We start from the raw sequence: 115,343 nt of genomic DNA, 5'->3' as shown, positions 1-115,343 counted from the left end.
CGTGTTCTGAAACTCCCGGTGCCAGCCCGCCGCTGGTGCCCGGCCTTCAGAAGCCGGTTTATACCGCGAGCACCATCCCATGACACTAGCTAGACCCATGTTCCCGCCCGCAGCGGGCCTCGCCCATGCGCCCATCCCGCCCGGGCTTCGTCGTCAAGAACGGGAGCGGCAAAGGGCCCTCAGGCGCCTCGCCAGACTCAGGAAAGAGGCAGAGGCCGAGATCACCAGGCTGATCGCGTTCCTGGACGCTTCCGACCCCTATGCCAGCACCGAGCTGGAAGATCAGGTGGACGACGGCCCCTGCGACGACAACGAGCTCGACCGGGATCACAGTGACGACGAGCCCAGCCTAGGGGCACTGGAGGGGCATGCCGATCAGGATGGCGTTGCCTGGGACGCCACTTGGCAGGGCCATGGCTCCCACGATCGCGAACTAGACCCGGCCGAAGCCGGCATAGGCGACCAGGCGGGCCTCCTAGAGCAGGTCGGCTCGCAGGACTGGACGCACACGGTGATGGCATGAAAGAGGAGCTCTGGCATCGCCGCCACGCCGTCCAAATCGTGTCCGCCCTGCCGGAGGACCCCGAGGACGCGCTCGCGGTTCTGCGGCTGGCTATGCAGCTCGTGACTGGCTTCCTGGCCGGCTCTGAGGCACCGAAGCCGGCACCGGTTATCGTGCTCGCCAAGCGATTTGAGCCCTGACAATCAGGCCCGCCGGTTCACGCCGGCGGGCTTCTAGTTTGGCTAAATGCCGTCAAACAGATGCCTGTGGGGTGAGTGTGGAGAACTGAAATCGCTCTTCTCCCACCTCAGCAAATCACCTAGCGCTCGAATCCGTTGGGGGAAAGAGAGTCGGTTTAGTTCGGACCAACCGAGCAGACGCTCCTTTTTCGGATTTCTTGAATTGTGTCGGCGTTCTTGGAGATTGCCCCTATGACCAAGCTTAGTGCATGCCAGTTCTACACTTCTGCCGAGGTGTATGCGAAGACTCCGTTCTCGGAAGTCTCGCAGTGGCGGCTGGAGCAAGCAGGGCGCTTTCCCAAGCGGATCACGATCACCCAGCGTAAGATCGTGTGGCGCAAGTCCGAAATCGATGCATGGGAGGCCGATCCAGAGGGTTGGCGCGCGCCTTCGGCGGAGGCTGCGGCATGAGCCGATTGCCTTCCTCATTCCGGCAACAGGACGTAACGCGAGCAGTTCGCGCGGTGCGCGCCGCCGGTGAGCCGGTCCGGCGGGTCGAGGTCGACAAGTCTGGCCGCATCGTCATCGTCACCGGCGAGCCGGACGTCGGCGACGAGCCGAACGAGTGGGACAAGGTCCGGTGAAGAAGCGATATCCGAAGTACACGCATGCTTTCGTAGACCAGGACGGGACGCCGCGATTCTATCTCCGTGTTCCCGGTCGGAAGCGGGTTCCGCTGCCGGGGCTGCCGTGGTCGCCTGAATTCATGGAGGCGCGAGAGAAGGCGCTTAATGCCGATTGGGAGGCGCCGCCGATCGGAGCAAGCCGCACCGTTGCGGGCACCGTCAACGCCGCGCTGATCAGCTATTACCAATCAGGCCCCTTCACGTCGCTGGCGAAGAGCACGCAGGGCAACCGTCGCGCTATCCTAGAGCGCTTCCGGAACGACCATGGCGATAAGCGAATTGCCATGATGCATGCGCAAGCACTCCAGAACATCGTGAATTCCAGGAGGCCGGCGGCGCAGCGCAACTTCGTCAAAACGATGCGCGGGTTCATTGATCATTGCGTGCAACTCGGGATGATCAAGGTGGATCCTCTGCTCGGTGTGAAGCGCGCCAAGCTGAAAAAAGCTGGCGGCTTCCACACCTGGACGGAAGAAGAAATCATCCAATACCGGAAGCGGCATCCTTCTGGCACGAAGGCGCGGCTCGCTCTCGAGCTGTTGTTGCAGACCGGGCACGCTAGATCGGACGTGGTCCGGATGGGCCGGCAGCATGTGAAGGGCGGCAAGCTCTCGATGCGTCGCCAAAAAACAGGCGTGCAGTTCGATATCCCATTGCTGCCCGATCTTAACGCAGAACTGAAGCTTCACCCTTCCTCCGGCAACCTCGCGTTTCTCACGACTGAGCTCGGCGAGCAGTTCACGGCGGCGGGATTCGGAAACTGGTTTGCCGACCGGTGCAAGGAGGCAGAAGTACCAGGGCGGGCGCACGGTCTCCGTAAAGCATCCGCGGTCCATCACGCACTCAGAGGTGCGACCGCGCCAGAGTTGATGGCGTGGTTCGGCTGGAAAACTATCACCGAGGCGCAACGCTACATCGAGGAGGCGAATCGTATCCGCCTCGCCGAGAGCGCTGGCGACAAGGTCAGAGCGGGAACAGCAATTGGCAAACCGCTGAGCCAGTTTGCCAAAAAGACCCGTAAGGCATTGAAAAATAAGAGGGTGAAATCGTGAGTGGCGATCCCAGCAGGACTCGAACCTGCAACCCGCGGAGTAGAAATCCGCTACTCTATCCAGTTGAGCTATGGGACCGTCTTGAGGCCGGGTCTTGAGGCCAGTCCTGGACCGGCATCGGCTACCGCCTGCCGGTCTTCTATCACGCCAAATATGAAAAATCCGCGCGTTCGCCAAGCCTGAACCGAACCGTTTTCCTCAAAGCCGCGACAAAGCGGAACGGTGGGGTGTCAGGGTGCCGGGTTGAGCGGCAGCGGACTGGACGATGGATCGCATCGCCGGGAACGCCGGCTAGCTTCCGGGACACGGCCGCCGGTCGATTGGTCAGGTATGGCCGCGCCATCAGGACGGCGTGCGCGGCAGTATCTTGATCGGTCTCCTCTGGGCTTGCCTTGTCATGGCGAATGCGACGATCTGCACCTCTGGTTCCATCGCCTTGAGTCGGTCACCTTTCCGCGCACTTCATTTGCCGCCGCGGCGTTCGTCCGCGATTTCCGGGAGTCCATCATGATCGGTCTGGTTCGCGCCGTCACATTCTGCGCCGCGCTGGCGTTCGGCCTTAGCGCCGCGCTAGCCGCTGACAAGGCCTTCAAGCGCGACGATCTCGCCGATTCCGCGATCAAGCTGGAGGCCCAGATCAAGAGCGAGGCGGGGCCGGTCGCCAAGACCGGCGCGACGCTGCGCACGGACGCCGACGCCGCTTTCAAGCGCAGTGATTTCCGTGCCGGCCTGTCCGTGCTCGGCCAGATCGCCGCCACGACGCCGGAGGATGCCGGCAACTGGCTGCGGCTTGCCAAGGAGATCTTCCAGATATTGCCCAAGAACTCGAGCGAGCAGACGTTCCTGCTGGAGCGCGCCTCGACCGCCGCCTACATCGCCTATATGCGCGCCGGCAATCCGGGCGAGGAGGCCGACGCGCTCGCGGTGCTCGGCAAGTCGCTGGCCGAGCGCAAGCTGTGGCGGCCGGCGCTGGACGCGCTGCGGCTGTCGCTCGACATGCGCGAGGTCGCCGACGTCCGCGGCCAATACGAGAAGATGCGCGACGAGCACGGCTTCCGCCTGCTCGACTATACCGTGGATTCGGATTCGGCCAGTCCGCGCGCCTGCTTCCAGTTCTCGGAAGAGCTCGCCAAGCGCACCGATTTCGCGCCGTTCCTCGCGCTGGTGGGCCAGGACAAGCCGGCGCTGTCGGCCGATGGCAAGCAACTCTGCGTCGACGGCCTGAAGCACGGCGAGCGCTACAACATCAACTTACGCGCCGGCCTGCCGTCCACGGTGAAGGAGGGGCTGCCGAAATCGGCCGAGTTCAACGTCTATGTGCGCGACCGAAAGCCCTTCGTGCGCTTCACCAGCCGCGCCTATGTGCTGCCGAAGACCGGCCAGCGCGGCATTCCCGTCGTCAGCGTCAACACGCCCGCGGTCAACATCAACGTGTTCCGGATCGGCGACCGCAACCTGATCAACACGGTGGTCGACAGCGACTTCCAGAAGACGCTGTCCAAGTACCAGCTCAGCGATCTCGGCGGCGAGCGCGGCGTCAAGGTCTGGTCCGGCGAGCTCGCGACCGCGATGACGCTGAACCAGGACGTCACCACGGCGTTCCCGGTCGACCAGGCGCTCGGCGAGCTTCAGCCGGGCGTCTATGTGATGACCGCCGCAGCCAAGGGCCCGGGCTCGGACGACGAGTACCAGCTCGCCACGCAATGGTTCATCGTCTCCGATCTCGGGGTGTCGGCCTATTCCGGCAATGACGGCATCCACGTGTTCATCAACTCGCTGGCCTCGACCGAACCGGTCGGCAAAGCCGAGGTGCGGCTGGTCGCGCGCAACAACGAGATCCTGGCCACTCGCAAGACCGACGATTCCGGTCACGTGCTGTTCGAGGCCGGCCTTGCGCGCGGCGAGGGCGGCCTGTCGCCGGCGATGCTGACGGTCACGGGCGAGAAGGCCGACTACGCCTTCCTCAGCCTCAAGACGAGCGCCTTCGATCTGTCCGACCGTGGCGTGGCGGGCCGCGCCGTGCCTGTTGGCGCCGACGCCTTCGTCTATGCCGAGCGCGGCGTCTACCGCTCCAGCGAGACCGTTTATCTCACCGCGCTGCTCCGCGACGGGCAGGGCAATGCCGTTACCGGCGGGCCGATGACCCTGGTGGTCGAGCGCCCTGACGGCGTCGAATACCGCCGCGCCGTGCTGTCCGACCAGGGCGCCGGCGGCCGCACGCTGTCCGTGCCGCTCAACTCGGCCGTCCCGACCGGGACCTGGCGGGTGCGCGCCTTCACCGACCCGAAGGGCTCTTCGGTCGGCGAGACCACTTTCATGGTCGAAGACTACGTCCCCGACCGGATCGAATTCGACTTGTCCGCCAAGGACAAGCTGATCAAAGCTAACGCTCCAGTGGAGCTTAAGGCCGACGGTCACTTCCTCTACGGCGCGCCCGCCTCAGGCCTCCAGCTCGAAGGCGACATGCTGATCGCGCCCGCTTCCGAACGCCCGGGTTTTGCCGGATATCAATTCGGCGTCGCCGACGAGGAGACCACCTCGAACGAGCGCACGCCGCTGGAGAACCTGCCCGAGGCCGACGCCAATGGCGTTGCCACCTTCCCGGTGACGCTGGACAAGCAGCCGGCTTCGACCCGCCCGCAGGAAGCCCAGATCTTCGTCCGCATGGTGGAGACCGGCGGCCGCGCCGTCGAACGCAAGCTGGTGCTGCCGGTCGCGCCCGCGACCGCCCTGATCGGCGTCAAGCCGCTGTTCGGCGACAAGAACGTGGCCGAAGGCGACAAGGCCGAGTTCGACGTCGTGTTCGTCTCGCCCGAGGGCAAGCAGCTCGCCCGTGACGGCCTGCGCTACGAGCTCCTGAAGATGGAGTCGCGCTATCAGTGGTATCGCCAGAACAATTACTGGGAGTACGAGCCGGTCAAGTCGACCTCGCGCGTCGCCGACGGCGATCTCACCATCGCCGCCGACAAGCCGTCGCGGGTCTCGCTCAGCCCGCAGCCCGGCCGCTACCGGCTCGACGTCAAGTCGAACGACGCTGACGGCCCGGTGACCTCGGTGCAATTCGACGTCGGCTGGTATTCCGACGGCAGCGCCGACACGCCGGACCTGCTGGAGACCTCGATCGACAAGCCGCAATACGCCTCCGGCGACACCATGACGGTGTCGGTGAACGTGCGCACCGCCGGCAAGCTCACCGTCAACGTGCTCGGCGACCGTCTGCTGACGACGCAGACCATCGACGTCAAGGAAGGCACCGCGCAGGTGAAGCTCTCGGTCGGCAAGGACTGGGGCACGGGTGCCTATGTGGTGGCGACGCTGCGCCGTCCGCTCGATGCCGCCGCCCAGCGCATGCCGGGCCGCGCCATCGGCCTGAAATGGTTCGGCATCGACAAGCAGACCCGCACGCTCCAGGTGAAGCTGACGCCCCCGGCGCTGATCCGGCCGAACGCGATGCTGAAGATCCCGGTCAAGCTCGACGGGCTCAATCCCGGCGAGGACGCCAAGGTCGTCATCGCCGCGGTCGATGTCGGCATCCTCAACCTCACCAATTACAAGCCGCCGGCGCCGGACGATTACTATCTCGGTCAGCGCCGTCTGAGCGCGGAGATCCGCGATCTCTATGGGCAGCTGATCGACGGCATGTCGGGCACGCGCGGCCAGATCAAGTCCGGCGGTGACGCAGGGGCGGCCGACCTCCAGGGCTCGCCGCCGGCGCAAAAGCCGCTGGCGCTCTACTCGGGCATCGTCACCGTCGCGGCCGACGGCACGGCGGAGGTGAGCTTCGACATTCCGGAGTTCGCCGGCACCGCGCGCGTGATGGCGGTGGCATGGACCGCGACCAAGCTCGGCCGCGCCAACACCGACGTCGTGATCCGCGACCCCGTGGTGCTGACCACGACCCTGCCGCGCTTCCTGCTCAATGGCGACCACGGCACGGTCAACCTCGAGATCGACAATGTCGAGGGCCAGGCCGGCGACTACGTCATCAACGTGAAGACGGGCGGCCCGGTGAAGATGACCGGTAATCCCGCAACCACGGTCAAGCTCGCCGCCAAGCAGCGCAACTCCTTCTCGCTGGCAATCGACGCGACGGCGGCCGGGCAGGCGACGCTCGACGTCGACATCAAGGGGCCGAACGGGCTTGCACTCGCACGGCACTATGCGCTCGACGTCAAGGCGGCGACGCAGGTGCTGGCGCGGCGTTCGATACGGACGCTGGCGAAGGGCGAGAGCCTGACGCTGACCTCGGACATGTTCTCCGACCTCGTGCCGGGCACCGGCAGCGTCTCGGTCTCGGCGAGCCTGTCCACCGCGCTCGATGCGGCGACGATCCTGAAAGCGCTCGACCGCTATCCCTATGGCTGCTCGGAGCAGATCACGAGCCGTGCCATGCCGCTGCTCTATGTCAACGAGCTAGCGGCCGGCGCGCATCTGGCCATGGACACCGAGGTCGACCAGCGCATCCGCGACGCGATCGAACGGCTCTTGGCGCGCCAGGGTTCGAACGGCTCGTTCGGCCTGTGGTCGGCCGGCGGCGACGACGCCTGGCTCGATGCGTACGTGACGGACTTCCTCACCCGCGCCCGCGAAAAGGGGTTTGCGGTGCCGGACGTGCTGTTCAAGAACGCGCTCGACCGCGTCCGCAACTCGGTCGTCAACGGCAACGAGCCGGAGAAGGACGGCGGGCGCGATCTTGCCTATGGCCTCTACGTGCTCGCGCGCAATGGCGCAGCTCCGATCGGCGACCTCCGCTATCTCGCCGACACCAAGCTCTCCAACCTCGCGACGCCGATCGCGAAGTCGCAGCTTGCGGCGGCGCTGGCCCTGGTCGGCGACCGCAACCGTGCGGAGCGGGTCTATGGTGCCGCGCTCGACTCGCTTGCGCCAAAGCCCGTGCTGGAGTTCGGCCGCACTGACTATGGCTCGCAGCTTCGCGATGCGGCAGCGCTGGTCTCGCTAGCCAGCGAAGGCAACGCACCGAGGGCGACGCTGACGCAGGCGGTGTCGCGGGTCGAGACCGCACGCGGGCTGACGCCCTACACCTCCACGCAGGAGAATGCGTGGCTGGTGCTGGCGGCGCGGGCGCTCGCCAAGGAAAACCTCTCGATCGAGGTCGACGGTCAGCCGGTCAAGACCGCGCTCTACCGCAGCTACAAGGCCGCGACGCTGGAGGGCAAGCCGCTGAAGATCACCAACACCGGCGATGCGCCGGTGCAGGCGGTGGTCTCGGTGTCGGGCTCGCCGGTGACGCCTGAGCCCGCGGCATCGAACGGCTTCAAGATCGAGCGCAGCTACTACACGCTCGACGGCAAGCCCGCCGACATCAGCAAGGTCAAGCAGAACCAGCGCTTCGCGGTGGTGCTGAAGATCACCGAGGCGAAGCCCGAGTACGGCCACATCATGGTGTCCGACTATCTGCCGGCGGGGCTGGAGATCGACAATCCGAAGCTGGTCTCGTCGGGCGACAGCGGTACGCTGGACTGGATCGAGGACGGCGAGGAGCCCGAGGATACCGAGTTCCGCGACGACCGCTTCACGGCAGCCGTCGACCGCGCCTCGGACTCCAAGTCGGTCTTTACCGTCGCCTATGTTGTCCGCGCCGTTTCGCCGGGTAAATACGTATTGCCGCAGGCTTATGTCGAGGACATGTACAACCCCTCGCGCTACGGGCGGACGGGCACGGGCAATGTCGAGGTGCGGGCGGCGAAGTGAGTGTTTGGAATGACTGACGCTCCGATCTCAACTCGTCATTCCGGGGCGGTGCGCAGCACCGAACTACGGTGCGCAATTGCGCGCCTGAGAATCTCGAGATTCCGGGTCTGGTCCTTCGGACCATCCCGGAATGACAACAGCGGAGTGCAGGGCAGGGGCCATCGCCTCCTCTCGGCAGCAGCACTCACACTCATCCTCGCCATCATCACCTTCGTCGGCTGGGTCTACGCGCTCGGCCCGTTGCCACTCGACGAGTCCCGCCAGGTCTCCACCACCATCGTCGACCGCAACGGCAAACTGCTGCGGGCCTATGCGATGGCGGACGGGCGCTGGCGGCTTCCGGTCGACGCCAACACGAACGTCGATCCGATCTATCTCAAACTGCTGCTCGCCTACGAGGACCAGCGCTTCTACGCCCATGACGGTATCGATCCGCTGGCACTGGGCCGTGCCGCGTTGCAGCTCGGAACGCGCGGCCAAATCGTGTCCGGCGGCTCGACCATCACCATGCAGCTGGCGCGGCTGATGGAGCCGCGGCGGCAGCGCTCGCTCTATGCAAAGCTGCGGCAGATGGTGCGCGCGATCGAGATCGAGCGGACCCTCGGCAAGAGCGAAATCCTCGACCTCTATCTCGCGCTGGCGCCGTATGGCGGCAATCTCGAAGGCATCCGCGCCGCCTCGATCGCCTATCTCGGCAAGGAGCCGAAGCGGCTGTCGCTGGCCGAGGCTGCGTTGCTGGTCGCGCTGCCGCAATCGCCGGAGACGCGCCGGCTCGACCGCTATCCCGATGCGGCGCTCAAAGCCCGCGATCGCGTGCTCGACCGCATGGTCGAGGAGCATGTGGTCAGCCCCGAGGACGCAAAGCAGGCCAAGGCCGTGCCCGTGCCGAAACTGCGCAAGCCAATGCCGATCCTGGCGCCGCATGCTTCCGACACCGCGTTTGCAACGGTCAAGGATACGCCTGTCATCAAGCTGACGTTGGACGCCAATCTCCAGAAGGTGCTGGAGCCGCTGGCGCGCGACCGCGCCGTTGCGCTTGGGCCGAACATCTCGGTCGGCATCATCGTGGTCGACAACGAGAGCGGCGACGTGCTCGCGCGCGTCGGCTCGGCGGATTATTTCGACGAGAGCCGGGCAGGGCAGGTCGACATGACGCGCGCCATTCGCTCGCCGGGATCGACGCTCAAGCCCTTCATCTACGGCCTCGCCTTCGAGGACGGCTTCGTCCATCCCGACAGCCTGATCGACGACCGCCCCGTCCGCTTCGGCTCCTACGCGCCGGAAAATTTCGACATGACGTTCCAGGGTACGGTGCCGGTGAAGAAGGCGCTGCAATTGTCGCTGAACGTGCCGGCGATCGTGCTGCTCGACCGCGTCGGCGCGAGCCGGCTGGCGTCGCGGCTGCGGCAGGCTGGCGGCAATCTGGTTCTGCCGAAGGACGAAGCGCCCGGGCTCGCCATGGGCCTGGGTGGCGTCGGGGTGACGCTTCAGGACCTCGCCCAGCTCTATGCGGGCTTCGCCCGGCTCGGCACCACCAAGCCGCTGCGCGAGGTCGTGGCTGCCAAGGACGACCGCGACCCGCTGCGGCTGCTGGATCAGGTCGCGGCCTGGCAGGTCGGCAACGTGCTGCTGGGCACGCCGCCGCCGGAAAATGCCGCCCACAACCGGATCGCCTTCAAGACCGGCACCTCCTACGGCTATCGCGACGCCTGGTCGGTCGGCTTCGACGGCCGCATGACCATCGGCGTCTGGGTCGGCCGGCCCGACGGCGCGCCGGTTCCCGGCCTGATCGGACGCGTCGCCGCCGCGCCGATCCTGTTCGACGCCTTCGCCCGGACCGGCAAGACGCTGACGCCGTTGCCGAAGCCGCCCAAGGGAACCCTGGTCGCCAGCAACGCAAAACTGCCGTTGCCCCTGAGGCGGTTCCGCCCGGTCGGGGAACTGGTGCGGAGCGGCGGCGAGCAGGCGCTACACATCCAGTTCCCGCTGAACGGCTCGCGGATCGACGTCGATCGGTCGGCTGGCTCTGAGGCCGCAGCCATGCCGGTCAAGGTCGCCGGCGGCGTCCTGCCCATGACCGTCATGGTTAACGGTACGGCGCGCGGCGAGATCGACGGGCGCCGCCAGCGGCTGATTGATCCGCCCGGTCCGGGCTTTGCGCGGCTCACCGTGATCGATGCCACTGGCGCCGCGGACACAGTTGTCATTCGAATTCAGTGACCCGGCCTTAACCGGTTGTCGGAATGACGGTTTCAGCGTAAGCGGAACCAATGGCCGAGACCTTCCCCAGCCCCCGTTTTGGAGCCCCCCGCGAGCCGAAATCGCCCGTAAATCCGGGCAGCCGGCTGGTGTCGATGCTCGATGTCGCTACGGCCAGCCACGCCCGCGCGGTGGCCTTTCTGGTGCTGTGCGCGCTGCTGCTGTTCCTGCCGGGCTTCTTCACGATCCCGCCTGTCGACCGCGACGAGGCGCGCTTTGCCCAGGCCACCAAGCAGATGGTGGAGAGCGGCGACTATGTCGACATCCGCTTCCAGGAGGACGTCCGCTACAAGAAGCCGGTCGGCATCTACTGGCTGCAATCCGCGGCGGTCGAAACCGCCGCGGCACTCAAGCTGCCGAAGGCCGAGTTGCGGATCTGGGTCTATCGGCTGCCCTCGCTGTTAGGGGCGATCGGCGCCGTGCTCATGACCTATTGGGCGGCGCTCGGCTTCGTCACGCGGCGCGGCGCCGTGCTCGCGGCACTCCTGATGTGCGCCTCCGTGCTGCTCGGCGTCGAGGCGCGGCTCGCGAAGACCGACGCGATGCTGCTGTTTTGCGTGACCGCCGCGATGGGCGCGATGGCGCGGGCCTATCTGTCGTGGCAGCGCGCCGAGGACGAGACGCATCCGCCCTGGAGCTGGCCCGCGATCTTCTGGACCGCGCTCGCCGTCGGCATCCTGATCAAGGGCCCGCTGATCCTGATGTTCGCAGGCCTGACCATTGTCGCGCTCGCGATCCAGGACCGCGACGCTTCCTGGCTGTGGAAGCTGCGCCCGCTCTGGGGCCTGATGTGGATGCTGGTGCTGGTGTTGCCCTGGTTCGTCGCGATCTTCTGGCGCGCGGGCGATGCCTTCTTCGCCGATTCCGTCGGCGGCGACATGCTGAGCAAGATCGGCGCGCAGGAATCCCACGGCGCGCCGCCCGGACTGTACCTCGCGCTGTTCTGGATCACCTTCTGGCCGGGCGCGCCGCTCGCGGCGATGGCGGCACCTGCGGTGTGGCGGGCGCGGCGTGAGCCCGGCGCGCAGTTTTTGCTGGCCTGGCTGATCCCGTCCTGGATCGTGTTCGAGGCGGTGCTGACCAAGCTGCCGCATTACGTGCTGCCGCTGTACCCGGCGATCGCGATCCTGACCGTCGGCGCGCTGGAGCGGCGCGTGCTGTCGCGCTCCTGGCTGATGCGCGGCTCGGCCTGGTGGTTCGCGATCCCCGCGGCGGCCTCGATCATCGCGGTGGTCGGCGCGGTGATGCTGACGCGGCAGCCGGCTTTCGTGGCCTGGCCGTTCATCGCGGCGTCGCTGATCTTCGGCCTGTTCGCCTGGTGGCTGTTCGACACCAACCACGCCGAGCGCTCGGTGCTGAACGCGCTGGTCGCTGCCCTGATGCTGGCGGTCGTGGTCTACGGCATCGTGCTGCCGTCGCTGACGCCGGTGTTTCCGAGCATCGAGGTCGCGCGCGCGCTGCGCAACGTTACCTGCGTCGGGCCGAAGGCGGCCGCTGCCGGCTATCACGAGCCGAGCCTCGTGTTTTTGACGGGCAGCCAGACGCTGCTCACCGACGGTTCGGGGGCGGCGGACTTCCTGCGGCAGGGCAGCTGCCGCTTCGCGCTGATCGAGCAGCGCTCGGAGCGCAGCTTCGTGCAGCGCGCCGAGGCGATCGGGCTGCGCTACAAGGTCGGCGCGCGCATCGACGGCTACAATTTCTCGCAAGGGCGCGCGATCTCGATCTCGATCTTCCGCTCGGAAGGCACCGAATAGGATGCCGGCTTCGACCAACATCGCGCCGCGCGCGGGCTATCCCGCGCAATTGCTCGCCGTGTCCTGGCATGCGCTGGCGCAGCTTGTCCGCACGCCCTCGCACTCGCGCCGTGCCGAGGCCGCCCGAAAGCTGGCGCGGCATTCGCTGTGGCTCAGCGTGGCAGGCGCAGCCCTGGTCATTGCGCTGATGCTCGCGTTCGACCAGACCGAGATCCAGCTGATGCCGGCGCGCGGCACGCCCGGCCTGTGGCCGATCCGCATCCTGACCGATTTCGGCAAGGACGAGTATGTGCTCTCGGTGCTGGGGGTCGCGCTGGTGGCGCTGGCAGTCGCTGCGGCAGGGTTTCACGGAACCCGCCGCGCGCTGCTGCTCGGCCTCGGCACGCGGCTGCAATTCTTGTTTCTGTCCGTTGCCCTGTCGGTGTTCGTCACCGAGATCCTGAAATATCTCATCGGCCGCGGGCGTCCGTTCGTCGGCGGCAAGGCCGATCCGTTCAATTTCATACCGTTCGAGGGAACGGGGGCCTATGCCAGCCTGCCATCAGGCCATGCGGTGACGGCGTTCGCCCTGGCGTTTGCAGTCTCGGCGCTGTGGCCGCGGCTGCGCGTCTTCATGTTCACTTACGCAATCGTGATCCTGCTGACGCGCCTGGTGCTGCTCGCGCATCATCCGAGCGACGTCGTGGCCGGCGCCCTGGTCGGCATGGTCGGCACCATGGCGGTCCGCTACTGGTTCGCGGCCCGGCGGCTCGGCTTCGCCATCCGTGCCGACGGCACCATTGTGCCCATCGCAGGGCCGGTCTCGGGCCGCCTCAAAAGGGTTGCCCGCGGGGCCTCCGCCCCATAAAAGCGGCTGCCTGCCGGGGCCACCGGTTCCCCGAGGCGCAGGCCAATTCCAACCACGAGCCTCATTTGTCGACGTCCCAGCCTTCGGTCTCCATCGTCGTTCCCGTGCGCAACGAAGCCGACAACATCGCGCCCCTGATCGAGGAGATCACAGCGGCGCTCGACGGCCGCTGGGATTACGAGATCATCTACGTCAATGACGGTTCGACCGATACGACCGGCGAGCGGCTCAATGCCATCATGGCGCAGCGGGGCAATCTGCGTCAGCTCCGTCACGCGAAATCCGGCGGCCAGTCCGCCGCCGTGCGCAGCGGCGTGCGCGCCGCGCGCGGCGCGATCGTGGCCACGCTGGACGGCGACGGCCAGAACAATCCGGCCTTCCTGCCGGACCTGATCGCGGCGGTCGAGAAGGGCGCCCGTGTCGGGCTCGCGGCGGGCCAGCGCGTCGGACGCAAGGACACGGGGTTCAAGAAATTCCAGTCGCGCGTGGCGAACAAGGTCCGCAACGCCATCCTGAAGGACGGCACGCGCGACACCGGCTGCGGGTTGAAGGCGTTCCGGCGCGAGGTCTTCCTCGCGATGCCCTATTTCGACGGGCTGCACCGCTTCCTGCCGGCGCTGGTGCGGCGTGAAGGCTACGACATCGCCTATGTCGACGTGATCGACCGGCCGCGCCGCTCCGGCGTGTCCAACTACGGCTTCTTCGACCGGCTCTGGATCGGGATCATGGATCTCGCCGGCGTGTGGTGGCTGATCCGCCGCAAGAAGCCCACACCAGACGTGACCGAGGTGACGGCATGATCATCCAGTACGGCCAGGCGCTGAGCAACTATCTCTACGACGTCTTCGTCGCCAAGTTCGACTTCTGGCTCGCGTTCGGCCTGGTCGCGCAGCTGTTCTTCACCGCGCGCTTCCTGGTGCAGTGGATCGCGAGCGAGCGCGCCGGCAACAGCGTGGTGCCGATGGCGTTCTGGTTCTGCTCGATGGGCGGCGGCCTGATGACACTGGTCTACGGCGTCGTGAAGCGCGAGCCCGTGATCATCCTCGGACAGGCGCTGGCCACGGTGATCTACATCCGCAACATCATGCTGATCATCAAGAACCGCGGCCGCGCGTCGAAGACGCTGGAGCGTTGATCAAAGACTGCGTGCGGCAGGGCATCCGGATTTCACGATCGGCATGCGCAAATTATCGATAGTCCTGTTCGTGTCGGTTGTCCTGGTCGGCCTGGTCTTGCTTGGGCTCGGCCTTTTCGAGCTTGGCAGCACCGTCGCATTCCTCGCAAGAGCCGAGCAGACGGACGCGCGTTTCTCCGGCGCTGTCGCGCGAAGCGGCGGCAATCATGGTGGGACGTTTCTCTATTCGACGTTTCAATTCGTGACGGGCGACGGCCGCTCGATGACATTCACGTCGTCGTCAGGATCGACCGCGCAGCCCTATTCGGACGGTGAACGGGTCAGGATCGCCTACGATCCCCGCCGGCCCGAGGATGCGCGGCTGCTGTCGTTCCTGACGCTGTGGATCGCTCCGGTCCTGCTTTGCGGCGCGGGCCTGCTCCTGGCAGGCGGCGCGGTCATTCTACGTGCCGGGCTAGCGCGGCAGCGCCGAGGCCGCGCCTGACGCGGGCAGGGTGGCCGTCTCGGCCTCGGTCCTGCGATACGGCTCGCCCGCGGCATCCAGCACGGGATACGCGACCGAGCAGATATGCGAGTGGATGCGGCGCAGATCGCGCAGCACGTCGAGGTGCAGCGAGGTGGTCTCGATGGTCTCGGGGCGGCCCTCGCGCAGGCGGTCGAGATGGCGCTCGACGGCGGCAAGCTCGGTGTTCTTCAGCGTGGTCTTCTCCACCAGCAGCTTGCGCGCTTCATTCGCATCGCCCGACATGAACACGCCGAAGGCGATCCGCAGCGATTCCATCGTGCGCTTGTGGAAGGCGGCGAGCTCCTCGGAGCCCTCGGCCGAGAACTGGAAGCGGCGCTTGATCTTCTTGGTCGCAAGCTCGCTCAGACTCTTGTCGATGATGTCGCCGATGTGTTCGAGGTTGATGGCGAAGGAGATGATCTCCATCGCGCGCCGCCCCTCGCTCTCGTCGAGGCTGCCCCGCATCAGTTTCGTCACGTAAAGCTTGATGGCTTCATCCAGGCCGTCGACGACATTGTCCATCTTCGAGACCTGGTCGACCAGGGCACGGTCGCCCGTCATCATCGCGGCCATGACCTTGCGCAGCATCACCTCGACGAAGTCGCCCATCCGCAGCGTCTCGCGGGCGGCGTCGGCGAGCGCCAGCGAGGGCGTCTCGAGCGCGGTCTCGTCAAGATAGCGCGGGCGGGTCGGGTCGGTCTCCTGCACGCGATCGGGCAAGAGGCGGGTCAACAGGCGCGACATGGTGTCGAGCAGGCCGATGAAGATGATGGCGGTGCCCACATTGAAGGCGATGTGAAAGGCCGCCGTCATCCTGGCAAGATCCGGCTGCCAGGCGTGCATGTGCTCGGCGATCACGCTCAGAAATGGCAGCACCAGTGCAATCCCGACCACGCGGTTGACGAGATTGCCGACCGGCAGGCGGTAGCTCGCGGGATCGTCGCGCCTGGCCCCTTCGAACACGGGGTTGATGGCGCTGCCGAGATTGGCCCCCAGCACCAAGGCCAGCGCTGCATAAGGCGTGATGAATTGCGAATAGGCCAGCGACATGATCAGCAGCACGCTGGCGACGCTCGAATGCACCGCCCAGGTGACGAGCGCGGCGACGACGATGCACAGGATGGGATCGCCCGTGATCGCCGCCATCGCGACGCGCACGCCGGGCGCGTTCTCGGCCGGCGCCAGCGTGTCGAGCAGGATGTGCAGCGACAGCAGCATCAATCCGAGGCCGATGCAGACGCGGCCGATGTCCTTGATCCGCGAGCGCGGTCCGGAGCGGAAGGCGAACAGGCCGAGCACGAACAGCACGGGCGCGACGGCGGCGATGTTGAACGAGAGCACCTGCACGATCAGCGTCGTGCCGACATTGGCCCCCAGCATGATGGCAAGCGCGGCGGCGAGGCCGACGAGGCCCTCGGCGGTGAACGAGCTGGTGATCAGGGCGGTCGCCGTGCTGCTCTGGAGCAGCGCGGTGAGCCCGAGGCCGGCGGCGAAGGCGCTGATACGGTTGCCGAGCGCCTTGCCGAGCAGGCGGCGGAGATCCGGGCCGAAGGCGCGCAGGATCCCGCTGTGGACCATGTGCAGGCCCCACAACAACAGCGCCACGCCGCCCATCAGATCGAGCAGAACCAACGTTCCCATGCTCCGTGTCCGGACTAGAGTCGATTGGTGAAGCTAGCGCCAAATGGTTGAGGATCAAACCATTTGTTGGCGCGTCGGCGTTAACGCTTGCGGCGGCTGCGCGTTCCCGAGGCGCGGATGCCGCGTCCTCAGGCGCGATGCCTTGTGAGCAGGCTCACATTGCCGCTTTGAGGGCAGCGAAGCCGCGATCGAGATCGGCCTTGAGGTCGTCGGTGCTTTCGAGGCCGATGTGGAGACGCAAGGTAGGGCCGCCCGGCGCCCACTTGGTCGCGGTGCGATAGCCGTCGCAATCGAAGGGAATCGCAAGGCTCTCGAAGCCGCCCCAGGAGAAGCCCATGCCGAACAGCTTGAGCGTGTTGAGCATGGTGTCGACGGCCTGCTGCGGCGCCGGCTTCAGCACGATGCTGAACAGGCCGGAGGCGCCGGTGAAGTCGCGCTTCCAGATGGCGTGGCCGGGATCGGTCTCGAGCGCCGGATGCAGCACGCGCGCGACCTCGGGACGGGCGGCGAGCCAGCGCGCCATGTCGAGGCCGGAACGATGATGCTGCGCGAGCCGCACCGACAGCGTGCGCAAGCCGCGCAGCGCCAGGAAGACGTCGTCGGGCCCGGCGCACACGCCGAGCAGGCGGATGCCCTCGGCAATCTGCGGCCAAGCCTTGGCATTGGCCGAGATGGTGCCGAACATGATGTCGGAATGGCCGCCGATATATTTGGTCGCCGCCTGCATGCTGATGTCGACGCCCTGCTCAAGCGAGCGGTGATAGAGCGGGGTTGCCCAGGTGTTGTCGTCGATGACGAGCGCGTCGCGGGCATGCGCGACCTCGGCGATGGCGCGGATGTCGGGCATCTCGAACGATTGCGAGCCCGGCGCCTCGACCAGAACCGCGCGGGTGTTGGGCTTGAACAGCTTGTCGATGCCGGCGCCGATCAGCGGATCGAAATAGGTGGTCTCGACGCCGTAGCGGGCGAGCATGCCGTTGCAGAAATTGCGTGTGGGTCGATAGACATTGTCGCAAACCAGAATGTGGTCGCCGGTCTTCAGCACCGAGAGCAGGGTGGTGGAGATCGCCGACAGCCCTGATGGCACGATGCCGACCCCGGCGCATTGCGGCCCCTCCAACGCCGTCAGCGTGTCCTGGAAAGCCCTGGTCGTCGGGGTGCCGTGGCGGCCGTAAGTGAACTCGCCGCGATGGGCATGCAGGTCCTCGGCGGTCGGATAGAGCACGGTCGAGCCGTGGAACACCGGCGGATTGACGAACCCCTTCTGCGCCTTGGTGTCGCGGCCGGAGGTCACCAGCCGGGTCTCGGCCTGCTGCTGGGAGGGGTGCGAGGAATCCATGCGTCTGCTTTCAAAACTGCGTTTCCGCCAGGCGCGATGCGCCCCGCGGGCCGGCCGAAAGGCCGCTGTCGTTAATAACAGAACACAGAAGAGTCCCGTCAACCCCTTGACCCGGCTCGCCAGTCGTTCTGTGATGCGCAGGTGCTATTCAGTCGCCGCATGTTGAGGGGCCTGCCGCGACCTTCGATCCATCGTCTGACCGGACCTTGCGCCACAGCCATAATGGCGGGCGCCTGCGGCGGGGATTAAGGTATGGCCTCCCGAGATCGGCGAGTGTTCGGCAAGGTTTTCCAGCATGACTCTTGCAGGGCTCACCCTGGCAGAGACGATCCTGAGACAACATTCCTGACCTTGAGACGACCTTGAAAGGCCTTCACCCCATGAAACGCGTAACCCTGGCTCTCACTCTTGCTCTCGCCGCCGGCCTGACTGCCCAAGCCGCCGATGCGCAAACACTCAAGACCGTCAAGGACCGGGGCACGCTGTCCTGCGGCGTCAGCCAGGGCCTGCCGGGCTTCTCCGCACCCGACGACAAGGGCAACTGGACCGGGCTCGACGTCGACGTCTGCCGTGCGATCGCGGCGGCCATCTTCAATGACCCGACCAAGGTCAAGTTCGTGCCGACCTCGGCCAAGGACCGTTTCACGGCGCTGCAATCCGGCGAAATCGACGTGCTCTCGCGCAACACCACCTGGACCATCTCGCGCGACACCTCGCTGGGCGCCAACTTCACCGGCGTGACCTACTACGACGGGCAGGGCTTCATGGTGAAGAAGTCGCTCAAGGTGAATTCCGCGCTCGAACTCAACAGCGCCTCGGTCTGCGTGCAGACCGGCACCACCACCGAGCAGAATCTGGCCGACTACTTCAAGGCCAACAACATGAAGTACGAGGTGATCGCGTTCGGCACCAACGACGAGACGGTCAAGGCCTATGAGGCCGGCCGCTGCGACGTCTTCACCACCGACCAGTCGGGCCTCTACGCCAACCGCCTCAAGCTCGCCAATCCCAATGACCACATGGTGCTCCCGGAGATCATCTCGAAGGAGCCGCTCGGCCCGATGGTGCGCCACGGCGACGACCAGTGGTTCGACATCGTGAAATGGACGCTGTTCGCCCTCGTCACCACCGAAGAGCTCGGCGTGACCTCGAAGAACGTCGACGAGAAGGCGAAACTGGAAAGCCCGGAGCTGAAGCGCGTGCTCGGCAGCGACGGCAATTTCGGCGAACAGCTCGGCCTGACCAAGGACTGGGTGGTCCGGATCGTGAAGGCGGTCGGCAATTACGGCGAGGTGTTTGATCGCAACGTCGGCGCGGGCTCGCCGCTCGCCATCAACCGCGGTTTCAACAATCTCTGGAACAAGGGCGGTCTCCAGTACGCGCCGCCGATCCGCTGATCCCGCTTGATCGGCGGCACGCGGCGATGAGCACCGAGGCTCGAAAACCGCCGGCCCAGATCGCGCTGAAGATCAGGCGCATCCTGGGCGGCAAGGCAGGCTGGAACGGCGTCGCCGTCCAGTTTGCCTTTGCGGCGATCCTGGGCTGGATCGGTTATGAGATCGTCTCCAACGCCCGCGCCAACCTCGAAAACCAGCACATTGCCGCCGGCTTCGGCTTCCTCAGGAACAATGCCGGCTTCGACGTCAACCAGACCCTGATCCCCTACACCGGCTCGGACACGTTCCTGCGCGTGTTCGTGGTCGGGCTCTTGAACACGCTCGTGGTCTCGGTGGTCGGCATCGTCTTCGCCACCGTGATCGGCTTCGTCGTCGCGCTGTGCCGGCTGTCGCCCAACTGGCTGCTGTCGCGCATCGGCGAGCTCTATGTCGAGATCATCCGCAACCTGCCGCTGCTGTTCCAGATCCTGTTCTGGTACCTGGCGGTGCTCGCGGCGCTGCCAAATCCGCGGCAGAGCATTTCGCTGCTCGGCATCGCCTTCGTCAGCAATCGCGGTCTCGTCATTCCCCGTCCGATCGGCGAGAGCGGGTTCGAGCCGTTCCTGGCGATGCTGGTCCTCGGCATCGTCGCATCGCTGGCCTTGCGCTTCCATGCGCGGCGCGCACTGTTCCAGCGCGGGCAGGTGATCCGCATCTGGCCTTATGTGCTGGCCCTGCTGTTCGGACTGCCGCTGGTCACGATGCTGGTGTTCGGGCTGCCCTTCACCTTCGAGCTGCCGCAGCTCAAGGGTTTCAATTTCGCCGGCGGCTCGCGCATCATCCCTGAGTTCGTGGCGCTGACGGTCGCCTTGTCGACCTATACCGCAGCCTTCATCGCCGAGATCGTGCGCGCCGGCATCCTGTCCGTGCACAAGGGACAGATGGAGGCGGGGGCCTCGCTGGGCTTGAGCCGCGGCACCACGCTCCGGCTGATCGTCGTGCCGCAGGCGATGCGCGTCATCGTGCCGCCGCTGACCAACCAGTATCTCAATCTCACCAAGAACTCCTCGCTTGCCGTTGCCATCGGCTATCCTGACCTGGTGTCGGTGTTCGCCGGCACGTCGCTGAGCCAGACCGGGCAGGCGATCGAGATCATCGCCATGACGATGGGCGTCTATCTCTTGATCTCGCTCGTCACCAGCGCCGTCATGAGCGTCTACGGTTGGCGCGTCAGCCGGAGTCTGGGCGCATGACCGACATCACCTCGTCCACCTTCGTCCGCCAGAACCTGCTCACCGAGCGTCCCGCGCCGGTGAAGACCACGGGCTTCGTCGGCCTGATGCGCACGCGCCTGTTCAACTCGCCGACCAACATTCTGCTCACGATCGTGGGCGCCTTGCTGCTCTGGTTCACCATCATTCCCTCGGTCAGGTTCCTGCTGGTCGATGCGGTCTGGGCCGGCAAGGATCGCACGGCCTGCCTGACCGAGAATGCCGGATTTGCGGTCGGCGCCTGCTGGCCTTACATCCAGGCCAAGCTGCCGCAACTGATCTACGGCTTCTACCCCGAGGCCGAGCGCTGGCGGGTCAACCTCACGCTCTTCCTGGCGGCGGCTCTGCTGGTGCCGCTGCTCGTTCCGCGCCTGCCGTCGAAAGGGCTGAACGCCGGCCTGTTCTTCTTCGCCTTTCCGGTGGTCGCATTCTTCCTGCTGCGCGGCGGCGGCATCGCCGGCTTCGGCCTGAGCTGGACGGCCGGCCTCCTGCAATTGTTCGACGACAGCATCATCGGGGCAGGGCAGGCCCTGCTCAATCTCAGCAAGACGTCGGCCATCGCCCCTCTGCTATGGGTCATTGGCAACTTCGTCGTGCTGGTCGGCACGGCGATCTACTGGCTGATCTTTCCGCTGACCTGGCTGCGCGATCAGCTCCAGGGCACGGGCCAGTCGGTCTGGGTCGATTTCGCCATCACCGCCGTGATCGTCTCGCTGATCGCCTTTGTCCTCGGCGGCGGCGTACGTACCGGCTGGCGCGCGCTCGCATCGAGCACTGTCACCTTCGTCGCCATCGCGATCGTGATCAAGCTGATGGGGCTCGATCATGGCGGGCTGCCGATCGTGGAGACAAGCCTGTGGGGCGGCCTGCTGGTGACGCTGGTGGTCTCCGTCACCGGCATCGTCACCTCGCTGCCGATCGGCATCGCGCTGGCGCTCGGCCGCCGCTCCACCATTCCGCTGATCCGGATCTTCTCGATCGCCTTCATCGAGTTCTGGCGCGGCGTGCCGCTGATCACCGTGCTGTTCTTCGCGACCTATATGCTGCCCTTGTTCCTGCCCGGCAATTTCACGGTCGACGGCCTGGTGCGCGCGCTGATCGGCATCGCGCTGTTCACGGGGGCCTATCAGGCCGAGAACGTCCGCGGCGGGCTCGCTGCGATCCCGCGCGGGCAGGGCGAGGCCGCGGCCGCCCTGGGGCTGTCCTGGTGGAAGACGACCTCGCTGATCGTGCTGCCGCAGGCGCTGCGCCACGTCATTCCGAACCTCGTCAACAGCTTCATCTCGCTGTTCAAGGACACCTCGCTGGTCTCGATCGTGGCGCTGTTCGACCTCCTGGGCTCGCTCAGGGCCTCGTTCTCGGATCCGAAATGGTCGACGCCGTCGACCGCGTTCACGGGCTTTGCCTTCGCGGGGATCATCTATTTTCTGTTCTGCTTCGGAATGTCACGCTACTCGCTGTTCGTCGAGCATCGCCTCAACGCCCACCGCCGCAATTGATCGAGGCCCACCATGTCCGATAGTCCCATCGTCAAGATTTCCGGCCTGAACAAATGGTACGGCGAATTTCACGTGCTGCGCGACATCGACCTCGAGGTGAGGAAGGGCGAGCGCATCGTGATCTGCGGGCCCTCGGGCTCCGGCAAATCCACGCTGATCCGCTGCATCAATGCGCTGGAGGAATTCCAGGAGGGCGAGATCGTCGTCGACGGCATCGAGCTCGGGCCGAACCTCAAGCACATCGACGCCGTGCGCCGCGAGGTCGGCATGGTGTTCCAGAGCTTCAACCTGTTCCCGCATCTGACGGTTCTGGACAATTGCACGCTGGCGCCGATCTGGGTCCGCAACATCCCCAAGAGGGATGCCGAGGCGACCGCGATGAAATTCCTGGAGCGGGTCAAGATCCCGCACCAGGCCAACAAGTTTCCGGGCCAGATGTCCGGCGGCCAGCAGCAGCGCGTCGCGATCGCGCGCGCGCTGACCATGAACCCGAAAGTGATGCTGTTCGACGAGCCGACCTCGGCGCTCGACCCTGAAATGGTCAAGGAGGTGCTCGACACCATGGTGGACCTCGCCGAGGAGGGCATGACCATGCTCGTCGTCACCCACGAGATGGGTTTTGCCCGCGAGGTCGCCAACCGCGTGGTGTTCATGGACGCCGGCCAGATCATCGAGGCCAACACCCCGAACGAGTTCTTTGCCGCCCCCCAGCACGCCCGCACAAAACTGTTCCTGAGCCAGATTCTGCGGTGAGGACCTGCAATCCGGAGGCCTTGCCGGCCTAACCGACCCACCAGCTTCGCACCATGCGAATCAGCTTGCCTCTTTTCGGACCATCCTCCGGAGAGAGACCTTGCAGAGCAGTGTCGGCGCGCGCGCATACCAGAATGCGCGATTGGAAAAGAAGCTGAGGAAGCAGGCGGACGCCGTCATGTCCTTCGCGATTGAGGCGCTCGGGCAGGGCAGATTTGACGAGGTCGAGATGCTCTGCCGCGAGATCTTGAAAGAGGTTCCGGATCATTTCCACGCCACGCACCTGCTCGGCCTGCGCGCGTTCGAGGGGCGGCGGCTCGATGACGCGCAATTCCTGCTCGAGCGCGCAGTTGCGCTCGATCCGCGTTCGCCCGATGCCCATGGCAATCTCGGCGCCGTGTATTTCGATCTCCAGAAATTCAAGGACGCCCGCGCATGCCAGGAGAAGGCCATTGCGCTGAAGCCGAATTGTCCGGTCACCCTCACCAATCTCGGCAATACGCTGCTGCACATGGGCCTCGGCGAAGAGGCGATCGGACTGCACGAGCGCGCGATCAGGCTGAAGCCGGACTATGCCGATGCATTTTGCAATCGTGGCATGGCAGAACTGATGATCGGCAAGTTCGAGCGCGCCAGGGAGAGTTTCGATCGCACCCTGGCGTTTCAGCCGGGTCATGCGGAAGCGATCGCCGGCAAGGGAATGGTGAGCCTCGAATTCCGGCACTTCGAGGCAGCGGAGGCCGCCCTCGACACAGCGCTCGCGCTCAAGCCAGGTTCACCGCGGATTCTGGTGCAGCGCGGACGGCTCAATCTCACTCTGTCCCGGCTGCAGCAGGCGGCAGAGGATTTCGACGCCGCGCTGGAGCTATCGCCGCGGAACGAGCTCGCGCTGTGCTGGAGGGCGCAAGTCGACATCCTCGTGAGGAACACGGTACGGGCCATTGCGGGCGTCAAGACCCTGCTCGAGATCAATCCGCAATCCGAGGCGGGGATGGCGCTTCTGGCCGCCTGCTATGTCAACCAGGGAGACATCGCGACGGCGCTCGAGCATCTCGACGCGGCGCTGGCGATCGCGCCGGACTTTCCGGAGGCCATCGGGTACAAGATCTTCGTGCTGGATTATCTGCCGGAGGCCGATTTCGTGGTCCAGCAGGCGGCACGGAAATATTGGTGGGATCAGATCGGCGCCAAACTTCCGCAAAGGACGCTGTCGCCGCGCAAGCTCGATCCGGACAGACAGATCGTGGTCGGATATGTCGCTTCCGAATTCAGGCAGCATTCGGCGGCGTACTCCCTGTTGCCGGTGATGCGCCATCATGATCACGCCAAGTTCAAGATCGTCTGCTATTCCTGCTGGCCGTTGCAGGATGGGATGACCGAGAAGTTCAAGGCTTGCGCAGACGTCTGGGTCGAGGCCGCGCAGTTTTCGGACGACGAACTGGCCGATCGTATCCAGGCCGACGGGATCGATGTCCTGATCGACGTGTCCGGACATACGACCGGCAGCAGGCTCCATGTCTTCGCCCGCAAGCCGGCCCCAATCCAGGTCACGGGCTTCGGGCACGCCACAGGTACGGGCCTTCAGACCATGGACTACGTGCTCGCGGATCCGATCTTCATTCCGCAATCGGCGCGCCATCTGCTGGCCGAAAAGGTCTATGACCTGCCGAGCCTGATCACGATCGATCCCATCCTGGATATACCGCCGTCGGAGCTTCCCATGCTCCGCAACGGCTATGTGACCTTCGGCGTGTTCAACCGCATCTTCAAGATCTCGGACGAGGCCATCCGGGTGTGGTCGAAAGTGATGTGCGAGGTGACGGGATCGAAGATCATCATCAAGAACGGGCTGCTCGACGATCCATTGCTGCGCGACCGCCTGATCGCACGGTTCGTGGCACAGGGCATTGCCGAGGAGAGCGTCATCTGCATGGGCTCGACCTCGCGCGCCGACCATCTGCGGGCCTTTGCGAATGTCGACATTTCGCTCGATACGTTCCCGCAAAACGGCGGCATCAGCACCTGGGAATCCCTCTATGCGGGCGTTCCGGTCGTCGCCAAGCTCGGCAACGGCTCCTCGGCGCGCGCTGGCGGCTCCATCGTGGCAGCCGTCGGCCTCGGCGACTGGGTCGCGGAGGATGACGAGGGCTATGCCGCGATCGCGTGCAAATTTGCCGCCCAGCCCGCCCATCTGACGAAGCTGCGCGCGGATTTGCCGGCTCAGATCGCCAATTCACCCGCCGGCAATGTCGAGATCTACACGCGCGAGGTCGAAGCGGGTTATCGCCAGTTCTGGCGCGACTACTGCGCCGCGGCCTCGGAAACCCGCGACGTGGCGTAGGCAGGTCAGCCGCGCCGAACCTGGACGTCCAAGGCCTGAGATGATCGACGTCAGCTTTTCATGGTGCGTGCCCGAAGCTGTTCCCGCGCCAGATCCTGCCCTGAGCCCCGGGAAATCCCGGATGCGTTGCCGCTCCGGCTGACCGGCCGGCTTCGGCCGCGAATCAGTTAGACTCTCACCAAGGCCATCCTCCGGAGAGCAACCTTGCAGAGCAGCGGCGGCGCGCGCGCATTCCAGAACGCGCGATTGCAGAAGAAATTGATGAAGCAGGCGGATGCCGTCATCTCCGCTGCGGCCGCCGCCTACGGCCAGGGCAGATATGCCGAGACGGAGGCGCTATGCCGTGAGATCCTCAAAGCGCTTCCGGATCATGTCGACGCCATGCACCTGCTCGGCATGTGCGCGCATGACGGCCGCCGCCTGGAGGAGGCGCAACAGCTGCTCGAGCGCGTGATTGCGCTCGATCCGCGCCTGCACGATGCCCATAACAACCTCGCGACCGTGCATTTCGACCTCGGCAATTTCGAGGAGGCGCGGCGGTGCCAGGAGAGGGCCATTGCGCTAAAGCCGAATTTCGCGGTGGCGCTGACCAATCTCGGCAATACGCTGATGCATCTGGGGCAGTACGGACAGGCGCTCGAGCTGCACGAGCGCGCCATCAAGTTGAAGCCGGATTATGCCGATGCGTTCTGCAATCGCGGCATGGTCGAGATCTTGCTCGGACAGGTCGAGCGCGCCAATGAAAGCTTCGATCGCGCCCTGCTGTTTCAGCCGCGTCACGCGGAGGCCATCGTCGGCAAGGGCATGGTCAGCGTGGAGCTGCGGCACCACGACGAGGCGGCAGCCAAGCTCGCTATGGCGCTCGCGATCAAGCCCGGCTCGCCGAGGATCCTGGCCCAGCGTGGGCGGCTCAGTTACGAGTTGCAGCGCCTGGAGCCGGCGCTTGCGGATTTCGAGGCGGCGCTTGCGATCTCGCCCAAGCTCGAACTGGCTCTCCGGGGCAAGGCTCAGGCCTGTCTCGTGATGGGAAGGACCGCGCAGGCGATGGCCGCCGCAACGGCCTTGATCGAGCAAAATCCGCGCTCAGAGATGGGGCTGGCGCTGATGGGCTTCGCGTATTCGAACCAGGGAGAGATGGACGCCGCGATCGAATATCTCGATCGCGCGCTGGCGATCCGGCCGGACTATGGGGACGCGATCAGGGGAAAGATCTTCTTGCAGGACTACCGCGCCGAGGCCGATTTCGCGCTCCAGCAGGCGGTGCGGCGAGATTGGTGGGACTTGATCGGCTCCAAGCTGCCGCGACGGAAGCTGCCGCAGCGGCCGCTCGATCCGGAAAAGCGGATTGTCGTCGGCTATGTCGCTGCCGAATTCCGGCAACACTCGGCGGCGCTCACTCTTCTGCCGGTGTTGCGCCATCATGATCACGCCAGATTCGAGATCATCTGCTATTACTCTTGGCCGGGAGAGGACGAGTACACCGCGCGGTTCAAGGAACTGGCGGACGTCTGGGTCAACGCCTGGCAGCTTTCGGACGACGAACTCGCCGATCGCATTCAGGCCGACAACGTCGACATCCTGATCGACGTATCGGGCCACACAACCGGCAACAGGCTGCAGGTCTTCGCGCGGAAGCCGGCCCCGATCCAGGCCACGGGCTTCGGACACGCGACCGGCACGGGCATGCAGACCATGGACTATGTGCTCGCGGATCCCATTTTCATTCCACCATCGGTCCGGCACTTGTTTGCCGAAAAAATCCACGATCTGCCGTGCCTGATCACGATGGAGCCCGTTTCGGACCTGCCGGCTTCCGAGCTGCCGATGCTCCGCAACGGCTACGTCACCTTCGGCGTGTTCAACCGCATCTACAAGATATCGGACGATGCGATCCGTACGTGGTCGCGCTTGATGCGGGAACTGCCGAGATCGCGGATCATCCTCAAGCATGGTTTGCTCGATGACCAGTTGCTGCGCGATAGCCTGGTCGCACGCTTCGTGGCGCAGGGCATTGCCGAGGAGAACATCACCTGCCTGGGCACCACCTCGCGCAACGATCACCTGCTGGCCTTTGGCAAGGTCGATATTTCCCTGGATACGTTCCCGCAAAATGGCGGCATCAGCACCTGGGAGTCGCTCTACACGGGTGTTCCCGTGGTGGCCAAGCTCGGCAACGGTGCCTCCTCGCGCGCCGGCGCCTCCATCGTGGCCGCTGTCGGTCTCGGCGATTGGGTCGCCGAGGATGACGAGGGTTATATCGAGATCGCCCGGAAATTTGCGACGCAGCCCGCTCATCTGGCGAAGTTGCGCGCCGAGTTGCCGGCTCAGATCGCGGCCTCGCCCGCCGGCAATGTTGAGATCTACACGCGTGAGCTCGAAGCGGGTTATCGCCAGTTCTGGCGCGACTATTGTGCGACCGCCTCGGAAAGCGACAACGCTGCGTAGGCAGGTCGGGCGCACCAGGCGGTTCCTGAGTCAGCTCCTGCGTTGAGCCGCGGGATATGCCTGAGCTGTTGCCGGTCCCGCTGACCGGCCGGGCAGGCACACGAATCAGCTAGACTCTTGCCGGGCCATCTCCGGAGAGACACCTTGCAGAGCAGCGCCGGTGCGCGCGCATTCCAGAATGCGCGATTGCAGAAGAAATTGAAGAAGCAGGCTGACGCCGTCATCTCCGCCGCGGCGAGCGCCTATGGCCAGGGCAGATACGGGGAGACCGAGGCGCTCTGCCGCCAGATCCTGCAAGCTGTTCCGGATCATTTCGACGCCACGCACCTGCTCGGCCTGTCTGTGCAACAGGGCGGGCGCCTGGAGGAGGCGCAACAGCTGCTCGAGCGCGCGGTCGCGATCGATCCGCGTTCGCACGAGGCCTACAACAATCTCGCGGCTGTGCACTTCGTCCTTCAGAAATCTGAGGCCGCCCGCGCCTGTCAGGAGAAGGCGATCGCGCTGAAGCCGAATTTTCCGCCGGCTCTGACCGGCCTCGGCAATACCTTGCTCCACATGAACCTGCCCGAACAGGCCATCGAGCTGTACGATCGCGCGATCAGGCTGAAGCCCGACCATGCCGATGCGCTCTGCAATCGTGGCATGGCCGAGCTGGCGCTGGGCCGGTTTGACCGCGCCAGGCAAAGTTTCGATCGCGCGCTGTTGTTTCAACCGCGTCACGCCGAAGCGTTCGTCGGCAAAGGCGTGGCCAGTATTGAGCTCAAGCACTACGACGAGGCGGAAGCCGCGCTCGCAGCGGCGCTCGCGATCAGGCCCGGTGCGGCGAAGATCCTGGCGCATCGCGGACGGCTCAACCTTGCGCTATCGCGGCCGGAGCAGGCGGCAGCGGATTTCGATGCCGCGCTTGCGCTTTCGCCCAAGCTCGAGGTGGCCTTGCGGGGAAAGGCGGAAGTTTCGCTCAGCATGGGGAATACGGCGCAGGCGATCCTGGCCTGCAAGACGTTGCTCGAGGAAAATCCACGCTCCGCGATCGCATTGGCGCTGCTGAGCGCCTGCTTTGCAAACCAGGGAGAGATCGAAGCCGCGATCGAACATCTCGACGCGGCGTTGGCAATCTCGCCGGATTTGGACTTGATCGCGCGGAAGATCCACTTTCTGGACTTTCTCTCGGATGCCGATTTCGCGGTTCAGCAGGCCGCGCGAAAATATTGGGGTGAAACGATCGGCGTCAGAGTGCCGCAAAGGAAGCTCCCACCCCGGCAGCTCGATCCCGACAGGCGGATCGTGATCGGCTATGTCGCTGCCGAGTTCTGGTACCACTCGGCGGCGTTCGGCCTGTTGCCGGTGCTCCGCCATCACGATCACGCCAAGTTCGAGATCGTCTGCTATTCGTGTTCGCCGTTGCGGGATGAGATGACCGCCCAATTCAAGTCGATGGCGGACGTCTGGGTCGACGCCTGGCAGCTTTCGGACGACGAACTGGCCGATCGTATTCAGGCCGACAAGGTCGATATCCTGATCGATGTGTCCGGGCATTCGACCGGCAACCGGCTCCCTGTCTTCGCCCGGAAGCCGGCTCCGATCCAGGTCACGGGTTTTGGCCACGCCACCGGTACCGGCCTTCAGACCATGGACTACGTGCTCGCGGATCCGATCTTCATTCCGGAATCGGCGCGCCATTTGCTTGCCGAAGAGGTCCATGACCTGCCGTGCCTGATCACGACCGATCCCATCCTGGATGTGCCGCCCTCGGAGCTTCCGATGCTCCGCAACGGCTATGTGACCTTCGGCGTCTTCAACCGCATCTCGAAGATCTCGGACGAGGCCATCCGGGTGTGGTCGAAAGTGATGCGAGAGGTGACCGGATCGAAGATCATCATCAAGCATACCCTGCTTGACGATCCATTGCTGCGTCACCGCCTGGTCGCGCGGTTCGTGGCGCAGGGCATTGCCGTAGAGAGCGTCATCTGCATGGGCTCGACACCGCGCCACGAGCATCTGTCGGCCTTTGCCGACGTCGACATATCCCTCGATACGTTCCCGCAAAATGGCGGCGTCAGCACCTGGGAATCCCTCTATGCGGGCGTTCCGGTCGTCGCCAAGCTCGGCAACGGAGCCTCCTCGCGCGCCGGTGCCTCCATCGTGACTGCCGTCGGCCTTGGCGACTGGGTCGCCGAGGATGACGAGGGCTATCTCGAGATCGCTCGCAAATTCGCGACGCAGCCCGCTCATCTGGCGAAGTTGCGCGCGGAGTTGCCGGCCCGGATCGCGGCCTCGCCGGCCGGTAACGTCGAACTCTACACGCGCAGGGTCGAGGCGGGTTACCGCCAGTTCTGGCGCGACTATTGTGCTTCGGCGCCGAAAGACGGTGAGGGCGCTTGATCCCGCCGACGGGGGCGGAAGCCGCGTGTCGCAAGGGGCCGCCGTCCGATCCGGCGTTGACGGCCTGAAGCTAGACGAACGGCGGCTTGATGTTGCTGCGCTTCTCCAGCCATTCCGGCACCGGAAGGTTCTTGGCGCGCATGAAGTCCGCGTTGAACAGTTTCGACTGATAGCGGCTGCCGGAATCGCAGAGCACGGTGACGATGGTCTTGCCGGGGCCGAGCTGCTTGGCGAGGCGTATCGCGCCGGCGATGTTGATGCCGGTTGAGCCGCCGAGGCACAGGCCCTCGTGCTGGAGCAGGTCGTAGATCTCCGTGACGGCGTCGGTGTCGGGAATGAGATAGGCGTCATCGACCTTCGCGCTCTCGACGATCGCGGTCGCCCGGTTGAGGCCGATACCCTCGGTGATCGAACCGCCCGGCGTCGCCTTGGCTTCGCCGGTCCTGAAATACTCGAACATGCCCGCACCATGCGGGTCGGCGCAGGCGATCCGGATGTTCTTGTTCTTTTCCTTCAGAAAGCGGCTGACGCCGGCGAGCGTGCCGCCGCTGCCGACCGAGCAGACGAACCCGTCGACCTTGCCGCCGGTCTGCTCCCAGATCTCCGGCCCCGTGGACTCGTAATGCGCTTTCGCGTTGTCGAGATTGTTCCACTGGTCGGCGAACAGCACGCCATTGGGCTCGGTCTTGCGCAGCTCGTCGGCGAGCCGGCGGCCGACATGCTGATAGCTGTTGGGATTGGCGTAAGGAAGGGCCGGCACCTCGATCAGCTCGGCGCCGCACAGCTTGAGAAAGTCCTTCTTCTCCTGGCTCTGCGTCTCCGGGATCACGATCAGCGTGCGGTAGCCGCGGGCACTCGCCACGACCGCAAGCCCGATGCCGGTATTGCCGGCGGTTGCTTCCACCACGAGACCGCCGGGCTTGAGCTCGCCGCGCTTCTCGGCTTCCAGGATCATCCACTTGCCGGCGCGGTCCTTCACCGACTGGCCGGGATTCATGAACTCGGCCTTGCCCAGAATGGTGCAGCCGGTCGCCTCCGAGGCGCGCTTGAGCTTGATCAGCGGGGTGTTGCCGATGGCTTCGACAACGTCGTTTCGAATGGTCATCTCAGGGGGAAATCACTGGCAAGGGGTTGATCAGGTTGAGCAGAACCTAGTGCCTGGGAAGCCAAAGGGAAAGGCTTTTGCGCTGCGGCGAAACCGGTGGAAGTGATCGCTCAGGCAGGCATATTTCGGGGGAATGATTTGTCGGACAACTGTCAGGGTATGGAAGATAATGGTCGTCGCGGCCAACCTTCGCGCCTGATCTCCGCCGGGCGCGGGATGGGGGATGACGCATCTGCACAACCGCTGCGTATTCCTTCTCGATCGTTGACGGCTTGGTGACAACGGCTCGCCGCGCTTTGAGGCGGAGCTAAAGCCGCATAGAGCTTGTTGCCGGCCAATGCGCAGCCGGATCAAACGGATCCGTGCGGGTGTGGCGGCAATATCACATGAAATCTTGGTAAGCTTGAATCCGCTTCGCGACCGCATGAAAATACGAGAAGTCTCTGCAAGACAGTCACATCTTGCACTTTCGTGGCGCGGATATCGACGCGTCCGGGCCGCCATCTCGCACCTGCGGGACTGTCCCGCTGTTCCGCGCCCGGCTAGTATGAATCTCAAGGTTCCGCTGAAAGCATCGCCTGTGAACGAGTTGCAGAACGCCCCCCGACTGTCCTGCCGCGAATCGGTTAATCCGGCTGTGCGGTGGCGGCTCGATCTGCCCGGCGGGGGGTGGATGTGACACGGCATGTTCCGGCGATCGTCAGGCGGCGGTCTCTAGGTTCTGCGTCCCGGACGCATCACGCGGCGCGCTGGCTTGCGGTGCTGTGCCTCGCCGCCAGTTCAGGCGCTTGCGTGCTGACGCAGGATCTTCCGGATCCTGCGCTCGATGTTCCCACACAGTACAAATACGCCGGGAAGGGGGATGCGCCGCCGTCGCTGGATTGGTGGCGCGGCTTCCGTTCCACCGAGCTGACGCAACTGATGGAGGAGGCGCAGACCGTCAACCTCGACATCGCCGCCGCCGTCTCACGCATCGTCCAGGCGGACGCCCAGGCGCGGCAGGCAGGCGCGGCGCTGCTGCCGAGCCTGTCGGGCACTGGTCAGGAGACCTATTCGCGCACCTCCGGTTCATCAGCCTCGGGGCTCACCAATGGCGGCCGCGAGGTCGTCAATTACCAGGCCTCGCTCAGCGCGAGCTACCAGCTCGATTTCTGGGGCCAGAACCGCGACGCGCTCCAGACGGCGGAAGAGACGGCGAACGCCAATCGTTTCGATCGCGACGTCGTCGCGCTGACGACGCTGGCGGGCGTCGCCAATGCCTACTTCCAGGTGCTGGCCTCGCAGGATCGCATCAGGACCTCACAGCGCAACATCGCGAGCGCGCAGCGCATCCTCGATGCCGTCAAGGAGCGCCGCAAGGCCGGCACCGGCACCGATCTCGACGTCGCCCAGCAGGAGAGCGTGCTCGCCAACCAGAAGGCCCTGGTGCCGCCGCTGCGCCAGACACTCGATCAGAACGTCAACGCGCTCGCCGTGCTGGTGTCGCGCCCGCCCGAAAGCGTGCGCGTGCTCGGCGGCTCCCTGGACCGGATCGCGATCCCGCGCGTGACGCCCGGCCTGCCGTCAGAGCTGCTGACCCAGCGGCCGGATATTCGCCGGCAGGAGGCGCAGCTTGCGTCTGCGACCGCGAACATCGGCAATGCCCGCGCGCAGTTCTTTCCGACCATCCAGCTCACCGGCAATGGCGGCTATCAAAGCTCGGCGCTGGTCTCGCTGTTCCAGCCGCATGCGGCCTTCTTCCAGCTCGTCGGCAGTGCCACGCAGCCGATCTTCGACGGCGGCAAGATCCTCGGCAATTTCGAATTTGCCAAGGCGCGGCAGGACGAACTGCTCCAGACCTATCGCAAGACCATCGTGCAGGCCTTTACCGACGTCGACAATGCGCTGTTCTCGATCAAGCAGACCACCATCAAGCTGCAATTGCAGCGCGATGTCGTCACCGCCTCGCGGCGCGCGTTCGATCTGTCGGAGCAGCAATTGCGCGCCGGCACCGCCGACATCGTGACCGTGCTCAACACCCAGCTGACCCTGTTCCAGGCGGAAGACGCGCTGTCGCAGGCCCAACTCGCAAGGCTTCTCGCCATCGTCAGCCTGTACCAGGCGCTCGGCGGCGGCTGGGAGCCGCGCATGGAGAAACCGGTCAATGCTCTTTAAGCCGGATAAGAAGGATGACGCGAAGGCGGGGACGGTGAGGAAATCGTCGCGCGGCGGCTTCATCTTGACTCTGGTCACGCTCGCGATCCTCGGCGGCCTCGGCTATGTCGGCTGGACCGTGTGGCATCAGCAGCCGCAGCAGGCGAACGGCCGCAACCAGCGGCCCGACCTGCCGGTGCCGGTGCTGGCGGCAACGCCTCGCATTCAGGACGTCCCGGTCTATCTCGACGGCGTCGGCGCGATCCGCGCGCTCAACACCGTGACCGTGCGCTCGCAGGTCGACGGCAAACTGATCGCGGTCAATTTCACCGAAGGCCAGGACGTCAAGAAGGGCGACGTGGTCGGTGAGATCGATCCCGCGCTCTATCAGGCGACGTACGATCAGGCGGTCGCCAAGAAGGCGCAGGACCAGGCGCAGCTCGCCAACCAGCGCATTGACCTCACCCGTTATGAGCAGCTCGCCGCTTCCAACGCCGGCTCCAAGCAGCAGGCCGACACCCAGCGCGCGCTGGTCGCGCAGACCGAGGCGCTGGTCAAGGCCGACCAGGCTGCGATCGACAATGCGGCGGCGACGCTGAGCTACACCAAGATCGTTGCGCCGATCTCTGGGCGCGCCGGCCTGCGCCAGGTCGACCAGGGCAACATCATCCACGCGTCCGACACCACCGGTCTCGTGGTGATCACGCAGTTGCAGCCGATCGCGGTGTGGTTCAGCCTGCCGCAGCAGCAGATCATGCGGGTCAACGCGGCCGCCGCCAAGGGCGCGCTCGCGGTCGACGTGTTCGGCAATGACGGCGTCACCGTGATCGACACCGGCAAGCTGACCGGCATCGACAACCAGGTCGACCAGACCACCGGCACGCTCAAGCTCAAGGCCGAGTTCCCCAACGCGAGTTACCAGCTCTGGCCGGGCCAGTTCGTCAACGTCCGCCTCAAGGTCGAGACCTTGATGCAGGCGCTGGTGGTGCCGACATCGGCGGTCCAGCGCGGTCCGATCGGCACCTTCAGCTATGTCATCGGCGAAGACAACGTCGTCGCGGCCAAGCCCGTGACGGTGACGCAGCAGAACGAGCATGACGCGGTGATCGCCAGCGGCCTGTCGCCGAACGACCGCGTCGTGACGACAGGCTTTGCCAATCTGTCGGACGGCTCCAAGGTCGTGGTCGGACGCGACGACCAGACGCCGTCGGCCGACCTCGCGCCGCGCAAGCGCTCGCGCGGGCCGGACGCTCAGAAAAAGGATGGCGCCAAGGACGGACAGAAGGACGTACAGAAGGACGGGCAAGGCAAGGACGGCGAACTTCGCGCCAAGCGGAACAGCAGCGAGGGCGACCAGAAGGGACAGACCGGGCCGGCACCGGGGCCGGGGGCATCGGGAAGTGGAGCCAAGCAGCCATGATCCCGACAACAGCCGCCTGAGCGGCAGGCGCATCCCATGGGTGTCTCCGAACCCTTCATCCGCCGTCCCATCGCGACCTCGCTGCTCGGCATCGCGCTGCTGATCGGCGGGCTGCTGGGCTATTTCTCGCTTCCGGTCTCGGCGCTGCCGCAGGTCGACTTTCCGACTGTGCAGGTGACGACGCAACTGCCGGGCGCCAGCCCCGATGTGATCGCCTCGCTGATCACCGCGCCGCTGGAGCGGCAGCTCGGCCAGATCCCGTCGCTGTCGGCGATGAACTCGACGAGCTCGTTCGGCGTCAGCCAGATCTCGCTCCAGTTCGACCTCAACCGCGACATCGACGGCGCGACCCAGGACGTGCAGGCCGCGATCAATGCGGCCGCCGGCGTGCTGCCCAAGACGCTGCCTTATCCGCCAACCTACGCCAAGGTGAACCCGGCGGATGCGCCTGTCATGACGCTGGCGCTGCGTTCGGACACGATCTCGCTGCGCGCGATGAGCGACATCGCCGATACGCTTCTGGCGCAACGTTTGAGCCAGATCTCGGGCGTCGGGCGCGTCTCCGTGCTCGGCGGGCTGAAGCCGGCCGTGCGCATCCAGGCGGATCTCGCGCGGCTGGCGGCCTATGGCATCGCCATGGAAGACCTGCGCACTGCGATCGCCAATGCCAACGTCTCCGGGCCGAAGGGCTCGCTCGATGGCGCGCAGCAATCCTACATCATCGCCGCGAACGACCAGATCGCCGCCGCCGATGCCTACAAGCCTGTTATCATCGCCTACCGCAACGGCTCGCCGGTCACGATCGCCGACGTCGCGCAGATCGTCGATGGTCTGGAGAACGACCGCACCGGCGGCTGGTACCAGGGCACGCCGGCCGTCATCATCGACATCCAGCGCCAGCCCGGCGCCAATGTCATCGACGTCGTCAGCCAGATCCGCGCCGAAATTCCGAAGGTCCAGCGTGCCATTCCGGCCGGCGTGAACCTCACCATCGTCTCCGACCGCACCGTCACCATCCGCGCCTCGGTGCGCGATGTGCAGTTCACGCTGATCCTCAGCGTCGTGCTGGTGACGCTGGTGGTGCTGTTGTTCCTGCGCTCGCTCAGGGCCACGCTGATCGCCGGGGTGGCGTTGCCGCTATCGCTGATCACGAGCTTCGGCATCATGTATTTTGCCGGCTTCAGCCTCGACAATCTGTCGCTGATGGCGCTGACGATCGGCACCGGTTTCGTGGTCGACGACGCCATCGTGATGATCGAGAACATCGTCCGCCACATGGAGAACGGCGACGGCCCGATGGAGGCCTCGCTGAAAGGCGCCAGCGAAATCGGCTTCACGGTGATCTCGCTGACGGTATCGCTGATTGCGGTGTTCATCCCGCTCTTGTTCATGTCGGGCCTCGTCGGGCGCATGTTCCGCGAATTCGCGCTGACGCTGACGATCGCGGTCGTGACCTCGGCAGTGGTCTCGCTGACGCTGACGCCGATGATGTGCTCGCGCCTGCTGAGGCACGCCCATGAGGAACTGGCGGTGCCGGGCCTCGCCGCCATCAGCCGCTTCATCGACCGCACCGTCGAGTTCTATCATCGCACGCTGCTCTGGGTTCTGGAGCGCCAGCGCGCCACGCTGGTCGTGACCTTCGCCACGCTGATCGCTACCCTCGTTCTCTACGTCGTGGCGCCAAAAGGCTTCCTGCCGCTTCAGGACACCGCCTCGATCACGGCGGTGACGGAAGCCGGACCCGACGTCTCGTTCGCGGAGATGCAGAAGCGGCAGGCCGAGGCGGCCGACGCCATCAAGGCCGATCCTGACGTGGTCGGCGTCGTCTCGGTGATCGGCGCCGGCTCGGTCAATCCGACCACCAATGTCGGCCGTCTCGTCATGACCTTGAAACCGCGCGGCGAGCGGCGCGACGACGTCAGCGTGGTCGTGACCCGGCTGAAGACGAGGGTGGCGGGCATCCCCGGCATGACCGTCTATTTCCAGCCGGTGCAGGACGTGCAGATCTCGACCCAGTCGAGCCGCTCGCAATACCAGTACACGCTGACCGGCACGGATGCGGCGCTGGTGTCGGAATGGGCGCGCAAGCTGGTTGCGGAAATGCGGCGCGATCCCTTGTTCCGCGACGTCTCCTCGGAGGCGCAGGAAGGCGGCTTGCGGGCGCAGCTCGAAGTCGACCGCACCCGCGCCGGCCAGCTCGGCGTGAGCCTGCAAGGAATCACCGACACGCTGAACGATGCCTTTGCACAGCGGCAGATCTCGACCATCTACGGCCAGGCCAACCAGTACCGAGTGGTGCTGGAGGCGCTGCCGATGTACCAGCGCGATCCCTCAATCCTGTCGAAGCTCTATCTGCCGGGCGCCGCGAGCGCCATCGTCGGCGCGCCCAACGCCCAGGTGCCGCTGTCGGCGGTGGCGACGCTGAAGCGCACCACCGCGCCGCTTGCGATCTCGCATCAGGCGCAATTCCCGGCGATCTCGCTCAGCTTCAACCTCGCGCCGGGCGCGGCCCTCGGCGATGCCGTCCAAGCGGTGAAGACGATCGAGACCCGGATCGAAATGCCCAACAGCATCGTCGGGGTCTATGCGGGTGATGCCGCCGAATTCGCCAAGGCACTCGCCGGCCAGCCCTGGCTGCTGCTCGCCGCCGTCATCACGATCTACATCGTGCTCGGCGTGCTCTACGAGAGCTACATCCACCCGATTACCATCCTGTCGACGCTGCCCTCGGCCGGCGTCGGCGCGATCCTGGCGCTGGTCCTGTTTGGACAGGATCTCTCGGTCATCGGCCTGATCGGCATCATCCTGCTGATGGGCATCGTCAAGAAGAACGCGATCATGATGATCGACTTCGCGCTCGAGGCCGAGCGCGGGCAGGGGATGTCGCCGAACGACGCGATCGTACAGGCCTGCCTCTTGCGTTTCCGCCCGATCATGATGACGACGCTGGCCGCGCTGTTCGGCGCGCTGCCGCTGGCGATCGAGAGCGGCACCGGCGCCGAGCTGCGCTTTCCGCTCGGCATCTCCATCATCGGCGGCCTGCTGCTGAGCCAGCTCCTGACGCTCTACACCACGCCAGTGATCTACCTCGCGCTCGACCGCATCAACCGCCGCCTCGAGCAGGCGCTGCCGCCGGCCGAATCCGGCGGCCCGCCGGTCGCGGGCGCGACCGAGGGGATGCAATGATGGCATCGATCTCGGAGCCCTTCATCCGCCGCCCGGTCGCGACCACGCTGCTGTCGATCGGGTTGTTCCTGCTGGGTGTCGTCGCCTACGAGTTCCTGCCCGTCGCCTCGGTCCCGAACGTCGACTTTCCCGCCATCTTCGTCTCGGCGAGCCGGCCCGGCGCCGACCCTTCCGTGATGGCGGCGACCGTGGCCTCGCCGCTGGAGCGGCGGCTCGGTGAGATATCAGGCATCAACCAGATCACCTCGACGTCGTCGCTCGGCGTTACCAACATCCAGCTCCAGTTCGACATCGGCCGCAACATCGACAAGGCCGCACGTGACGTGCAGGCCGCGATCAACGCCGCGCTGGTAGACCTGCCGAGCGATCTGCCGACCCTGCCGCGCTTCCGGAAAGCGAACACGGCCGGCGCGCCCGTCTTCGTGCTGGCGCTGACCTCGAAGACATTGTCCGCCAGTGCGATCTACGACGTCGCCGATACGGTGCTGGCGCAGCGCATCTCGCAGGTGCCCGGCGTCGGCGACGTGACGGTCAGCGGCGCCGACCAGCCGGCCGTGCGGGTGCAGCTCAATCCCGTTGCGCTGTCGAACGCCGGCATCGCCACCGACGACGTGCGGACCGCAATCGTCAACGCCAATCCGCTTGGTCCCGTCGGCATCTTCAACGGCGAGCGCCAGAGCGAGACGCTGTCGCTGAACAAGCAGATGCGCACGGCGAAAGAGTTCCGCGACATCGTCATCAAGAGCTCCAACGGCAATTTCGTCCGGCTCTCCGACGTCGCCGACATCGAGGACTCCGTCCGCAACGCCCGCTCGATCGCCTGGTTCAACAAGCAGCCGGCGGTGCTGATCCAGATCACCAAGCAGGGCGATGCCAACGTCATCGACACCGTCGACCGCGTGAAAGCGCTGATCCCCGAGCTGAAGCAATGGATCCCGGCCGGCGTGGACATTTCCACCCTGGTCGATCGCACCAGCACGATCCGCGCCAGCGTCCGGGACATGCAGTGGACGCTGCTGGCAACCGCCATCCTCGTGATGGTCGTCGTGTTCGTGTTCCTGCGGCGGCTGACGCCGACGATCGCCGCCGGCATCTCGGTGCCGCTGGCGCTGGCCGGCACCTGCGCCGGGATGTGGGTCGCGGGCTTCTCGATCGACAATCTGTCGCTGATGGCGCTTGCCATCTCCGTCGGCTTCGTGGTCGACGACGCCATCGTCATGATCGAGAACATGTTCCGCAATCTCGAACATGGCATGCGGCCGTTCCAGGCGGCGCTGGAGGGCGCCAAGCAGATCGGCTTCACCGTGGTGTCGATCAGCCTGTCGTTGATCGCCGCCTTCACGCCGCTGATCTTCATGGACGGCATCGTCGGCCGGCTGCTGCGCGAATTCTCCCTGACGCTCACCTTCGCGATCCTGGTCTCGACGCTGGTCTCGCTGACCGTGACGCCGATGATCTGCGCCCATTACATCCGGCAGACCACCTCCGGCACCGCGACCCTGTTCGATCGCCTGATCGAGGGCTCGCTGTCGCGCATCGTCGCCTTCTACACCCGCACCCTGCGCACCGTGCTGGAATATCCGCTGCTGACGCTGCTGGTGTTCTTCGCCACCATCGGTCTCACGGTGACGCTCTACATCAAGGTGCCCAAGGGCTATTTCCCGACCGACGATTCCGGCTTCGTCATCGGAGCGACGCGGGCCTCGGCCGACATCTCGTTCCAGTCCATGCTCGGCCTCCAGCAGCGGCTCGCCGACATCGTGATGCAGGATCCGGCCGTGGCCGGCATCGGCTCGACCGTCGGCAGCGGAGGCGGGGGCCCGGGGGCGGCGACCTCGAACCGCGGCACCATGTTCATCAGCCTGAAGCCGCCGGAGGAACGCGACCACGTCTCGACACAGGTCGTGATCGACCGTCTCAGGCGCGCGCTGTTCCCGGTGCCCGGCATCCGCCTCTTCATGTTCGCCGCCCAGGACGTGCGCGCCGGCGGACGGCAGAGCGATTCCGACTACCAGTACACGCTCTCCTCGACCGATCTCGACCTGTTGCAGAAATGGGCGCCGATCGTCGCCAAGCGAATGGAGAGCGTCGAAGGCATCACGGACATTTCCAGCGATCGCGATCCCGGCGGGCTTCAGCTTACGCTCAGCATCGACCGCCAGAAGGCCTCCGCGCTCGGCGTCAGGGTGCAGGACATCGACAACGCGCTGAACAACGCGTTCTCGCAGCGGCAGATCTCGATCATCTACACCCAGCGCAACCAGTACATGACCGTGCTGGAGATCGACCCGAAATTCCAGGTCGATCCCTCCAACCTCGAGCGCATCTATGTCGCTGGCTCCGGCGACGTGCAGGTACCGCTGTCGGCCGTGGTACGCGCGACGCGCGGCCTTGCCGCGCTCGCGGTCTATCATTCGCAGTCGTTCCCTTCGACCACGGTGTCGTTCAACCTCTTGCCCGACGTGCCGCTCCAGGCCGCGACGCAGAACATCCAGCGCGCGGTGGAGGAGCTGCACATGCCGGAAGGCATCCGCGGCAGTTTTGACGGCAATGCCGGCGATTTCGCCAGGACCAGCGGCCGCCAGCCGCTGCTGATCCTCGGCGCGCTGGTGGCGATGTATATCGTGCTCGGCGTGCTCTATGAGAGCCTCGCCCATCCGCTCACGATCATCTCGACGCTGCCCTCGGCCGGCCTCGGCGCGCTGCTGGCCTTGCAGATCACCAATACGCCGCTGACGGTGATCGCCTTCGTCGGCATCATCCTCTTGATCGGCATCGTCAAGAAGAACGGCATCATGATGGTCGACTTCGCGCTCGACGCCGAGCGCCAGCGCGGCCTGTCCTCGGCGGAGGCGATCTTCGAGGCCTGCCAGGCGCGGTTCCGCCCCATCCTGATGACGACGATGGCGGCGCTGTTCGCCGGCCTTCCGCTGGTCGTCGCGACCGGGCCCGGCACCGAGCTCCGCCGTCCGCTCGGCATCACCATCATCGGCGGCCTGTTCGTCTCGCAGATCCTGACGCTCTACACCACGCCCGTGATCTACCTGCTGATCGACCGCCTGCGCCGCCGCTCCGCGCCGCGTCCGCTGGCCACACCGGCGGAATAGGTTGTTGAACCACACTGCAAAGCGTATAGCGGCGGCCATGTCGAACCTCACTGCCGCCGCGCCGGCCGACCCGATCCCCGAATGCCCGCACTGTCAGAAGCCGATGCCGCTGTGCATCTGCGACAGTGTCACGCCCGTTGAGAATCGCCTTGGCCTCCTGATCCTCCAGCACCCGCAGGAGCAGGACAGGGCGCTCGGCACCGCGCGGTTGACCGCGAAGCACTTCCCCAAGGCCGTGGTGCGCGTCGGCCTGTCCTGGCCGAGCCTCTCCAAGGCGCTCGGGCAGCCGGTCGAGAATGCCTCCCACTGGGCGGTGCTCTATCTCGGCTCGGCCCGTGCGGCCGATCTCGAGGCCGAGGGCGAGATCGTGGCGCTGACCCGCAAGGGCGAGGTCGCCGAGAACCAGCGCGCGATCCTCGGCAAGCTCGAAGGAATCGTGCTGCTCGACGGGACCTGGAGCCAGGCCAAGGCGCTGTGGTGGCGCAATCCCTGGATGCTGAAATGCCAGCGCGTGATCCTCAACCCGTCGCGTCCCTCGCGCTACGGGCGCCTGCGCAAGGAGCCGCGCAAGGACGGGCTGTCGACCATCGAGGCGGCCGCGACGATCCTGGCCGGTCTCGAACGGCGCCCCGACATCGCCGAGACGCTGCATGCGAGCTTCGAGCGGATGCTGACGCGCTATCGCGAGGTGCAGGCGGAGATGCCCGAGCTGGCGCCCAAGCCGGTGGTCAAGGACCGCCGGCGCGGTGTCCGGCGGGGCAAGCGAGCCTGACTTCGCTCCACATCGGAAGAGGGGCCGTCGCCACCAAAGTCGGACGAAGGCGGTTGCCTAAGCTATTGATCCCCTATATTGGTCCGGCCTTACGGGGCCACGTGGCGGAGTGGTTACGCAACGGTCTGCAAAACCGTGTACACCAGTTCAATTCTGGTCGTGGCCTCCATCACAAGCTTCTGATTTTTCAGCGAAAATCAAATTCAGCGCCGGTTCCGCCGATGCCGCGCGCCGCCGACTGCCGGGGTGAGGCGGGACGCTGCCACCGGGTTTGCCCGGGGCTTGGCGGGAACCAGCGATTCAGGCCCGATGGCATAGACTTCGCATCTGCGAAGTGATGCATCACGAACCCTGAAAGCTGGAGAGCACGTGAACGACGTCGTCCGATTTGTCCCGAAATCCGAGCTGGAGCGGGCTCGCCTCATCCGCGAGGCGCGCGCGATCTATGACAGCATCTTTCCGCCGGCCGCACCCGACCGGGTGCCGCAGGACGGCGAGGAGCGCGTCAAGAATTGATCGTGGCCGCGCCGGGTCCCGGCGCGTGGCGATGCCGAACCGCCCAGCAGGCGGGCGCATCCGTTCACGGTGAAGCCGGCCTCAGCAGGCCGCGTACCAGCCGTCCGGAAACGGCAGGATGGGCCAGGCGCCCTCGTTGTCATTGGCGGCTTTGGGCGTTGCGTCGAAGCTCCACGAGCGGGGCACGAATTCCTCCTCCGGCGCGGGCGCAAGATCGTCATGGATCATGGCGTCGCGGACGGCATCCAGCAGCAAGTTGAATTCGGCTTCGCTCATCACACCCTCCGGAACGCGGATGGCGCAATGTCGCAAAGCCGGTTTGTTTCCCGATTGAGCCGATCGCTCGCATTTTAACGATCCGGCGATCGGGTCCCGTATGGTTAGCGATTCCTGAAAAATCCCCGCCGGAACTTAGGCATCCGGGCCGGCCGCCAGTGTGAATGAGATCACATTCTCGGCGGTTTATTTCTCCTACCCCTTCGCACACCGGCCAACGCGGGCCGGGGCGGGCAGGGCAGACGGGAGACTTCGTCATGAAGGCAAGGTTCTTGCGGTTTGCGGGTGTGAAGAGCCGGGCGCGGCGCGCCTCGACGGTCGGGCTGTTCCTGACGCTGTTTGCCTCCGCAGCTCACGCCCAGCAGGGAACGCCCGAGCAGCGCCGGGCCTGCACCCCCGACGTCTACCGGCTCTGCGCCGGCGAAATCCCCAATGTCCGCGCCATCACGGCCTGCCTGCGCCGTAACCGGCCAAGCTTGAGCGAGGCTTGCCGCACCCTGTTCGATCAGGCCGGCGGCTGACATACCGGGTCTGTGAGTTTGTGCGCAGCAAGTGGCTCGTGCGGGCTCGCGAATCCGGCATAGTCACCCTGTGGATATGCTGCGGACAGACTGTGGAGGGCGGTGATCTATTTCGGATGTCGCACGTAGATACGTCCGTAATGCGTCATATCTCTGTCAAACAAACCAACCGAATGATTTCCTGATCGTGCAGACCACGGCGTGATACGAGATCATTTGGTTCTCCCGAATTCGGAATCCCATATCGCCGCGCCCAAAGCCTTCGAACAGTTTTTGTGCAGCGGCTTGCCCAAATCGCGGGCCCCCACCGTCCAATTTTTTGTACGCCCGCGGACAAGCTTTCCCCGGCGCACTCCCCCTAGGCTCGCTCCCGAGATCTGGAACATGGCCAGTGCCATGACAATTCGAAGGAGCTGGAGATGGAGAGACGGGTATTGCCCCAGGCGCGGGGATCAGCGCACGCATCGACGCCGTGGCGCAAGCTCGCGCTCGGCGCCACCATCGCTTTCGGCCTCGTCGTCGCGACCCCGCTGAGCGCGCAGGCCGCAGCGCCCGCCGCCTGCGCCGCGCTCCAGGAGAAATATCCGGACTGGAAGGGCAAGACGCTCGTCAACGCCATCAACCCGCACACGCCGGGCTATGAGACGATCGATCCGAAGGACCCGAGCAAATATATCGGTTTCGACATCGATCTCGGCGAAGCCATCGGCGAATGCCTCGGCTTCAAGCTGACCTACAAGCCGGTGACGTTCGCGGCACTCCTCACCACGCTCGCCGCAGGACAAGCCGACATCGTCATCTCCGACATCTACGCCACCAAGGAGCGCGCCAAGGCCGCCGACTTCATCACCTATTCAAAGGTGTTCGACGGCGTGCTGGTCGCCAAGGGCAATCCGAAGGGCATCAACGGCATCAACATGTCGATGTGCGGCGCGGCTGCCGCCGAAAACACCGGCTATGTCGAGGTGCCCTTGATCCAGGCCCTGATGCCGGAGTGCAAGAAGGCCGGCAAGCCCGAGCCGACCGTCCAGCTCTACGACAACAACGCCAACTGCATCCAGGCAATCCTCGCCGGCCGCGCCGACACCTATGTCAACGACGTCAACACCGTCGACAGCGCGGTGAAGGCCTATCCGGACAAGCTCGAGAAGGCGATCGCGGTGACGATCCCGTATTCGGTCGGCATCGCCGTTCCCAAGGACAAGCCGAAATTCCGCGACGCCGTGCTCGCCGCGCTGATCGAGGTACAGAAGGCCGGCACGCATATGGAGCTTCTGAAGAAGCATGGGCTCGACGTGAACAACTTCAAGGAGCCGGACATCCTGACGGCCGACTAGAGCAGCGGGCAGCCGCTGCAGACTTCACCTCTCCCCGGCGGGGAGGGGTGAAGCACGCGCCTGAATGTCCTTCTTCAACAAAGATCGCCCCGCTCCGATGACGGTCGACTGATGTCGCTGTTCTTCCATTACCTGAGCATGCCGTATCTGCTCGAGGGCATCGAGCTCACCCTCGAGGTGACCGCCCTCGGGCTCGGCGGCGGACTGATCCTCGGATTGATCCTCGCCGGCATGCAGCTCTCCCGCTTCTGGCTGCTGGCGGCGATCGCCAGGGCCTACACCGTGATCTTCCGCGGCACGCCGCTGATCCTGCAGATGGTGTTCGCCTACGACGCGCTGCCGCATATCGGCATCAAGCTGCCGGCGGTGCTGGCGGCTGGCCTCGCGCTCGCCTGCAACGAGGCGCCGTTCATCGCCGAGATGCTGCGGGCCGGCGTGCTCGGCGTCGATCGCGGCCAGGTGACCGCGGGCCAGGCGCTCGGCATGACGCCGCGGATCCTGATGTGGCGGGTGATCGCGCCGCAGGCGATCCGCACCATGATCCCGGCCTTCGGCAACGAGGCCGTCAGCGCGCTGAAGAATTCCTCGCTGGCCTCCGTCGTCGCGGTCCAGGAGCTGACCCTGCGCTCGACCCAGCTGGCGTCCTCGACCTTCGACTTCTTCTCGATCTTCTTTGCCTCGGGCCTGCTCTATCTCGTGCTGACCTTTGCCATCAGTGCCATCCAGCTGTTCGTCGAATGGCTGCTCGATCTCGATCGGGCCAAGGGGCGCCAGCGCAAGCTTGCCGATTACCTGCCGTGGCGCCGCGTCGATCTCGGCACCAAGCTGGAGCTCGCCGCGGTCGCCGTTGATGATCCGGAGCCCGTACAGGCAGAGCTGACCGCCACGCCGCCGCTGGCGCTGACCCGCGAGGAGCGCACCCGCCGCGCCGTGACGATCGCGCGCAACAACATCGCGGTCGAGGCCAGGGACCTCACCAAGAGCTATGGCGCCCAAAAGGTGCTCCATGGTCTGGACCTGACGGTCCGTGTCGGCGAGGTGGTCGCGCTGCTCGGCCCTAGCGGCTCCGGCAAGAGCACGCTGCTCCGCTGCATCAACCATCTCGAAAACTGGGACGCCGGCACCGTGCGCGTCGGCGGCCGGCGCCTCGGCTTTGGCGAGAACGGCAAGCCGCTGTCGCCCCGCGACCTCGCCAACGAACGGGCCAGCGTCGGCGTCGGCATGGTGTTCCAGCAGTTCAACTTGTTCGCGCACCTCTCGGCCAGGGAAAACATCGCCGGCCCCTTGCGCTGGATCCACGGCATGACCCGGATCGATGCCGAGCGCCGCGCCACCGAGCTGCTCGACCGGGTCGGGCTGTCGCATCGCGCCGATGCGCTGCCGCGGCATCTGTCCGGCGGCCAGCAGCAGCGCGTCGCCATCGCCCGCGCGCTTGCACCGAACCCGAGCGTGCTGCTGCTGGACGAGCCGACCTCCGCGCTCGATCCCGAACTCGTCAGCGAGGTGCTGGAGGTGATCCGGCGCCTCGCCATCGACGACGGCCTCACCATGATCATCTCGACGCACCAGATCCGCTTCGCCGACGAAGTCGCCGACCGCGTCGCCTTCCTGAGCGGCGGCACGATCATCGAGGAGGGGCCGGCGCACGAGGTTCTCACCAACCCCCGCAATCCGCTGACCGCGCGTTTCCTCAGTGTGATGGAAGCCGACAAGATTCCGGAGGCGGTGCGATGAGCGCTGCCGCCACAAGGTTCAAGACCCTCGAAGAGGCCACCTCATGAAGCATGTCACGCTGCCGGTTTCGCCGAAAACGGTCCACTGGGGCTATTTCTCCAGGAAGGTCGCTCCGGCCCTGACGCTGCGCTCGGGCGATCGCGCCACCATCGAGACGCTGACCCATCATGCCAACGACGATTACGAGCGCATGATCGCGGGCGATCCCGGCGCCGAGAGCGTGTTCCAGTGGACGCGCGAGCACAAGGCGGTCGCGCGCCGCGGCTCGGGTCCGGTCGAAGGTCCCTTCATCCGCGGCGCAGGCGAGGGGATCGGCGTGCATCTCCTCACCGGGCCGGTCGCAATCGAGGGCGCCGAGCCCGGCGACATTCTCGAAGTGCGCATCCTCGACGTCCGGCCGCGGCCGAGCTGCAGCGCCTGCCATGCCGGCCGCTGCTTCGGCTCCAATGTCGCGGCGAACTGGGGCTTTCACTATCACGATCTGATCGAGGAGCCGAAGCCGCGCGAGGTCGTCACCATCTTCGAGCTCGATACCTCCGGCGAGCCCTACGCCAAGGCGGTCTACAACTATGTCTGGACGCCGCAGACCGACCCCGACGGCATCGTGCATCCGACCATCGACTATCCCGGCGTCCGCGTCGATCACGCCACCATCAAGAGGCGCGAGAACATTCTCACAAGCGTGAAGGTGCCCGCACGATTGCATTTCGGCACCATGGGCCTTGCGCCATCGGAAGCCGATTTCGTCAGCTCGATCCCGCCGAGCTACACCGGCGGCAATATCGACGACTGGCGCATCGGCAAGGGCGCGCGGATGTTCTATCCGGTCGCGGTCCCCGGCGCCTATTTCTCGGTCGGTGACCCCCACGCCGCCCAGGGCGACAGCGAGCTCGGCGGCACCGCGATCGAGACCTCGCTGACCGGCGATTTCGAATTCATCCTGCACAAGAAGGCCGATCTGGCCGGCACCAATCTGGAAGGCCTCGACCATCCCATGCTCGAGACCGATCAGGCCTGGTCGTTCTACGGCTTCACCTATCCGAACTATCTCGCCGCGCTTGGCGCCGACGCACAAACCGAGATTGCCAATCACAGTAGCCTCGACCGCGCGATGCGCGATGCCTTCCGCAAGCTGCGCCGGTTCCTGATGACGGTGCATCGCCTCAGTGAGGACGAGGCGATCTCGTTGATGTCGGTCGGCGCCGATTTCGGCGTCACCCAGGTCGTCGACGCCAATTGGGGCGTGCACGGCACGATCCGCAAGAACATCTTCCGATGCGACTAGATCTCTCCGTCTTGTCATTCCGGGGCGACGCAAAGCGTCGAACCCGGAATCCATTTCACCACCGTCTTCTGCGCCCGATGGATTCCGGGTTCGCGCTTGCGCGCGCCCCCGAAATGACGAGCGTCAATACGAGCTCATCATGCTCTAACACGTTGAAGGTTAGCCTGTTTTCGGAATGAGAGGATGACCAGCGAACCTCATTTGCGGCCCGTCGCTGCGACGGAGGATCGCGTACGTCTGGCACGGAGGTTGCTTCGATCGACTGCAATCTGGGTCGATCCGATGAGCTTCCGGCCGTTCACGAGCGAGTCCTATGCGCAAGACGACCGCCCCGAAGCCTGGCGGGACGTGCTGGCTGCCGTCGGCCTGCAACCCGCGACCGGGCATTCCTTCCTTGATGGGCACGCAACGGCGTCGCATCGCCAGGCCTCGGGCGTCGCGCTGACGCGCATGGCCGCGGGCGCGCAAAGCATCGCACCTCTCGCGCAAGCAAATGAAGAGCTTCCGATCGCGCTGATGCCGGTCGAGGACGGCATGGTGCTCAAGAGCGCCGGCGGTCATCGCATCGTTCCCGTCGGCCATCTCGTGCTGCTGCCGCGCAGCGGGGACTGGAGCATCGTGTTCCAGCGCGACATGCGCGCCATCGTGCTGTCGGTGACGTCGGAAGCGCTGCACGGTCGCCTCTCGGGCAAGCCGCGGCTCGGCGAGCCCCGGGTCGTTCCGCCCAGCGGCTTTGCCGATGTGTTCTCGCGCCTGCTCGATGCGACCGCGCGCACGCTCGACACCCTGAGCGATGCCGAATGGAATGCGGTCGCGCAGAGTCTCGTCGATCTCCTTTTGACGCTCGCGCATCAACTCGCGGCCTCGACATCCGATGCCGGATCGAGCGCGACACAGGCCGCGCTGCTGCACCGGATCTGCCAGACCATCGAGCGCCGGCTCGACGATCCCGCGCTCGTGCCCGCGCGCGTCGCGCAGGCCGAGGGGATTTCCGAGCGCTACTTGCAGAAGCTGTTCGAGACGGTCGGCGACAATTTCACCCACTACGTCCGCGAGCGCCGGCTCCAGCGCGCCTGGGCCGACCTGTCCAATCCGACGGAGGCGCATCGCTCGATCTCCGAGATCGCCTACGCCTATGGCTTTGGCGATTCCGCGCATTTCAGCCGCGCCTTCCGCCACCGCTTCGGCCTGCCGCCGCGCGAATTCCGCCAGCAGGAGGCGGAGCGCGCGACGTCGCAGCACGGGATCACCGGCCAGCGCGGCTGGCCGCAGGAGGCGCTGGCGCAGCTCCGCGCGCATCAGGTGGGTGCGGAGGTGCGCAGCAATGTGTTGCGCGCAGGCTCCGATGAACCGAGAACGGCCGGACGCAAACACCATCATCTTCCGATCGAGGCCAATCGTGTTCATTGGGGCTATTTCAGCCGCTCGCTTTCGCCGCAGCTCGAGATCGCCTCGGGCGATACCATCACCATCGAGACGCTGACCCAGCACGCCTCCGACGATCCCGAGCTGATGATCGCGGGCGATGCCGCCGCCGAAAGCGTGTTCGGCTGGACGAGGCAGAAGAAGAACGTGGACCGCCGCGGCGCCGGCCCGATGGACGCCAGCGTGTTCGGTCGCGGCGCCGGCGAAGGCTTTGGCGTGCACATCTGCACCGGACCCGTGGCCGTGAAGGATGCCCAGCCCGGCGACGTGCTGGAGGTGCGGATCCTCGACATCGTGCCGCGCGCGAGCCGCCATCCGAAACATGCGGGCCACGTGTTCGGCTCCTCGGTCGCGGCCTGGTGGGGCTATCATTACGACGAGTTCCTGTCAGGACCGAAGCCGCGCGAGGCGGTGACGATCTACGAGATCTTCGACGATGCCGATGCGCCGCATGCCCGCGCGCTGTACTCCTATCGCTGGGAGCCGCAGACCGATCCGTTCGGCGTCGTGCACCCCACCTACGATTATCCCGGCGTTCCCGTCGCGCCCGGCACCGTGAAGCGGCGCCATGCGGTGCTCGACGGCATCCGTATTCCCTTGCGGCCGCATTTCGGCGTGATCGCGGTGGCGCCGCGCGAGGTCGATTTCATCGACTCCGTACCGCCGTCCTATTTCGGCGGCAATCTCGACAATTGGCGGCTGGGGAAGGGGGCGGCCGTCTATCTTCCGGTCTCCGTTCCCGGCGCGCTGCTGTCGGTCGGCGACCCCCATGCGGCGCAGGGCGACGGCGAGCTGAGCGGCACCGCGATCGAATGCTCGATGACCGGCACCTTCGAGGTGATCCTGCACAAGAAGGCCGATCTCGCCGGCCAGCCTTTCGCCGATCTCTCCTATCCCCTGATCGAGACCGCGACCGACTGGGTGCTGACCGGCTTCAGCCATCCCAACTATCTCGCCGAGTTCGGCGCGCAGGGGCAGAGCGAGGTCTACGCAAAATCCTCGCTCGACCTTGCCATGAAGGATGCCTTCCGCAAGATGCGGCGCTTCCTGATGAACGTGAAGGGTCTCAGCGAGGACGAGGCGATCGCGCTGATGTCGGCCGCCGTCGATTTCGGCGTCACGCAGGTCGTCGACGGCAATTGGGGGGTACACGCCATCCTCAGCAAGCGCCTGTTCGAGAGCGCACCGTAACAAGGACAGCCCAGGTGAAATTCCACATGATCAGCGGCGGACCGAAGCCGGTCGCGCCCTTCAGCCACGCCGTCGAGACCGACGGCTTTGTCTTCGTCACCGGCCAGATGCCGGACACGCCGCAAACGCCGGGCGTGCTGCCCGACGGCATCGTGGCGCAGACGCGAGCCGTCATGGAGAACCTGAAGGTGGTTCTCGCCGGTATCGATCTCGGCCTCGAGCACGTCGTGATGACGCGGATCTACCTCACGCGTTTCAAGGAAGACTACTCAGCAATGAACGAGACCTACCGCACGTACTTTGCGCCCGGCCGGCTGCCGGCCCGCACCTGCGTCGGTGTCACCGGTCTCGCTTATGACGCGCTGATCGAGATCGATCTGGTGTGCCGGCGGCCGTGAGGCCGTAGGTCCGTAGCGGCTTTCGTAGCCCGGATGAGCGAAGCGATATCCGGGACCTCTGCATCCGCGGGCACGAATCCCGGATTTCGCTTCGCTCATCCGGGCTACAAGAGCTTGCGTTGCCCGACGGGCAAAACACCCAAGCTGCGGGTCAATCCGCTCAAGCGAAAATATTCCACTTTACCGAAATTCGGCTTTTGCGTAGTCATGCGCCACCTCATCCCGGTCAGAGGGGCGTATCGCGATCGTCACGACATGCGGGGTGAGCTGCGGTGGACGCTAGTCACATCGGCGCGATGAGCTTCGCAGGGCGGGCAACCGTGAGCGAAGGCCTTCGCGCACACGACCGGTGCGATCTGCGTACGGCAAAACCGTGTCGTCCTGGCGCCCGGGGTCTGTGCGCCAAGTCTTGCGGTGATGTGGCGGCCCGACCGGGCGCGCGCATCAGCGATCCGCAAGGCGACGGGGGCAATAGTGCATCGCTCCCCGGGGAGAACTCGGCATAAGCCGTCAAACCACTGCGCAGGGAAGGCCGTGTGTTGGGCTTCACCTGTATGCCGCTGTGCAGATTTTCGTTGCCACCTTTCGCACAGTGGACCGTGGGTGCCCGGCCGGCACCCGGTCTTCCCTGCGCCCTCTGACAGAGGAGGGTGTCGCAACGAAGCAAAGCTCGGGCGAGACAAGCCGCGAGGATGCGGTGGTGTGTCTGCGAGCTGAGATACACGTTATTGGACGCGATGATACTCCTTGCTCCGTCATTGCGAGCGAAGCGAAGCAATCCAGAATGTCTCCGCGGAGGGGCTCTGGATTGCTTCGTCGCAAGAGCTCCTCGCAATGACGACGCGGAGAGAGCAGCGCCCAAAACTCCGACCTCGTGCCCCGGACGCAGCGCAGCGCTTCTTCAGCGGTGCGCTGCAGAGCCGGGGCCCATGCCTCCGAGAGCGTTGGTCGCGGCATGGGTCCCGGCTCTGCGCCGCAACGCTAAAGGCGTTGCAGCGCGTCCGGGACACGGCAGTGGCGCGGGTTGCCATATGCTCCCTCCACTTCATCTCAAATTGCAACCCGCGCGTGCAAGAAGTCTTGATTGGCTGTGATCTAGGGGTGATTGCCTGCCTTGAACGCGCCAGAGACCGCCGGCGACTAACCAGGAGAGTGCACAAGGATCAGTGGAACGTGATCAGGCTTCCTCTTCCTAAAGCACCAAAATGGTGCTTTAGTGCTTTCCATGAGCCAGTCGCCCCGAAACGCGCCGTCCGCGCTGCGTTACAGGCTTGCCCCTGATCCGGCCGCCAAGGCCGCCATGGAGGCGACGTTCCAGGCCTATGACCGCATGATGGAGATCCTGGACGAGGTCGCGCGGACCCATAATGTGGGTTCCAACGTGGTCCTGCTTCACGCCCATGCCTATGAGCCGATCCGGAAAGCAACCGCACTGCCGTCGCGGCTGGTGACGCTGGGCTTACGTGACCGCGCCGACTATCGCGCCGCCCAAGGTCGCCGCCTGCCGCTCGACGACAAGCTCGCCAAGATCAAGGGTCCGACCACCATTTCGATTGCGACCGTGCAAGGGCGCTTCAACGTACCCTTCGATTACGCCGGTTATGCCGAGGGCTGGGGGCAGAGCGCGCCCGCACACCTGATCCGCACCGACGACGGCTTTGAAGTTCACTACGGCGTCACGCCGAACAATCTGCCAGAGGAGGAGAACGCCATGGATACCATTGCTGCCGCCCCCGACAATTTCCTGTCCCGGGTCGGGCGCCTGATCGCCGGGATCGCCTATGACGCGATCGAGCAGGCGGAAGGCAAGAACAAGCTGAAAGTGGTCGGCCAGGCCATCCGCGAGATCGAGCGCGCCGAGAGCGAGGCACGCGACGCGCTCGCGGCTGCGCGCGCCGAGGAATACCGCCTCAACGCGCGCCGAACCGAGATCGAGCGCGAGATGACCGATCTCACTGCCAAGATCGAGAGCGTGATCGCTGATAGCCGCGACGATCTCGCGCGCGCCGGCATCGCGCGGCAGATGGACCTGGAGGCGCAGTTCGAGGTGCTCTCCCGCGCCATCGACGAGAACAACGAGAAGATCGAGCAATGCGTGACGTCGCTGCGCGCCGTGCTGTCGGCATTGCAGGATGCCGAGCAACGCCGCGCCGATCTGGCAAAGAGCGAGGAGGCCGCAAGCGACCAGGCCTCGACGTCGCCCCGGAAGCCCGGTGGTGCCTCGGCAGCGGCGAAGGCGCTACGTGCGGGCAGGGCGGTGGCGCGCGCCACCGGCGTTCCCGCAGCCATCCCGTTTTCAAGCGACATCGACGAGCTCAGCACGTTGCATCGCGACAAGGAGATTGCAGCGAGGCTGGCGCGGTTGAAGTCGCGCTCCTGAGTAATGTGACATGAGCGCACTGCTCGAACACGTCATGGCGCCGGAGGTCAGGCCGTTCGCAATCGCGGCGGCCATGATCGTCATCGTCGGCTCGCTCGAGGTGGTCTCCATGCTGGTCGGAGCTTCGCTCAGCGAGTTGCTCGGCACCAGCATCGATTTCAGTCACCCCAGCGACAACGGCGTGCTCAACGCCATTTCGTGGATCAATGTCGGCGGCGTGCCGCTGCTGATCTTCCTGCTGCTGGTGCTCGGCGCCTTCTCGATCACCGGCTTCCTGATCCAGGACGTCGCGCGGCTGGTCGCCGGTCCCTTGCCGGCAACGATCGCCTCGATCGGGGCCGTCGCGGCCTCGGTTCCGCTGGTCCGCGCCGCCAGCCGCGCCATCGCGCGGGCCATTCCCAAGGATGAAAGCTATGCCGTCGGTCTCGGTGACCTCGTCGGCCGCGTCGGCGAGGTCGTCATCGGCCCGCTCGACCAGGGGCCGCCCGGCCGCGTCAGCGTCGCCGACGTCCACGGCAACAGGCACTTCGTCTGGGCGGTCGCGGCGCCCGCATCTGGACCGTTGGAGCAGGGAACCATGGTCCTCCTGGTCGATCGCGTTGGCACCCGCTTCGTGGCGGTCAAGGCCGATGATGAACTCAAGCCGTCCAAGCCTACTCTAAGCAGTTAGCCAGCCAAGCTCATTAGCGGAGAAAGTCATGTTCGACATCGCAGTCCCGGCCATGATCGGCGTCGCGTTGATCGTCGTCCTGGGGATCGTCTTCACCATCCTCTACAAGCGCGCCACGCGCGACGAGGCCTTCGTGCGCACCGGCCTCGGCGGCAAGAAGGTCGTGCTCGACGGCGGCGCCATGATCCTGCCGATCTTCCACTCCTATGCCAGCGTCAATCTGAAGACGCTGCGGCTCACCGTCGAGCGCAAGGAGCGGGAATCCCTGATCACCAAGGACCGCCTCCGCGTCGACATCGTCGCCGAGTTCTACGTCCGCGTCCGCCCCGACGAGGAGAGCATCGCGCTGGCCAGCCAGACACTGGGTGCGCTGACCAACGACGCGGAGGCCCTGCGCAACCAGGTCGAGGCGAAGTTCGTCGACGGCCTGCGCTCGGTGGCGGCCACCATGACGATCCTGGAGCTTCAGGAGAAACGCTCGGACTTCGTCAAGCACGTGCAGTCCACGGTCGAGTCCGACGTGAAATCGAATGGCCTCGAACTGGAATCGGTGTCGTTGACAAAACTCGACCAGACCGACGTCAAGTTCTTCAACCCCGAGAATTTCTTCGACGCCGAAGGTCTCACCCAATTGAAGACCGTCACCGAGACCCGCCGGCGTGACCGCAACTCGATCGTGCGCGACAACGAGGTGGCGATCGCGCAGAAGGATCTCGAGGCGCGGCAGCAGACCCTGACCATCGAGCGCACCAAGAAAGAAGCCGAGCTCTCCCAGGAACGCGACATCGCCAACAAGACCGCGAGCACCCGCGCCGAGGTCGCGACCGCGACGCAGACCGCGCGCCTGACCGAGGAGAACGCCCGCATCGACACCGACCGTGCGGTGGCCGAGAAGGAGGCGGGCGCCAAGCAGGTCAAGGAAACGGCCGTGATCGAGTCGGATCTCGCCATCAACAAGCGCAAGACCGACGCGCAGCGCGAGATCCAGATCGCCACGCAGGAGAACGAGATCCAGATCGCCGCCAAGAGCAAGCAGACCTCGGAAGCTGTGGCCGAGGCCAAGGCGGCCGAAGCGCTCGCCGTGTCCGCGGAGGAAAAGGTCGTGACCGCGCGCGCGGTCGAGGTCGCCGACCGTACCCGTCTGACCCAGGTGCTTGCCGCGCGAACCGAGGCCGAACGCAAGTCGACCGAGGTGATCGTTGCGGCCGAAGCCGAGAAGAAGGCCTCGCTCGACCGCGCCGAGGCCGTCAAGACCCTGGCGACGGCGGAGGCCGAGTCCAACAAGATCAAGGCGGTCGGCGTCAGGAATATCGGCGAGGCCGAGGCTGCCGTCATCACCATGAAGAACGAGGCGCAGAACAAGCTCGGCGCTAACGTGATCGATTTCGAGATCGCCAAGAAGCGGATCGAGACCATGCCCTCGGCACTGGCCGAGATGGTCAGGCCGATCGCCAACCTCAAGGACGTCCGCATCCTGCACACCGGCGGCGCGTTCGGCGGCAACGGGAACGGCGCCGGCGGCAATGTCGGCTTCGGCGAAGGGCTCGCGGGCGAGCTGCTCAAGGTGCACGCGCTGCGGCCGATGATCGACGAGATCCTGCGCCAAAGCGGCTTTGCGCCCGGCGATGATCCCGTGCAGGCGCTGATCGGCGCCGTGACGGGCAAGAGCAACGGTGCCGCGGTGCCGGCGCCCGCGCCGGAGAAAACAAACGCCGCCGACCTATGAACGCCCGTTCATTGCTGCGGAGAATTCGAATCGATAAGAAATCCCCGTGCGCGTCTCGCGTCGCGCACAGCTCCGGAGTGCTGATCGAGGCGTGTTGAACCCTTCGATCAGCCTCCGGACGAATCGTTGGAGGCAACACCATTTGTTGCCGCGGCGCCTGCGCCGATCGACGTCAGGCGCCGAAGCCTGTTTCGATCCGGGGAATTTCACATGAAGTATTTTCTGTCTGCACTGATCGCGATCGGTCTTTCGATTGCCGCCACACCGTCGTTCGCGGCTGACGCCCGCAACGTCACCGTCGTCAACGAGACCGGCTATGCCATCAAATTCCTGGGCTTCAACGCGCCGGACGATGGCCTGGACGAATGGGACAATGAGCTCGACAAGGTTTTGCAGAACCAGGCGAGCACCTATGTCGAGTTCGACGATGACGACGAGGGATGTGTCTGGAACATCCGCGTCGACTGGCAGAACTACGAGGAGGCCGTGCTCTGGAAGAACGTCAACCTCTGCAAGTTCACCGCGCTGCGGCTGCGTTACGACTCCGGCACCAAGACCACGTCCTTCGTCGCCGAATAGTTTTCCGCCTGACACGGCTCGGAGGAGGGGCCGTCCGGCCCTTCCTCAGGCGCGTTGCGGAAGATGACGAATTCGTCCTTTGCAAGCGCAACCGGCTTTGTTATACGCAGCCGCGCGCGAACGAACGGTTCGCCTTTTCCTCGGTAGCTCAGCGGTAGAGCATCCGACTGTTAATCGGATGGTCGCTGGTTCGAATCCAGCCCGGGGAGCCAAATTTCACTGCAATTCCAGTAGCTTGCAGCCGCGCCTTGATGCAGCGCGCGACGTCGCTCGGGCCATCTCTCAACACGGTGCGTGCCCGCACATGACGCAGAATCGTGTTCAAACAAACGTGTCCCGACCGCGGCTGCGCGACCGGAGGGCTGGCACCAAATCGACTTAATTCAAATCAAGCTTGGCAGGGCCGGACCCTTACGGAGCTGATTCCCATGCCCGACATCCAGATCGACCGTGCCCAACTGGCTCCCTCGATTCTGCCGGCCGACGTTCCCGAGCTCAGCGACGACGAATGCATCGCCCGCCTGGCGCGCGCGGTCGAGACGCCCGATTCGGCGCGGCTGGACGAGGTCGCCGCCCTGATCGGCCGCCTCGCGGTGACGATCGAATAGTCCATCGCCCCTCATGTGGTGAGTCGCGGAAGCGTTGGCCGGCGGAGGCCAACGCCCATGTTGCGTTTTCGCCGGGCATGTTCCAAAGATGCCGGCAACTTTCGTCCGCGGCATCGTCCGCATTTCAGGGTCCGCAAATGTCCGGTTTCTCGACCGCGCGCCTCAAAATGGTCGATGGCCAGGTGCGCACCAATGACGTCACTGATCGCCGTGTCCTCGACGCCATGCTCACGGTTCCGCGCGAGGCCTTCGTGCCGGCGAGCCGGCAGGCCCTGGCCTATCTCGACCTCGACCTCGATGTGAGCGAGGGCGGCGGCAAGCGGTTCCTGATCAAGCCGCAGCTGACCGGCAAGCTGCTCCAGGCCGCCGAGATCGGCGAGGGTGACAACGTGCTGGTCGTCGGCTGCGCCACGGGCTACCTCGCCGCACTGGCCGCCAAGCTGGCGCGTCAGGTCACCGCGACGGAATGCGATTCGGCCCTGGTCGCGAAGGCCAAGGACGCTTTCGCCGCCCTCGGGCTCGCCAATGTCACCTGCAAGGCCGCTTCCTGCACCGAGGGGGACCCCTCTGCCGCCCCCTACGATGTCATCATCCTCAATGGGGCAGTCGAAGTGACACCGGAAGGGCTGCTCGGGCAGCTCAAGGAAGGCGGGCGTCTGGTGGGGGTGTCTGCCGAATCTAGGCCGCCGCGGGCCATGATTGTGACCCATACCCACGGCGAATTCGGCCATCGGGCGCTGTTCGATGCCGGTGCCCCGGTCCTCCCCGGACTGGAACGGGCCGCCGCGTTCGTCTTCTGACGGTCCAAAGCCCGTTAAAATCCCGTTCTGAATCAGAAGTGTGGCCGGGATGCTGCACGTGAAGAGTTTCCACCGAGAACTACCTTGAGGTAGTTCCGTCGCGTCCATCCGCGTCCTATGTTGCGACGGGGCAACGACTCCACTCGGTAGACGTAACCCAGCTCGCGGGCACGAGCCGGACGCTAGAATGAACGGAATTTTTGGGATGCATGGGGTGAAGCTCTTCACCGGAGCTGCGGTTTCGGTCTTGGTGCTGGCGCTTGCCGGGCCGACGCCTGCCTTGGCGGACACGATCGAGGCCGCCTTGGTGCGCGCCTATCAGAACAATCCGCAGCTCAACGCACAGCGTGCTCAGGTGCGCTCGACCGACGAGAACGTGCCGCAGGCCCTGTCGGGCTACCGTCCCAAGGTCGCGCTGACTGCGAGCGGCGGCTATCAATATCAGGATCAGCAAAGCGCGCTGGGCAGCACCCCGTTCTTCGGGGCCACGGCGCCCCGCGCCGTCGGCGTGACCGTTAACCAGACGCTCTATAACGGCAACATCACCGCAAACAGAACGCGCGCGGCGGAGAGCCAGGTCTCCGGATCCCGCGAAGCGCTGCGCAGTCTCGATCAGACCGTGCTGCTCCAGGGCGCCACCACCTACATGGACTATCTGCGCGACGCCGCCACGCTCGAAGTCCAGCGCAGCAACGTGCGCGTGCTCGAACAGACGCTGAAGCAGACGCGCGATCGCTTCAACGTCGGAGAAGTGACGCGCACCGACGTCGCGCAATCGGAAGCGCAACTGGCTGCCGGCAGAACGCAGGCGCTTACCGCCGAGGCGAATCTCACCACGACGCGGGCGAACTTCCGCCGCATCATCGGTAACGAGCCGACGAATCTCGCGCCGGGCTCGCCGGTCGATCGCTTCCTGCCCGCAACGCTTGCCTCAGCGGTCGAGCTCGGCCTGGTCGAGCATCCCAACGTCACGGCCGCAATGTTCGGCATCGACGTCAACTTCCTGCAGGTCAAGGTCGCCGAAGGCGCGCTGCTGCCGACGGTCACGGTGCAGGTTGCCGCCCAACAGGCGAACGAACAGTCCTTGATTCAATACAGGGCAACCAGCGCATCCGCGATCGCTTCGGCCAACTGGCAGCTCTATGATGGTGGCAATTCGTATGCGCTGATCCGCCAGTCCAAGGAAAACCTGGCGCAGCAGCGTCTCAACCTCGAAACCACGCGCGACCAGACTCGTGCGAACGTGGTACAGTTCTGGGGGACGTTGCAGGCCGGCAAGGCGCAGGTGCAGTCCGCGCAGGCGCAGGTGACGGCGTCCGAGATCGCGCTGAACGGCGTGCGTGAAGAAGCCAAGGCCGGTCAGCGCACCACCCTCGACGTGCTCAACGCGCAGCAGGCGCTGGTCAATGCGCGAGTCGCGTTGGTTACCGCGCAGCATGACCGGGTCGTTGCATCTTATAACGTTCTCGCCGCTATCGGCCGGCTGTCGCCGCAGGTCCTCGGCCTTGCGACCACGGTTTACGATCCCACTGTTCACTACCAGCAGGTCCGCGACAGCTGGGCCGGCGTGCGCACGCCTGACGGGCGCTGAAGTCCCGTCATCATCCGGTCGGCCTCGCGAACAGCCGACGCCGACCGGTGCTTTGCTTGCAATCATCAAAATCCCTGACATAGCCTTGCCAAGAAGATGCGGGTCGATTCGCCCCGCATTCGATGTCGTGTGCGTAAAGCTTGAGTGCCGAGGGCAGGGGCGCACCGCCGCACGTTGAGCCGTGATCTGGGGACAAGTCGGGCCGCCGTGACGAAAATGTCGGGGCGTCCGTTGCGGAACCGGCCAATCCTGTCGTGCTTGGTGTAAAACAACGCATGCGAGGGCGTTGATGATGTGGAGTCGGAGATGACGCAGCCTGCAAAGGTCACAGAACCCTCGATGGAGGAGATTCTGGCCTCGATCCGGCGCATCATTGCCGACGATGAGGCCAAGCCGCCGCCGGCAGAGACCGCGAATCCCGGGAAGGCCGCGGCGCCTGCGGCGCCCGCAGCAAAGCCGCAGGCGATGAACGACATTCCGCCCTCCAAGGTCGCCCCCTCCAAACCTGCCGCCGAGAAGCCCGCACCGCCGCCGGCTGCAAAGCCGGCGCCGCCCCCGCCGCCTGCACCTGCGGCGGGTGCCTCTCCAAACAGCCAGGACGATATCGACGCGCTGCTGGCAGGGCTCGACACAGCCACGTCGGCACCCGAGGTCCGCGCTCCGGAACCCGAGCCGGAGCCCGAGCCGGACGTGCTCGAATTGACCGACGACATGGCGATGGACCCGGAGCCGACACCGCCTCCGCCGCCGCCGAGCTTCCGCAAGGTCGAGCCGCGCGACGATCTCGAATTCGCCGAATCGCCCCCACCGCGTCCGTCGCCACCGCCGTCCTACGCGCCGGTGGATTTCGATGCCCCGCCGCTGCCGCCGCAGCAGCCGATCCTCGCGCAATCGACGGTCTCCGCGGTCGAATCCGCCTTCAATTCCCTGGCCCATACGGTGCTCAGCAGCAACGCGCGGACGCTGGAGGACCTGGTCAAGGAGATGCTGCGCCCGATGCTGAAGTCCTGGCTCGACGACAATCTGCCGGGGCTGGTTGAACGCATCGTGAAGGCCGAAATCGAGCGGGTCTCGCGCGGCGGCAGGTAGAGCAGGCCTCTGAGCCCTCATAAAGCCCCGCTTGTGCGTCACATTTGGTCCGCCGACCGGGCCGGAAAGCCCGTTTGCCGCTGAGCCTTCCGTTGACCTTTTCGTTGACTTGCCCCCCGCGCGCGGCTTTCTAGCGCCCCATGATCGAGAAAAATTACCAGCCCGCCGATATCGAAGCCCGCATGTCCGTGGTGTGGGAGGACAGCCTTGCCTTCAAGGCCGGCCGCCCCGACCGCCGCGACGCAGTGCCCTTTACCATCGTGATCCCGCCGCCGAACGTGACGGGCTCGCTGCACATGGGCCACGCCCTCAACAACACGCTCCAGGACATCCTGTGCCGGTTCGAGCGCATGCGCGGCCGCGACGTGCTGTGGCAGCCCGGCACCGACCATGCCGGCATCGCCACCCAGATGGTGGTCGAGCGGCAGCTGATGGAGCGCCAGCAGCCCGGCCGCCGCGAGATGGGCCGTGAGAAGTTCCTGGAGCGGGTCTGGCAGTGGAAGGCCGAGAGCGGCGACACCATCATCAACCAGCTCAAGCGGCTCGGCGCATCCTGCGACTGGTCGCGCGAGCGCTTCACCATGGACGAGGGCCTGTCCAAGGCCGTCATCAAGGTGTTCGTCGAGCTGCACCGCGACGGCCTGATCTACAAGGACAAGCGGCTGGTGAACTGGGACACCAAGCTGCTGACCGCGATCTCCGATCTCGAAGTGCAGCAGATCGAGGTCAAGGGCAGCCTCTGGTATCTGCGCTATCCGATCGAGGGCAAGACGTTCAGCCCCGAGGATCCATCGAGCTTCATCGTCGTCGCCACGACGCGCCCGGAGACCATGCTCGGCGATACCGGCGTCGCCGTGCATCCCGATGACGAGCGCTATCAGAAGCTGGTCGGCAAGAACGTCATCCTGCCGCTGGTCGGCCGCAAGATCCAGATCGTCGCCGACGACTATTCCGATCCGGAGAAGGGCTCGGGCGCGGTGAAGGTGACGCCGGCGCACGACTTCAACGACTTCGAGGTCGGCAATCGCCACGGCCTGCGCCGGATCAGCGTGCTCGACAAGGAAGGTTGCCTCGATCTCCTCGACAACGAGGACTATTTGCGCGACCTGCCGGAAGGCGCCTCGCAATTCGCCGAGGAGTTCAACAAGGTCGATCGCTTTGTCGCGCGCAAGCGCATCGTCGAGCGGCTGGAATCGTTCGGCTTCGTCGAGCGGATCGAGCCGCACACCCACACGGTGCCGCACGGCGACCGCTCGAACAGCGTGATCGAGCCCTATCTCACCGACCAGTGGTATGTCGACGCGAAGACGCTGGCAAAGCCCGCGATCGCGGCGGTGCGTTCGGGCGAAACCAGCTTCGTGCCGAAGAACTGGGAAAAGACCTATTACGAGTGGATGGAGAACATCCAGCCCTGGTGCATCTCGCGCCAGCTCTGGTGGGGCCACCAGATCCCGGCCTGGTACGGGCCTGACGGCAAGGTGTTCGTCGCCGAGACCGAGGAGGAGGCGATCAGCCACGCACTCGGCTACTACGTCGAGCAGGAGGTCATCACGGCGGAGCAGGGGCGCGAGATGGCGCTCGACCGCAACAAGCGCGAAGGCTTCATCACGCGTGATGAAGACGTGCTCGACACCTGGTTCTCCTCCGCGCTGTGGCCGTTCTCGACGCTCGGCTGGCCCGAAGACGCACCCGAGGTGCAGCGCTATTACCCGACCAACGCGCTGGTGACCGGCTTCGACATCATCTTCTTCTGGGTCGCCCGCATGATGATGATGGGCCTGCACTTCATGAAGGAGGTGCCGTTCTCGACGATCTACATCCACGCACTCGTCCGCGACGAGAAGGGCGCCAAGATGTCGAAGTCGAAGGGCAACGTCATCGATCCGCTCCACCTGATCGACGACTACGGTGCGGACGCGCTGCGCTTCACGCTGGCCGCGATGGCGGCGCAAGGACGCGACATCAAGCTCGCCACCAGCCGCGTCGAGGGCTACCGCAATTTCGCGACCAAGCTCTGGAATGCGTCCCGCTTCGCGGAGATGAACCACTGCGCCGTGCCCGACGGATTCGAGCCGGCGAAGGCCGAGGAGACGCTGAATCGCTGGATCGCGCATGAGAGCGCGCACACCACGCGCGAGGTGACCGAGGCGATCGAGGCCTATCGCTTCAACGATGCCGCCGGCGCGATCTACCGCTTCGTCTGGAACGTCTATTGCGACTGGTATGTCGAGCTCGCAAAGCCCGTGCTTCTCGGCCCGGACAGCCCCGCCAAGGACGAGACCCGCGCCATGGTGGCCTGGGCGCGCGACGAGATTTTGAAGCTGCTGCACCCCTTCATGCCCTTCATCACCGAAGAGCTGTGGGAGGTGACGGCCAAGCGCGATGGCCTGCTGGCGCTCGCGCAATGGCCGCTGATGTCGGCCACCCCGACGCCGGAGCAACTCGCGATGCTCGCCGCAGCGGCCGGTCCGACCGATCCGCTGATCTCGCCGGCCCTCATCATGCCGATCTTCGACCATGCCGACTTCACCGATCCCAAGGCGGAAGCCGAGATCGGCTGGGTGATCGACCTCGTCACGCAGATCCGCTCGGTGCGCGCCGAGATGAACATCCCGCCGGCGACGCTGACGGCGCTGGTGCTCGCGGGCGCATCGGCCGAGACGAAGGAACGCGCGCCGCGCTGGACCGACGTCATCAAGCGGATGGCGCGATTGTCCGACATCTCCTTCGCCGAGCGCGCGCCTGACGGTGCGGTTCAGCTGCTGGTGCGCGGCGAAGTGGCCGCGCTGCCGCTGAAGGGCGTGATCGACGTCGCCGCCGAGCGCACGCGCCTCGACAAGGAGATCGGGAAGGCCGACGCGGACATCAAGCGCGCCGAATCCAAGCTGGCGAACGAGAAGTTCGTCGCCAACGCGGCCGAGGAGGTCGTCGAGGAGGAGCGCGAAAAGCGCGAGGCCGCGCTTGCGCGCAAGGCGAAGCTGCTGGAAGCGCTGGAGCGGCTGAAGCTGGCGTCGTAGCCTCGTTGTCATTCCGGGATGATCCGAAGGACCAGACCCGGAATCTCGAGATTCCAGGTTCGATGCTGCGCATCGCCCCGGAATGACCGTTACCTTGGAAACGGCTTGCTCAGAAACTTCGAGCCCCTGACGCCATAGCGCCAGGGCAGCTCGACGGCCTTGGTGATGCCGATCCGGATGCCTGTCGCCACCTCCAGATCCTCCGTCCGCGCATGCAGCGCGATCGGCGGCCGGTCCAGCGGCAGGGCGTTGTGCGCGATGGTGAGGCCGAGCGCCTCAGTCAGCTTGCCCGGGCCCGAGCACAGCGCGTGCATGTCCTGGAGATGACGGCGGCGGCGCATCGCGGCGATGCCGTGCGTCGGCTCCAGCGCGCGGATCAGCACAGCGGCGGCCGAGCCTTCCGCCTCGCAGACGAAATTGACGCACCAGTGGATGCCGTAGGAGCGATAGACATAGGCAAAGCCTGGCGGGCCGAACATGACCTGGTTCCGCGGCGTCGGGCCGTTGTAGGAGTGCGCCGCAGGCTCGGTATGATGATAGGCCTCGACCTCGACGATGATCCCGCCGACGCCGTCCACCAGCATGGTGGCACCGATCAGGTCGTGGGCGACCTCGCGGACGCTGCGGCCAAAAAAGGCGCGCTTCAGGGCCTTGCCGAGCCGCGGTGTAGAGGTCTTCGAGACTAGAGCCATTCGAGGTGAGAATCGCCTGAGAACTGAGCAGGATATTGCCCATATCTGCCATGTTCCCTGAAGCGGTGCGAGCCGGGTTGCGATGCAGGGCGAGACCGACTAGGTAGGACCTGAACAGACCGGACACCCCATGGTCGTTATTGTCGATACCATCTCGAACCCGCTACGCCCGCGCCACCCCGAAAAGGTGAATCGCCCCGATTCCGCTTCGCCGCCGAAGCCGGACTGGATTCGCGTGCGCGCGCCCAACACCCGCGGCTATGCCGACACCCGCAACATCGTGCGCGCCAACGGCCTGCACACGGTGTGCGAGGAGGCAGGCTGCCCGAACATCGGCGAGTGCTGGGACAAGAAGCACGCGACCTTCATGATCATGGGTGACACCTGCACCCGCGCCTGCGCCTTCTGCAACGTCAAGACCGGTCTGCCCAACGCGCTGGATGCGGCCGAGCCGCAGAACGTCGCCGAGGCCGTTGCCAAGCTGGGTCTCGCCCACGTCGTCATCACCTCCGTCGACCGCGACGATCTTGCCGATGGCGGCGCCGAGCATTTCGCCCAGACCATCCGCGCAATCCGGGCCGCGTGCCCTTCGACCACGATCGAGATCCTGACGCCTGACTTCCTGCGCAAGGAAGGCGCGCTGGAGGTCGTCGTCGCGGCGAGGCCCGACGTCTTCAACCACAATCTCGAGACCGTGCCGTCGCGCTATCTCACGGTACGCCCCGGCGCGCGCTACTTCCATTCGATCCGGCTGTTGCAGCGGGTCAAGGAGCTCGATGCGTCCATCTTCACCAAGTCCGGCATCATGGTGGGCCTGGGTGAAGAGCGCCACGAGGTGCAGCAGGTGATGGACGATCTGCGCTCGGCCGATGTCGACTTCCTGACCATCGGGCAATATCTCCAGCCGACCCGTAAGCATCACGCGGTGATGCGCTACGTGCCGCCGGACGAGTTTTCGTCCTATGAAAAGGTCGCTTACACCAAGGGCTTCCTGATGGTGTCGGCGAGTCCGCTCACCCGCTCGTCGCATCATGCCGGCGAGGATTTCGCGAGACTGAAGGCTGCGCGGGCAGCTCACGCCCGCTGACGTATCATGCATCGAGTTTCGAGCAAGCACCGCGTCAACCACAGTGCGTCCGAGATGTTTGATCTGGTCGCCGATGTCGAGCGCTACCCGGAGTTCGTGCCGCTGTGCAGCGCGCTGAAGGTCCGCCAGCGCATGGCGAAGCCCGACGGCACCGAGGTGCTGGTCGCCGACATGACGGTGTCGTTCAAGCTGGTCAAGGAATCCTTCACCAGCCGCGTGACGCTCGACCGTGCCAACCTGAAGATCCTCGTCGAATATCTGCAAGGCCCGTTCCGTAATCTGGAAAACCGCTGGACGTTCGAGCCCAAGGGCGAGGGCGTCTGCGACGTCGGGTTCTTCCTCGCCTACGAGTTCAAGAGCCGCATGCTGGCGATGCTGATGGGCTCGATGTTCGATGCCGCCTTCGCACGCTTCTCCACCGCGTTCGAGAAACGCGCGGATGCGATCTACGGACGGCCGAAGCTGGCGTCGACGTAGTGTCTTTTGGTAGGCCACACTCGTCCCACACCGTCATTGCGAGGAGCTCTTGCGACGAAGCAATCCAGAGTCTCTCGGCGGAGGGATTCTGGATTGCTTCGCCACGCTCGCAATGACAGCGGGGCTCAATCAACGGCCTTCACGATATCCGGCGGCTGCGAGGCATAATACGCCGCGGCCTGCTCGATCTCCTGTGGCGTCATCGCGCGGGCGATGTTGCGCATCTGCTGGCTGATGTCGTTGCGCCGCTCGCCTGAGGCGAAGGCCTGCAGCTGCGCCTTCATATAGGCCTCGGATTGCCCCTCCAGCCATGGGCTGCCGGTCTTGTTGTCGAGGCTGCCATGGCAGGCGCCGCACGGCGCGATGCCGCGGATCGGCGCGCCGTAGATGACGATGTTGGGTTTCGGCAGAAGCGGCGTCGGATGATAGGCTGGTAGCCGCGGCAGATAGGCGTAGTAGTTCGCGAGGTCGGCGATCTCCTGGTCGGTCAGGTTGACGGCAAACGGCGACATCACGGCATTGGTGCGCGCGCCTGAGCGGAAATCGTGCAGCTCCTTGTAGATCACGGCCGCATACTGACCGGCGAGGTTGGGCGAGTCCGCGCGGCTGATGCCGGTCGGGCCATGGCAGATCGCGCAGCGCTGCGCGAGCGTGGCGCCGCGGCCAATCGCCTCCTGGCTCGGACGCGACAGCGTGTGCGAGGTGAGCACGACCTCCGACAGACGCATGCTCTGCTCGGGCGCCGTCACGCTTGCCGCGCGCCGCGGCACGCCGGCGGCGCTACAGATCGCATCCCAGACATTGGCGAACTGCACCCAGGGCTGCGCGAAGGGCAGCACGATGAAGCCTGCGATCGCCGTCACGACGAGCATCGCGGCGGTGATGCCAACGCCAATCTTGAAATGGCCGTTACGGAAGGTGAAGAGGTCGCGCGTGCTCATCACTGCGCTCCCACATAGACGGCCGGCACCGACGTGCCCTCGGTCAGTGCCAGCGTCAGGATCGGATAGCCGTAATTGGTGATGGTCAGGGCGATCATCAGCGCCACCCACAGCGCATGGGTGTTGAGCGCGACCGGCACCGTCGCCGGCTGATGCACCGCCAGCGCGAAGCGATAGGGGCCGGCATCAGCCTGAGGCGCACGCATCCCTCGGGCCAGAATGACCAGGAATATGATGCCCGAGGTCAGCAGGATGAAACCGCCAATCGCGGAGAATGTGACGGAGAGCGCCTGCGGCGCGATCGCGGGATCGCCGAAGTCGAAATAGGCCATGCGGCGCGGCATGCCCAGGATGCCGACCCAGTGCCAGGGGAATGTCGTGACGATCATGCCGACGAACCACAGCCAGAGCTGGGTGCGGATCAGGCGAAGGTCGGTCAGCTCGCGCCCGGTGAGATGCGGCCACAGATCATAGGCGATCGCGAAATACATGATCACGATGGCGCCGCCGAAGATCAGGTGGAAATGGCCGGTGATCCACTGCGTGTTGTGGATCGACGCGTCGAGCTGATAGCTCATGTTGATGAGGCCGCCGGCGCCGCCGAAGCCGAGCATGACGAACGAGAAGGCGAGCGCCAGCAACATCGGATTGTCCCAGGGCAGCGCCCTGATCCAGCCGAACATGCCGCGCCCGCCGCGCAGTCGCGCGGCGATCTCGACCGAGGCGCAGATCGTGAACACGGTCAGCAGCGTCGGCAGCGCGACCAGCGCCGTGAAGGCCGAATGGATGAACTTGAAGCCGGCGCCGACCTGCGGATCGGCGAAGGTGTGGTGCATGCCGATCGGCATCGCCACCACCAGGAACAGGATGAACGAGATCCGCGCCATGGTGTCGGAATAGACCCGCCCGCCGATCGCGCGCGGCACGATGGTGTAATAGGCGATGTAGGTCGGCATCAGCCAGAAATAGACGATGGCGTGCAGCGTCCAGGAGAAGAAGACACGGGCAAGACCGGCGTCGATCGTCGCCTTCAACCCCGCCGCAACCGGAATGATCTGGAGCAACAGCTCGAGCGCCGCGCCGACCGCGGTCCACGCCCACAAATAGGAGCCGGCGACATTGGCGAACATAGCAAGCGGCACCGGCGCGCCGGGATGGGCCTTTCGCCAGACGCGCAGATTGACCGCCATCAGCGCGACCCAGATCCAGGAGCCGACCACGACCAGGACGACGCCGAGATAGTAGAAGACGTTGCCGATCAGCGGCGGATAGAAGGTGTAGAGCACCGAGGCGCGCCCGAGCGCGATCGGGATCACGGCCATGATGCTGCCGGCAACGATCAGCCAGAATCCGGCCCAGGCCCAGCGCACGCCGACCAGGCGCTGCTCCAGCGCGGACTCGCTGATGGCGTAGCCGAAACCCATCGCGACCAGGGTCGGGAACACGTAGCCCATCACCGTGCCGTGCGCGGTCAGCGAGCGATAATAGAGCTCGGGGTTGGAGAGCCAGGTGCCGATCGGGCTGCGGATGAACATCTGCCAGGCGCCGAGCGTGAGCGCGACGCCGAATACCGCAAAGGCAAACCAGAAATGGGCGAGGATGAGCTTCCTATTGGCCAACACAGCTCAGCCTCCCGCCGCCCTTCGCACGATCGGCGAAGTCGGTCTTGTCGATCACCTTGACCTTGCCCCACATGCCCTCGTGGCCAAAGGAGCAAAACTCCTGGCAGGGCATCAGATAGTCGCCGGTCTTCGCAAAGCGCATGAGCTGTTCTGAGATGTAGCCAGGCACCAGCATGGTGTTGACGTTGGTGCCCTGGATCAGGATGCCGTGCACGACGTCGGCGCTGGTGGCGCGGAGCGTGATCGGGGTGTCGGCCGGCACCACGATGCAGGCCGGCGTGAAGGAATATTGCTGGCCGATCGCGCGTACCGTCACATTGCCGTTGGCCTCCAGCACGCTGCCGAGATTGCTCTCGACGAACTCGCCCGACAGATGCAGCCGCGACGGATCGGTGGTCTCGACACGCGGCTGCGGCATGGTTGCGCGATGGATGCCGGCGAACGCCGCGAGCAGCGCCATCATCACGATGATGATCACGGCGATGGTGGCCCATTGCCGCTCGACGCGGGCCGCGACCTCGGCGCTGCCATGGGTGTCCTCTGCGCTCATTGCAGCGACCCGCGCGGCAGGAAGACGAACAGATAGAAGGCGAGCCACATCGCGACCACGCAGGCCGTGGCGATGCCGGCGAGCACGATCGCGCCGGACGGGCCTTGCGCGACGACCTCCTCGACGGCCTGATCGGCGGCGGCTGGGCTGGTCGGCGGGTCGGAATTGATCATGATGGATCTCTGGCGTCTCTCAGTTCAGCGGTGCGGAGCGCAGCTCGTTGGCCTCGCGGGCCGAGACCGGCGTGCCGCGATTGCCCCAGGCGGTGCGGATGTAGGAGACGACGGCGGCGACCTCGTTGTCGGAGAGGAGGCCGGCGAACGGCGGCATGCCGTAAGGCATCAGATTGCCCTTGGTGCCCGGCGGGTAGCCGCCGTTGAGCACCATGCGGATCGGGTTGACCGCCGACTGCATCTCGATCGACTGGTTGTTGGCGAGCGGCGGCCAGTGCGGCGGCTTGCCTTCGCCCTGCGTGCCATGACAGCTCGCGCAGTTCTTGTCATAGACGGTCTTGCCGAGGCTGATCAGCAGGCTGCTCTCGGTGGTCGGCAGTGCCGAGCTTGCCGGCGGCGGAGGGGAGGGCTCCGCGATGCTCTTGAGGTACACCGCCATCGCCCGGGTGTCCTCGTCGTTGAGATATTGCAGGCTGTTGTGCACGACCTCGGCCATCGGGCCGTAGACCACGCCACGCATCGAGACGCCGGTCTGGAGCAGGTCGGTGATGTCCTTGATGCTCCAGTCGCCGAGACCTGCCTCGCGATTGGAGGTGAGGGATGGTGCGTACCAGTTCTGCATCGGGATCAGGCCGCCCTTGAAGGCGTCCGATTGCGAGCTGCCGCCGAGCGCGTTGATCGGCGAATGGCACATGCCGCAATGGCCGAGGCCCTCGACCAGATAGGCGCCGCGATTCCATTCCGCCGATTTCTTGGGGTCCGGCTTGAACTCACCCTCGCTGAAGAACAGCGTGCGCCAGCCGAGGATCAGCTGACGGTTGTCATAGGGAAAGCGCAGCTCGTGCGGCCTGTTCCTCTGGCTGACCGGCGGGATCGAGCGCAGATAGGCGAAAATCGCGTCGCTGTCGGCGCGCGTGACCTTGGTGTAGGACGCAAACGGCATCGCCGGATAGATCAGCCCGCCATCCGGGAAGCGGCCGTTGTGCATCGTCTTGTAGAAGTCGTCCGCGCTCCACTTGCCGATCCCGGTCTCTGGATCAGGCGTGACGTTGGAGGTGTAGAGTGTGCCGAACGGCGTCGGCATGGCGCGGCCGCCGGCGAACAGGCGGCCTTCCGGTGCGGTGTGGCAGGCGGTGCAGTCGCCGGCGCGGGCGAGATATTCGCCGCGCGCGATGATATCACCGGTCTTGTCCTTGTCCTGCGCCTGCGCGGCCATCGTGAACGCGGCGAGAGCGAGGAGTGTGATCGACAGTCTTGAGCCCATCATCCGCCTCGTCAGTTGGGCTGGCTGCCGCAGCCGAAAGGCAGCGCATAGGTGCCTTTCGGCACGGGAGCCGGGTTCGCGGGCGCCGGCCGCGTCGCGAGCCAGGCTGCAACGGCGGTGACGTCGGCCTCGGTCAGATGGCCGGCGACGAGCTGCATGCAGTCGGGCGATTTGGCCGTGCGGTTGCCGTAGCGCCAGGCGCCGAGTTGAGCGCTGATGTAAGGCGCGCGCAAGCCGAGCAGTCCTGGGATGCCGGGCTGCATCCCCGTCAGTCCTGGACCGTGGCAGCTCACGCAGGCCGGAATGTTGCGGCCGGCATCGCCGCTCGTCGCAAGCTGCTCGCCCTGCGCCAGCACGTCCTTGCTGACCTCGCTCGGCGCCGGCTGCGGCAGCGGCGGATGCTCGCTCGCAAAGTACTCCGCCATCGCCTCCAGATACGGATCGGGCAGGAATTCCAGCAGATAGTTCATCGGCGGGTATTTGCGCCGTCCGCTGCGGAAGGCGAGGAGCTGGTTGTAGAGATAGCCGGCAGGTTTGCCGGCAAGCCGCGGGAAATAGACGTCGCTGGTGCCTTCGCCCTTGTTGCCGTGACATGGCGTGCAGGCCTCGACCCGCGCGGCCATCGTATCCGGCGGCTGGTTGGCCGTTTGTGCGGCCGCAGCGTCAATGGCGGCCGAGATGGCAACGGCGATTGCGAGAGCAGCGGTGCGAGCGAGCAATTCGTCGCCCTCCAGAAGGCTGGGCCGGTTGATTCCGGACCACAAAGTAGAGCGGCATTATTGCGCCAATATGGTCGCGCGCAAGTTCGGAAGGGAACGATGACGTTTGGTCGCGCTCTTGCACTGCATATAACGATCGGATTCGACAAGATTTGCGTGCTTTTTGAAAAGCGGCACGGCATCACGGCCTCGTGGGACCGCTCGCCCGTGCCTTGCCTTGTGCTTCCATTCGCCTCGACACGAAACACAACTGCGTGCAAACGGCGTATATCGCTACTGTGAGGCTAACGGACGTTGAGTGACCACAGGGATCGACCATGGACCATATCGCACTGACGACTTTCAGGGAAATCGCGGACACCGATTTCGATGACGTGGCCGATGCGCTGATCGAGATGCAGGCTCACTATCGCGCCGTCTGCCCGGCACGGGACGTGATCATTGACGGGCTGAGGTCGAGGCCAGCCGGATCGCGAATTCTGCTCGCTTGTGAGAACGATGAAATCGCTGGTTTTGCATGTTTCAGTGCCATCTATCCCGGACCTGGTTTGACGTCGGGCTTCTTCTTGAAGGAGCTCTACGTTCGTCACAACCGACGCGGAGCTGGATTAGGAAAGCGGCTCATGACGCGACTGGCCGAAATCGCTCGCCAAGAGGGGCACGGTCGCATCGATTGGACTGCCGATGCGGATGACCTGCGGCTTCAGCACTTCTACGAGATGCTTGGTGGGCGGGCGCTCCCGGAGAAGCGGTTCTTCCGGATCGCCGGCGCGAAGCTGAAAGAACTGGCTGAGATGTAACTGACAGACCGCATAATTGTAGCCCGCATGAGCGTAGCGATATGCGGGATTTCTGCGGTGGTGTCCCGGGTCTCGGTTCGCTCACCCGGGCTACGGGACGACGGAACTGTTCACCCCCGCGGCGATCGCGGCGGCCTGCGCTTCGCCGCATGCCTTCGCGGCGAGCGGGTCACACGCGGGCGCAGGCGGGTTGCGGCGGCGGCGCGGCGCGGCTTGGCCGCGACTTGCGGGCCGCGGGCGAGGTCCATCAGCATGCGCAGCGCCTCGACCACGGAGCGCTGACGCACGGCGCTGCGGCCGATCGCGCCGAAACGATGCTCGCGATGGATGATGCGGCCGTCGCGCGCTGCGGCGGCGAAGTGGACGAGGCCGACCGGCTTGCCGGGCGTGGCGCCGCCGGGGCCGGCGATGCCGGTGATGGCGACCGCGAGGTCGACACCGGCCCGCTCCAGCGCGCCGATCGCCATCGCCGTTGCGGTCTCCTTGCTGACGGCACCGAAATTGGTGAGCGTACTCGCTTCAACGCCGAGCATCGCGCGCTTGGCGTCGTTGGAATAGGTGACGAAGCCGCGGTCGATCACGTCGGAGGAGCCGGGGATGTCGGTCAGCGCGCCGGCGACGAGGCCGCCGGTGCAGGACTCGGCCGTGGCAATCGTCAGCTTGCGCATCCGGCACAAATCGAGCAGCGAGCGGGAGAGGGCGCGTGCGTCGCTGCCGCCCATGGCCTAGACGCTCCAGGGCAGGCGGATGGTGGCGCTCGCGGTGGCCGCGATGCCTTCCTCGCGGCCGGTGAAGCCGAGCCGCTCGCTGGTCGTCGCCTTCACCGCGACGCGCGAGATGTCGACACCGGAGATCTCGGCGATGCGCGCGCGCATGGTGTCACGCAGCGGGCCGATCTTCGGCCGCTCGCAGATCATCGTCACCTCGAGATTGGCGACGCGGCCGCCGCGCTGGGTGACGCGCTCGATGGCGTATTTCAGGAACTGGTCGGAGGAGGCGCCCTTCCACTTCGCGTCGCTTGGCGGAAAGTGCGAGCCGATGTCGCCGTCGGCCAGCGCGCCGAGGATGGCGTCCACCAGCGCATGCAGGCCGACATCGCCGTCGGAATGGGCCAGGAAGCCTTTGCTGTGGGGCACGCGAACGCCGCAGATCATGACGTGGTCGCCTTCGCCGAAGGCGTGCACGTCGTAGCCCGTGCCGGTCCTGATGTCGCCGAGCTGGGCAGCCAGGCGCGCTTCCTCGCGCACGAAGTCTTCGGGAGTGGTGAGCTTCATGTTGGCAACATCGCCTTCAAAGGTTGCGACCGTCAATCCCGCCCATTCGGCAATCGCGGCATCGTCGGTGAAATCGCTGCGTCCGTCCTTCGCCGCGCGACGATGCGCCTCGAGGATGACATCGAATCGAAAGGATTGCGGCGTCTGCGCGATCCGCAGGCGGGCCCGGTCCGGCGTGTCCTCGACATTGCCGCTCTCGCCGGTGAGCTTGATGGTGTCGGTGACGGGAACGACGGGGATCGCGGCGCCGGTGCGGCTGGCCGCATCGATCGCGCGCGAGATCACGCCTTTCGAGACGAAGGGGCGCGCGGCGTCGTGGATCAGGACGATGTCGGGCTTGTGCCTTGCGAGTGCTTCGAGACCGGCGAGCACCGAGGCCTGGCGCGTGGCGCCGCCATTGGCCGGCGGCTCGTGCTTCAATCCTGTGACCGCTGCCGTGAATATGGCGCTGTCGTCGGGGTTGACCACGGGCTGCACGGCAAACACGTCGGGGTGGCGGCTGAAGGCTTCCATGGCGCGATAGATCACGGGCTGGCCGCCGATCTCGCGATATTGCTTCGGCCCGCCGGCGCCTGCGCGCAGGCCGCGACCTGCCGCGACGAGAACGACTGCGGTGCGCTGTGATTTCGCCATAGGACTCAAATACTCAATTGCTAATGAAAGAGTCGGGAGTGGGTGATTGCCGGCATGCCTCTAGCACGGCAGGCCCGCAAAAAAAGGGGGTTTCCCCGGATTGTGGGAAACAGCAATTTGCTGCACTGCACTTGAAAGATTTGCAGAACTGTCTAAACTGTAGGCATGACGCTTGACTGCACAAGAATTGTGCGCAAGATAGATCATGGCAGGTGCGATGAGGCCCTGCGAGTGAATGAGACCACTGTGACCGGCCCGGTAGGATCAGGCTCCAAGCCATTGAAAATAGGCGATATTGAGGTCGCTACCCCGGTCTTCCTGGCACCGATGTCGGGAGTGACTGACTCACCCGTCCGGCGGTTGGTCGCCGAGCTTGGGGCAGGTCTGGTGGTGTCCGAAATGACCGCCAGCGATGAGCTCGCCAACGGCCACCGGATGTCCCGTTTGCGCTGCGAAGCGACCGGAATCGGCCCGCACGTGGTGCAGCTCGCCGGCTGCGAGGCGCACTGGATGGCCGAAGGCGCCCGGATCGCCGAAGCGGAAGGCGCCGATATCATCGACATCAACATGGGCTGTCCGGCCCGCCACGTCACCGGCGGCCAGTCCGGCTCGGCCCTGATGCGCGATCTCGACCATGCCGTCAGCCTGATCGATGCGACGATCGCGGCGGTGAAGGTGCCGGTAACGCTGAAGATGCGGCTCGGCTGGGACGACCGCAGCCGCAATGCGCCGGAACTGGCGCGGCGCGCGGAAGCCGCCGGCATCAAGCTCGTCACCGTGCATGGCCGCACCCGCTGCCAGTTCTACAAGGGCGAGGCCGATTGGGACGCGATCCGCGCCGTGCGCGAGGCGATCTCGGTTCCGCTCATCGTCAACGGCGACATCACCTCCTACGAGAAGGCGCTCGCGGCGCTCGAATCCTCCGGCGCCGACGCCGTGATGATCGGCCGCGGCGCGCAGGGCCAGCCTTGGCTGCCCGGCCAGATCGGCCGTCGCCTGAAGGGCGGGGCCGCGGAAGCCGCGCCGCCGCTCGCGACGCAACTCCATTATGTCCGCACGCTTTATGAAGGCGTGTGCGCGCTCTACGGCCTGCGCGTCGGCCTCAAGCATGCCCGCAAGCATCTCGGCTGGGCGCTCGACGTCGCGGCCGATGCGAGCCGCGCGCCGGCCGCGAAGCTGAAATCCTGGCGCCAGACGATTCTGACGTCCGAGGATCCGCGCCTCGTTCACCAGTCACTGCAAGATGCCTTCGACGACTTCGCATGGAGCGCTGCTGCATGAGCTCAGCCGCTGAACATCGTCGGCCGCTTCCGTCCGACAGCGATGCGATCCTGGACGCGCTTCCCAATCCCGTGCTCATGATCGGGCCGGACGGCAAGATCGTCGCCGCCAACATCGCAACCGAAGCCTTCTTCGAGATCTCGACGCAGTTCCTGAAGCGGCAGTCGCTGAAAGAGCTGGTGCCGTTCGGCAGCCCCTTGCTGGCGCTGATCGACCAGGTGCGCTCGTCGAACTCGCCGGTGAACGAATACAAGGTCGATCTCGGCACGCCCCGCATGGGCGGCGACCGCCAGGTCGACCTGCACGTCGCCCCGCTCACGGAGCGGCCCGGCCATATCGTGGTGATGCTCCAGGAGCGCACCATCGCCGACAAGATGGACCGCCAGCTCACCCATCGCAGCGCTGCCCGCTCGGTGATAGCGCTAGCAGCAATGCTCGCGCATGAGATCAAGAATCCGCTCTCCGGCATCCGCGGCGCGGCGCAGCTGCTGGAGCAGCAGGCGTCCTCCGAGGACCGCATGCTGACTCGGCTGATCTGCGACGAGGCCGACCGCATCGTGACGCTGGTCGACCGCATGGAGGTGTTCGGCGACGAGCGCCCCGTGGTGCGCGGACCGGTCAACATCCATTCGGTGCTGGATCACGTGAAGCGGCTGGCGCAGTCGGGTTTTGCCCGCAACATCCGCTTCATCGAGGACTACGATCCCTCGCTGCCGCCGGTGCTGGCGAACCAGGACCAGTTGATCCAGGTGTTCCTCAATCTCGTGAAGAACGCCGCCGAAGCCCTGATCGACGTGCCCGACGCCGAGATCCAGCTCACCACCGCGTTCCGCCCCGGCGTGCGCCTGTCAGTGCCCGGTCAAAAATCCCGGGTATCGTTGCCGCTCGAATTCTGCGTGAGGGACAACGGACCAGGCGTGCCGGACGATCTTCTGCCCAACCTGTTCGATCCCTTCGTGACCACCAAGCAGACCGGCTCGGGTCTGGGCCTTGCGCTTGTCGCAAAGATCGTCGGCGATCACGGGGGCATCATCGAATGCGAATCTCAGCCGCGCAAAACCACCTTCCGCGTGCTGATGCCGATGTATTCCACATCGGTCAAACATGCCGATCACAGCAGTCGCGACGGCTCTGCCGGGAAGTCGTCGTCTGCATCACAGGGGGCAAAATGAGGATTAACAATGCCCGCAGGTAGCATTCTCGTTGCAGATGACGACACCGCCATCCGCACGGTTCTCAATCAGGCGCTGTCCCGCGCCGGCTATGAGGTCAGGCTCACCGGCAATGCCGCGACGCTGTGGCGCTGGGTCAGCCAGGGCGAGGGCGATCTCGTCATCACCGACGTGGTGATGCCGGACGAAAACGCCTTCGACCTGCTGCCGCGGATCAAGAAGATGCGGCCGAATTTGCCCGTCATCGTCATGAGCGCGCAAAACACCTTCATGACGGCGATCCGCGCCTCCGAGCGCGGGGCGTACGAATATCTGCCAAAGCCCTTCGACCTGAAGGAGCTGATCGCCATCGTCGGCCGTGCGCTCGCCGAGCCGAAGGAGCGGACCTCGACGCCGGACGAGGACGCCGAGATGGAGGCGATCCCGCTGGTCGGCCGCTCGCCGGCGATGCAGGAAATCTACCGCGTGCTGGCGCGCCTGATGCAGACCGACCTCACCGTGATGATCACGGGCGAGTCCGGCACCGGCAAGGAGCTGGTGGCGCGCGCGCTGCACGATTACGGCAAGCGCCGCAACGGCCCCTTCGTTGCCGTCAACATGGCGGCGATCCCGCGCGACCTGATCGAGTCCGAGCTGTTCGGCCATGAGCGCGGCGCCTTCACCGGCGCCAACACCCGCGCCTCGGGCCGGTTCGAGCAGGCCGAGGGCGGCACGCTGTTCCTCGACGAAATCGGCGACATGCCGATGGAGGCGCAGACCCGCCTGCTGCGCGTGCTCCAGCAGGGCGAATACACCACCGTCGGCGGCCGCACCCCGATCAAGACCGACGTGCGGATCGTCGCGGCGTCCAACAAGGATCTGCGCGTCCTGATCCAGCAGGGCCTGTTCCGCGAAGACCTGTTCTTCCGCCTCAACGTCGTGCCGCTGCGGCTGCCTCCCTTGCGCGAGCGCATCGAGGACCTGCCGGATCTCGTGCGCCACTTCTTCGCGCTCGCCGAGAAGGACGGCCTGCCGCCGAAGAAGCTGGATGCGCTGGCCCTGGAACGGCTGAAGCAGCACCGCTGGCCCGGCAACGTGCGCGAGCTCGAAAATCTCGCCCGGCGCCTCGCCGCGCTCTATCCGCAGGACGTGATCACGGCCTCCGTCATCGATGGCGAGCTCGCGCCGCCCTCGGTCAGCCCGGGTGCCGCGGTCCAGCAGGGCGTCGACAATCTCGGCGGCGCGGTGGAAGCGTATCTGTCCTCGCACTTCCAGGGCTTTCCGAACGGCGTGCCGCCGCCGGGCCTCTATCACCGCATCCTCAAGGAGATCGAGGTGCCGCTGCTCACGGCTGCGCTCGCCGCCACCCGCGGCAACCAGATCCGCGCCGCGGACCTGCTCGGCCTCAACCGCAACACGCTGCGGAAGAAGATCCGGGATCTCGATATCCAGGTCTATCGGAGCGGGGGCTAGTTTTAGCTCGTCTCCTCGGACGGTGGCTCAGCTCCCCTACCAAAGCGGAGCTGAGCCTGTCCGGATCGCGCTGGCCTTGATGGCTGACGCGGTGAGCAGAAGTCCGAATCGGGACGAATTGTTCCGCCGGAACGTTCAATTTGGTCATTCGACCGCAAAGCGCGGCGTCGCACCTATCTGACCAGACGGCCTGATGTCGGCAGCATGGCCACGTCAGCCGGTGCCTGTAGGCCGGGGCCGTTGACCAGCAGGTCAGAAGCCACGATCAGCAGCAGCACGGCCGCGACCATTATCGCGAGAAAGAACCTATCCATCCGGATCAAGCCGGAACGGCCGGATTCCGTTCCCGCTGGCCCGGCATGCCCTGTGGATGGGCCGGTCCGTCGCGGTGGGGACGCCGCGGAATTGTCGCAATTCGGCAACAATGTGGTACGAATACATCAGTATCCGCCGCCGCCGCGGACCCCGTTTTCAGCACCCATTGCCGGAATGACCAGCGCAGACACCTCGGCCGCATCCTTTGACACGGCCCCAGCTGAAGAGCCCCGACGCTGGTCGCCGCGACGCTGGCTGGCGCCCTTTGCCGTGGCGCTGGCACTGCTGTCGGGCCTGCTGACCTTCCTGGTCCTGACTGGCCTCACGAGGATCGATCCGACGCCGGAGGTGGTCCGCACGTTCTATCTGATCAATGCGGGCACGATCCTGCTCCTGGTCGGGATCATCGTCCGCGAGCTCTGGCAGCTCATCCTGGCGCGCCGGCGGGGCAGGGCGGCGGCACGTCTCCATGTCCAGATCGTCAGCCTGTTCTCGATCGTGGCGGTGCTTCCGGCCGTGCTGGTTTCCGTCGTCGCCAACGTCACCCTCGAGCGCGGCCTCGACCGGTTGTTCTCCGGGCCGACCAAGGAGGTCATCCAGAACTCGCTGAACATCGCGCGGGCCTATATGCAGGACCATGCGCAGCTGATCCGCGGCGACATTCTCGGCATGGCCAACGATATCGCGCACGCCCGGCCGCTCTACGACCAGGATCGGCGATCGTTTCGCGAGATGCTGACGGCCAGTGCCAGCTCCCGCAATCTGCCGGGCGCGATGATCATCGACAAGAACACCAACATCCTGGAAGCCGCCGACACCGGTATGCGGCTGGCCTATTCGCCGCCGGCGCCGGACTTCCTCAGCAACGTCAACGAGTCCGAGCCCGAGATCGCGGTGCTGCCGGATGCGAGCTTCGTCGCGGCGGTGATCCGCTTGCGCGCCTTCAGCGACACCTTTCTCTATGTCGCGCGGCCGCTCGATCCGAATGTGGTCAACCAGCTCAAGCAGACCGAGGTCAGCGTCGCCGAATATGCCCAGATCGAGTCGCGGCGGCTCGGCATCCAGGTCGCCTTCGCGCTGATGTTCGCGGTGATCGCGCTGACCATCCTGATGGCCTCGGTGCTGATCGGGCTGAACTTCGCCAACTCGCTGGTGTCGCCGATCCGGCGGCTGATGAACGCGGCCCACACCGTCTCGACCGGCGACCTTCACGTGAAGGTGCCGGTGCACCAGTCGGAGGGCGATCTCGCCCAGCTCGGCGAGACCTTCAACAAGATGACGCAGGAACTGCGCAGCCAGCGCGACGAGCTCGTCAACGCCAGCGATCTCATCGACAGCCGCCGTCGCTTCATCGAAGCGGTGCTGTCCTCGGCGAGCGCCGGCATCATCGGCGTCGATAATTCGGGCAGCGTCGGCATCCTCAACCGCTCCGCCGAGAAGCTGATCGGGCACTCCGAAGCGGAGACGCTCGGCCATGCGCTCTCCGACGTCCTGCCGGAGCTCGACGAGATGATGAAGGCGGCGCGGGAAGGCACCCAGCGCCTGGTGCAGGGCCAGATCACGATCACGCGCGACGGACAGGAGCGCAACCTCTCGGTCCGCGTCAGCGCCGAGAAGAACCAGCCGCACGACAGCTACATCATCACGCTCGACGACATCACCGAGCTGGTGTCGGCACAGCGTACCTCGGCCTGGGGCGACGTGGCGCGCCGCATCGCCCATGAGATCAAGAACCCGCTGACGCCGATCCAGCTCTCGGCCGAGCGCATCCGCCGCAAGTTCGGCAAGGACATCACCGAGGCCAAGGACAAGCAGATCTTCGAGCAGTGCACCGACACCATCGTGCGCCAGGTCGACGACATCAGGCGCATGGTCGACGAATTCTCGCGCTTTGCGCGGATGCCGAAACCGGTGATGGAGGGCGAGGACGTCGCCGACACCGTGCGGCAGGCGGTATTCCTGATGAAGGTCGCCCATCCCGAGCTCGATATCGAGGCCGAGTTCAGGGAAGATCCGCTGCGCGCCCAATTCGACCGGCGGCTGATCTCGCAGGCGGTCACCAACATCGTCAAGAACGCCACCGAGGCGATCGAGCAGGTCCCGCCGGAAGAGCTCGGCAAGGGCCGCATCGACGTCGTGGTGTCGCGCGAGGGCGAGGACGTGCTGATCGACGTCATCGACAATGGCATCGGCCTGCCCAAGGTGGCGCGCTCGCGGCTGCTCGAGCCGTATGTGACGACGCGGGCGAAGGGCACCGGACTTGGCCTTGCGATCGTCGGCCGCGTGCTCGAAGACCATGGCGGGCGCATCGAGTTGAAGGACGCCTCCGACTTCCGCGAGGGCCAGCGCGGTGCCTGGATGCGGATGCGCTTTGCGATCTCCGGTGCGCCCGCGAAGGCCGAGGGGACCGAGCAGGCTCCCGCCCCCAGGAAGACGACCGCGGAAACGGTCAAGGATACGGCGAAGGAAGCGGAAATCGCCAAGGAATCCACCAAGGACACGGAAACAAAAGGGCCGGCTGCCGAAACCAAAGAGCCGGCTGAAATGACCAATGATTCAACGAAGATCGAAGCCTCAACAGGCAGCTGACAAGACAGGCGCGACCCATGGCAAGTGAAATTCTGATTGTCGATGATGAGGCCGATATTCGGGATCTCGTTGCGGGCATCCTCGAGGACGAGGGGTTCGTCACCCGGACCGCACGCGACAGCGACTCGGCGTTGGCCGAAATCGCCAACCGCAGGCCGCATCTGGTGTTCCTCGACATCTGGCTCCAGGGCTCCAAGCTCGACGGCTTGCAGCTGCTGGAGCAGGTCAAGAAGGACAATGCCGATCTGCCGGTCGTGATGATCTCCGGCCACGGCAACATCGAGACCGCGGTCGCCGCGATCAAGCGCGGCGCCTACGACTTCATCGAGAAGCCGTTCAAGGCGGACCGGCTGATCCTGGTCGCCACCAGGGCGCTGGAGAACTCGCGGCTCAAGCGCGAGGTCAAGGAGCTGAAGCAGCTCGCGCCGAGCGCAAGCTCGCTGGTCGGCCGCTCCCCCAGCATGAACCAGCTGCGCCAGACCATCGAGCGCGCGGCCAAGGCCAACAGCCGCATCCTGATCGTCGGCCCCGCCGGCGCCGGCAAGGAGCTGACTGCGCGCACGCTGCACACGGCCTCGGGCCGCGCCGACGGTCCCTTCGTCGTCATCAACGCTGCCGCGATCACGCCCGAGCGGATGGAGCACGAGCTGTTCGGCATCGAGCAGTCCAATGGCGAGCAGCCGCGCAAGCCCGGCGCGCTCGAGGAAGCGCATGGCGGCACGCTGTTCATCGACGAGATCGCGGACATGCCGCGCGAGACCCAGAACAAGATCCTGCGCGTGCTGGTCGAGCAGTCGTTCCAGCGCGTCGGCGGCACCGCCAAGGTGCAGGTCGACGTGCGCATCATCTCCTCGACCGCGCGCAACCTGGAGGAGGAGATCGCGGCCGGCCATTTCCGCGAGGACCTCTATCATCGCCTCTCGGTGGTGCCGATCCGCGTGCCCGCGCTGTCGGAGCGGCGCGAGGATATTCCGGAACTGATCGACTACTTCATGGAGCAGATCTCGGCCGGCAGCGGCCTGCCCAAGCGGCAGATCGGGCAGGACGCGATGGCGGTGCTGCAATCGCATGTCTGGCCAGGCAACGTGCGCCAGCTTCGCAACAACGTTGAGAGAGTCATGATTCTGGCCGCAGGCGGACCGGAAGTGATCATCACCGCCGACATGTTGCCGCAGGACGTCGGCTCCATGGTGCCGGCGATGCCGACCAGCAACAATGGCGAGCACATCATGGGCCTGCCGCTGCGCGAAGCGCGCGAAGTGTTCGAACGCGACTATTTGATTGCACAGATCAGTCGTTTTTCAGGAAATATTTCTCGTACGGCCGAGTTCGTTGGCATGGAACGCTCGGCGCTGCATCGGAAGTTGAAGGCGCTCGGCGTCGGCTGACGCTGCGACGTTGCATTTACGCCTCAGGGATAAGCGAGGAAAATCATCGATTTCCGTAGTTTTTCGGGGCAATACGGCGTGGCCTGCCGCGTGAAGCGGCTTGCCTAATAACCCGACCTGTCCTCTAATCGAACCGCTGTTCCTCCGAGGGGGATCTCATGAGGAGCGGCAACCGGACGAGGCCCCGAATTTCACCAAGAGGGCCGCAATCGGCGCAATAAAAAGAAACTCAAAGCGAGAAAAAAACAATGGCGGCAGACCGCGCACAAAACCTACAGGACACCTTCCTTAATCACGTTCGCAAAACCAAGACGCCACTGACGATCTTTCTGGTCAACGGAGTGAAGCTCCAGGGCATCGTGACCTGGTTCGACAATTTCTGTTTGCTGCTTCGGCGCGACGGACACTCGCAGCTTGTCTACAAGCATGCGATCTCGACCATCATGCCGGGCGCTCCGATCCAGCTGTTCGAAGGCGGCGAGGACCAGCCGGCTTGAGAGTGATCTGATTGGAACCCCGGAATTTCGACGGGGACGCCGACCGTCCGCGGTCGGCAGGGGCTAAGCAAACGGGGCGGGTGCTTGTCGTCGGCCCCTACTTGCGTGTGCGTGCGGGCGGTGCCGACGCGCAATCGGAAAGTCATGTCGTGCGAGACGCCGAGGCCCGGCTCGATGAAGCCGCCGGCCTCGCGCGCGCGATCGATCTCGTCATTGCCGACGCCATCATCGCGCCGATCAGCCAGATCCGTCCCGCCACCTATATCGGCAAGGGCAAGGTCGAGGAGATCGCCGCGCTGGCCAAGAGCCTCGACGTCGAACTCGTGGTGATGGATTGCGCGCTGGCGCCGATCCAGCAGCGCAACCTCGAGAAGGAGCTGCATGCCAAGGTGCTCGACCGCACCGGCCTTATTCTCGAAATCTTCGGCCGCCGCGCCAAGACCAAGGAAGGCTCGCTCCAGGTCGAGCTCGCGCATCTCAACTACCAGCGCTCGCGCCTCGTGCGATCCTGGACCCATCTGGAACGCCAGCGCGGCGGTTTCGGCTTCATGGGCGGTCCCGGCGAGACGCAGATCGAGGCCGACCGCCGCCTGATCCAGGAGCGCATCTCCAAGCTCGAGAGCGAACTGAAGAAGGTGCAGGCGACGCGGCGCCTGCATCGCGCCGGACGCCAGCGCGTGCCGTATCGCGTCGTCGCATTGGTTGGCTACACCAATGCCGGCAAGTCGACGCTGTTCAACCGCCTGACGCGCGCCGACGTGCAGGCCGCCGACATGCTGTTTGCCACGCTCGATCCGACCCTGCGCGCGCTCAACCTGCCGCACGGCGGCAAGGCGATGCTGTCCGACACCGTCGGCTTCATCTCCAATCTGCCGACGCAGCTCGTCGCGGCCTTCCGCGCCACGCTGGAGGAGGTGCTGGAGGCCGACGTCATCCTGCATGTCCGCGACATCTCGCATGAGGACGCCGAGGCACAGCAGAGCGACGTCGATGCCGTGCTGCGCCAGCTCGGCATCAATCCCGACGATTCCGGCCGCATCATCGAGGTCTGGAACAAGATCGACCGTTACGACGCCGAGCAGCGCGAAGAGCTTTTGAACATCGCCGCGCGCAGGCCGGAGGATCATCCGGCGATGCTGGTCTCGGCCGTGTCAGGCGAGGGGGTCGACGCACTGCTCGCCGCGATCGAGGAACGGCTCGCCGCCAAACGCACCACGCTCGATCTCTCCATCGACGCCGCCGACGGCGCCGGCATCAGCTGGCTGCATCGGAATTCCGAGGTGCTGACGAAAGAGCTGCACGACGGCCGTTTCGACATGACCGTGCGCGTGGACGAGACCAAGCGCGATATTGTGGTGAACCGCTTCGACGCAGTGCCGCGCGTGGCGTAACCGCTGTCGTCCCGGCGCAGGCCGGGACCCATACCGCGTGATCCATCGATTGCGAATGGTAGACGTACCGAACAACGAGCCTTCGCCAAACCACTCCCTGGGGTTATGGGTCCCGGCCTGCGCCGGGACGACTACGCGTGAGTTGAACCACCTGCGTCCCCCATCAACACCGTCGTCCCGGACAAGCGTAAGCGCAGATCCGGGATCCATAGCCACAGGCCATTGGAATTGGCATGCTGGTGGCTTCCAGCGTGCTTCAACAACGACCGGTCGGGGTAATGGGTCCTGGCTTTCGCCAGGACGACGGCGGAGTTAGCGGCGCGCTTGGTTGCTTCTCTCAATAGCAGGAGCCTGCTGCTCCTCACTCTTCGCCGCATTCCACAGCGCATCCATCTCCGCCAGCGATGCCTGTTCCAACGTGCGCCCCTGCGCCGCCAGTGCGTGCTCGATGAACGCAAACCGCCGCTCGAATTTCGCATTCGTCGCGCGCAGTGCGGCTTCCGGATCGGCATCGACATGGCGGGCGAGGTTGACGAGCGCGAACATCAGGTCGCCGGTCTCTTCCGCAAGCTCCTCCTTGTCGTTGCGATCGAGCGCGGCTTCGATCTCGTCGGCTTCCTCGCGGATTTTTGCCAGCACCGCGCGTGGGTCGTTCCAGTCGAAGCCGACGGTGGAGGCCTTGCGCTGCAGCTCCATGGCGCGCGTCAGCGCCGGCTGGCCGGCCTTCACGCCAGCGAGCAGGGACTTGTGCGACGGCGTGGCTTCCGGCGGCCGGCGCGCGGCCCGCTCGGCTTTCTCCTCGGCCTTGATGCGGTCCCAGACTTCCTTGACATGGGAGGAGGCGAGATTGCCGTCCTTGTCGGCGAAGACGTGGGGATGGCGCCGGATCATCTTGCGGGTGATGGCCTCGACGACGTCGCCGAAGGCGAACGCGTTCTGTTCCTCGGCCATCTGGGCGTGGAACACGACCTGGAGCAGGAGGTCGCCGAGCTCTTCGCGCAAATCATCGAGATCGCCGCGGCTGATGGCCTCGACCACCTCGTAGGCCTCCTCGATCGTGTAGGGGGCGATGGTCGCAAAATTCTGCTCGAGGTCCCAGGGGCAGCCGGTCACCGGCGTGCGCAGTGCCGCCATGATCTCGATCAGGCGGGAAATGTCGCGGGAAGGGGTCATTGCGGGCCATTCTCCTGGGTCCCCAACCTTATGCCAAAAGCGGCCCGCCGATCCCAGCGCCGGCACGCGGAACGAGCCGATTTCCACCGATTGGCTGATACGTTCCGCGGTGCTAAAGCGCGGGGCCATGAGTGACGCTTTTTCGACTGAAACCGCGCTGGTGCTGTTCTCCGGCGGGCAGGATTCCACCACCTGCCTCGCCTGGGCGCTGAGCCGTTTCTCGCGCGTGGAGACGCTGGGGTTCGACTACGGCCAGCGCCATGCTGTTGAGCTCGCTTGCCGCGACCGTCTGTTCGACGGCCTCAAGGGCCTTCGTGCAGAGTGGGCTGCGAAGCTCGGCGAGAGCCACACGCTGTCGATCCCGACCTTGGCCGCAATCTCGGACACGGCACTGACGCGCGACGTCGCGATCGCAATGGGCGCCGATGGGCTGCCGAACACGTTCGTACCCGGCCGCAATCTGGTGTTCCTGACCTTTGCCGCGGCGCTGGCCTACCGGCGCGGCATCACCCATATCGTCGGCGGCATGTGCGAGACGGATTATTCCGGCTATCCCGACTGCCGCGACGACACCATCCGCGCCATGCAGGCCGCGCTCTCGCTGGGGATGGCGAGGAAGTTCGAGCTGCATACGCCGCTGATGTGGATCGACAAGGCCGCGACCTGGCAGCTCGCGCACGATCTCGGCGGCGACGGGCTGGTCGATCTCATCCGCGAGCAGTCGCACACCTGCTATCTCGGCGAACGCGGTGCGCAGCATGAGTGGGGATACGGCTGCGGCGAGTGCCCAGCGTGTAGCCTGCGGGCGAAGGGGTGGCGGGAGTATGTGGGGGGCTGGTAGGGCTCCAATCTCCGCTGCTACCGTCACCTCCGCTGTCATCGCCCGCGCAGGCGGGCGATCCAGTATTCCAGAGACCGTGCTTGAGCCGAGAAGCCGCGGCGTACTGGATTCCCCGCCTTCGCGGGGAATGACAACGTAGGGCTTGGCACGAGCGTGCCAATTACCGAGCTAGCCAAAATCCTCCGGCTTTAGCTCGATCGGCTTGCCGTGCGGCGTCCTGTCGGCCGCGTGGTCCCAGGCGTCGCGGTAGCGGTGCAGCGTCTCCGTGGATGCAACGCCCTTACGCGCAACCAGTCCCTCCAGCGTGGCGAGCCAGTGCAGGTAGTAGGTTTCGCCCGTATCAGGGTCGCCGGCGGCCTGTGCACGCTTGATCTCGTCGGCGAGGGCCGCGGCCCATTCGGACCAGGTGAACACGCCGCGCTCGTGCAGGCTCAAGGCCATCGCAAACGCATGCGCCTCCCAGGGCGCGCGGAACACCGGACCGTCGTCGTCGCGGGGAATACTCGGGATCGCCGCGGTCGCGGCGGCAGCAAGCGTGCTGCTCATCACGCCGGGTCCAGATAGGGCTCGAACGCGTCGATCGAGACCTTCGAGGTCGGATCACCATCCGCACCCCAGAGATCGCTGCCCTCGAACACGACGGTGTAGAGCCATTGCGGATTCTCGCCGAGCTCCATCGCCGCCGAATCCGGAAACACGTGGCAGCCATGGTTCAGCTCGACGACACCGACATGGCCGCGCACATAGCGCGGCAGGCGGGTGTGCGTCGCCGGATGAATGTTCCTGGCACGCACGCGGTCGCCGATGTTGAACCTGGCCGGCGCCGGGGCAGGGCGGGCGAACTTGCCGCGCACCATGGTGCGCTCGACGTCGCCGAGCTCCAGCTTACCGCGCTTGAGCGCCTTGGCCGGCTGCATGGCGTGGCCGGCAGCGACCTCCTCCCGCGTGAGGTAGCCCTTGGCGATCAGCATCTCCTCGAGCCCGAGAAACCACTTCTGATAATAGGAGCTCGACAGATAGACATGCGGTGGAAGCGTCTCGCGATAGAAGCGCGAGGTGTCGATGTTGAAGGCGCCAGCGGCGCCCATCGCGCGCACCATCGCCAGCACGCGGGATTCCCACGCTGCGTGGAATACCGGCTCGTTGGGTTCGGGCTCGACCTTGCCGAACCCGTCCATGCCGCCCATGTCGTGCACGCCGTTCACGACGGCGCTCCGGGCGTCTTGGGAAAGCCGGTGCCGATCATGGAGTCGCGCGTGACGAGCTCGGCGAGCTGCTCCTCGCTCCAGCCCTCCGTGCCCTCGGGCCGCATCGGCAGCACCAGAAAGCGCGTCTCGGCGGTCGAGTCCCACACCCGGATCTCCGTGTCCTTGGGCAGCGTGACGTCGAAATCGGCGAGCACCCCGCGCGGGTCTTTCACGGCGCGCGAGCGGTAGGGCGCGGCCTTGTACCAGACCGGCGGCAGCCCCAGCATTTCCCAGGGGTAGCAGGAGCACAGCGTGCACACGACCATGTTGTGCCGCTGCGGCGTGTTCTCGACCACGACGAGATGGTCGCCGACGCGGCTGACATGGCCGAGCGTGCCGATCGCCTTGCTGCCGTCCTCGAGCAGCGCCTGCTTGAAGGCCGGATCGGTCCAGGCCTTGGCGACGACGCGCGCGCCGTTGTGCGGACCGATCCTGGTCTCGTAGGCCTGGATGATGGCATCGAGCGCGGCCGGCTCGACATAGCCTTTTTCGGTCAAAATGGTCTCGAGCGCGCGCACGCGCAGCTCGGTCTCGGACAGCTCGGAATGGTCGTGATCGTGGTGGTGATGGTCGCTCATGGACGGAAGATAGTCCCAGAATCCGGGCGTTGTCGAGGCGAAGACTCTGCTAACATCGGGCCATGGGATGGGCTGCACGAGCTGGAATAACCGCCGCAATCGCGGCTCTTGTCGCATTCGCGGCGCAGGATGCGCGCGCCGCGAATGGCGCCTATGCGGTGGATGCCGCCGACATCTCGGAGGTCGGCTCCTGCAAGGTCGAAAGCTGGCTGTCGATGGCTTCAAACACCGATGTCGAGGCGGTCGCCAATCCCTCTTGCGTCGTCGATCCTTTCAGGCCGATCGAGCTGAGCATGCAGACCATCCGGGCCCGCAGCGATGGCGACTGGAGCACGACGATGGCTCCGAAAGCCAAGACGAATTTCATCCCGACCGGCGTCGGCCGGTGGGGATTGTCGGCCTATGGCGGGGGATCATTCGATGCGGTGACCGGCGAGGCGCTATCCGCGTTTGCGGTCATCCCCGCAACCTTCCGCCTGTCCGAAACCATGCGCATCAACGTCAATGGCGGCTGGCTCTGGGATCGCACCGTGGATCGCCACTACCTGACCTATGGCATCGGCTTCGACTGGAAATTCACCGACACCTTGCAATGGACGATCGAGGCCTACGGCCAGGCCGGCGCATCCGAGATCGCAAGCGTCGTGCAGCCGCGTTTCCAGACCGGCGTCCGCTACCGGCCGAACGAGATCTTCTCCGTCGACCTGATCTACGGCCGCAACATCACCGGCGAAAACGCCAACTGGATCACCATCGGCACCACGTTCCGCTTTCCGGTCCGCGGCAGCGAGCCGGAGCATCGGCGCACCGGGCATTTGTGAGCGCCAGGGAAAATCAGGCACCGGGCGGCAGAACCCGCGTCAAGCCATTGATCGCGCCGCGGACAGTCCGTATACGCCGCGCAGGGACAAAAGCGGCCCGGCCAACGGGCGGCACGACGCAACGACAATCAAGGGGGAGGACCCATGGCCGCTAGCTCACAGGCGCCTGAGGCGAAAGGGTTTCGCTGGAAGCTGGTCGCACCGCTCGTGGTGTGGCTGGCGATCTATCTGTGGCCGGTGCCATCAGGGCTCAACGTCAATCAGTGGCACTATTTTGCCGTGTTCGCGGCCGTCATCACCGGGCTCATCCTGGAATCGATGCCGGTCGGCGCGGTCGGCCTGATCGGGCTCACGGTCGCCGGCGTCGGTGGCTATATCGATCCCGATCCGACCAAGTCGCTGCGCTGGATGCTGGCGGGCTTTGCCGAGAGCACGGTGTGGCTGATCGTCGGCGCCTTCGTGTTCTCGATCGGCTACCGCAAGAGCCAGCTTGGCCGGCGCATCGCGCTGGTGCTGGTGCAAAAGCTCGGCCGCAACACGCTCGGCCTCGGCTATGCGGTCGCGATGTCGGACTTTCTGCTCGCGCCGGCGACGCCCTCCAACACCGCGCGCAGCGGCGGCATCGTCTATCCCATCATCAGCAACATCCCGCGCATCTACGGCTCCGAGCCCGGACCGACCGCCGGCAGGATCGGCACCTATGTGATGTGGACCGCGTTCGCGGCGACCGCAGTCACCAGCTCGCTGTTCTTTACCGCGCTCGCGCCCAATGCCGCGGCGCTCGCGATCGCCAAGAAGACCGTCGGGGTCGAGGTGAGCTGGGGCCAGTGGTTCATCGGCTTTGCGCCGCTCGGCATCCTCCTGATGATCCTCGTCCCGCTGCTGAGCTACGTGATCTGCCGGCCCGAAGTGAAGCGCAGCCCCGAGATCTCCGAATGGGCGGCAAAGGAGCTCGCGGAGATGGGCCCGATGTCGCGCAACGAATGGATCATGCTGGCGCTGATCGTGCTCGCGATGTTCCTGTGGATCGCCGGCTCCAGCCCGGACATCCACGTGCCGCTGCTCGGCTCGAATTTCGTCAACGCCACCACCGTCGTCTTCATCGTGATCTCGCTGATGCTGGTCACGGGCGTGATCGAGTTTGCCGACATCGTCAGCGAGAAGAGCGCCTGGGAGGTGTTCTTCTATTTCACCTCGCTGCTGACGCTCGCCTCGGGCCTCAACGAGATCGGCTTCATCAAATGGTTCGCGACAGAATACGCAAAGCCGCTCGCCGGGCTGTCGCCGTCAACCGCGATGCTCCTGCTGGTCGCACTGTTCTTCTGGATCCACTATTTCTTCTCCAGCATCACCTCGCACGCCGCAGCGGTGTTGCCGGTGGTGCTCGCGGTCGGCTCGGGCATCGCCGACCTGCCGGTCACGACGCTCGCCATGCTCTGCATGTATTCGCTCGGCCTGATGGGCGTGATCTCGCCTTACGCGACGGGGCCGGCGCCGATGTATTTCGGCAGCGGCTATATCGGGAAGGGCCAGTTCTGGGGCTTTGGGCTGATCTTCGGGCTGCTCTATTTCGCCGGGCTCCTGCTGATCGTGCTGCCATGGTTGCAGGTTGCCAGGTAAGCCGGGCCGAACGCCGACAGCCCCCGGCAGATGAATTTTCTTCGCCGGGGAGGGATTTGGAAAACTTCGTCCAACTCCCCGCAAATATCTGACATTGCAAGAAAGACCCGTTCGGGTGATGGTGCGTGCTGCGGTGCAGCGCGTTCCACCCGAGCGCTCGGTCGCAGTTTCATCCCCCGTCGCTCGATGCGACCTGGTTCCCGTGCGCCCCTGGGGCGTGCGGGCAAGCGAACTATCGTACATGAAGGCCGCCACCATGAACGCCCACCAATCGCTCGCGATCGGACAGAGGATCGAAACGCTCGATGCGATTTCACCTGCCGCGACCCAGACGGACGCGATGGTCCGTTTCGAAGGCATTTCGAAGACCTATCCGGCCTATCGCGGCAAGCCCGGCGTCAACGCCCTGCAGGACATCGACTTCACGATCCAGCGCGGCTCCATCACCGGCGTGATCGGCCGCTCCGGCGCCGGCAAGTCAAGCCTGGTCCGGCTGATCAACGGGCTGGAGAAGCCGACCACGGGACGCGTGATCGTCGATAGCAGGGATATCTCGGCGCTGGCGGGCCGCGAGTTGCGGCTGGCGCAGCGCTCGATCGGCATGATCTTCCAGCATTTCAACCTGCTGTCGTCGCGCACCGCGGCCGACAACATCGCGCTGCCGCTCGAGATCGCCGGCTGGGCCAAGTCCGACATCAAGGCCCGCGTCGCCGAGCTGCTCGCTCTCGTCGGCATCGCCGACAAGCACGATCGCTATCCGTCGGAGCTGTCCGGCGGCCAGAAGCAGCGCGTCGGCATTGCGCGGGCGCTGGCGACGCGGCCGAGCGTGCTGCTGTCGGACGAGGCGACGTCCGCGCTCGATCCGCAGACCACGCGCGCGATCCTCGATCTGCTCGCCAACATCAACCGTGAGCTCGGGGTGACCATCGTGCTGATCACCCACGAGATGTCCGTGGTGCGCCAGCTCGCCAGGGAGGTCGTGGTGCTCGACGCCGGCCATGTCGTCGAAAGCGGCCATGTCGCCGACATCTTCACCCATCCCAAACATCCGATCACGCAGTCCTTCCTGGCCGAGGTGATCGGCGACAGCCTGCCGGTGTCGCTGGCGAGCCGGATCGTTTCGGAACCGTCCGCCGGCGGGCAGGCCGTGATCCGCGTCCAGGTGCGCGGGGCGGGGGCCGGCGACACGCTGGTGGCGCGGCTCGCGCGCGAGCTCGTCCTCGATGTCTCACTGCTCGCGGCCCGCATCGACGAGATCGGCGGCCAGCATGTGGGCTCGCTCACCCTCGGTATCCCTCTCGGCATTTCCGGCAGCGGAGACGCGGTGACGCGGACGCTCGCCTGGCTGTCTCAATATCAATTCCCGGCGGAGCGTCTCGGCTATGTCGCCTGAACTCATCAACCTCATCATCCAGGCCACCTTCGAAAGCCTGTACATGGTCGGCATCGCGGCGCTGCTCGGCACCGCCTTCGGCCTGCCGCTCGGCGTGTTCCTGGCGACCAGCCGGAAAGGGGAACTGTTCGCGGCGCCCGTCGTCAATCGGGTGCTCGGCATCGTCGTCAATGCGACGCGCTCCACGCCCTTCATCATCCTGGTCGTGGCCATCATCCCGTTCACGCGGCTCGTGGCCGGTACATCGATCGGCTCGACCGCGGCGATCGTGCCGCTGACCATCGCCTCGACGCCGTTCATCGCGCGTCTCGTCGAAGCTGCGATCCGCGAGGTCGATGGCGGCCTGATCGAGACCGCGTCCTCGTTCGGGGCTTCGCCGATTCAGATCGTGTTCAAGGTGCTGATCCCCGAGGCATTGCCCGGCCTGTTGCTGGCGCTGACGCTCGCGGTGGTGAGCCTGCTCGGCTACTCCGCCATGGTCGGCGCCGTCGGCGGCGGGGGCCTGGGGGATCTCGGCATCCGCTACGGCTACCAGCGCTTCATGCCGGAGATGATGCTGGCGGTCGTCGTCGTGCTGATCGCGCTGGTCCAACTGGTCCAGAGCGCCGGTGACTATCTGGCGCGCCGTGTCAACCGCCGGCTGCGGCATCGCTGACATAAGCTCTTACACATCGGAGACTACAATGCGCTTTCTCGCAACCCTTGCGGCTGCAGCCTTGCTCGCGACCACCGCTGAGGCCGAAACCATCCGCGTCGGCGTAACCGCAGGCCCGCATGCCGAGATCATGGACGTCGTGAAGAAGGTCGGCGCCGAGCGTGGCCTCGACATCAAGGTGGTCGAGTTCACCGACTACGTGATCCCGAACCAGGCGCTGGCGCTGAAGGACCTCGAGGCCAACTCGTTCCAGCACGAGCCGTACCTGAAGAACCAGATCGCCAAGACCGGCTGGAAGATCGTCAAGGTCGCCAACACGATCGGCTCACCGCAAGGCGTCTATTCGCAGAAATACAAGAAGCTAGCTGACCTGCCGGAAGGCGCCCGCGTCGCCATCGCCAACGATCCTTCCAACGGCGCGCGCGGCCTGATGATCTTGGCGCTGCACGGCGTGATCAAGCTGAAGGACGCCAACAACGTCGCCTCGACCATTGCCGACATCACCGCCAACCCGAAGAAGCTGCGCTTCGTCGAGCTCGATGCCGCCCAGCTTCCCCGCGCGCTCCAGGACGTCGACGTCGTCTCGATCAACAACAATTACGCGGTGCAGGCCGGCCTCAATCCGGCGACCGATGCGATCGCCCGCGAAAACCCCGATGGTCCCTGGGTCAACATCCTCGCCGTCCGCGAGGAGGACAAGGACAAGCCCTGGGTGAAGCAGCTGATCGAGGCCTATCACTCCGCCCAGGTGAAGGCGTTTCTGGAGACGCGCTTCAAGGGCACCTATCTGCCGACCTGGTAACGACGGGGCGCGTCAATTCACTCCGCCAGTTCGACGTCGCTTGCGCGCGCCTCGCCGGGCGGCAATCCGATCGACGCCGGACCGGCAACCAGGCTGTCGAGGTCGACCAGCAGCAGATCGGCAATGTGGGTGAGCTGGTGCAGGGGGATGCTCAGCTCTCCGCTCTCGGCACGCGACACGAACTCGGGCGAGACGCCGAGATGGTTGGCGATCTGGCTCTCGGTATAGCCACGCGCCTCGCGCGCGCCTTTGACCTGCGCGCCAATATGCTGCCGGTGCAGAGCTTGCTCTGCTTCGGTCATCATGAGGGCCTGTTCGTCCAGGCTCGCAACACCATCGGCGAACGCGACGCCGAGCAGTCTCCGCTTCTGCCATGCCACGCGACAGGGCTTTCGCAGCCCGTCGGCAAAGATCAACGTGGCCTGTTTCGGAAACGACAGCGACCAGTCGAGCTTCAGCCTTGCGCCCGTGCCCGATACGTCCGAGATCGTGCAGGGGATGCTGACGATGCCCCTGGCGCCGTCAAACTCGATGATCCCGGTCCTCGCCGTGGATTGCCTGGTCGCCGCGCGCAATTCGCTCATGGACGTCGAACCCCGGGTGCCCAGCACGCGCTGGCACAGAACGTTGCGGCGCGTTCCGTAGAATGAATGAAATATCCCGCGGCTGATTTTACCTCCGGGGTTCCTCAGGCTCAATCGAGCCTGGCAGGCATGGTAAAGGATTCGTTCTCCGCGCTCGCGTTCGATGTCGCCGGATGTCCTGTCCGGTCGATCGATCGCGCGCTCGTCTAGAAGGATTCCAAATCCGGGGCCCATGCACGTTGGGTCGCGTATGGGCGCATTGGCCGCAGTTGCTGCGCACAGCTCTGGAGAGATTCTAACGCTGTTCCTATCGCACTCCGAAATCGCCTGCGTTAGGGCGGGGCATCAAGAACGATACCGGCAAAGCCGGCAGTGCGTGGGGCCTCGCAAGACGTGACCAACTTCCAACTTCATTCGCGTTCCGACGCACGTCTTCGACAGCTTCAGATACTCTTGTTCGGCCTCGACCGTGCTGGATGCGCTGCTTGCCTACACCAGGGACAATTGGCGCCTGTCGCTGAACGTCACCAACCTCGCCGACACACGCTACGTCGCCGCCTGCTACGGCCTGTCGGGCTGCATGTATGCCGAGGGACGCAAGGCGATCGGCAAGCTGACCTACCGGTGGTGAGCTTTGATGGCACAGGCATATAGACTCCCACAGGAGGTCGTGGAGACTTTAGCGGCCCAGTTTCCGACAGACCGCTTCATGAGAGGCGAACGATGAGAGCGATATTCGGTCGGTTGCATCGCTGGGCGGGCCTGCTCACGGCCGGATTCCTGTTCTTCTCCGGCATCACCGGCGCGATCATCTCCTGGGATCACGAGATCGACGACGTCCTGAACAGCCATCTGTTCGACGTCGCCAGCAAGGGCCCGGCCATTCCCTCGATCGAGCTCGCCAGGCTGATCGAGCAGCGCGATCCCCGCGCGCGCGTCGTCTATCTCTTCATGACGCCGGAGGAGGGCCACTCGCTGTGGTTCTTCATCATGCCGCGGATCGATCCCGCGACCGGCAAGCGCTATCCGCTCGACTACAATCAGATCTTCCTCGATCCCAACACAGGCGTCGAGCTGGGGCGGCGCTACTGGGGCGCGGTATGGCCGGTGACGCGGGAGAACTTCGTCTCGTTCCTCTACAAGCTGCACTACACCATGCATATCCCGGAATTCTGGGGCAGCGACCGCTGGGGCATGCGCCTGCTCGGAATCATCGCCATCATCTGGACCATCGACTGCTTCGTCGGCTTCTATCTGACGCTGCCGTCCCGGCGCGGCGCGAAGGCCGCGCGGGCGCCGCAGGTCACGCGCCAGCTCGAACGCGGCTTCTGGGCGCGCTGGGCGCCGGCCTGGACCATCAAGACGTCGGGCAGCGCCTACCGGATCAATTTCGACATCCACCGCGCCTTCAGCCTGTGGACCTGGGGGCTGCTGTTCGTCATCGCCTTCACGGCGTTCTCGCTCAACCTCTATTTCGAGGTGTTCTCGCCGCTGATGAAGATGGTGTCGAACTACACGCCGACGCCGTATGAGGAGCGGCCGTACCGCGATCTCGACAATCCCATCGAGCCCAAGGTGACGTTTGCCGACATCGCCGCGCGCGCGGCGGCCGATGGCAAGGGGCGAGGGTGGTCCACTCCGGTTGGCTCGATCAATTACGGCCCTGCCCATGGCGTCTTTGCCGCCGCCTTCTTCCATCCCGGCGACGACCACGGCGCCGGCGGCGTCGGCCCGGCGCAGCTCTATTACGACAGCGAGGACGGCCGTCCGCTCGGCGAGCGGCTGCCCTGGGTCGGCACTGCCGCCGATATCTTCGTGCAGGCGCAGTTTCCGCTGCATTCGGGACGGATTGTCGGGCTGTTCGGCCGCGTCCTGATCTCGATCATGGGGCTGGTGGTGGCCGCGCTCTCGGTGACCGGCGTCGTGATCTGGTGGCGCAAGCGCCGCGCCCGTGTCCGCGTGCGCGAGACGGCCGCGATGCGCCTGAACCGGCAACTCACGCCGGCGGAGTAGGGCACGCCTCCTCGCCGATGAACCTTCCCGCCCGGCACCGGCACAAAGACTGGAGATTGGCCCCAGTTCGCGGACATTGAATGAGATCGCTCGCCTTGCTCTGCCTGCTCGTCCTCACGACGACCGCCCACGCGGCCACGCCCGAGCAGCACTATCTCGACCTGCGCGATCGCTATATCGCAAAGTTCTCCAAGGCGCCGGAAAACGACGAGACCTCCAGGCAGCACGATGCGGCGCTGAAGGAGCTGACAGGCGTGCTGCGCGACCTGGTGGGACCGGTCACAATCAAGGGGCTGCCGGCAGAGGGCCAGTCGAACGCCGATACGCTCTTCAAGGGCGACTCGGGCTTCGGCCATCTCGACGGTCTCGGCTTCGCCTCCGAGGGCGACAAGATGCAAGCCGTGGCGACCACGACCGCGCTGCTCAAGCACTGGCTGCGCGAGCACCGCGAGGACGGCATGCCGCAGGAGATCAGTGCGGCGTTCAGGTCGGATCGCTTCTACTATTATGCGATCCAGGACTCCGCCTTCGCCAAATATGCCGAGTTGCCGATCACCAAGCCGTCGGCGGCCAGCGCCGCGGTCGCCGTTCTCGGCGTGCGCGGCAATGGCGATCTGAAGGGGGCGCCGCGTGAGATCGACGTCGTCGCGATCCAGGGCGAGAAGGTCTACTTCCTCGCCGTCACCGACGCCGTGAAGACGGCCGAGATCCCGGCTTGCGAGAAGGTCTGGAAGCAGATGATGGCGAAGCCCATCGACAAGAAGGACCCTCGTGGCGGTATGACCCGCGAAGACAATGCGATGACTGCCTTCACCGAGTGCTTCGGCAAGGCAGCGCCGAACCAGAGCTGGTTCGCGGCCGCCGTCAAGAAGGCGCAGAGCCAGATCGACATGCTGCCGCTGCGCTAAAGCGCGCTGCAGCCACGATTCATCCGCGGCCGCCCTCAACCGCTGATCGTTCCCTCACGCGAATATCTTGCGTTACGGTCGACGAGAAAGACGACAAGGTCGGTATCCTCACTCGCTTTCACCTTCGGCGAGGCGCCGCAGCTGGCGAACATCAGCGCGGTATGCTTCCCGGCCTTGTGCTCACCTGCGAGGACGCTGCCCCGAAACACGTAGAGCCAGCGATCGAATCCCCGCTTTGACGGAAGCTCGGTGCTTCGACCCGCGGGCAAATGTGTGTCGTAGAGATAGATGGCCTGCCGTACGAATGTCGGCGCGTCGGATCCGTCGGGCCCCGTCAGCAGCCGCCACTGATCGTTTCTTCCGGCTTCGTTCAACGCGACGAACTGAACGTTCGGCTCCAAATCCGCAGCTTCCGACCGAACGAAGATCTGGAGCATTTCGATCTGATCGTCGCCGAGGACCTTCTCTTCGTGGTGGAAGCCGCGGCCTGCGTTCATCACCATGAGCCGGTCGGATGAAATGACTTCGCTTCGGCCGGCGGAATCGGTGTGCTGCATCCGTCCGGTCCGCATGTAGCTGATGATCTCGTCGTTGCGGTGTTCGTGCATCCTGACGACGAGACCGGGTTGGAGCCGGGCGTGGTCGATGACCCCAAGCCCGCCGAAGCCCGCATCGTCTCGTTGGTTCAGAGAGATGCCTGGATGGATTCGGCGCAACTGGAATGGCCCGTGTGATCTGACCTGATGGGTCTCCGGCGACACGATGCCGATCCCCTTGATGGGCGCTGCGACAGACATGTTGTTACTCCTTGGCCCCGGCGGCTTAGCTCGATCTTGGGATCGATTACGACCGGATCGGCGGCAACACGTCGGTGAAGAGGAGCTGGATGAGCTTCTGCCCGTTCGGCGTACCCCAGTTCTGGGCCAGCTCGGCGATCATGGTGTTGGTCGCGGTCAGGACAACGCCAGCATCCTGCATGCGGCGACGCGACATATCCTCCGAGAGTTCGAACGGCGATCCCGAGGCGTCCATGACGGCCTGCACCCTGTAACCTTCGGCCACAGCGTCGATCGCCGGGAAGACGAGGCAGACGTCGGTCGTGACACCCGCCATGATCAGGTTCTTGCGACCCGTCGTTTCCACGGCGGCCTTGAAATTGGCGTCGGTCCAGGCGTTGACGATGCCTTCGCGCTTGACCCGCTTGTCAAAGGCGTCGGGAAGAATGTCCTTCAGTTCCGGCAGCAACGGACCCTGCAGGCGATCTTCCTGGCTCGACGTCAGGACGGTGGGGATGCCAAGAATGCTCGCGGTCTTGGCCAGCGCCAGCGACATGCGCCGGGCGCGCTCGACATCGATGTTCTTGATCAGTTGCATGGTGCCGATCTGGTGGTCGATCAGCAGAAGCGCGGAATCCTGGGGTGTGAAATAGCTGGGCATGACGTGGTCTCCCTCGGTCGAACGAGCAGTATCGCTCGCTGTTGAACCTACGAATGGAACGAACCTCGCGGCAGGCTTGAAAAATGCCCACCTCATGTTTCATAAATGGAACATGAGCGTCTTTTCCGATTTCGACGGCCTCGCGCTTTTCACCCGGATTGTCGAAGCGGGAGGGCTGGCGGCGGCCGAACGTGCGACGGGCATTCCCAAGGCCACCCTGTCACGGCGGCTGTCCGCCCTGGAGAAGACCCTTAACGTCCGACTGGTGCGACGGACGAAGCGGGGAGTCGCGCTGACCGAGGAGGGGCAGCGGCTCTTTGACCGCACCCGGCTCGCGCTCAACCTTGCCGAAGAGGCCGTCGCTGAGGTTCAGGATGAGCGGATTGCCCTATCAGGCACCGTTCGATTGTCGTTGCCGCCGGACATCGCGACGGCCGTTCTGGCACCAGCGTTGATCAGCTTCAAGCTCAGGCACCCCGATGTGATGATCGAGATGACCCTGGCCGATCGCAGGGTGTCCTTGATCGAGGAAGGATACGACTTGGTCGTACGAATGGGGCCGGTCGCCGACTCCGGGCTGATGTTCAAGAAGCTCGCCTCCCTGCCGCGCGTGCTAGTCGCGAGTCCGGGATTCCTTGCAGCACGGAGCGCGTTGACAGTGCCGCAGGACCTGAACGAGATCCCAGCGCTCGCGATCCGTCGCGACCTGGTGGAGTGGGATTTACGAAACCATGACGGCGCTGCTGTCACCGTGAATCCACCGATTGGCTACGCGGCAAACCGACAAACGATATTGGTCGACGCCGCGATCGCGGGTCTCGGTGTCGCGAACCTTCCCTTGTTCATGGTGGATGCGGCGCTGAATTCCGGGGCGCTTGTCCGCATCATGTCGGGATGGGAGCCGTCTCCCGTCGAGATGACTGCGCTGTGGCAGAAGGACAGGTTCAGCGGCCGTCTGACGAAGGCGATCGTGGCGGCGTTTGCTGAGGCTCTGAAGAGCGTGTGAGGTTGGAATAGCAGTGCGCCTACAACGACAGGGGTATGAGGTGGAAATCAGACAAGACGATCCGACGGCGCCATATGTTGCCGACTTGTTGGCACATCATCTGGAGGAGCTACGTAGCGTTATGGCCGAGCACGCATTCGCACTGGATGCGACCGGTCTTTCGGCTGCGACCGTGACTTTCTGGACGGCCTGGCAGGACGATGTGCTGGCTGGATTCGGCGCTCTGAAAGAATTGGATGGCACGCATGGCGAAGTGAAGTCGATGCGCGCCGCGCCGGCTGCACGGGGCACCGGAGTAGGGCGAAACATTCTGCGTCACATCATCACTGAAGCCCGCAAACGAGGCTATGCGCGCGTGAGCTTGGAAACCGGTACGGCAGCGTTGCACGCTCCTGCCATTTCGCTCTACCGCAGTGCCGGATTCGTGCCCTGTGAGCCGTTCGCCGACTATCGCGCGAGCCCGCACAACCAGTTCATGAGCCTCGACCTGTCGAATTGAGCTGCCTCGCTTCGAGCGTCCCTTATTGAACGGCTGCCAAAGACGCCAACGCGCTGCCGCCGAGATTCCACCCGCGGCCGCCCTCGCCAAAGATCTCGTATCCAGTCACCGCGACCGTGTCCTCGAGCTTGATGAAGCCGCGCTTGGGATGCTTCATCGTGGTCTCGATCGACACCACCATGCCGGGCTCGAGCGGCAGCCGCGCGTGCCCGTTCGCGACGGTGTTGCCGCCGCCGTGAATGGACGCGAAACGTCGATTACTTCTTGTCGCCCATATGGTGCGGCGACGAAGCGGGGCCGCCAGTGTAGTGGTGACCTCCGGACGCGCCGTCCTTGGAGGAGCCGACCGTTTCCTTCTTGCCCATGTGATGAGGGACTTCGGTCTTCGGGCCGCCGCTATAGTGATGACCGTTCTTTTCCTTGTCGGTGGTCTGCGCCATCGCGGGCACGGCAAGTGCGGCGGCGGCTACGACGGCAATAAGTGTTCTAGTGATCATGTCCGTTCTGCCGGTGAATGATGGCACATCAAAACAAAAACGGCGGAGCTCATACTTGATACACCTCAAGGTCGAAATCGGTCGTGGCGATCGTCGAGCCCGACCTACATCGTCCACATTGACGTGCCTCAATTGGTCGGAGACGAAAACGAGTCATCCTGAGTGCTTGCAATCCACAATCAGGAGCTTGTCATGCGCGCTTTGACCTTTGCCGCCGCGCTACTCGCCACGACGCTCGGGCATGCCGCCTGGGCCCAATCAGCCGCGGAGCACCAGGGGCACCACCCCGACCAGAAGGAGGCGCAGGAGCAGCCCAAGCCCAAGGCGGTCCCGCCGGGTCCGGCCGGCTCTCAGAGCATGAACGGCGGCGGAATGATGGGCGGGAGGATGCCCATGATGGACATGGCGAAGATGATGGAGATGATGCGGCAGTCCGGGGACGGAATGGGCATCGATACCATCGATCACATCGAGGGCCGGATCGCGTTCCTCCGCACCGAGCTTAAGATCACCGACGCGCAGCAGCCCGCCTGGAACACGTTCGCCGATGCCTTGCGGACGAACGCCAAGACGTTGGGAGAGATGCGCGGTTCGATGATGTCGCAGCAAGGCGCCGGCGCTCCGGGCCTAGTCGAAAAGCTCGCGTTCCAGGAGAAGTGGCTCGCGGCGCGGCTCGAAGGCACCCGCGCGATGAAGTCGGCGCTGACGAACATGGTCGCGATGTTTTCCGAAGAGCAGAAGAAGACCGCGGACGAGTTGCTCGCGCCGCAGATGGGCATGATGCCGATGATGTCGGCGATGCGGGGCGGAGGCATGATGGGCATGGGAATGCAGCCCGGCAAGCCGATGCAGTGAGGCCCTGCGGGCCTGGCGCCGTTGATCTGCGTCAACAATGATGGCAGCCGCGCCGCTAAGCTGCTGACAGCTACAGGATCGTGCTGATGTCGGTGGAGGATCATTCCGGGACATGATGGCCAATTGCCTGAAATGGTTGATGATTGCCGGCCTTACTGCTGGGTTTGGTGGTGCGGCTCAGGCTGAAAACCTCGACATCGGTAAGTCAGAATTTCAGTCTTCATGCGCGAGCTGTCATGGCGCGGATGGAAAGGGGAAAGGGCCTGTCAGCGAGCAGCTCAAGGTGCCGCCTTCCGATTTGACGATGTTGGCCAAGAACAACGGCGGCGTCTTTCCTACGAACGCTGTGTATGAAACCATCTATGGATCGAAAACAATTCCCGCTCACGGCACTCGTGAAATGCCTATTTGGGGGGAACGATTCAACCCTATTGTCAACTTGCCTCACTATGTTGATCCGTCTTATTGGAAGATGGCCGGGCCGGAGCAAAGCCCAGAAGTTGTCGTGCGAAAACGCATCCTCGCTGTTATCGATTATCTGAATCATATTCAGCAAGAGTAGCAACCGACGAGCATCAGTTACCTGCCCCCCGGTCGGGGGCCTCGTTGATTGAGGCGAGGCCGCGGCCGGCCGCCGTGACGCGAAAACAGAGAATGCTGCAGGCGACTTGCCTTTGGTCTATCTGGTTCGGCGGGACGATCAAGCGAATGCAAGTAGTCCCGTCACCCGTGGATCATTTCCGCCCCGGAGATGATTTCGAAGGAACACCTTATCGGAGGACTGGGGCAACCTGGTTGACGAAAGAGACTATCGCGACCTGCTGCACTGATGCCACGTTCCAAACGGCATCCCCATTTAGCGGCCAAGTGCCTCGAGGAAATTCTCGCGCCATGCCGTAATGCTATTGCGACGCAGCACCGCCATCATGTCTCGCCAACGCTCGCGGCGCTCCTCAAGTGGCATCGCCAGCGCATTCTGCAATGCTTCGGCGACGGCGTCGGGGTCATACGGGTTGGCGAAGACGGCAGCGTCGAGTTCGTAGGCCGCGCCTGCAAAGGGCGAGAGAACGAGCACGCCGGGGTCATCGGGGTTTTGTGCAGCGACGTACTCCTTGGCAACCAGGTTCATTCCGTCGCGCAACGGAGTGACAAGAGCGACGTGGCTGAGCCGAAAGAAGCCAGCGAGCGAGCGCTGGGAAAAGCTCCTGTTCAAATACTGGATCGGTGCCCAATCGAGTTCCGCGAAGCGACCGGCCACGTCGCCTGCCAGTGCACCGAGCCTCTGCCGTAGTGCACGGTATTCAGGGACGTCGCTGCGCGTTGCGGTGGCGATCTGCAGCAAGCGGACGTGGTTGCGGTATGCGGGATAGCCCTCGAGAAAGCCGGCGAACGCTTTGAACCGGTGCTCGAGGCCCTTACTGTAATCCAGCCGGTCCACCCCAATGATGAGCTGGCGCCCCCGCAGGCTCTCATGCAGCCGGCGTGCCGTTCGAGACGTCACAGCGCGACTGGCCATTTGGGCAATGGCTTCAGTATCGATCCCGATCGGGAAGGCGCCGGCACGAAGAACGCGATCGAAAGCCTGAATCTGGCCATCGGACGAAACCTTACCTCCTGCGCGGCGAACGATGGCGTCATGGAAGGCGATCAGATCCTCCACCGTTTGGAAGCCGACGAGATCGTAAGCGCACAGTGATTTCAGCAGGTCGCCATAGCGGGGAAGGGTTGCCAGCACCCCCAAAGACGGAAACGGCGTATGCAAGAAGAACCCGATCCGTTGTGTGGCCCCGGCGCGGCGAAGTTCCTCGGCCATCGGGATCAGATGATAGTCATGGACCCAGACGAGGTCACTCGGCCTGAGCAGGGGCGCGAGCGCGTCGGCGAGCAGGGCGTTCACCCGTCGATAGGCGGCCAAGTCCCGGCGGCTAAAGTTCACGAGGTCAAGACGATAGTGGAATAAGGGCCACAGTGCCGCGTTGGAGAAGCCGCTGTAGTAGCCGTCATGGTCTGCGCGGGTAAGATCGACGGTAGCGTAGGTCACTCCCTCGGTCTCAAAAACGTTCGGCTCTGGTGTTGTTTCTCCAAGCTTGCCACTCCACCCGAACCATAAGCCTCCAGCCTGATGCAGAGCGTCGACGAGGCCGGTCACAAGCCCGCCGCTGCGCTGCGCAGCTTTTCCCGGCAAGGCGACACGGTTGGAGACGATGACCAAGCGGCTCAAGCGGGTCCTCTCCGCGCTGTCAGGGCTGCGTCAAGCCGAGCCGCCAAAAGATCTCGGCGAACACGGCAACGCAAATGATCGGCCGGTGACACATCCGCCGGCGAGCACATTCACCTCGCTCCCCACGCGAAGATCCCCAAGTCCTTCCACCGAACCGATAGTTCCGTCATCAGGCAATCTCGCGCTTGAGGTCGGCGCGACGCGTGGATATCGAGCGGCAAGATCAAGGCGTTACCTGTAAAACATATAGATATTCTCGCAGTAAATACAGGATACTCTGCCGATCAGCTGAGCTGTTGGGCGCCGTCTAGAACCGATCTTCGCAGCCGCGGCATTCTCGGTACTGGAAGGATTGGCGCTGCGGATCGACCCGCGACCGACCGAATGGCGCTTACCTGCGATATGTGCGATTATATAACATGGTCAAAGAGAAAGACCGAAGGACAGCGCCGGAAGAAGAAATGGCAACCGCTCTCGACCGTTGGGACGAGGAAGGCGGAGCGCAGGAGCTGGCGTGGCCTTTACCCTATAAAGCGAGCGATTTGCGGGACGTGGAGCGCAGAGTCCTGGAATGTCTGGGTGCCGCCCTTGTCAGCGAATGGAATGATCTGCCTACTGACGTCCAACGCAGGCTCTTCGAGCACGCGGCCTCGGGAAAATCGCACGACGCCATCGTATTGAAGACGCGGATCGCCCGTTTCCTGCATGATCATAAAGGCTCCTCGCGTGTGCGCTGACACGACCTTGGCAGATTGTCCACGCCGTTGCTTTTCGCTGACCCGTCTTCTGCAGTATAGGTATCGCGGATCTGATGCCCGAACAATGAGCGCGACGATGGCGGGACGAACGGCCGGCAGGCTGGACTGAGGTGGTGGCCCGTCGATTCATTTTTGCGCCCCGTTTTGGCAATGCGGCAAGAAGGCGTAGCAATCATCGTCATAAGAGCGTGACGATAAAGACTGTGTCAGGATCATCCCTCGAAGTGATCGAGACCGAATTCCTCTTTTAGCTGTTGATGCGCTTGCTCACAGATCAATCGCTCCTTGACGGTTGCTGCCGACCGCCGCAGGCCTCTCGGCTCGTAGATTTGCGAGATAACATTTCTGCTTCCCAATGCCCGCCGATCGCCAACGCATTTTTCCACTTAGCATCAGCAAGCATCTCGTCGGCCGGCATCAACAACTAATCCGGGATGTGTATTGCCTTGTATTAATCTCGGCACAAAGAGCACGGTAAGCGGATCGCTTATAGCGCCGATGCGAAGCTGTTTCTGAAGGATAGCCGATCATGACCATGCGCTCGCGACGCGAAACGGTCACCTTCAAGCATCAAGGGCATCGACCGCCTTCTGCCTCCGGGTGCCTACGAGGTCGTCACCGATGAGGAGATGATCGAAGGATTGTCATTCGCGTCGTTTCGCCGGGTTGCCACTATGATCATGGTGCCGGCGGCGCCGCCGCGCACCTCAACGATGGAGATGATTTCCATCAGCCCGGTTGATTTGGCTGACGCGCAGCGCATTGATGCCGACGCGCCTCACGAGTGACGAGCCACTCGATCTCGACAAGCACCGCTGAATGGCTGCACAAGAAGCGACCGATGTTCGGCCTATTCTTGCGCACGTACAACGCAAAAGCCTTGCGCGCTGGGTGGCTTTCTTAAATGTGATGACCCTGCGTCCAACGACTTTCGCTCCACACAGCTGGTCTTGACCGGATCCTTAGCCGCCGCTGCCTTGGCAGGATTTCGTGACGTTCTGAGCAGAATATCATTTCGGGACGGTCTTGTTCCTCCTCCTGCGGTCGCTTATGTGCTGTTTAGCACTCGTTGGCCACGACTGCTATTTCGTCTAAAGCAAACAACAACCAGCAAATAGGAGGGCAGCATGAAATTCCGTCCGCTTCACGACCGCGTTGTGGTCAAGCGTATTGAAGCCGAAGAGAAGACCACTGGCGGAATCATCATTCCGGACAGCGCCAAGGAAAAACCCTCGCAGGGTGAAATCACGGCGGTCGGTCCTGGTGGCCGTGACGAAGCCGGCAAGCTGATTCCCATCGATCTCAAGGTTGGCGACCGCGTGCTGTTCGGCAAGTGGTCAGGCACCGAGGTCAAGCTTGATGGTCAGGAACTTCTGATCATGAAGGAAAGCGACATTATGGGCGTTCTCGTCGAGCTGCCCGCCGCCAAGAAGAAGGTCGCGTAAGCGCCAGTCAGTTTTCTTTATCCTGAGCAGTCGGCGCAGCCGGCATCTTGAAGGATGAGGCCTGTAAGTTCAAATCTCGTCACTTAAGAGCCAGCCCAGTCGCGCGGTCCTTGGGATCTGACCAGTCGAAAACGGAGATCATTATGTCGGCCAAAGAAGTCAAATTCGGCGTCGATGCCCGCGACAGGATGTTGCGCGGTGTCGAAATTCTCAACAATGCGGTCAGGGTCACGCTCGGTCCCAAGGGCCGGAACGTCGTGCTCGAGAAGTCGTTCGGCGCTCCCCGCATCACCAAGGACGGCGTCACTGTCGCCAAGGAGATCGAGCTTGAAGACAAGTTCGAGAACATGGGCGCGCAGATGGTGCGAGAAGTTGCCTCCAAGTCGGCAGATGCGGCTGGCGACGGCACCACCACCGCGACCGTGCTCGCGGCTGCGATCGTCCGTGAAGGCGCTAAGGCGGTTGCCGCCGGCATGAACCCGATGGATCTCAAGCGCGGTATCGACCTCGCGGTGGAAGCCGTGGTCGCCGACCTCGTGAAGAACTCCAAGAAGGTCACCTCGAACGAGGAAATCGCCCAGGTCGGCACCATCTCGGCTAACGGCGACGCGGAAATCGGTAAGTTCCTCTCCGACGCCATGAAGAAGGTCGGTAACGAGGGCGTTATCACGGTTGAGGAAGCCAAGTCGCTCGAGACTGAACTCGAGGTCGTCGAAGGCATGCAGTTCGACCGCGGCTACATCTCGCCGTACTTCGTCACAAACGCCGACAAAATGCGCGTCGAAATGGAAGACGCCTACATCCTCATCAACGAAAAGAAGCTATCTCAGTTGAATGAACTGCTTCCGCTGCTGGAAGCCGTCGTCCAGAGTGGCAAGCCGCTGGTGATTATCGCGGAAGACGTCGAAGGCGAAGCGCTCGCGACCCTGGTCGTGAACCGTCTGCGTGGCGGTCTGAAGGTCGCGGCCGTCAAAGCTCCCGGCTTCGGCGATCGTCGCAAGGCCATGCTGCAAGACATTGCGATCCTGACCGGCGGCCAGGCGATCTCGGAAGATCTCGGCATCAAGCTGGAGAACGTTACGCTCGCCATGCTCGGCCGCGCCAAGAAGGTGATGATCGACAAGGAGAACACCACCATCGTCAGCGGCGCCGGCAAGAAGGCCGACATCGAGGCGCGCGTCAACCAGATCAAGGCGCAGATCGAGGAAACCACCTCGGACTACGACCGTGAGAAGCTGCAAGAGCGTCTCGCCAAGCTCGCAGGCGGCGTCGCGGTGATCCGCGTCGGCGGCGCGACCGAGGTCGAGGTGAAGGAGCGCAAGGATCGCGTTGATGACGCGATGCATGCGACCCGCGCGGCCGTCGAGGAAGGCATCCTGCCGGGCGGCGGCGTCGCCCTGCTGCGTGCTTCCGAGCATCTCAAGGGGCTGCGCACCAAGAACGATGACCAGAAGACCGGCGTCGAGATCGTGCGGAAGGCGCTATCCTATCCGGCGCGCCAGATCGCAATCAACGCTGGCGAGGACGGCTCCGTCATCGTCGGCAAGATCCTGGAGAAGGATCAGTATGGCTACGGCTTTGACTCCCAGTCCGGCGAGTACGGCAACCTGGTCAGCAAGGGCATCATCGACCCGACCAAAGTCGTTCGTGTGGCGATTCAGAATGCGGCTTCTGTTGCGGCGCTGCTGATCACTACCGAAGCCATGGTGGCCGAATTGCCAAAGAAGAACGCCGGCGGTAGCGGCATGCCTCAAGGTGGCGGTATGGGTGGCATGGATTTTTAGTCCAACTCGTTCAGTGCTCAACAATAGCGAAGGCCCGGCAGAAATGCCGGGCTTTTTTGCAGGAATCAGTTCAAGCGGGCGCTCCTGCTTTCAAGTTAGCGTCAACGCCGAGCCGCCCGGTCAACGTCTCGCTTACTCGTAGCGCAGCGCTTCGATGGGATCGAGCCGAGCGGCCTTTCGCGCGGGGTAGTAGCCGAAGAATATGCCGACGGCTGCCGAGAACAGGAACCCGCCGGCAATCGCGGCCCGGGATATCGGCGCCGGCCAGCCTGTGAGGGCGGAGATGCCGACGGACAACGCCGCGCCGATGACAAATCCCAGGATGCCGCCGCTGACGCTGATGAAGATCACCTCGGCAAGAAATTGCAGCAGGACGTGCAATCTTTGGGCGCCAATCGCCATCCGTAGTCCGATCTCCTGCGTTCGCTCCGTCACCGAGACGAGCAGGATATTCATGATGCCGATGACACCCATGCCGCCGTGGCCGAAGTCATAACCGCGCCGCTGAAGCCACCGAGCAGGAAGATGATGAGGATGTCACGAGGATAAGTCCGATCGACATTGTCCGACTCCTTTGGTGCGACCTCGTGGACATGGGTCTCTTGGCAGTCCGAGTTCGCGCCCAACATGGGCATGATGCCGATAATGCAGAGCCGTATGGGCTCCATGCGGATGCTAGGCAAGTGAGGACTTCGCCGGATCCTTGATGTGCATCAACAATGATGGCAAACGCCCCGCTAAACTTTCGGAAGATATAGGAACACGCGCAATGTCGGTGCAGGATCATTCCGGGTATCGAGAGCGCCCTCGAGAGGGCATGTCCACCAAGGCCGGTTTGGTCCTTGTAGGATTCCTGATTATCGCCGGCGCGCTCTTGTTCACAGAGCATAGGGCGCACGTGCTCGGATTGCTGATCTGGCTTCCGCTTCTCGCCTGTCCCCTGATGCACTTCTTCATGCATGGCGGACACGGCCACCATCACGGCGGTGGCCGACCGAACGATCCAAGGAGCGTGTGATGCACGACACCGGGCCCGCCTACGGTCTCTGGAGCCTCGTCATCGTCAATTCGGCGGTCTTCATCCTGTTCGCCTACAGCTTCTTCAAGCCGCAGACCGCCCGCGACTGGCGCTCGTTCGGCGCCTTCAGCGCGTTTCTGGTGGCGCTGTTCGTGGAGATGTACGGCTTTCCGCTCACCATCTACTTCCTTTCGGGCTGGCTGCAGTCGCGCTACCCGAACGTCGATTGGTTCTCCCATGACGCCGGGCACCTGCTCGAGATGATGTTCGGCTGGAAGACCAATCCGCACGCCGGACCGTTCCACATCCTGAGCTTCATCTTCATCGGCGCGGGCTTCGTCCTGATCTCGGCCGCCTGGAGGATGCTGTACGACGCGCAGCAGACCCGGAGCCTCGCGACCACCGGGCCCTACAGCTACGTCCGGCACCCGCAGTATGTCGGTTTCGTCCTGGTGATGTTCGGCTTCCTGCTGCAGTGGCCGACGATCCTCACGCTGGCGATGTTCCCCGTGCTGACGATCATGTACGTGAAGCTCGCGCGCGACGAGGAGCGGGACGCCAGGTCGGAGTTCGGCGAGGCCTATGCGAAGTACGCTGCGGAAGTCCCGGGCTTCATACCGCGGTTGAGCCGAATCCTAGGGCAGGGCTCGACCGGCAGCACCTATCGTCACGGTTGATACGGGGCGCCGACGATGCGCGACATACCGTATCGCTGGCGTCTATCCTCGATGCTGCTGTCGGCCTCCGGCATCCTGCTGATCGGGGTCGGCATCTACTTTCTTGTCCTTCGGCCGCCGTTGTTGCCGGAGGACATCCGCTACATGAGCCTTACCCCGGCGGAGTTGCAGTCGATCGGGCCTCGGCTGACATCATGGCTCACCCAGGTGTTTCGCGTCATGGGCGGCTACGTGGCGGCTACCGGAGTGCTCGCGCTCACCCTGGCCTCGACGTCCTTCCGCGACCGTCACGTTGTGGCGGCGGCCGGTGCCGGGGTGGCCGGCGCGCTCTCGATCGGGTTAATGGCCGCCGTCAACTTCATGATCCATTCCGATTTCAAATGGGTCCTGCTCGGCATGGCGCTCGTCTGGGCGGCGAGCGTCGCAATGTTCGTCCGTGAATCCGCGACTTCTGCGAGGGCGGCGGTCGAGCCAGGCGCGAGACCCTGACCTACGTCAATACCGGAACGGCGGATCCGGCCGACAATCACGTCCCGAAAGGGCAGCCATGCGCGAAGCCGTGTTCACAGCGGAGGGAGTGACGAAGACCTACGTCTCGGGCGAGGTGATGGTGCATGCCCTCAACGACGTCGACCTCGAAATCGCCGAGAAGGAAGTGGTCGTGCTGCTCGGCCCCTCCGGCAGCGGCAAGACCACGCTGCTCAACATCATGGGCGGTCTCGACCGACCGACCAGCGGCAGGCTGTTCTTCCGCGATATCGACCTGACCGATCTCGAAGACCGCGAGCTCACAAAGTATCGCCGCGACCACGTCGGTTTCGTCTTCCAGTTCTACAATCTTGTGCCGAGCCTCACCGCCTACGAAAACGTGGCGTTAGTGACCGAGGTGGCCAGGAATCCGATGCGGCCGGCAGACGCCCTCGCGCTCGTCGGGCTCGATGAGCGGATGCATCACTTTCCGGCGCAGCTATCCGGCGGCGAGCAGCAGCGCGTGGCCATCGCCCGTGCGATCGCCAAACGCCCGGCGGTGCTGCTCTGCGACGAGCCGACCGGGGCGCTGGATTCGAAGACCGGCATTCGAGTGATCGAAGCGCTGCTCGGGGTCAACCGGCAGCTCGGTACCACGACGGTCATCATCACGCACAACGCCAGCATCCAGCAGGTCGCCGACCGCGTGCTGTTCTTCGCGGACGGCCGGATCTCCCGCATCCAGAAGAACGAGACCCGGCGGGAAGCCGCCGAACTCACCTGGTGACGACATGACGGCGCTCGACATCAAGCTGTTTCGGGACGTCAGGCGGCTCTGGGCCCAGGTGCTCGCCGTCGCGCTGGTCGTCGGCGGGGGCGTCGCGACCCTGGTGCTCGCGGTCGGATCGCATCGCTCGCTCGAAGAGACGCGGGTCGCGTATTACGAACGTTACGGCTTCGGCGACGTGTTCGCCCAGGCGAAGCGGGCGCCCAAAGCGCTCGCCGACAGGATAGGCGAGATCCCCGGCGTTGCCGCCGTCGACGTGCGCATCGCCAAGCTGGCGCTGCTGGACATCCCCGGATTCTCCGAGCCCGCCAGCGGGCAGTTCGTTTCGTTGCCCGACAACGGCGAGGCGCATCTCAATCGGCTCTACATGCGCTCCGGGCGGCTTCCGGAATCAGGAAAGACCGAGGAGGTCGTCGTCAACGAGCCGTTCGCGCGTGTTCACGGCTTCTCGGAGGGGGCGCGGTTCTCGGCCATCCTGAACGGCAAGAAGCGCGAACTCGTCATCGTCGGCACGGCCCTGTCCCCCGAGTTCGTCTATACGGTCGGTCCGGGAGACCTGATGCCGGACGACCGCCGCTTCGCGATCGTCTGGATGTCGGAAAAGGCGCTCGCCGGCGTCTACGATCTCGACGGCGCCTTCTCGGCGGTGTCGGTCAAGCTGCAGCCCGGCGCCTCCGAGCGCGAGGTGATCTCGCGGCTCGACGTCTTGCTCGATCCCTATGGCGGGCAGGCGGCCCACGGCCGGAAGGACCAGACCTCGCACGCGTGGCTCGATCATGAACTCGACATGCTCAACAACATGAGCCGCACGCTGCCGCCGATCTTCCTTCTGGTCTCCGCGTTCCTGGTCAATCTCACCCTCAGCCGGCTGGTAGCACTCGAGCGTGAGCAGATCGGTCTTCTTAAGGCGATAGGCTACGCCGACAGCAGCATCGTTCTGCACTATTTCAAGTTCGTCGCCCTCATTGTCGCGACGGGGATCGTTTTGGGCAGCGTCACCGGGACTTGGCTCGGATTGCGGATCACCGCGCTGTTCGGGGACTTCTTTCACTTCCCATTCCTGGTTTTCGCGAAGGCGCCTGACCTGTACCTCATCGCCGGCGCGCTCAGCGCGGCCGCTGCCGCCATCGGTGCGCTGCGGGCGCTGCGGGAAGTGGTGAAGCTTCCGCCGGCCGTCGCCATGCAACCGCCGGCCCCTCCGGTCTACAGGCGGCTGCTCCCGGCGAGCATCCAATTGGACCAGGTCGTGTCGCAGCCGACGCTGATGATGGTCCGCAACATCGCTCGGCACCCGGTCCGGGCAGCGTTCACGGCGCTTGGGATGGCGCTGGCCACCGCGATCCTGGTCGTCTCGCTGTTTACCCGGGACACGATGGAGCAACTGATCGACGTGACCTACTTCCTCGCCGACCGTCAGGACGCGACCATCGGTTTCGCGGAGAAGCGGATCGAGAACGTCGTGGAGCAGGTGAACCGGCTGCCGGGCGTTCTCGCCGCCGAGCCGTTCCGCGAGGTGCCCGTCCGGATCCGCCATGGCAACGTCGAGCGCCGGATCACGATCAGCGGCCGGCCGGCCGATGCCGACCTGAGGCGCATCATCGACGTCGACCTCCTGCCGGTCGCGCTTCCGGAGACCGGCCTCGCGATTTCCGGCATGCTCGGTCACATCCTCGGGGTAGGGGCCGGCGACACCGTCGATCTCGATTTGCTGGAGGGGGCCCGTCGCACGGTGACGATGCCGATCGTGGCGACCGTCGAGGACTTTTTCGGCATCAGGGGAATGATGGACATCGAGGCGCTCCGTAAGCTGATGCGCGAGGCGCCTGTGGTGAACAGCGTCAACCTCAGCCTCGACGAGAATCGCAAGGAGGATTTCTACGCCGCAGTGAAGTCCATGCCGACGGTCGGCGGCGTGGCGCTGCAGCGTGTCTCTCTGGCGAACTTCCGCAAGACCGTCGCACTGCTCGTCACCACGATGGCGAGCATCTACACGGGCCTTGCTGCCGTGATCGCGTTCGGAGTGGTCTACAACAACGCCCGGATCTCCCTGTCCGAACGGGCGCGTGAACTGGCGAGTCTGCGCGTGCTGGGCTTCACGCGCGGTGAGGTTCTGCGCATCCTGCTGCTAGAGCTCGCCATCCTGACGCTGATCGCACAGCCGCCCGGGTGGGCTATGGGTTACGGGCTCGCCTGGGTCATGAAGACGAACCTAGCCGGCGAGTTGATGCGTGTCCGTCTCGTCGTCGAGCATTCGACCTACGTCCTCGCCACCTCCGTGGTGGTGCTGGCCGCCCTCGCTTCCGCGGTCGTCATCCGTGAGCGCATCGATAAACTGGACCTCGTCGCGGTCCTCAAGACGCGAGACTAGCCATGTCGGCAAACTGGACCAAACGTATCATCGGAGCTGCGGCCCTGGCCGGGATCGCGGGCGGACTGGCGTGGTTTGCCTGGCCCCGCCCGGTTCTGGTCGATCTTGCGACCGTCGCGAAAGGCCCCATCGAAGTCACGGCGGACGACGACGGCAAGACGCGCGTCCGCCACGTCTACACCGTCTCGGCGCCGATCGCAGGCAAGGTCCTGAGGATTTCGCATCCGCTCGGCGAGCAGGGGCCTTCGCTTCATGTCGGCGACGAAGTCGTCGCCAACCAGACGGTCATCGCCCTGATGCAGCCGACGCTGCCGGGATTCATCGACGTGCGCTCGCGCGACCAGCTTCAGGCCGAGGTCTTGGCTGCGGATGCCGCCATCCAGCAGCAGGAGGCCGAGGTGCAGCGGATCGAAGCTGCCTTGGGCTTTGCCAAGACCGAATTCCAGCGGGCCCAAACACTCGCGCGGACGCAGACCATCTCCGCGCAGGCCTTCGACAAGGCCAAGTTCGACGTGGCCACCAACGAGGCCGCCCTGGCGAGCGCCAAGGCCCAGGTCGACATGCGTCGCGCGGTGCGGACCAGCCTGGCCGCCCGGCTGATGGACCCGGCCAATGCTGCCCCGTCGGCGGAGCCGACCTGCTGTGTCCGGGTGCTCGCGCCTGCAAGCGGAAGAGTGCTGAAGATCATCCAGGACAGCGAGGCAACGGTCCTGCCTGGGACACCGCTGGTCGACATCGGCAACCCTCTCGATCTGGAGGTCGTAGCTGACCTGCTCTCGACCGATGCCGTCCAGATCAAGGTGGGTGCGCCCGTCCGGATCGACGGCTGGGGCGGGCAGCCCGTCAGGGGCAAGGTTGTCCGGGTGGACCCCGCCGGCTTCCTGAAGGTCTCGGCGCTCGGCATCGAGGAGCAGCGGGTCCGGGTGACCATCGATTTCAGCGACCCGCCCGAGACGTGGGCTTCGCTTGGACACGACTATCGCGTCGTCGTCCACGTTACCACCTGGAGCGCTCCGGACGCCCTGACCATGCCGGTGAGCGCTCTGTTCCGGAAAGGTGACCAGTGGGCTGGTTTTGCCGACGAGAACGGCCGCGCTCGGAGCACTTCGGTACAGATAGGCCACCGGAATAACCGGCTGGCTGAGGTGCTCTCCGGACTGGCGGCAGGCGATCGGGTAGTCCTGCATCCCAGCGACCGAATTGCCGAGGGGACCAGGATCGCGCAGCGGGAAGCGCGGTGACCGTTACACGCAAGACCCGCTCGTCGCAGCCGATCCGCACCGCAAGGACAATGCGAGACAGCGTTAGCGCGCGCTCCCGCCCAAATTCCACCCGCGGCCGCCCTCGCCAAAGATCTCGTATCCCGTCGCCGTCACCGCGACCGTGTCCTCGAGCTTGATGAAGCCGCGCCTGGGATGCTTCATCGTGGTCTCGATCGACACCACCATGCCTGGCTCGAGCGGCAGCCGCGCGTCCGTGTCGTCATAGGGAACCGGACCCTTGGCGGTCAGGCGAGGGGCCTCGTGACTGACGAGGCCCATGCCGTGGGCCAGGAAATCCGTGCAGTCGCGCTGGGTGATCTGGGCGAGCTGCCGCTCGGCCGCGACATAGATGTCGCCGCCCATGGCGCCCGGACGGACTGCGGCGAAGGCGGCGCGCTGCACCGCCTCGATCTCGGCCAGACAATCCTTCAGCTCTGCATCCGGATCGCCCAGCACGGCCATGCGGGCGAGGTCGCCGATATAGCCATGATAATTGCCGCCGGAGTCGAGCGACAGCACCTCGCCGAGCTCCCAGCGCTGCGCCGACGGCGCCCGGTTGTGGCTGTTGCCGCAGGCCAGCAGGCAGTATTCGAAGGTGAGCCCGCGGTTGACCTCGGCGACGCGCAGGCCGTCCGACAATTGCTGCTTGGTCGTGCCGGGACCGTGCCCGGCGATCACCTCCAGCATCGAGGCAATCACCAATTCAGATGCCGTCTTCAGCTTGGCCAGTTCGTCGGCGGACTTGACCGCGCGCAGACGCTCCAGCACCAGCAGCGCGTCCTTGAGCTCGGTACCGGGCAGGGCGTCGGCAAGCGCCCGGCCCGCATCCATCGGCAGGAACGCCATCTCGACCCCGACCCGCTTCATCGGCACGCCGGCGTCCTTCAAGGCCGCGACGGCCCGCGTGATCGCGTCCACCGAGCCGCTGGACTCGGTCCGGACCTGCGGCACCCATGGCGGCGCCACGGCGCGCTGATGGGTCTCCAGCCGGTGGCCGACATAGACGGACTTTTCCGGCGCGCCCTTGGGATAGACCAGGACCGGCAGATAGCGGCTGACGCCCATGGCATCCATGTAGTCGAAGAAGATCGCGCGCTCGGCCCCGAGCAGGTACTGCACATTGTGCTTGGAGGTCGCGACCAGGACGTCGAGGCCGGCCGCTTCCATCAGGCGGTCGAGCTTGGCGGCATCGAATGGAATGGCGCGCGAGCGGGCTCCGCGGGCGACGTTCTCCTGCATGACGAACCTCCCAATGGCTGGCACGGCTTCAATGCCGCGTCTGTTGTCTGGGCTTGCGTGACAACAATTCTGGGCCGGGAGCGGGGTTCTCGGTAGTCTTTGATTTGTCCGGGCTGACCTGCACACCCATATCCACGATTCGCATAAGGTATATTATGGAATATATTTATATACAATCAGATCAGTTATTTAGACGGAATTCCTGCCATCCCGGCTTCGCTCCAGCGCGATTTTCGGCCCGGCCCTCAAACGTTGTCCCAGCTCTTGACGGTTACTGTGCATGGGGTTGTTTTCGCGTTTTTGAATCCGGCTCGATGTGCCGAAAGCCGATATTGCCGTGACGTTGTCCGGCTGCAATAAGCGAGGCTTCGCGAGATCGCAGATGACCTTCCGACGTGACCTCCGTATAGGTCTGCATCTCAGAACAACAACAAACCTTCCGAGGAAGCAGACCCATGAGCTTTTCCCGACGCACGCTTCTCAAGGCCTCCGCCGCGACCGCGGTCCTGGGCGGCCTCAGTGCGCCCCATGTGGCCCGCGCCCAGAGCGCCGAGTTCAGCTACAAATACGCCAACAACCTGCCGGACACCCATCCGCTGAACGTGCGCGCCAAGGAGATGGCTGCGGCGATCAAGAGCGAGACGAACGGCAAGTTCGACCTCCAGATCTTCCCGAACAACCAGCTTGGCTCCGACACCGACATGCTGAGCCAGATTCGCTCGGGCGGCGTCGAGTTCTTCACGCTGTCGGGCCTGATCCTGTCGACCCTGGTGCCGGCCGCGTCCATCAACGGCATCGGCTTTGCGTTCCCGGACTACGACACGGTCTGGAAGGCCATGGACGGCGATCTCGGCGCCCATGTCCGCGGCGAGATCAAGAAGGCCGGCCTCGAGGTCATGGACAAGATCTGGGACAACGGCTTCCGCCAAACCACGTCCTCGTCCAAGCCGATCACCGGTCCCGACGACCTCAAGGGCTTCAAGATCCGCGTGCCGGTGTCGCCGCTGTGGACCTCGATGTTCAAGGCGTTCGATGCAGCGCCCGCCTCGATCAATTTCAGCGAGGTCTATTCCGCGCTCCAGACCAAGATCGTCGAGGGCCAGGAGAACCCGCTGGCGATCATCTCGACCGCAAAGCTCTACGAGGTGCAGAAATACTGCTCGCTGACCAACCACATGTGGGACGGCTTCTGGTTCCTGGCCAATCGCCGCGCCTGGAGCGCGCTGCCGGAGGATGTGCGCACCATCGTCGCCAAGAACATCAATGCCGCCGCGGTCAAGGAGCGCGAGGATACCGCCAAGCTCAATGCCAACCTCCAGCAGGAGCTCGCGGCCAAGGGCCTGACCTTCAACCAGCCCACGGTCGGCCCGTTCCGCGACAAGCTGCGGACCGCCGGCTTCTATGCCGAGTGGAAGGGCAAATATGGCGATCAGGCCTGGGACCTCCTGGAGAAGGCCGTCGGCAAGCTCTCGTAACGCGTTGGGGCCGTCATGGCTCATATCGAGGTTGAGGTGACCGAAGTGGCG

The 115,343-nt window shown here is 64.9% G+C and carries 99 protein-coding genes, 3 tRNA genes and 3 pseudogenes (1 of these 105 only partly in view); 77 read left to right on the top strand and 28 right to left on the bottom strand.

The window, feature by feature from the left end; genetic code table 11:
- The first annotated feature begins 97 nt into the window (after positions 1-97).
- From BM118_RS03270 to BM118_RS03255, 5 genes are all read left to right on the top strand, one after another.
- Positions 98-523, top strand: coding sequence for a hypothetical protein (locus BM118_RS03270; protein WP_092182149.1), 426 nt, complete (start codon positions 98-100; stop codon positions 521-523).
- Positions 520-702 (top strand): hypothetical protein, encoded by a 183-nt coding sequence (locus tag BM118_RS03265; RefSeq protein ID WP_092182146.1) that lies wholly within the window; start codon positions 520-522, stop codon positions 700-702. Before BM118_RS03270 ends, BM118_RS03265 begins: the two co-directional genes overlap by 4 nt.
- Positions 703-933: 231 nt before the next feature.
- Positions 934-1,152 carry a helix-turn-helix transcriptional regulator gene (locus BM118_RS03260; protein WP_092182143.1) on the top strand — a complete coding sequence of 73 codons (219 nt, stop codon included), beginning with the start codon at positions 934-936 and terminating at the stop codon, positions 1,150-1,152.
- A complete protein-coding gene (locus BM118_RS41130) occupies positions 1,149-1,325 on the top strand; it encodes a hypothetical protein (RefSeq protein WP_177233983.1) in 177 nt (58 codons plus the stop codon). The genes BM118_RS03260 and BM118_RS41130 overlap by 4 nt, the downstream gene beginning before the upstream one ends.
- Positions 1,322-2,419 (top strand): tyrosine-type recombinase/integrase, encoded by a 1,098-nt coding sequence (locus tag BM118_RS03255; RefSeq protein WP_092182140.1) that lies wholly within the window; start codon positions 1,322-1,324, stop codon positions 2,417-2,419. Before BM118_RS41130 ends, BM118_RS03255 begins: the two co-directional genes overlap by 4 nt.
- 1 nt (position 2,420) lies before the next feature.
- On the opposite strand, the gene BM118_RS03250 is transcribed toward BM118_RS03255, so the two are convergent.
- Positions 2,421-2,497 (bottom strand) — tRNA-Arg (locus BM118_RS03250).
- A 429-nt stretch (positions 2,498-2,926) separates the two neighbouring features.
- Between BM118_RS03250 and BM118_RS03245 the strand changes: the two genes are divergently transcribed.
- The 7 genes from BM118_RS03245 (at position 2,927) to BM118_RS03215 (ending at position 14,610) form a co-directional block, all read left to right on the top strand.
- A complete protein-coding gene (locus BM118_RS03245; protein ID WP_092184235.1) occupies positions 2,927-8,131 on the top strand; it encodes an alpha-2-macroglobulin family protein in 5,205 nt (1,734 codons plus the stop codon).
- A gap of 9 nt (positions 8,132-8,140) precedes the next feature.
- A complete protein-coding gene (gene pbpC, locus BM118_RS03240; protein WP_092182137.1) occupies positions 8,141-10,351 on the top strand; it encodes a penicillin-binding protein 1C in 2,211 nt (736 codons plus the stop codon).
- A gap of 50 nt (positions 10,352-10,401) precedes the next feature.
- On the top strand, positions 10,402-12,144 hold the full coding sequence (locus BM118_RS03235; RefSeq protein WP_092182134.1) for an ArnT family glycosyltransferase: 1,743 nt from the start codon (positions 10,402-10,404) through the stop codon (positions 12,142-12,144).
- 1 nt (position 12,145) lies between these two features.
- Entirely contained in the window at positions 12,146-12,991 is an 846-nt protein-coding gene (locus tag BM118_RS03230) for a phosphatase PAP2 family protein (protein ID WP_092182131.1), read from the top strand.
- A 65-nt stretch (positions 12,992-13,056) separates the two neighbouring features.
- Positions 13,057-13,791, top strand: a complete 735-nt coding sequence (locus BM118_RS03225; RefSeq protein WP_092182128.1) for a glycosyltransferase family 2 protein — start codon at positions 13,057-13,059, stop codon at positions 13,789-13,791.
- Positions 13,788-14,126, top strand: coding sequence for a lipid-A-disaccharide synthase N-terminal domain-containing protein (locus BM118_RS03220; protein ID WP_027542719.1), 339 nt, complete (start codon positions 13,788-13,790; stop codon positions 14,124-14,126). Before BM118_RS03225 ends, BM118_RS03220 begins: the two co-directional genes overlap by 4 nt.
- Before the next feature lie 43 nt (positions 14,127-14,169).
- Positions 14,170-14,610 carry a DUF3592 domain-containing protein gene (locus BM118_RS03215; protein ID WP_092182125.1) on the top strand — a complete coding sequence of 147 codons (441 nt, stop codon included), beginning with the start codon at positions 14,170-14,172 and terminating at the stop codon, positions 14,608-14,610.
- On the opposite strand, the gene BM118_RS03210 is transcribed toward BM118_RS03215, so the two are convergent.
- Together BM118_RS03210 and metC are read right to left on the bottom strand one after the other, a co-directional pair.
- Positions 14,581-16,272, bottom strand: a complete 1,692-nt coding sequence (locus BM118_RS03210) for a Na/Pi cotransporter family protein (protein ID WP_092182122.1) — start codon at positions 16,270-16,272, stop codon at positions 14,581-14,583. The two genes, BM118_RS03215 and BM118_RS03210, sit on opposite strands and share 30 nt — an antisense overlap.
- 154 nt (positions 16,273-16,426) lie before the next feature.
- Positions 16,427-17,611, bottom strand: a complete 1,185-nt coding sequence (gene metC, locus BM118_RS03205; RefSeq protein WP_092182119.1) for a cystathionine beta-lyase — start codon at positions 17,609-17,611, stop codon at positions 16,427-16,429.
- Between the two features lie 380 nt (positions 17,612-17,991).
- Here metC and BM118_RS03200 point away from each other — a divergent pair, with 380 nt between their 5' ends.
- From BM118_RS03200 to BM118_RS03170, 7 genes are all read left to right on the top strand, one after another.
- Positions 17,992-19,008 carry an amino acid ABC transporter substrate-binding protein gene (locus tag BM118_RS03200; RefSeq protein WP_092182116.1) on the top strand — a complete coding sequence of 339 codons (1,017 nt, stop codon included), beginning with the start codon at positions 17,992-17,994 and terminating at the stop codon, positions 19,006-19,008.
- 26 nt (positions 19,009-19,034) lie between these two features.
- Positions 19,035-20,240 carry an amino acid ABC transporter permease gene (locus tag BM118_RS03195; RefSeq protein ID WP_092182113.1) on the top strand — a complete coding sequence of 402 codons (1,206 nt, stop codon included), beginning with the start codon at positions 19,035-19,037 and terminating at the stop codon, positions 20,238-20,240.
- Positions 20,237-21,757: an amino acid ABC transporter permease gene (locus BM118_RS03190; protein WP_092182110.1), complete on the top strand. Its 1,521-nt coding sequence runs from the start codon at positions 20,237-20,239 to the stop codon at positions 21,755-21,757. Before BM118_RS03195 ends, BM118_RS03190 begins: the two co-directional genes overlap by 4 nt.
- 12 nt (positions 21,758-21,769) lie before the next feature.
- The gene (locus BM118_RS03185) at positions 21,770-22,510 is read left to right on the top strand and encodes an amino acid ABC transporter ATP-binding protein (protein WP_092182106.1); all 741 of its coding nucleotides are present in this window, start codon (positions 21,770-21,772) and stop codon (positions 22,508-22,510) included.
- A 100-nt stretch (positions 22,511-22,610) separates the two neighbouring features.
- Positions 22,611-24,851, top strand: a complete 2,241-nt coding sequence (locus tag BM118_RS03180; protein WP_177233980.1) for a tetratricopeptide repeat protein — start codon at positions 22,611-22,613, stop codon at positions 24,849-24,851.
- A 204-nt stretch (positions 24,852-25,055) separates the two neighbouring features.
- Positions 25,056-27,296, top strand: coding sequence for an O-linked N-acetylglucosamine transferase, SPINDLY family protein (locus BM118_RS03175; RefSeq protein WP_177233979.1), 2,241 nt, complete (start codon positions 25,056-25,058; stop codon positions 27,294-27,296).
- 144 nt (positions 27,297-27,440) lie between these two features.
- The gene (locus BM118_RS03170) at positions 27,441-29,678 is read left to right on the top strand and encodes an O-linked N-acetylglucosamine transferase, SPINDLY family protein (RefSeq protein ID WP_177233978.1); all 2,238 of its coding nucleotides are present in this window, start codon (positions 27,441-27,443) and stop codon (positions 29,676-29,678) included.
- Between the two features lie 70 nt (positions 29,679-29,748).
- Here BM118_RS03170 and BM118_RS03165 read toward each other — a convergent pair whose 3' ends face one another.
- Positions 29,749-30,783, bottom strand: coding sequence for a cysteine synthase A (locus BM118_RS03165; RefSeq protein WP_092182103.1), 1,035 nt, complete (start codon positions 30,781-30,783; stop codon positions 29,749-29,751).
- Positions 30,784-31,452: 669 nt separating this feature from the next.
- On the opposite strand from BM118_RS03165, the gene BM118_RS03155 reads away from it, so the two are divergent.
- The 7 genes from BM118_RS03155 (at position 31,453) to BM118_RS41125 (ending at position 41,917) form a co-directional block, all read left to right on the top strand.
- The gene (locus BM118_RS03155; RefSeq protein ID WP_092182100.1) at positions 31,453-32,937 is read left to right on the top strand and encodes an efflux transporter outer membrane subunit; all 1,485 of its coding nucleotides are present in this window, start codon (positions 31,453-31,455) and stop codon (positions 32,935-32,937) included.
- Complete coding sequence (locus BM118_RS03150) at positions 32,927-34,336, top strand: efflux RND transporter periplasmic adaptor subunit (RefSeq protein WP_092182098.1); 1,410 nt, start codon at positions 32,927-32,929, stop codon at positions 34,334-34,336. The genes BM118_RS03155 and BM118_RS03150 overlap by 11 nt, the downstream gene beginning before the upstream one ends.
- A gap of 36 nt (positions 34,337-34,372) precedes the next feature.
- Positions 34,373-37,522: an efflux RND transporter permease subunit gene (locus BM118_RS03145; protein ID WP_092182095.1), complete on the top strand. Its 3,150-nt coding sequence runs from the start codon at positions 34,373-34,375 to the stop codon at positions 37,520-37,522.
- Positions 37,522-40,629 (top strand): efflux RND transporter permease subunit, encoded by a 3,108-nt coding sequence (locus BM118_RS03140; protein ID WP_092182092.1) that lies wholly within the window; start codon positions 37,522-37,524, stop codon positions 40,627-40,629. The genes BM118_RS03145 and BM118_RS03140 overlap by 1 nt, the downstream gene beginning before the upstream one ends.
- Positions 40,630-40,666: 37 nt before the next feature.
- Entirely contained in the window at positions 40,667-41,401 is a 735-nt protein-coding gene (locus BM118_RS03135; RefSeq protein ID WP_092182088.1) for a tRNA-uridine aminocarboxypropyltransferase, read from the top strand.
- 95 nt (positions 41,402-41,496) lie between these two features.
- Positions 41,497-41,570 (top strand) — tRNA-Cys (locus BM118_RS03130).
- 200 nt (positions 41,571-41,770) lie between these two features.
- Positions 41,771-41,917 (top strand): hypothetical protein, encoded by a 147-nt coding sequence (locus tag BM118_RS41125; protein ID WP_177233977.1) that lies wholly within the window; start codon positions 41,771-41,773, stop codon positions 41,915-41,917.
- 81 nt (positions 41,918-41,998) lie between these two features.
- Here the strand turns inward: BM118_RS41125 and BM118_RS03120 are convergent, their stop codons facing one another.
- Entirely contained in the window at positions 41,999-42,193 is a 195-nt protein-coding gene (locus BM118_RS03120; protein ID WP_092182081.1) for a hypothetical protein, read from the bottom strand.
- A gap of 257 nt (positions 42,194-42,450) precedes the next feature.
- On the opposite strand from BM118_RS03120, the gene BM118_RS03115 reads away from it, so the two are divergent.
- The 16 genes from BM118_RS03115 to BM118_RS03030 all read left to right on the top strand — a co-directional run bounded on the left by BM118_RS03115 (position 42,451) and on the right by BM118_RS03030 (position 62,544).
- Positions 42,451-42,714, top strand: coding sequence for a hypothetical protein (locus tag BM118_RS03115; protein ID WP_092182078.1), 264 nt, complete (start codon positions 42,451-42,453; stop codon positions 42,712-42,714).
- Positions 42,715-43,133: 419 nt separating this feature from the next.
- Positions 43,134-44,051 (top strand): ABC transporter substrate-binding protein, encoded by a 918-nt coding sequence (locus tag BM118_RS03110; protein ID WP_092182075.1) that lies wholly within the window; start codon positions 43,134-43,136, stop codon positions 44,049-44,051.
- A gap of 111 nt (positions 44,052-44,162) precedes the next feature.
- Positions 44,163-45,785, top strand: coding sequence for an amino acid ABC transporter permease/ATP-binding protein (locus BM118_RS03105; RefSeq protein ID WP_092182072.1), 1,623 nt, complete (start codon positions 44,163-44,165; stop codon positions 45,783-45,785).
- A 43-nt stretch (positions 45,786-45,828) separates the two neighbouring features.
- Positions 45,829-47,070, top strand: a complete 1,242-nt coding sequence (locus BM118_RS03100) for an acetamidase/formamidase family protein (protein ID WP_092182069.1) — start codon at positions 45,829-45,831, stop codon at positions 47,068-47,070.
- Between the two features lie 282 nt (positions 47,071-47,352).
- Positions 47,353-49,686 (top strand): acetamidase/formamidase family protein, encoded by a 2,334-nt coding sequence (locus BM118_RS03095; RefSeq protein WP_177234131.1) that lies wholly within the window; start codon positions 47,353-47,355, stop codon positions 49,684-49,686.
- Positions 49,687-49,700: 14 nt separating this feature from the next.
- Positions 49,701-50,084 (top strand): RidA family protein, encoded by a 384-nt coding sequence (locus BM118_RS03090; protein ID WP_092182063.1) that lies wholly within the window; start codon positions 49,701-49,703, stop codon positions 50,082-50,084.
- A 1,216-nt stretch (positions 50,085-51,300) separates the two neighbouring features.
- On the top strand, positions 51,301-52,464 hold the full coding sequence (locus BM118_RS03075) for a PspA/IM30 family protein (RefSeq protein WP_092182057.1): 1,164 nt from the start codon (positions 51,301-51,303) through the stop codon (positions 52,462-52,464).
- A gap of 10 nt (positions 52,465-52,474) precedes the next feature.
- Positions 52,475-53,134 (top strand): OB-fold-containig protein, encoded by a 660-nt coding sequence (locus BM118_RS03070; RefSeq protein ID WP_092182054.1) that lies wholly within the window; start codon positions 52,475-52,477, stop codon positions 53,132-53,134.
- A 28-nt stretch (positions 53,135-53,162) separates the two neighbouring features.
- Positions 53,163-54,860, top strand: a complete 1,698-nt coding sequence (locus BM118_RS03065; protein WP_092182051.1) for a flotillin family protein — start codon at positions 53,163-53,165, stop codon at positions 54,858-54,860.
- Positions 54,861-55,070: 210 nt separating this feature from the next.
- Positions 55,071-55,439 (top strand): hypothetical protein, encoded by a 369-nt coding sequence (locus BM118_RS03060; RefSeq protein WP_092182048.1) that lies wholly within the window; start codon positions 55,071-55,073, stop codon positions 55,437-55,439.
- A 137-nt stretch (positions 55,440-55,576) separates the two neighbouring features.
- A tRNA-Asn gene (locus tag BM118_RS03055) sits at positions 55,577-55,651 on the top strand.
- A gap of 216 nt (positions 55,652-55,867) precedes the next feature.
- The gene (locus tag BM118_RS03050) at positions 55,868-56,047 is read left to right on the top strand and encodes a hypothetical protein (RefSeq protein ID WP_092182045.1); all 180 of its coding nucleotides are present in this window, start codon (positions 55,868-55,870) and stop codon (positions 56,045-56,047) included.
- A gap of 137 nt (positions 56,048-56,184) precedes the next feature.
- The gene (locus BM118_RS03045) at positions 56,185-56,847 is read left to right on the top strand and encodes a protein-L-isoaspartate O-methyltransferase family protein (protein ID WP_177233976.1); all 663 of its coding nucleotides are present in this window, start codon (positions 56,185-56,187) and stop codon (positions 56,845-56,847) included.
- A gap of 205 nt (positions 56,848-57,052) precedes the next feature.
- Positions 57,053-58,438 carry a TolC family outer membrane protein gene (locus BM118_RS03040; RefSeq protein ID WP_092182038.1) on the top strand — a complete coding sequence of 462 codons (1,386 nt, stop codon included), beginning with the start codon at positions 57,053-57,055 and terminating at the stop codon, positions 58,436-58,438.
- A 306-nt stretch (positions 58,439-58,744) separates the two neighbouring features.
- Positions 58,745-59,527, top strand: a complete 783-nt coding sequence (locus BM118_RS03035) for a PopZ family protein (RefSeq protein ID WP_177233975.1) — start codon at positions 58,745-58,747, stop codon at positions 59,525-59,527.
- Between the two features lie 140 nt (positions 59,528-59,667).
- The gene (locus tag BM118_RS03030; protein ID WP_092182032.1) at positions 59,668-62,544 is read left to right on the top strand and encodes a valine--tRNA ligase; all 2,877 of its coding nucleotides are present in this window, start codon (positions 59,668-59,670) and stop codon (positions 62,542-62,544) included.
- Between the two features lie 89 nt (positions 62,545-62,633).
- On the opposite strand, the gene BM118_RS03025 is transcribed toward BM118_RS03030, so the two are convergent.
- Entirely contained in the window at positions 62,634-63,236 is a 603-nt protein-coding gene (locus BM118_RS03025; protein ID WP_092182029.1) for a DNA-3-methyladenine glycosylase, read from the bottom strand.
- A gap of 130 nt (positions 63,237-63,366) precedes the next feature.
- Here BM118_RS03025 and lipA point away from each other — a divergent pair, with 130 nt between their 5' ends.
- Both lipA and BM118_RS03015 read left to right on the top strand, forming a co-directional pair.
- Positions 63,367-64,323, top strand: coding sequence for a lipoyl synthase (gene lipA, locus BM118_RS03020; RefSeq protein WP_092182026.1), 957 nt, complete (start codon positions 63,367-63,369; stop codon positions 64,321-64,323).
- A 6-nt stretch (positions 64,324-64,329) separates the two neighbouring features.
- Positions 64,330-64,800 carry a type II toxin-antitoxin system RatA family toxin gene (locus BM118_RS03015; RefSeq protein ID WP_027542754.1) on the top strand — a complete coding sequence of 157 codons (471 nt, stop codon included), beginning with the start codon at positions 64,330-64,332 and terminating at the stop codon, positions 64,798-64,800.
- A 125-nt stretch (positions 64,801-64,925) separates the two neighbouring features.
- Here the strand turns inward: BM118_RS03015 and BM118_RS03010 are convergent, their stop codons facing one another.
- From BM118_RS03010 to BM118_RS02990, 6 genes are read right to left on the bottom strand one after another with little or no spacing between them, the layout of a single operon-like run.
- The gene (locus BM118_RS03010; RefSeq protein ID WP_038967574.1) at positions 64,926-65,741 is read right to left on the bottom strand and encodes a c-type cytochrome; all 816 of its coding nucleotides are present in this window, start codon (positions 65,739-65,741) and stop codon (positions 64,926-64,928) included.
- Entirely contained in the window at positions 65,741-67,363 is a 1,623-nt protein-coding gene (locus BM118_RS03005) for a b(o/a)3-type cytochrome-c oxidase subunit 1 (RefSeq protein ID WP_092182022.1), read from the bottom strand. Before BM118_RS03005 ends, BM118_RS03010 begins: the two co-directional genes overlap by 1 nt.
- On the bottom strand, positions 67,350-67,913 hold the full coding sequence (locus BM118_RS03000; protein WP_092182019.1) for a cupredoxin domain-containing protein: 564 nt from the start codon (positions 67,911-67,913) through the stop codon (positions 67,350-67,352). The genes BM118_RS03005 and BM118_RS03000 overlap by 14 nt, the downstream gene beginning before the upstream one ends.
- Complete coding sequence (locus tag BM118_RS41120) at positions 67,910-68,086, bottom strand: hypothetical protein (protein WP_027542758.1); 177 nt, start codon at positions 68,084-68,086, stop codon at positions 67,910-67,912. Before BM118_RS41120 ends, BM118_RS03000 begins: the two co-directional genes overlap by 4 nt.
- Positions 68,087-68,105: 19 nt before the next feature.
- The gene (locus BM118_RS02995; protein ID WP_177234130.1) at positions 68,106-69,350 is read right to left on the bottom strand and encodes a cytochrome c; all 1,245 of its coding nucleotides are present in this window, start codon (positions 69,348-69,350) and stop codon (positions 68,106-68,108) included.
- Positions 69,351-69,361: 11 nt separating this feature from the next.
- The gene (locus BM118_RS02990; protein ID WP_092184228.1) at positions 69,362-70,069 is read right to left on the bottom strand and encodes a c-type cytochrome; all 708 of its coding nucleotides are present in this window, start codon (positions 70,067-70,069) and stop codon (positions 69,362-69,364) included.
- 317 nt (positions 70,070-70,386) lie between these two features.
- Here BM118_RS02990 and BM118_RS02985 point away from each other — a divergent pair, with 317 nt between their 5' ends.
- Positions 70,387-70,869 carry a GNAT family N-acetyltransferase gene (locus BM118_RS02985; RefSeq protein ID WP_092182012.1) on the top strand — a complete coding sequence of 161 codons (483 nt, stop codon included), beginning with the start codon at positions 70,387-70,389 and terminating at the stop codon, positions 70,867-70,869.
- A gap of 110 nt (positions 70,870-70,979) precedes the next feature.
- On the opposite strand, the gene BM118_RS02980 is transcribed toward BM118_RS02985, so the two are convergent.
- Positions 70,980-71,591 (bottom strand): CinA family protein, encoded by a 612-nt coding sequence (locus BM118_RS02980; protein WP_092182009.1) that lies wholly within the window; start codon positions 71,589-71,591, stop codon positions 70,980-70,982.
- 3 nt (positions 71,592-71,594) lie between these two features.
- Positions 71,595-72,776 carry a bifunctional 2-C-methyl-D-erythritol 4-phosphate cytidylyltransferase/2-C-methyl-D-erythritol 2,4-cyclodiphosphate synthase gene (locus BM118_RS02975; RefSeq protein WP_092182006.1) on the bottom strand — a complete coding sequence of 394 codons (1,182 nt, stop codon included), beginning with the start codon at positions 72,774-72,776 and terminating at the stop codon, positions 71,595-71,597.
- Positions 72,777-73,055: 279 nt separating this feature from the next.
- Between BM118_RS02975 and dusB the strand changes: the two genes are divergently transcribed.
- Genes dusB through ntrC form a run of 3 tightly spaced genes read left to right on the top strand, consistent with a single transcriptional unit; the run spans position 73,056 to position 76,681 of the window.
- Complete coding sequence (gene dusB / locus BM118_RS02970; protein ID WP_177233974.1) at positions 73,056-74,057, top strand: tRNA dihydrouridine synthase DusB; 1,002 nt, start codon at positions 73,056-73,058, stop codon at positions 74,055-74,057.
- Complete coding sequence (locus BM118_RS02965) at positions 74,054-75,229, top strand: two-component system sensor histidine kinase NtrB (protein ID WP_092184226.1); 1,176 nt, start codon at positions 74,054-74,056, stop codon at positions 75,227-75,229. Before dusB ends, BM118_RS02965 begins: the two co-directional genes overlap by 4 nt.
- Before the next feature lie 9 nt (positions 75,230-75,238).
- The gene (gene ntrC / locus BM118_RS02960; protein WP_028174062.1) at positions 75,239-76,681 is read left to right on the top strand and encodes a nitrogen regulation protein NR(I); all 1,443 of its coding nucleotides are present in this window, start codon (positions 75,239-75,241) and stop codon (positions 76,679-76,681) included.
- Positions 76,682-76,854: 173 nt separating this feature from the next.
- Here the strand turns inward: ntrC and BM118_RS41115 are convergent, their stop codons facing one another.
- A complete protein-coding gene (locus BM118_RS41115) occupies positions 76,855-76,995 on the bottom strand; it encodes a hypothetical protein (RefSeq protein WP_177233888.1) in 141 nt (46 codons plus the stop codon).
- Positions 76,996-77,170: 175 nt separating this feature from the next.
- Here BM118_RS41115 and BM118_RS02955 point away from each other — a divergent pair, with 175 nt between their 5' ends.
- The 4 genes from BM118_RS02955 (at position 77,171) to hflX (ending at position 82,861) form a co-directional block, all read left to right on the top strand.
- Entirely contained in the window at positions 77,171-79,585 is a 2,415-nt protein-coding gene (locus tag BM118_RS02955; protein WP_092181999.1) for a sensor histidine kinase NtrY-like, read from the top strand.
- A 17-nt stretch (positions 79,586-79,602) separates the two neighbouring features.
- Entirely contained in the window at positions 79,603-80,973 is a 1,371-nt protein-coding gene (ntrX, locus tag BM118_RS02950) for a nitrogen assimilation response regulator NtrX (RefSeq protein ID WP_092181996.1), read from the top strand.
- A gap of 248 nt (positions 80,974-81,221) precedes the next feature.
- Positions 81,222-81,470, top strand: coding sequence for an RNA chaperone Hfq (gene hfq, locus BM118_RS02945; RefSeq protein ID WP_007591126.1), 249 nt, complete (start codon positions 81,222-81,224; stop codon positions 81,468-81,470).
- An 11-nt stretch (positions 81,471-81,481) separates the two neighbouring features.
- Positions 81,482-82,861, top strand: coding sequence for a GTPase HflX (hflX, locus tag BM118_RS02940; RefSeq protein WP_177233973.1), 1,380 nt, complete (start codon positions 81,482-81,484; stop codon positions 82,859-82,861).
- Between the two features lie 312 nt (positions 82,862-83,173).
- On the opposite strand, the gene mazG is transcribed toward hflX, so the two are convergent.
- The gene (gene mazG / locus BM118_RS02935; RefSeq protein WP_092181990.1) at positions 83,174-84,034 is read right to left on the bottom strand and encodes a nucleoside triphosphate pyrophosphohydrolase; all 861 of its coding nucleotides are present in this window, start codon (positions 84,032-84,034) and stop codon (positions 83,174-83,176) included.
- A gap of 127 nt (positions 84,035-84,161) precedes the next feature.
- Here mazG and queC point away from each other — a divergent pair, with 127 nt between their 5' ends.
- On the top strand, positions 84,162-84,875 hold the full coding sequence (queC, locus tag BM118_RS02930; RefSeq protein ID WP_177233972.1) for a 7-cyano-7-deazaguanine synthase QueC: 714 nt from the start codon (positions 84,162-84,164) through the stop codon (positions 84,873-84,875).
- 168 nt (positions 84,876-85,043) lie between these two features.
- Here queC and BM118_RS02925 read toward each other — a convergent pair whose 3' ends face one another.
- Genes BM118_RS02925 through nthA form a run of 3 tightly spaced genes read right to left on the bottom strand, consistent with a single transcriptional unit; the run spans position 85,044 to position 86,700 of the window.
- Complete coding sequence (locus BM118_RS02925) at positions 85,044-85,421, bottom strand: nitrile hydratase accessory protein (RefSeq protein ID WP_177233971.1); 378 nt, start codon at positions 85,419-85,421, stop codon at positions 85,044-85,046.
- The gene (gene nthB, locus BM118_RS02920; RefSeq protein ID WP_092181981.1) at positions 85,421-86,080 is read right to left on the bottom strand and encodes a nitrile hydratase subunit beta; all 660 of its coding nucleotides are present in this window, start codon (positions 86,078-86,080) and stop codon (positions 85,421-85,423) included. Before nthB ends, BM118_RS02925 begins: the two co-directional genes overlap by 1 nt.
- Positions 86,077-86,700 carry a nitrile hydratase subunit alpha gene (gene nthA / locus BM118_RS02915; RefSeq protein ID WP_092181978.1) on the bottom strand — a complete coding sequence of 208 codons (624 nt, stop codon included), beginning with the start codon at positions 86,698-86,700 and terminating at the stop codon, positions 86,077-86,079. Before nthA ends, nthB begins: the two co-directional genes overlap by 4 nt.
- 62 nt (positions 86,701-86,762) lie before the next feature.
- Here nthA and BM118_RS02910 point away from each other — a divergent pair, with 62 nt between their 5' ends.
- The 5 genes from BM118_RS02910 to BM118_RS02890 all read left to right on the top strand — a co-directional run bounded on the left by BM118_RS02910 (position 86,763) and on the right by BM118_RS02890 (position 91,991).
- Entirely contained in the window at positions 86,763-87,521 is a 759-nt protein-coding gene (locus tag BM118_RS02910) for a hypothetical protein (RefSeq protein WP_092181975.1), read from the top strand.
- Positions 87,522-87,665: 144 nt separating this feature from the next.
- The gene (locus tag BM118_RS02905; RefSeq protein ID WP_092181972.1) at positions 87,666-89,141 is read left to right on the top strand and encodes a DASS family sodium-coupled anion symporter; all 1,476 of its coding nucleotides are present in this window, start codon (positions 87,666-87,668) and stop codon (positions 89,139-89,141) included.
- Between the two features lie 241 nt (positions 89,142-89,382).
- The gene (locus BM118_RS02900; RefSeq protein WP_177233970.1) at positions 89,383-90,534 is read left to right on the top strand and encodes a methionine ABC transporter ATP-binding protein; all 1,152 of its coding nucleotides are present in this window, start codon (positions 89,383-89,385) and stop codon (positions 90,532-90,534) included.
- A complete protein-coding gene (locus tag BM118_RS02895; protein WP_092181969.1) occupies positions 90,524-91,189 on the top strand; it encodes a methionine ABC transporter permease in 666 nt (221 codons plus the stop codon). The genes BM118_RS02900 and BM118_RS02895 overlap by 11 nt, the downstream gene beginning before the upstream one ends.
- A 28-nt stretch (positions 91,190-91,217) precedes the next feature.
- Positions 91,218-91,991: a MetQ/NlpA family ABC transporter substrate-binding protein gene (locus BM118_RS02890; protein ID WP_092181966.1), complete on the top strand. Its 774-nt coding sequence runs from the start codon at positions 91,218-91,220 to the stop codon at positions 91,989-91,991.
- A gap of 17 nt (positions 91,992-92,008) precedes the next feature.
- On the opposite strand, the gene BM118_RS02885 is transcribed toward BM118_RS02890, so the two are convergent.
- Positions 92,009-92,575: a helix-turn-helix domain-containing protein gene (locus BM118_RS02885; protein WP_177234128.1), complete on the bottom strand. Its 567-nt coding sequence runs from the start codon at positions 92,573-92,575 to the stop codon at positions 92,009-92,011.
- A gap of 469 nt (positions 92,576-93,044) precedes the next feature.
- Here BM118_RS02885 and BM118_RS39905 point away from each other — a divergent pair, with 469 nt between their 5' ends.
- The 3 genes from BM118_RS39905 (at position 93,045) to BM118_RS02875 (ending at position 95,496) form a co-directional block, all read left to right on the top strand.
- Positions 93,045-93,206, top strand: a complete 162-nt coding sequence (locus BM118_RS39905; protein WP_349527757.1) for a hypothetical protein — start codon at positions 93,045-93,047, stop codon at positions 93,204-93,206.
- Between the two features lie 92 nt (positions 93,207-93,298).
- The gene (fsrB, locus tag BM118_RS02880) at positions 93,299-94,588 is read left to right on the top strand and encodes a siderophore utilization protein FsrB (protein WP_092181959.1); all 1,290 of its coding nucleotides are present in this window, start codon (positions 93,299-93,301) and stop codon (positions 94,586-94,588) included.
- An 80-nt stretch (positions 94,589-94,668) separates the two neighbouring features.
- Positions 94,669-95,496 (top strand): hypothetical protein, encoded by an 828-nt coding sequence (locus BM118_RS02875; protein WP_092181955.1) that lies wholly within the window; start codon positions 94,669-94,671, stop codon positions 95,494-95,496.
- A gap of 35 nt (positions 95,497-95,531) precedes the next feature.
- Here BM118_RS02875 and BM118_RS02870 read toward each other — a convergent pair whose 3' ends face one another.
- Together BM118_RS02870 and BM118_RS02865 are read right to left on the bottom strand one after the other, a co-directional pair.
- Positions 95,532-96,293, bottom strand: a complete 762-nt coding sequence (locus BM118_RS02870) for a pirin family protein (protein WP_092181952.1) — start codon at positions 96,291-96,293, stop codon at positions 95,532-95,534.
- Between the two features lie 46 nt (positions 96,294-96,339).
- Complete coding sequence (locus BM118_RS02865; RefSeq protein ID WP_092181949.1) at positions 96,340-96,933, bottom strand: isochorismatase family protein; 594 nt, start codon at positions 96,931-96,933, stop codon at positions 96,340-96,342.
- Positions 96,934-97,045: 112 nt separating this feature from the next.
- Between BM118_RS02865 and BM118_RS02860 the strand changes: the two genes are divergently transcribed.
- Positions 97,046-97,939, top strand: a complete 894-nt coding sequence (locus BM118_RS02860) for a LysR family transcriptional regulator (protein ID WP_092184222.1) — start codon at positions 97,046-97,048, stop codon at positions 97,937-97,939.
- A 121-nt stretch (positions 97,940-98,060) separates the two neighbouring features.
- On the top strand, positions 98,061-98,438 hold the full coding sequence (locus BM118_RS02855; protein WP_244550040.1) for a GNAT family N-acetyltransferase: 378 nt from the start codon (positions 98,061-98,063) through the stop codon (positions 98,436-98,438).
- 22 nt (positions 98,439-98,460) lie between these two features.
- Here BM118_RS02855 and BM118_RS39900 read toward each other — a convergent pair whose 3' ends face one another.
- Positions 98,461-98,715, bottom strand: a complete 255-nt coding sequence (locus BM118_RS39900; RefSeq protein ID WP_283806355.1) for a M24 family metallopeptidase — start codon at positions 98,713-98,715, stop codon at positions 98,461-98,463.
- Positions 98,696-98,935, bottom strand: coding sequence for a hypothetical protein (locus tag BM118_RS02850; RefSeq protein ID WP_092181946.1), 240 nt, complete (start codon positions 98,933-98,935; stop codon positions 98,696-98,698). The genes BM118_RS39900 and BM118_RS02850 overlap by 20 nt, the downstream gene beginning before the upstream one ends.
- Before the next feature lie 192 nt (positions 98,936-99,127).
- Here BM118_RS02850 and BM118_RS02845 point away from each other — a divergent pair, with 192 nt between their 5' ends.
- Together BM118_RS02845 and BM118_RS02840 are read left to right on the top strand one after the other, a co-directional pair.
- Positions 99,128-99,790: a Spy/CpxP family protein refolding chaperone gene (locus BM118_RS02845; RefSeq protein WP_092184218.1), complete on the top strand. Its 663-nt coding sequence runs from the start codon at positions 99,128-99,130 to the stop codon at positions 99,788-99,790.
- Positions 99,791-99,902: 112 nt separating this feature from the next.
- Entirely contained in the window at positions 99,903-100,352 is a 450-nt protein-coding gene (locus tag BM118_RS02840; protein ID WP_143099405.1) for a c-type cytochrome, read from the top strand.
- 294 nt (positions 100,353-100,646) lie between these two features.
- Here BM118_RS02840 and BM118_RS02835 read toward each other — a convergent pair whose 3' ends face one another.
- Entirely contained in the window at positions 100,647-102,011 is a 1,365-nt protein-coding gene (locus BM118_RS02835; protein WP_092181943.1) for an alpha,alpha-trehalose-phosphate synthase (UDP-forming), read from the bottom strand.
- 419 nt (positions 102,012-102,430) lie between these two features.
- Between BM118_RS02835 and BM118_RS42145 the strand changes: the two genes are divergently transcribed.
- Complete coding sequence (locus BM118_RS42145; RefSeq protein ID WP_143099404.1) at positions 102,431-102,748, top strand: hypothetical protein; 318 nt, start codon at positions 102,431-102,433, stop codon at positions 102,746-102,748.
- 22 nt (positions 102,749-102,770) lie between these two features.
- Here BM118_RS42145 and BM118_RS42140 read toward each other — a convergent pair.
- Positions 102,771-103,208: pseudogene (locus BM118_RS42140) on the bottom strand (IS701 family transposase); the annotation flags it as partial.
- 90 nt (positions 103,209-103,298) lie between these two features.
- Between BM118_RS42140 and BM118_RS02825 the strand changes: the two are divergent.
- From BM118_RS02825 to groL, 3 genes and pseudogenes are all read left to right on the top strand, one after another.
- Positions 103,299-103,557 (top strand): annotated as a pseudogene (locus BM118_RS02825) (hypothetical protein).
- A gap of 339 nt (positions 103,558-103,896) precedes the next feature.
- Positions 103,897-104,214 (top strand): co-chaperone GroES, encoded by a 318-nt coding sequence (locus tag BM118_RS02820; protein WP_092181937.1) that lies wholly within the window; start codon positions 103,897-103,899, stop codon positions 104,212-104,214.
- A 143-nt stretch (positions 104,215-104,357) separates the two neighbouring features.
- The gene (groL, locus tag BM118_RS02815) at positions 104,358-105,998 is read left to right on the top strand and encodes a chaperonin GroEL (RefSeq protein WP_092181934.1); all 1,641 of its coding nucleotides are present in this window, start codon (positions 104,358-104,360) and stop codon (positions 105,996-105,998) included.
- A gap of 132 nt (positions 105,999-106,130) precedes the next feature.
- Here the strand turns inward: groL and BM118_RS02810 are convergent.
- Positions 106,131-106,472 (bottom strand): annotated as a pseudogene (locus tag BM118_RS02810) (ABC transporter permease); the annotation flags it as partial.
- 295 nt (positions 106,473-106,767) lie between these two features.
- Here BM118_RS02810 and BM118_RS02800 point away from each other — a divergent pair.
- From BM118_RS02800 to BM118_RS02775, 6 genes are read left to right on the top strand one after another with little or no spacing between them, the layout of a single operon-like run.
- Positions 106,768-107,016: a DUF2933 domain-containing protein gene (locus tag BM118_RS02800; protein WP_092181924.1), complete on the top strand. Its 249-nt coding sequence runs from the start codon at positions 106,768-106,770 to the stop codon at positions 107,014-107,016.
- Positions 107,016-107,693, top strand: a complete 678-nt coding sequence (locus BM118_RS02795) for a methyltransferase family protein (protein ID WP_177233969.1) — start codon at positions 107,016-107,018, stop codon at positions 107,691-107,693. Before BM118_RS02800 ends, BM118_RS02795 begins: the two co-directional genes overlap by 1 nt.
- Before the next feature lie 15 nt (positions 107,694-107,708).
- The gene (locus tag BM118_RS02790; RefSeq protein WP_177233968.1) at positions 107,709-108,182 is read left to right on the top strand and encodes a hypothetical protein; all 474 of its coding nucleotides are present in this window, start codon (positions 107,709-107,711) and stop codon (positions 108,180-108,182) included.
- Positions 108,183-108,240: 58 nt separating this feature from the next.
- Positions 108,241-108,948 (top strand): ABC transporter ATP-binding protein, encoded by a 708-nt coding sequence (locus tag BM118_RS02785; RefSeq protein ID WP_092181915.1) that lies wholly within the window; start codon positions 108,241-108,243, stop codon positions 108,946-108,948.
- A gap of 4 nt (positions 108,949-108,952) precedes the next feature.
- Positions 108,953-111,316: an ABC transporter permease gene (locus BM118_RS02780; protein ID WP_092181912.1), complete on the top strand. Its 2,364-nt coding sequence runs from the start codon at positions 108,953-108,955 to the stop codon at positions 111,314-111,316.
- Between the two features lie 2 nt (positions 111,317-111,318).
- Positions 111,319-112,557: an efflux RND transporter periplasmic adaptor subunit gene (locus tag BM118_RS02775; protein WP_092181909.1), complete on the top strand. Its 1,239-nt coding sequence runs from the start codon at positions 111,319-111,321 to the stop codon at positions 112,555-112,557.
- Between the two features lie 63 nt (positions 112,558-112,620).
- Here the strand turns inward: BM118_RS02775 and BM118_RS02770 are convergent, their stop codons facing one another.
- Entirely contained in the window at positions 112,621-113,817 is a 1,197-nt protein-coding gene (locus BM118_RS02770) for a M24 family metallopeptidase (RefSeq protein WP_092181906.1), read from the bottom strand.
- 455 nt (positions 113,818-114,272) lie between these two features.
- Here BM118_RS02770 and BM118_RS02765 point away from each other — a divergent pair, with 455 nt between their 5' ends.
- Together BM118_RS02765 and BM118_RS02760 are read left to right on the top strand one after the other, a co-directional pair.
- Entirely contained in the window at positions 114,273-115,292 is a 1,020-nt protein-coding gene (locus tag BM118_RS02765; protein WP_092181903.1) for a TRAP transporter substrate-binding protein, read from the top strand.
- Positions 115,293-115,307: 15 nt separating this feature from the next.
- On the top strand, positions 115,308-115,343 hold the start of the coding sequence (locus BM118_RS02760; protein WP_092181900.1) for a TRAP transporter large permease. The gene runs 1,854 nt beyond the window's last position; 36 of the gene's 1,890 nt are visible here — the first part of the coding sequence; it begins with the start codon at positions 115,308-115,310; the stop codon falls past the right edge of the window.

It is taken from the genome of Bradyrhizobium sp. cf659 (genome assembly GCF_900113725.1).
Taxonomy (GTDB): Bacteria; Pseudomonadota; Alphaproteobacteria; order Rhizobiales; family Xanthobacteraceae; genus Bradyrhizobium.
Note: the sequence above shows the minus strand (reverse complement) of the source record. Positions and strands in the feature narration are given on the sequence as shown.

What these genes read in the sequence shown, in the direction of transcription:
- BM118_RS03245 (WP_092184235.1), top strand. Translation starts at nt 2,927, where the DNA reads ATGATCGGTCTGGTTCGCGCCGTCACATTCTGCGCCGCGCTGGCGTTC.
- BM118_RS03050 (WP_092182045.1), top strand. Translation starts at nt 55,868, where the DNA reads ATGCCCGACATCCAGATCGACCGTGCCCAACTGGCTCCCTCGATTCTG.
- BM118_RS02885 (WP_177234128.1), bottom strand. Translation starts at nt 92,575, where the DNA reads ATGAGCGAATTGCGCGCGGCGACCAGGCAATCCACGGCGAGGACCGGG.
- BM118_RS03220 (WP_027542719.1), top strand. Translation starts at nt 13,788, where the DNA reads ATGATCATCCAGTACGGCCAGGCGCTGAGCAACTATCTCTACGACGTC.
- BM118_RS03045 (WP_177233976.1), top strand. Translation starts at nt 56,185, where the DNA reads ATGTCCGGTTTCTCGACCGCGCGCCTCAAAATGGTCGATGGCCAGGTG.
- BM118_RS03110 (WP_092182075.1), top strand. Translation starts at nt 43,134, where the DNA reads ATGGAGAGACGGGTATTGCCCCAGGCGCGGGGATCAGCGCACGCATCG.
- BM118_RS02850 (WP_092181946.1), bottom strand. Translation starts at nt 98,935, where the DNA reads ATGATCACTAGAACACTTATTGCCGTCGTAGCCGCCGCCGCACTTGCC.
- BM118_RS03100 (WP_092182069.1), top strand. Translation starts at nt 45,829, where the DNA reads ATGAAGCATGTCACGCTGCCGGTTTCGCCGAAAACGGTCCACTGGGGC.
- BM118_RS03140 (WP_092182092.1), top strand. Translation starts at nt 37,522, where the DNA reads ATGGCATCGATCTCGGAGCCCTTCATCCGCCGCCCGGTCGCGACCACG.
- BM118_RS03265 (WP_092182146.1), top strand. Translation starts at nt 520, where the DNA reads ATGAAAGAGGAGCTCTGGCATCGCCGCCACGCCGTCCAAATCGTGTCC.
- BM118_RS03070 (WP_092182054.1), top strand. Translation starts at nt 52,475, where the DNA reads ATGAGCGCACTGCTCGAACACGTCATGGCGCCGGAGGTCAGGCCGTTC.
- BM118_RS03270 (WP_092182149.1), top strand. Translation starts at nt 98, where the DNA reads ATGTTCCCGCCCGCAGCGGGCCTCGCCCATGCGCCCATCCCGCCCGGG.
- BM118_RS03035 (WP_177233975.1), top strand. Translation starts at nt 58,745, where the DNA reads ATGACGCAGCCTGCAAAGGTCACAGAACCCTCGATGGAGGAGATTCTG.
- BM118_RS02995 (WP_177234130.1), bottom strand. Translation starts at nt 69,350, where the DNA reads ATGGGCTCAAGACTGTCGATCACACTCCTCGCTCTCGCCGCGTTCACG.
- BM118_RS02765 (WP_092181903.1), top strand. Translation starts at nt 114,273, where the DNA reads ATGAGCTTTTCCCGACGCACGCTTCTCAAGGCCTCCGCCGCGACCGCG.
- BM118_RS02975 (WP_092182006.1), bottom strand. Translation starts at nt 72,776, where the DNA reads ATGGCGAAATCACAGCGCACCGCAGTCGTTCTCGTCGCGGCAGGTCGC.
- hfq (WP_007591126.1), top strand. Translation starts at nt 81,222, where the DNA reads ATGGCGGCAGACCGCGCACAAAACCTACAGGACACCTTCCTTAATCAC.
- groL (WP_092181934.1), top strand. Translation starts at nt 104,358, where the DNA reads ATGTCGGCCAAAGAAGTCAAATTCGGCGTCGATGCCCGCGACAGGATG.
- BM118_RS03025 (WP_092182029.1), bottom strand. Translation starts at nt 63,236, where the DNA reads ATGGCTCTAGTCTCGAAGACCTCTACACCGCGGCTCGGCAAGGCCCTG.
- BM118_RS03010 (WP_038967574.1), bottom strand. Translation starts at nt 65,741, where the DNA reads ATGAGCACGCGCGACCTCTTCACCTTCCGTAACGGCCATTTCAAGATT.
- BM118_RS02865 (WP_092181949.1), bottom strand. Translation starts at nt 96,933, where the DNA reads ATGCCCAGCTATTTCACACCCCAGGATTCCGCGCTTCTGCTGATCGAC.
- BM118_RS03095 (WP_177234131.1), top strand. Translation starts at nt 47,353, where the DNA reads ATGAGCTTCCGGCCGTTCACGAGCGAGTCCTATGCGCAAGACGACCGC.
- BM118_RS03040 (WP_092182038.1), top strand. Translation starts at nt 57,053, where the DNA reads ATGCATGGGGTGAAGCTCTTCACCGGAGCTGCGGTTTCGGTCTTGGTG.
- queC (WP_177233972.1), top strand. Translation starts at nt 84,162, where the DNA reads ATGAGTGACGCTTTTTCGACTGAAACCGCGCTGGTGCTGTTCTCCGGC.
- BM118_RS42145 (WP_143099404.1), top strand. Translation starts at nt 102,431, where the DNA reads ATGGTCAAAGAGAAAGACCGAAGGACAGCGCCGGAAGAAGAAATGGCA.
- BM118_RS03115 (WP_092182078.1), top strand. Translation starts at nt 42,451, where the DNA reads ATGAAGGCAAGGTTCTTGCGGTTTGCGGGTGTGAAGAGCCGGGCGCGG.
- BM118_RS03195 (WP_092182113.1), top strand. Translation starts at nt 19,035, where the DNA reads ATGAGCACCGAGGCTCGAAAACCGCCGGCCCAGATCGCGCTGAAGATC.
- BM118_RS02800 (WP_092181924.1), top strand. Translation starts at nt 106,768, where the DNA reads ATGTCGGTGCAGGATCATTCCGGGTATCGAGAGCGCCCTCGAGAGGGC.
- BM118_RS02890 (WP_092181966.1), top strand. Translation starts at nt 91,218, where the DNA reads ATGCGCTTTCTCGCAACCCTTGCGGCTGCAGCCTTGCTCGCGACCACC.
- BM118_RS03150 (WP_092182098.1), top strand. Translation starts at nt 32,927, where the DNA reads ATGCTCTTTAAGCCGGATAAGAAGGATGACGCGAAGGCGGGGACGGTG.
- lipA (WP_092182026.1), top strand. Translation starts at nt 63,367, where the DNA reads ATGGTCGTTATTGTCGATACCATCTCGAACCCGCTACGCCCGCGCCAC.
- nthA (WP_092181978.1), bottom strand. Translation starts at nt 86,700, where the DNA reads ATGAGCGACCATCACCACCACGATCACGACCATTCCGAGCTGTCCGAG.
- BM118_RS02875 (WP_092181955.1), top strand. Translation starts at nt 94,669, where the DNA reads ATGAGATCGCTCGCCTTGCTCTGCCTGCTCGTCCTCACGACGACCGCC.
- BM118_RS02910 (WP_092181975.1), top strand. Translation starts at nt 86,763, where the DNA reads ATGGGATGGGCTGCACGAGCTGGAATAACCGCCGCAATCGCGGCTCTT.
- BM118_RS02895 (WP_092181969.1), top strand. Translation starts at nt 90,524, where the DNA reads ATGTCGCCTGAACTCATCAACCTCATCATCCAGGCCACCTTCGAAAGC.
- BM118_RS03185 (WP_092182106.1), top strand. Translation starts at nt 21,770, where the DNA reads ATGTCCGATAGTCCCATCGTCAAGATTTCCGGCCTGAACAAATGGTAC.
- BM118_RS03260 (WP_092182143.1), top strand. Translation starts at nt 934, where the DNA reads ATGACCAAGCTTAGTGCATGCCAGTTCTACACTTCTGCCGAGGTGTAT.
- metC (WP_092182119.1), bottom strand. Translation starts at nt 17,611, where the DNA reads ATGGATTCCTCGCACCCCTCCCAGCAGCAGGCCGAGACCCGGCTGGTG.
- BM118_RS03200 (WP_092182116.1), top strand. Translation starts at nt 17,992, where the DNA reads ATGAAACGCGTAACCCTGGCTCTCACTCTTGCTCTCGCCGCCGGCCTG.
- BM118_RS41115 (WP_177233888.1), bottom strand. Translation starts at nt 76,995, where the DNA reads ATGGATAGGTTCTTTCTCGCGATAATGGTCGCGGCCGTGCTGCTGCTG.
- mazG (WP_092181990.1), bottom strand. Translation starts at nt 84,034, where the DNA reads ATGACCCCTTCCCGCGACATTTCCCGCCTGATCGAGATCATGGCGGCA.
- BM118_RS03215 (WP_092182125.1), top strand. Translation starts at nt 14,170, where the DNA reads ATGCGCAAATTATCGATAGTCCTGTTCGTGTCGGTTGTCCTGGTCGGC.
- BM118_RS02985 (WP_092182012.1), top strand. Translation starts at nt 70,387, where the DNA reads ATGGACCATATCGCACTGACGACTTTCAGGGAAATCGCGGACACCGAT.
- BM118_RS03230 (WP_092182131.1), top strand. Translation starts at nt 12,146, where the DNA reads ATGCCGGCTTCGACCAACATCGCGCCGCGCGCGGGCTATCCCGCGCAA.
- BM118_RS02795 (WP_177233969.1), top strand. Translation starts at nt 107,016, where the DNA reads ATGCACGACACCGGGCCCGCCTACGGTCTCTGGAGCCTCGTCATCGTC.
- pbpC (WP_092182137.1), top strand. Translation starts at nt 8,141, where the DNA reads ATGACTGACGCTCCGATCTCAACTCGTCATTCCGGGGCGGTGCGCAGC.
- BM118_RS03145 (WP_092182095.1), top strand. Translation starts at nt 34,373, where the DNA reads ATGGGTGTCTCCGAACCCTTCATCCGCCGTCCCATCGCGACCTCGCTG.
- BM118_RS02965 (WP_092184226.1), top strand. Translation starts at nt 74,054, where the DNA reads ATGAGCTCAGCCGCTGAACATCGTCGGCCGCTTCCGTCCGACAGCGAT.
- BM118_RS02860 (WP_092184222.1), top strand. Translation starts at nt 97,046, where the DNA reads ATGAGCGTCTTTTCCGATTTCGACGGCCTCGCGCTTTTCACCCGGATT.
- BM118_RS02840 (WP_143099405.1), top strand. Translation starts at nt 99,903, where the DNA reads ATGATGGCCAATTGCCTGAAATGGTTGATGATTGCCGGCCTTACTGCT.
- BM118_RS03210 (WP_092182122.1), bottom strand. Translation starts at nt 16,272, where the DNA reads ATGGGAACGTTGGTTCTGCTCGATCTGATGGGCGGCGTGGCGCTGTTG.
- BM118_RS41130 (WP_177233983.1), top strand. Translation starts at nt 1,149, where the DNA reads ATGAGCCGATTGCCTTCCTCATTCCGGCAACAGGACGTAACGCGAGCA.
- ntrC (WP_028174062.1), top strand. Translation starts at nt 75,239, where the DNA reads ATGCCCGCAGGTAGCATTCTCGTTGCAGATGACGACACCGCCATCCGC.
- BM118_RS02780 (WP_092181912.1), top strand. Translation starts at nt 108,953, where the DNA reads ATGACGGCGCTCGACATCAAGCTGTTTCGGGACGTCAGGCGGCTCTGG.
- BM118_RS03000 (WP_092182019.1), bottom strand. Translation starts at nt 67,913, where the DNA reads ATGAGCGCAGAGGACACCCATGGCAGCGCCGAGGTCGCGGCCCGCGTC.
- BM118_RS03105 (WP_092182072.1), top strand. Translation starts at nt 44,163, where the DNA reads ATGTCGCTGTTCTTCCATTACCTGAGCATGCCGTATCTGCTCGAGGGC.
- fsrB (WP_092181959.1), top strand. Translation starts at nt 93,299, where the DNA reads ATGAGAGCGATATTCGGTCGGTTGCATCGCTGGGCGGGCCTGCTCACG.
- BM118_RS02900 (WP_177233970.1), top strand. Translation starts at nt 89,383, where the DNA reads ATGAAGGCCGCCACCATGAACGCCCACCAATCGCTCGCGATCGGACAG.
- BM118_RS02855 (WP_244550040.1), top strand. Translation starts at nt 98,061, where the DNA reads ATGGCCGAGCACGCATTCGCACTGGATGCGACCGGTCTTTCGGCTGCG.
- BM118_RS02980 (WP_092182009.1), bottom strand. Translation starts at nt 71,591, where the DNA reads ATGGGCGGCAGCGACGCACGCGCCCTCTCCCGCTCGCTGCTCGATTTG.
- BM118_RS02955 (WP_092181999.1), top strand. Translation starts at nt 77,171, where the DNA reads ATGACCAGCGCAGACACCTCGGCCGCATCCTTTGACACGGCCCCAGCT.
- BM118_RS02775 (WP_092181909.1), top strand. Translation starts at nt 111,319, where the DNA reads ATGTCGGCAAACTGGACCAAACGTATCATCGGAGCTGCGGCCCTGGCC.
- BM118_RS03135 (WP_092182088.1), top strand. Translation starts at nt 40,667, where the DNA reads ATGTCGAACCTCACTGCCGCCGCGCCGGCCGACCCGATCCCCGAATGC.
- BM118_RS41120 (WP_027542758.1), bottom strand. Translation starts at nt 68,086, where the DNA reads ATGATCAATTCCGACCCGCCGACCAGCCCAGCCGCCGCCGATCAGGCC.
- BM118_RS02820 (WP_092181937.1), top strand. Translation starts at nt 103,897, where the DNA reads ATGAAATTCCGTCCGCTTCACGACCGCGTTGTGGTCAAGCGTATTGAA.
- BM118_RS03190 (WP_092182110.1), top strand. Translation starts at nt 20,237, where the DNA reads ATGACCGACATCACCTCGTCCACCTTCGTCCGCCAGAACCTGCTCACC.
- ntrX (WP_092181996.1), top strand. Translation starts at nt 79,603, where the DNA reads ATGGCAAGTGAAATTCTGATTGTCGATGATGAGGCCGATATTCGGGAT.
- BM118_RS02845 (WP_092184218.1), top strand. Translation starts at nt 99,128, where the DNA reads ATGCGCGCTTTGACCTTTGCCGCCGCGCTACTCGCCACGACGCTCGGG.
- BM118_RS02785 (WP_092181915.1), top strand. Translation starts at nt 108,241, where the DNA reads ATGCGCGAAGCCGTGTTCACAGCGGAGGGAGTGACGAAGACCTACGTC.
- BM118_RS03165 (WP_092182103.1), bottom strand. Translation starts at nt 30,783, where the DNA reads ATGACCATTCGAAACGACGTTGTCGAAGCCATCGGCAACACCCCGCTG.
- BM118_RS02770 (WP_092181906.1), bottom strand. Translation starts at nt 113,817, where the DNA reads ATGCAGGAGAACGTCGCCCGCGGAGCCCGCTCGCGCGCCATTCCATTC.
- BM118_RS02870 (WP_092181952.1), bottom strand. Translation starts at nt 96,293, where the DNA reads ATGTCTGTCGCAGCGCCCATCAAGGGGATCGGCATCGTGTCGCCGGAG.
- BM118_RS03030 (WP_092182032.1), top strand. Translation starts at nt 59,668, where the DNA reads ATGATCGAGAAAAATTACCAGCCCGCCGATATCGAAGCCCGCATGTCC.
- BM118_RS02905 (WP_092181972.1), top strand. Translation starts at nt 87,666, where the DNA reads ATGGCCGCTAGCTCACAGGCGCCTGAGGCGAAAGGGTTTCGCTGGAAG.
- BM118_RS03065 (WP_092182051.1), top strand. Translation starts at nt 53,163, where the DNA reads ATGTTCGACATCGCAGTCCCGGCCATGATCGGCGTCGCGTTGATCGTC.
- BM118_RS03015 (WP_027542754.1), top strand. Translation starts at nt 64,330, where the DNA reads ATGCATCGAGTTTCGAGCAAGCACCGCGTCAACCACAGTGCGTCCGAG.
- BM118_RS02925 (WP_177233971.1), bottom strand. Translation starts at nt 85,421, where the DNA reads ATGAGCAGCACGCTTGCTGCCGCCGCGACCGCGGCGATCCCGAGTATT.
- BM118_RS03060 (WP_092182048.1), top strand. Translation starts at nt 55,071, where the DNA reads ATGAAGTATTTTCTGTCTGCACTGATCGCGATCGGTCTTTCGATTGCC.
- BM118_RS03120 (WP_092182081.1), bottom strand. Translation starts at nt 42,193, where the DNA reads ATGAGCGAAGCCGAATTCAACTTGCTGCTGGATGCCGTCCGCGACGCC.
- BM118_RS03235 (WP_092182134.1), top strand. Translation starts at nt 10,402, where the DNA reads ATGGCCGAGACCTTCCCCAGCCCCCGTTTTGGAGCCCCCCGCGAGCCG.
- BM118_RS02790 (WP_177233968.1), top strand. Translation starts at nt 107,709, where the DNA reads ATGCGCGACATACCGTATCGCTGGCGTCTATCCTCGATGCTGCTGTCG.